This window comes from Stenotrophomonas sp. 63632_Sma (assembly GCF_056482875.1).
The window spans coordinates 674,800-787,080 of sequence record NZ_CM151220.1 but is presented as its reverse complement, the minus strand read 5'-3'; the positions used below and the strand labels follow the sequence as shown (position 1 = coordinate 787,080).

The window sequence follows — 112,281 nt, the reverse complement described above, 5'->3', positions numbered from 1 at the left end:
GTAGGCCGGCCAGCCCGTCACGGACAGTGAAACAGTCCTCACTTCAAACCTCATGACCGGCGGCCCGGCAAGATAGATATCGTAAGCCGTGCGAGGCCCACGAGGCGAGAGGAAGCGGTCGTCCCTTTCCCGCCAGTGGCATGATGTTCATCACAGTTTGATATTCAGGGGCGGGACGCGACACAGACGGCGTCATTGACCACCCCGACTATAATCAAACACCCGTGATGACCGGTTCAGACTCCATGCCCGACCCCGCTGCCCTGCTTGCCCTGGATGCCCGCCGCTCGGTGCCCTCGCGGCAACTGGGCGAGCCCGGACCGGATCCAGCCACCCTGCAGCGCATGCTGGCCTCGGCCGTGCGCGTGCCCGACCACGGCAAGCGCGTACCGTTCCGCTTCCTGAAGATCGCCGGCGATGCACGTCACACTCTGGGCGACTTCCTGGCCGAGCGCAGCCGCCAGCGCGACCCGCATGCGGGCGAGGCAGTAATCGAGAAGGACCGCCAGCGTTTCAGCCATGCGCCGCTGGTGATCGTGGTGGTGGCCAGCCCGCGGCCAGACCCGAAGGTGCCCGAGCAGGAACAGCTGATGACCGCCGGCTGCGTCTGCTTCGCCCTGCTGCAGGCCGCGCAGGCGCTGGGCTTCGGCGCGCAGTGGCTGACTGCATGGATGGCCTTCGACCCGGTCGTGCAGGCACATCTGGGCCTGGCCGAAGGCGAAGGCATCGCCGGCTTCATCCACATTGGCACGCCCAAGGCCGATGTACCCGAACGCGAGCGCCCCGATCCGGCGGCCCTGCTGCGCGACTGGACGCCACCGGCATGACCCTGCCGGCTCCGCCGCCGTCGCTGTACCTGGTTGATGCCAGCATCTACGTGTTCCGCGCCTGGCATTCGCTGCCAGACCAGTTCCAGGACGCGCAGGGCTGGCCGACCAACGCCGTGCACGGCTTCGCCCGCTTCCTGCTGGACCTGCTGGAGCGCGAGCGCCCCCAGCACATCGCCATCGCCTTCGACGAAGCGCTCGACAGCGGCTTCCGCCATCGCCTGTACCCTGCCTACAAGGCCAATCGGGACCCGGCGCCGGAAGCGCTCAAGCGCCAGTTCGTACACTGCAAGGCGCTGTGCGCGGCGTTGGGCCTTGCGGTGCTTGCCCACCACGAATACGAAGCCGATGACCTGATCGGCAGCGCCCTGCACGTGCACCGTGGCAGCCACCGCGGGGTGATCATCTCCGCCGACAAGGACCTGTCGCAGCTGCTGCTGGATCACGACGAGCAGTGGGACTACGCACGCAACCAGCGTTGGGACGTAGCCGGAGTGAAGGCGCGGCACGGCGTGCACGCGCACCAGATCGCCGATTACCTGGCACTGTGCGGCGATGCGGTGGACAACATTCCCGGTGTCAGTGGTGTCGGCAGCAAGTCCGCCGCCGTGCTGCTGGCCCACTTCGGCAGCATGGATGCGCTGTACGAACGCCTGGACGAAGTGCCGTTCCTGCGCCTGCGCGGCGCGGCACAGATGGCGGTGCGCCTGCGCGAACAGCGCGAGCACGCCCAGCTCTGGCGCCAGCTGACCACCATCGCGCTGGACGCGCCGCTGGAAGGCAGCCAACCCGGTCTGCTGCGCCAGGCGGCCGACCCGGAGCTGCTCGGCGGCCTGTGCCAGACCCTGCGCTTCGGCCCGATGACCCGCCGCCGGCTGTTCGATGCCGCCGGTGTGGCCGACCCCGTTCCCACTCCATCCTTTTCCAATTCCAGCGAGCCCGCATGAGCCAGCGCAACACCGAAGCCCCGCGTGTCGTCTATGAAGGCAAGTACCAGCGCATGCTGGTGCGCGGCACCTGGGAATACAGCGAACGTACCCACGCCGGTGGCCTGGCCGCGATCATTATTGCCGTCACCCCGGAGGACAAGGTGCTGTTCGTCGAGCAGTTCCGCGTGCCGCTGCAGGCACCCACCATCGAGATGCCGGCCGGCCTGGTCGGCGACATCCACGCCGGCGAATCGATTGAAGTCTCGGCCGTGCGCGAACTGGAAGAAGAAACCGGCTGGACCGCCGATCACGCCGAAGTGCTGATGATCGGCCCGACGTCGTCCGGCGCCAGCAGCGAGAAGATCGCCTTCGTACGCGCTACCGGCCTGCGCCGGATCGGCGAAGGTGGCGGCGATGACAGCGAGGACATCACCGTGCACGAGATTCCACGCAGTGAGGCCGCGGCCTGGCTGGTGCAGAAGATGGGCGAAGGCTACGAGCTGGATGCCAAGCTGTGGGCCGGCCTGTGGATGATCGAGCACCACCTGGACGGGCGCCCGCGTGGCTGACGCCGATCTGCATGCGCTGCCGGCGCTGCTCGGCGCCGACGACCCGGCGATCTACACCCTTCACCGGCCGCAGGGCGCTTCGCCGTACCTGCTGCTGGCCGACCACGCCGGCCAGCAGGTGCCGCGCGCTCTCGCCGGCCTGGGCTTGCCACAGGCCGAACTGGACCGCCACATCGGCTGGGACATCGGCATTGCCGGCACCACCCGCGCACTGGCCGAACGGCTGGACGCCTGGGCGATCGAACAGACCTATTCGCGGCTGCTGATAGACTGCAACCGCCCACTGGCCTCGCCGACGCTGATTCCGGAAGTGAGCGACCACACCGTGGTCCCGGGCAATGCCGGGCTGTCGGCGGCACAGCGCCAACAGCGCATCGATGCGATCCACGCGCCCTACCACGCGCGCATCGACGCGGAACTGGATGCACGCCGCGATGCCGGCCGCCCCACCCTGCTGGTGATGATGCACAGCTTCACGCCAGCGATGAACGGCACGCAGCGGCCGTGGCATGCCGGCGTGCTGTACCACCAGGACACGCGCTTTGCGCATGCACTGCTGCAGGCACTGCGCGACGAAGGCGACCTGGTGGTGGGTGACAACGAACCCTATTCAGTCAGCAGCACCAGCGACTACGCGGTGCCGGTGCATGGCGAAGGCCGCGGGCTGGTGCACGTGGAACTGGAGATCCGCCAGGACCTGATCGCCGATGCCGCCGGGCAGCAGGCATGGGCGGAGCGGCTGGCGCGGATCTTCAGCGCGCTGCAGCCGCAGTTGCTGGCCGCCGGGTGATTTACCCAGGCTTGGTAGTGCCGGCCGCTGGCCGGCAACTGCAATGATCCAACGAACCTGAGGTTGCCGGCCAGCGGCTACTACCGCAATACGGGCGCATCCATCCACGGGAACGGCTTGAACCCGTGCACCTGCACGGTCGCACCGATCGCTTCGAAATCATCCTTGATCGCCTGCGCGCGGCGACGATCCAGCGCTTCACCCAGCACCAGCGGCAACGCACGGCAGCGTGCCAGCGCCTCGCCCACCGGCATCTCCAGCAGGCGCGCCACGCGCTGCGCTGCGGCCTTCAGCTGGTCTGCCGGGCACGCCACCAGGCACAGATCGAACGAAGCGAAGATGCCTGCGCCCACCCCTGCCTCGCGCGCCTCCGCTTGTTCCTCAGCACCCGCTTCGCCCAGGGCCTCGTCGATACCCTCGACCTGCTGGAACGCGTCGTACTCGGCGTAGTACGCCAGTGCCTGCGCGTAGTCCTGCAGCGACGACAGCGGGCGTTGCCGCTTCTGCACATCCAGCACGTCGGCAAACGTGGCCGGTTCAAGATACGGGAACAGCCCCATCGCTGCCGAAGCGGCCGATCGCTCGCCGTCGTCATCCAGCGCTTCATCACTGGATGACGGCAACCACAACCGCGCAGCCAGCAGGTCCTCGTTGCTGGCCATCACCCAGCCGAAGGCGTTCCACACCTCATCGTCATCGTTGCAGACAGCGAAGGCATGCAGGGTCTGTTGCAGGTCCAACAGTTCGATCATGCGTCGGTGCTCAGGCAGGCAGTCGCTGCCGAGTCTACCGGCGCCGGGCGCAGGCCCAGCGCGATCACCACGCCGAGCGCGGCGAACAGCGCGGCGCCGTACTGTGCATTGACCATGCCCTGCAACGCATCAGGGCTGGTTGCCGCCTGCGTGCCGCGCGCGGCGTTGGCGACCATCACCAGTACCGCCAATCCCAAGGCGCCGCCGATCTGCTGGGCGGTGGCCGCCATGCCGGACGCGACGCCTTGCTGCGGACCCGGCACGCCCTGCCCGGCCACGATCCACATCGCCGTCCAGCTCATGCCCTGGCCAACGCTGAGCACCACGATGCCCGGCAACAGCGGCCAGTAGCTGCCGCCATGCGGCATCGCCAGCGCCACCGCGGCGATGCCGACGGCACCTGCGGCGAAGCCCCAGGCCAGCACCTGCCGTGGCGAACGGCGCCGCAGCATGCGTTCGGCAATCCGGATGCCGAAGGTGCACACCAATGTCGGCAGCAGGAAGGCCATACCGGCCTGCAGCGGGCTCCAGCCATAGCCATCCTGGAAGTAGAGCGCCAGGAAGTAGTACTGCACGCCATAGCTGCTCATGAAAGCGAAGGTCAGACCCAGCGCGGCGCGGAGGCCGGGCAGGCGCAACAGCGAAAACTGCATCAGCGGGTCACGGCTGCGCTTTTCGATCTGTACGAACACCGTCAACAGTACGGCTGAAAGCAGCAGGCAGATGAGCGTAGCCGGCGCCGTCCAGCCCCACTCCGGCCCTTGCACCAGGGTGGTGACCAACAGGCTGCCGCCGGCGGTGACAGTGAGACAACCGGCCAGATCGAAGGAACGGCCCTGCACGCGTGGACCATCGGACGGCAGCCATGTACCGGCCGCGACCGCGCACGCCGTGGCCAGCGGCACGATCACCGCCAGCACCGCCGGCCAGCCGAACGCCTGGGTCAGCACGCCGCCGAGCAGCGTGCCCAGCGCCAGGCCCACCGCACTGGCCATGCTCCAGATCGCCAGCGCACGATTGCGTACCGGGCCTTCGGCGTACAGCGTGTTGATCAGCGCCAGCGTGGCCGGGAACAGCAGCGCCGCCCCGACGCCTTGTGCGGCGCGCGCGATGATCAACAGCGTGGCGTTCGGCGCCAGCGCGCCGAGCAGCGAGGCCAGCGCGAACAGCAGCATGCCCAGCCGGTAGAAGCGGCGGCGGCCGATCAGGTCGGCGGCACGGCCACCCAGCAACAGGCTGCCGCCGAACGCCACGGTGTAGGCACTGACCACCCATTGCAGCTGCTGCGCGTTGATCTGCAGCGCGCGGCCCATGTCATGCAGGGCAACGAAGATGATGGTGGCATCCAGGGCAATGATCAGCTGGGCGGTGGCCAGCAGGGTCAGCGCCCAGCGCGGATATTTGAGGGGAGGCATCGGCGGTCTGGCGCGGTGGGGGAGCGCAGTCTCATTGATGCGAGCCAATCAATAAACCCCTCCCCGACCATATCTGTCATGATTTTCGGCATGAATGGAGCCTCGATGGACCTCAATGCGGTGCGCATGCTGGTGCAGGTGGCCGAAGCGCGCAGTTTCACCGTGGCCGCCGGCCAGCTGGGCCTGAGCCAGTCCGGCCTGTCGCGCGCGATCGGGCGGCTGGAAGTGTCGCTGGGGGTGAAGCTGCTGCAGCGGAACACCCGCAACGTGGCGCTGACCCCGGATGGCCGCCAGTTCGTGGAACAGGTGGCACCACTGCTGACCGGCCTGGACGATGCCGAACGGCAACTGGCCGACCGCCCGTGCACGCCCTCGGGCACATTGAAGATCAGTGCGCCGTCGATGTTCGGGCGCAAGGTGCTGGTGCCGATGCTGGCGCCGTTGCTGCAGCAGCATCCGCAGCTGCAGGTGGAAGCGGTGCTCAGCGACCGTCTGGTCGATCTGGTCGAGGAAGGCTTCGATGCCGCGCTGCGCACCGGCGTCATCGCCGACCAGCGCATCGTCGCGCGGCCATTGCGACCGCTGCGCTGGGTGACGGTGGCCAGCCCCGCCTATCTGGCCCGTTGCGGCGCACCGGACGATGTGTCCGCGCTGCAGGATCATGCCTGCCTGGCGGTGCGCAACCTGCGCAGTGGCCGGCTGGTGGACTGGCAGTTCCTGCAGGACGGGCAACTGCGCGAGTTCACGCCGCCGACGCGGATTGTGTTCGACAGCGGCGATCCGCTGGTGGAAGCGGCCATCGCCGGTATCGGCATCGTGCAGGTGATGGATTTCGCCGTGGCCGACGCCTTGGCCGATGGCCGCCTGCAGCGCGTGCTGCAGCCGTTCGAAGGCCGCAGCCGCGCACTGTCACTGATCTATCCGCCCTCGCGGCAATGCTCGCCAAAGCTGCAGGTACTGGCCGACGCGTTGCTGGCCGGGCAGTGGTAGCGCCGGCCGCTGGCCGGCGTCTCCAGCAATCCAACCGTCTCAGGTTTGCCAGCGGCCGGCACTACCAGGCTGCGGTAGATCCACGCCATGCGTGGATGAGGGCCGGTAGCGCCGGGCATGGCCCGGCGTTACCGATCAGGCGAAGCTATCGGTGGCGCGCACCAGCGCGTCCACGTTTTCGGCTTCGAACGCCGAGTGCCCCGAAGCCGGCGTAATTTCCAGCTTCGCCTTCGGCCACACCTTGGTCAGGTCCCAGGCGTTGGCCAGCGGGCAGACCACGTCGTAGCGGCCGTGCACGATCACGCCGGGAATGTCAGCGATGCGGTGCGCGTCGCGCAGCAGCTGGTCTTCCACCTCGAAGAAGCCGCCGTTGACGAAGTAATGGTTCTCGATGCGGGCAAAGGCCAGCGCGAAGTGCGGGTCTTCGTGGCTGTTGATGAAGTCGTCGTCGACGTGCAGGAAGCTGGTCGCGCCTTCCCACACCGCCCAGGCTTTGGCCGCTTCCAGGCGGGTGGTTTCGTCTTCGCTGGTCAGGCGGCGGTGGAAGGCCGAGATCAGGTCATGACGCTCCACCGACGGAATCGGCTTGAGGTAGTGCTCCCACGCATCCGGGAACAAGCGGTTGGCGCCTTCCTGGTAGAACCATTCCAGTTCCCAGCGACGCAGCATGAAGATGCCGCGCAGGACCAGTTCGGTCACGCGCTGCGGGTGGGTTTCGGCATAGGCCAGTGCCAGGGTCGAACCCCAGCTGCCGCCGAACACCTGCCAGCGATCAACCTTGAGGTGCTCGCGCAGCTTCTCGATATCGGCGACGAGGTCCCAGGTGGTGTTGTCCACCAGGTCCGCGTGCGGGGTGGAACGGCCGGCACCGCGCTGGTCGAACAGGATGATGCGGTACTTGGACGGGTCGTGGAACTGGCGCATCTTGTCGCTGCAGCCGCCGCCCGGGCCACCGTGCAGCATCACCACCGGCTTGCCGTCCGGGTTGCCGCACTGTTCGAAGTACAGCGTGTGGCGGTCGTCGACCTTCAGGGTGCCGACGTCGTAGGGGGTGATGGCGGGGTACAGCGTACGCATGCTTGCAGCTCCAGGGTGATGCCCTGCCGGGGCAGGAGAACCTCCATTCTAGGCCGGACGCCGGCCCAGGGTGATGCGGTCGCGCTGCTCCAGGTCCTGCACGGTCTGTACTTCCGCAAAACCCGCCGCGTCGAACAGTGCGCGGATCGCCGCGCCCTGGTCCCAACCGTGCTCGATCAGCAGCCAACCGCCGGGCAGCAGATGGGCCTGGCCACCGTCGACGATGCGGCGGATGTCATCCAGCCCGTCCACGCCGGAGGCCAGCGCGGTGGCCGGTTCAAAACGCAGGTCGCCCTGTGCCAGGTGCGGATCATCGCTGGCGATGTATGGCGGGTTGCTGGCAATCAGGTCGAAGCGTGCACCCTGCAGTGGCGCATACCAGTCGTGCCCGCCCTCGGCGAAGCGGACGTTGCGCAGTTCATGGCGCGCAGCATTGCGCGCGGCCACGGCCAGCGCGCCCGGGCTGGCATCGGTAGCCAGCACCTGCGCTTGGGGCCGTTCGGTGGCCAGTGCAAGTGCAATCGCACCGCTGCCGGTGCCCAGGTCAGCCAGCTGCAGCGATTGGTCTGGCGGCAGCCGCTCCAGCGCCAGCTCGACCAGCAGCTCGGTTTCCGGACGCGGGATCAGCGTGGCCGGGTCGACCTCCAGGTCCAGCGTCCAGAAACCGCGGCGGCCGGTCAGGTAGGCCACCGGCTCACCGGCCACGCGGCGGGCCAGCAACGCTTCGAAGGCGGCCAGGTCGGCGGCGGCCAGCGGATCGGTGGCATGCGCGAACAGCCAGCTGCGCGGGCGCTCCAGCACATGCAGCAGCAGCAGTTCGGCCTCGTGGCGGGCCTCGACGCCGCCGAGGCGGGCACTGGCCTCGGCCACGATCTGGCGCAGGGAGGGTTCGGTTTGGGAAAACATGCCGCAATTGTAGAGCGGAGCCCATGCTCGGCTGCTTCTGCCGCAGTCGAGCTACACATCCACAGGTCCGCAGTCGAGCATGGCTCGACCCTACAAAAGGCTGCAATCCGTTCAGGTTCTGCCCGAGGGGATAAGGAGGGACTATTGGCCCTATTCAGCCGTTCCGGAAGATTTTCCTTGTCACACAGGCAGTTGCAGGATGAAAGCGTCCGGGTTCAGTGCCTGCTCAGTGCATTTTGATAGACTACATCTATCAAATAGATGCAATCAATGGATTGTTCTTATCGATAGCGAGTCGGTACTCTAGGTCCTGTCGATTCACCCACTCCCCTTCACCCAGAGGAAAAACGATGTCCCTGATCAACACCCAGATCCAGCCGTTCGAAGCCAATGCTTACCTGAATGGCGAGTTCATCAAGGTTTCCGACAGCACCCTGAAGGGCCAGTGGTCGGTCCTGATCTTCATGCCGGCCGCCTTCACCTTCAACTGCCCGACCGAGATCGAAGACGCCGCTGACCATTACGCCGAGTTCAAGAAGGCCGGCGCCGAGGTCTACATCGTCACCACCGATACCCACTTCTCGCACAAGGTGTGGCACGAAACCTCGCCGGCCGTCGGCAAGGCCCAGTTCCCGCTGGTTGGCGACCCGACCCACCAGCTGACCAACGCCTTCGGCGTGCACATTCCGGAAGAAGGCCTGGCCCTGCGCGGCACCTTCATCATCAACCCGGAAGGCGTGATCAAGACCCTGGAGATCCACTCCAACGAGATCGCCCGTGACGTCTCCGAAACCCTGCGCAAGCTGAAGGCTGCCCAGTTCACCGCCGCCAACCCGAACCAGGTGTGCCCGGCCAAGTGGAAGGAAGGCGAGAAGACCCTGACCCCGTCGCTGGACCTGGTCGGCAAGATCTAAAGCGGTACCGGCCTGCCGTGGCCCCACGCCACGGCGCGCCTTTCATCCCCGTGCCGGTCCCCCCACCGGCGTGGGGGTGAACCCAAGACAGCCAACGCTCGCCCGCCTTGGCCAGCCAGCCCCTTCCACGGTCGCTGTCTTGGGTTCACCCCTACCCCCTGCTGGTCCGCTACCTTCTACAGCGGTGCCACGCCCCCTGTTTGCCTGAAGCCAGGAGATGACCCGATGTTGGACGCCAACCTGCAGTCGCAGCTGAAGACCTATCTGGAGCGCGTGACCCGCCCGATCCAGATCACCGCGCACGCCGACGACGGCGCCAAGTCGCAGGAAATGCTGGAACTGCTGCAGACCCTGGACAGCCTGTCGGACAAGATCTCGCTGCAGGTGCTGCGCGATGGCCAGGGCCGCGTGCCGTCCTTCGACCTGGGCACCCCGGGCCAGGATATCCACCTGACCTTCGCCGGCCTGCCGATGGGCCACGAGTTCACCTCGCTGGTGCTGGCGCTGCTGCAGGTCGGCGGCCACCCGTCCAAGGCCACCGCCGAGCTGATCGAGCAGGTGCAGAACCTGGAAGGTGAATACAAGTTCGAAACCTACTTCTCGCTGTCCTGCCAGAACTGCCCGGACGTGGTGCAGGCACTGAACCTGGCCGCGGTACTCAACCCGCGCATCCAGCACGTGGCCATCGACGGTGCCCTGTTCCAGGACGAAGTCGAGCAGCGCGAGATCATGTCGGTGCCGACCGTGTACCTCAACGGTGAAGTCTTCGACCAGGGTCGCATGACCCTCGAGCAGATCGTCGCCAAGCTGGACACCAACGCCAGCAAGCGCGATGCCGAGAAGATCGCCACCAAGGATGCCTTCGACGTGCTGGTGGTGGGCGGTGGCCCGGCTGGCGCGGCAGCGGCGATCTATGCCGCACGCAAGGGCATCCGCACCGGTATCGCCGCCGAGCGTTTCGGTGGCCAGGTGCTGGACACCATGGCGATCGAGAACTTCATTTCGGTGAAGGAGACCGAAGGCCCGAAGCTGGCCACGGCGCTGGAACAGCACGTGCGCGAGTACGAGGTGGACATCATGAACCTGCAGCGCGCCAGCGCGCTGGTGCCGGCTGGCGAAGACGGCCTGGTGCAGGTGCAGCTGGAGAACGGCGCGGTGCTGAAGTCGCGTTCGGTGATCCTGTCCACCGGCGCGCGCTGGCGGCAGATGAACGTGCCGGGCGAAGACCAGTACCGCAACAAGGGCGTGGCCTATTGCCCGCACTGCGATGGCCCGCTGTTCAAGGGCAAGCGCGTGGCGGTGATCGGCGGCGGCAACTCCGGCGTGGAGGCGGCCATCGATCTGGCTGGCATCGTGTCGCATGTAACCCTGCTGGAGTTCGATTCCAGCCTGCGCGCCGACGAAGTGCTGCAGAAGAAACTGCGCAGCCTGGCCAATGTCACCGTGCTGACCAGCGCACAGACCACCGAAGTGCTGGGTGACGGCAGCCGTGTCACCGGCCTGGTCTACAAGGACCGCGTCGGCGGCGACGCCCACCGCGTCGAGCTGGAAGGCATCTTCGTGCAGATCGGCCTGCTGCCCAACACCGAGTGGCTGAAGGACACCGTGGCGCTGTCGCCGCGTGGCGAGGTCGTCATCGATGACCGCGGCCAGACCAACCTGCCGGGCGTGTTCGCTGCTGGCGATTGCACGACGGTACCCTACAAGCAGATCATCATTGCCATGGGCGCCGGTTCGACCGCCGCACTGAGCGCGTTCGACCACCTGATCCGCTCGTCGGTGAGCAGCAGCAGCGGTGCCGTTGCTGAAGCTGCCTGATCCATCGTTCCCAGATCACCGGGAACATTGTCTGCCTGTCGGGTAACCATGCCGTCAGCCGGTCCGTTACCCCTGGGGTGTAAGGATGAACCTACGTGATCTGAAGTACCTGGTAGCCCTGGCCGACCACAAGCATTTCGGCCGGGCTGCCGCCTCCTGCTTCGTCAGCCAGCCGACGCTGTCCACGCAGATCCGCAAGCTGGAAGAAGAGCTGGGCCTGCCGCTGGTGGAACGTGCACCGCGCAAGGTGATGCTGACCCCGGCCGGCCAGGAAGCAGCAGCACGGGCACGGGTGATCGTGTCCGAAGTGGAACAGCTGAAGGAAGCGGCACGTCGCAGTCGCGATCCGGAAGCCGGTACGGTGCGCCTGGGGATCTTCCCGACCCTGGGCCCGTACCTGCTGCCGCATGTGATTCCGCGCATCCGCGATCGCTTCCCGGAGCTGGAACTGCTGCTGGTCGAGGAAAAGAGCGATGTGCTGCTGGACCGCCTGCGCGAAGGCAAGCTCGACGCTGCACTGCTGGCCCTGCCGGTGATCGACGACCAACTGCATGCCGAGTTTCTGTTCGAGGAACCCTTCCTGCTGGCCGTATCCGGGCGCCACCCGCTGGCCCGTCGCGAACACCTGGACGTGCAGGAGCTGGCCACGCAGAAGCTGCTGCTGCTGGAAGATGGCCATTGCCTGCGCGACCAGGCACTGGAAGTCTGCCGCCTGTTCGGTGCCAACGAGAAGTCCGAGTTCCGCGCCACCAGCCTGGAAACCCTGCGGCAGATGGTCGCCGCCGACGTCGGCATCACCCTGCTGCCAAGCCTGTCGGTGCAGCCGCCGGTGCCGCGCTCGAACAACATCCGCCTGCTCGACTTCACCGGCGAAGGACGCCCCAGCCGCCGCATCGCGATGATCTGGCGCCGCAGCTCGGCCATGAACGACTTCCTGATGGAGCTGGCCGATCAGTTCAAGCGCCTGCCGCAGGCGCTGTTCACCCTGGAAGCGGTCAACGCCGCCGGCGACACGACCGCCCTGCCCGGCCCCGCGCTGAACGGCTGAACCCCCGCAGCACCGGCCTGGAATCGGCAGGAGTCGATTCCGGTCGCATTTGTCCCCACAATACAGACAGGCGGCGCCAGCAGGTGCCGCCTTTTGCATGGCTTTCAACCAAGGAGCTTCACCATGAGTACCGCCAGCGGCCTGCCGCCGTCGATCACCGTTTCCACCTTCGACATGGACCGCCTGGACGCCATGCTCGAATCCCCTGCGCTGAGCCAGACGCCTGCCGCGCTCGCGCTTGCTGAAGAACTCAACCGTGCCACCGTGCTGGCACCGGACCAGATTCCCGAAGGCATCGTCATGATGCATTCGCGCGTGGAGTGCGAAGATGAAGTGTCGGGCGAGAAGCACGTCCTGACCCTGGTCTTCCCCCGCGAAGCCAACGTCGATGAAGGCAAGGTTTCCGTGCTGGCCCCGGTCGGCAGTGCCCTGCTCGGCCTTTCGATCGGCCAGAGCATCGACTGGAACGCGCCCGGCGGCCGCAAGCTGCGCCTGCGCGTGACCGCGGTCCACAACGACCGCCCCTGATTACCGCTGCGCACCGCGCGCGATTCGATCCCCCTGCACCAGGAGCCGTAATGAGTACCCCGTCCAAACTGTCCCAGCTGCGCGAACTGTCCGTGGTCGTTGCCGATACCGGTGACTACGAGGCGATCAAGCGCCTGCAGCCGGTGGACTGCACCACCAACCCGACCCTGGTGAAGAAGGCGCTGGACCTGCCGGTCTACGCCGAGCTGATCGAACGCGAACTGGCCTGGGGCCGCCAGCAGAGTGGCGACCGCGAAGCCGTGGTGCACGCCGTGGCCGACCGCCTGACCATCGGCGTCGGCGCGCTGCTGAGCACGCTGGTGCCGGGCCGCGTGTCCACCGAAGTGGATGCCGACCAGGCCCACGACACCGCTGCCACCGTAGCCAAGGCCCGCCAGTTCATCCAGATGTACGCCGATGCCGGCGTGCCGCGCGAGAAGATCCTGATCAAGATCGCCGCGACCTGGGAAGGCGTGGAAGCCGCGCGCATCCTGCAGGCCGAGGGCATCGACTGCAACCTGACCCTGATCTTCAACCCGACCCAGGCGCTGGCCTGCAGCGAAGCCGGCGCGTTCCTGATCTCGCCGTTCGTCGGCCGCATCCTGGACTGGTACGTGGCCAACGGCCAGACCCCGGCCAACATCGATGAAGACCCGGGCGTGAAGTTCGTGCGCGGCGTGTATGCCGAATTCAAGCGCCGCGGTTCGCCGACGGTGGTGATGGGCGCCTCGTTCCGTTCGACCGCGCAGATCGAAGCGCTGGCCGGTTGCGACCGCCTGACGATTTCGCCGGACCTGCTGGAGAAGTTGGACGCCGACCACGGCGAGCTGCCGCGCAAGCTGGTGGCCGGTGCGGCGGATGGCGTGCCCGTGACCCCGATCGACGCGGCGAAGTTCGCGGCGGATCTGGCGGCCGATCCGATGGCGACCGAGAAGCTGGCGACCGGTATCGATGCGTTTGCCAAGGATCTGGAAGCACTGCGCGAGCGCATTCGTTCGGAACTGTGATTCCGGCCAACGGCTGAGCCCCTCGTGGCGGGGGCTTGGTCGCGTTGAAGCAAGAGCGAAAGCCGCGCTGGGTCGGGCGGGTTGGGTTCGCGGGAGACGCCGTGAATCCGTCCCTGGAGGCTTGGCCGCGGCATCCATGCCGCGGACACTCCCGCGAACCCAACCCGCCCGCCCTCTGACAGTTTCCGGTGGCCGCCCGCCACGGATGAAAGAAAGAAGAGCAAAGCGGGTCGCGCGCTTCGCTTGCTCGCAGTCGAGCAAGCTCGACTCTACGGAGCAATGCAGGATCAAACAAAAAGGACGCGGCGAAGGCCGCGTCCTTTTTGTTTTCCAACAGTTTGTTTTCCAACAGTTCGTCAGTAACCCAATGCTCTTTCCCACCGTCACCGGGAAACTTTCGAAGGTGGGACGGGGGCGGCTGGCAGGACCGTTGGCGCCATGGATGGGTTTACGGCGTGTCCTGCCAGCCGCCCCCGTCCCGCCAAACCATCAGCAACCCAGAGCCGCTTTGGCTTTGGCTTTGGCTTTGGCAGTTGCTTTCAGCTTCTGCCCGCCGCAGGCGGACCACCGCGCGTCAGCGCGGCGCCTCCACATCCAATCCGATCGGGCAGCTCACCCCGGTGCCGCCGATGCCGCAGTAACCGTTCGGGTTCTTCGCCAGGTACTGCTGGTGATAGTCCTCGGCGTAGTAGTACGCCGGTGCCGGGTACACGATCTCGGTGGTGATCGGGCCGTAGCCGGCCGCATCCAGCTGCGCCTGGTAGGCCTCGCGGCTGGCCAGCGCGGCGGCGTACTGCGCCTCGTCGGTGGCGTGGATCACCGAACGGTACTGGGTGCCGGTGTCGTTGCCCTGGCGCATGCCCTGGGTCGGGTCGTGGCTTTCCCAGAACAGCTGCAGAAGCCGCTCCAGGCTCACCACCGCCGGGTCGAACACCACCTGCACCACTTCGGTGTGGCCGGTCAGGCCCGAGCACACCTCTTCATAGGTCGGGTTCGGGGTGATGCCGCCGGCATAGCCCACCGATGTGCTGTACACGCCCGGTTCGGTCCAGAACTTGCGCTCGGCGCCCCAGAAGCAGCCCAGCGCGAAGCGGATCTGCTGCAGGCCGGCGAAACGGTCCTTCAGCGGATGGCTGTTCACGAAGTGCTGGTTGCTGTGCAGCGGCAGCGGTTGGTCACGCCCCGGCAGTGCTTCTTCCGGGCGCGGCAGGCGCTGCTTGAAGGCGCCGATTCCGAGGATGCCCTGGCCAATTCCCAACATGATGCGCTCCTACGCCGGAAGGCCGGCTATGTCGTCTGCATCGGAAATGGGGGCGTCCGGCGCGTGGCCCAAGTCCAGCGCCGCCACGATGTCCTCGGCCTGCGGCCGTGCCGCATCAGGGATGCCCACCCGCAGCACGCCGAACAGTGGCAGCTCGCCCATGCCACCCAGCAACGACTCGCCGAACACGAAGGCCGGGATGCCGGCATCCTCCAGCGCGTGCTTGACCAGGTGGGCGTCGAACAGGTTGTCGGCCTTGTACACGATGTGCATGCGGCAGCTCCGTGGGACAGGATTCCAGCATACGCCCGGGGGCTGAATGGTGGTGGTGACGGCGCATGACCGTTCTGCCGGCCAGCGGCCGGCACTACCCAATTGCACGGCGATCCACATTCCGTAGAGTAGGCGGCCGGCGCTACCGGAAGAGGGGTTGGTAGTGCCGGCCGCTGGCCGGCATCCCCACGCCCCACCGGGCAGCCCTGCCCGGTACGCGCTAGACTGTTGGTCTTTCTGCCTTTCTTTTCGCCGACTCATGTCCGAGCACACCCCCGCCAGCCCCGAGACCCCCGCCGACAGCCACGAAAAGCGCGATTTCATCCGCCAGATCGTGCGCGAGGACCTGGCCAGCGGAAAGCACCAGGCGATCAAGACCCGTTTCCCGCCGGAACCGAACGGCTACCTGCACATCGGCCATGCCAAGTCGATCTGCCTGAACTTCGGCATCGCCGGCGAGTTCAGCGGCGTCTGCAACCTGCGCTTCGATGACACCAACCCGGCCAAGGAAGACCCGGAATACGTGGCCGCGATCCAGGACGACGTGCGCTGGCTGGGCTTCAGCTGGAACGAACTGCGCCACGCCTCGGACTATTTCCAGACCTACTACCTGGCCGCCGAGAAGCTGATCGAACAGGGCAAGGCCTATGTCTGCGACCTGTCGGCCGAGGAAGTGCGCGCCTACCGCGGCACCCTGACCGAGCCGGGCCGCCCGTCGCCGTGGCGCGACCGCAGCGTCGAGGAAAACCTCGACCTGTTCCGCCGCATGCGCGCCGGTGAATTCCCGGATGGCGCGCGCACCCTGCGCGCGAAGATCGACATGGCCAGCGGCAACATCAACCTGCGCGATCCGGCGCTGTACCGCATCAAGCATGTCGAGCACCAGAACACCGGCAACGCGTGGCCGATCTACCCGATGTACGACTTCGCGCACGCGCTGGGCGACTCGATCGAGGGCATCACCCACTCGCTGTGCACGCTGGAATTCGAAGACCACCGCCCGCTGTACGACTGGTGCGTGGACAACGTCGATTTCGCCCATGACGACACGCTGACCCAGCCGCTGGTCGACGCCGGCCTGCCGCGCGAAGCCGCCAAGCCGCGCCAGATCGAGTTCTCGCGACTGAACATCAATTACACGGTGATGAGCAAGCGCAAGCTGATGGCGCTGGTTACCGAGCAGCTGGTGGACGGCTGGGAAGACCCGCGCATGCCGACCCTGCAGGGCCTGCGTCGCCGTGGCTACACCCCGGCCGCGATGCGCCTGTTCGCCGAGCGCGTGGGCATCAGCAAGCAGAATTCGCTGATCGACTTCAGCGTGCTGGAAGGCGCGCTGCGCGAAGACCTGGACAGCGCCGCGCCGCGCCGCATGGCCGTGGTCGACCCGGTCAAGCTGGTGCTGACCAACCTGCCGGAAGGCCACGAAGAACAGCTGACCTTCAGCAACCACCCGAAGGACGAGAGCTTCGGCAGCCGCGAAGTGCCGTTCGCACGCGAAGTGTGGATCGACCGCGAGGACTTCGCCGAAGTGCCGCCGAAGGGCTGGAAGCGCTTGGTCCCGGGTGGCGAAGTGCGCCTGCGCGGTGCCGGCATCATCCGCTGCGATGAAGTGATCAAGGATGCCGACGGCACCATCACCGAGCTGCGTGGCTGGCTGGATCCGGAATCGCGTCCGGGCATGGAAGGCGCCAACCGCAAGGTCAAGGGCACCATCCACTGGGTCAGCGCCGTACATGGCGTGCCGGCCGAGATCCGCCTGTACGACCGCCTGTTCTCGGTGCCGAACCCCGACGACGAATCGGAAGGCAAGACCTATCGTGATTACCTCAATCCGGAATCGCGCCGCACCGTCACCGGCTATGTCGAGCCGGCCGCGGCCAGCGCTGCCCCGGAGCAGTCGTTCCAGTTCGAACGCATCGGCTACTTCGTGGCCGACCGCCGCGACCACACCGAAGCCAAGCCGGTGTTCAACCGCAGCGTGACCCTGCGCGACACCTGGTCGGCCTGAGGACCTGCGCGGGCGCCAGCACGGTGCCCGCATGACCCCGACGATGATCACCGCCCTCTCCGTCCTGTTCTGGTTCATCTCGCAGCATCCGCTGCTGACGTTCTTTTCGGCGATGGTGCTGGCCGGGCTGGTCTCGTGGTGGCGGCGTTTTCCGGGCTACGCCATCGTGGTGTTCCCGCTGGCGATGCTCAACATCTTCCTCGGCCACTTCCTCAACGCCGCCTTCCTCAACGTGGTGGGCGAGCCTGGTGAAGCGGTGATCGTGAAGTCCGAGCGCACCAGTTCGACGATGAACGAGCAGTACATCTGGCGCTACGAAGGGGTGCTGCGCACCGCCGAGGGCCGCGACGTGGAGGTGGTGTTCCACACCAACACCGCCTCGCTGTGGCCGCTGGAGAACGCGATCCGCATCCCGGCGCGCGACCAGCCGTTCGTGGTCAAGTACACGTCGGGTTTCCCGCGCAACTTCGTCATCCTCACCAATGAATCGCCGCACGGCATCGCCCAGGCCCGGGCCAGCGCGCGCGAGCGGGTGGAAGTGGCGGCGCGCAAGCTGCACTTCAGCCCGGGCAATGCCGATTTCCGCGCGGACTATCGCCGCGAGCTGGAAACCTGGCTGCGCGACCACGGCAACGATCCGCAGCAGCAGCCCGACGCGCAGCGATATCGCGCCGAACTCGACGCGCTGTGAGGTTGGGGTTGCTTCTTACATTACGAGAATCCGATTGACAGGTCGGCTGAGAGGAATCACGCATGAAGGTTGATCGCGATTTCATGATTTTCTGCGCCGCGTTCTCAGGGATCGCTGAACGAAAGAAGTGTGTCGGCATACAAGGAAGCGAGTCGGAGCCCTTCATGCAGAAGGTATACGACGAGTATCTCTCGACTTCACATCCAAAACCCGACATCAAGTGGATCGACTCTGTCCCTGGCGCAATCCAAGCGTGGATGATCGAAACGATCGACAGGTACTTTCTCTCGATGGACAAAGCACCTCGTTGGGTGCGTGAACCCAGCTGGCGCTTCATTGATGACAACCCCATGGTCTTTGTCAGCCAGATAGATCTTGAAGACAACGCGACAATGAGGAACAACGCTTCGGCAGGTGAGGTTCTTTATCTGTTCAGCGGCAGACAAGCGTGCGACGGGGGCTGGGAGCTGAAGGTGAAGCTTGTCAAGCAAGACAAAGCGACTCCCGGAACAAGCTACCTTGGTTAGTTCGGGCTGGACCGGCACTTCATGCATTTTTGAGACACCAGGCCATGCCCATTGACGGCATTCCTCTTACCAACCTGCCTTTATGACCGACAGTGCTTCTCCACTCCTCCCGCTGCTGCAGCAGGTCCTGCAGGACGCCGGCATCGCCAGCCGCGCCGACGGTGGCGCGCTGCTGCTGGACAGCGGCCTGCACCTGACCCCGCATGCGATGGCCGCGCACGCGCGCGACAACGGCGGCTGGCAGACATCTACCGTCATCGAGAGCCAGCATCCGCTGCTGTTCGCCGATGGCCTGTTCGAGTACCAGCACGCCAACGGTGCCGATGAGCAGGCATCGCTGCTGTCCGGCTTCCAGACCTGGGTGCGGGTGGACCTGGCGACGCTGCAGACCGCGATCGGCGCCGAAGACGCGCAGGGCCTGCCGATGATGGGCCTGACCTATCCGGCCGGTGACGATGGCGAGGAACACGAGCGCACCGTGGTACTGGGGCCGCTGGCGCACTACCGCGCACAGGAGGTGGATGCCTCCACCTGCAGCGAGGACGACCACGGTTCCTGCCCCTGCTGCCTGTTCACCCGCAGCATGGAGGCCTTCGATGAGCTGCTGAAAGCCCGCCAGTTCCTCGCCATCCGCCTGTTCGCCTCGCGCGATGCCGACGGCCTGTGCGAAGCCGACTGCCGGGTCAACGGCCACGACTTCGCCGCCGCCCTGCCCCTGCTGCGCGCCTACGCGGCCAGCTGGCCGCAGGCCGGGCTGGAGTTCCGCAAGCAGTACGTAGTGATCCGCACCGGCTCGCCGGGCTGACCCACCGCCACACCCGATACAGGCCGGTGCGGCTACACTGCGCGCCGGTTTCCCAAGCAACCGCACCTTCTTCCATCCCATTACGAGGCACCCCCGCGATGCTGTACGCGCAAGTCCACCTGACCCTTCCCGCCTGGATCCACGACCAGATCGACCTGGATCGTCGATATCCGGGCGATGAGGCCAAGGTCGCGCTGGCGATCGAGCTGTCGCGGCTGAACGTCGAGCACGCCAGTGGCGGCCCGTTCGGTGCGGTGGTGTTCGGCCCGGATGACAAGGTCATCGCCGCCGGCGTGAACCGGGTGATGCCGCACGCGACCTCGCTGGCGCACGCCGAGAACATGGCCTACATGCTGGCCCAGCAGCGCCTGCAGACCCCGCGCCTGAACGCAGTGCTGGCGCCGGTCACCCTGGCCACCAGTTCGCAGCCGTGCTGCCAGTGCTACGGCGCCACCGTGTGGGCCGGCATCGACCGCCTGCTGATCGGTGCCAACTCGGCCGACGTCGAAGAGCTGACCCCGTTCGACGAAGGCCCGCTGCCGGCCGACTGGGTGGGTGAACTCAACAAGCGCGGCATCGAAGTGGTGCAGGGCCTGAACCGCGACGCCGCACGCAGCGTGCTGCGTGCCTATGGGGAAAGCGATGGCGCCCGTTACTGAGGCCGGCATCGGCCTGCTGTGCCTGTGCCGGCAGGGCTTCGAGCCCGAGCTGGCCGGCGAACTGCAGTTCCGCGCCGGTGAAGCCGGTTTCGCCGGCTACGCGCGCACCCAGCGCAATGATGGCTACGTGCTGTTCATGTGCGACGAAGCTGCGGCACTGGCGCCGCGCCTGCGCTGGCGCGAACTGATCTTCGCACGGCAGAAGCTGGTGGTGCTGGCCGAGCTGCCGCAGCTGGACCCGGCCGACCGCATCACCCCGATGCTGGAGGTGCTGGCCGATGCGCCGCGCTTCGGCGACCTGTGGGTGGAACATCCCGATTCGGACGCCGGCAAGCCGCTGTCCGGGCTGGCCCGTGCCTTCGGCAATGCGCTGCGCCCGGCGCTGCGCAAGGCCGGCAAGCTCACCGACAAGCCGAACGACCGTCTGCCGCGCCTGCACGTGGTGTTCGTCGACGGCACCCACGCCTTCGTCTGCGTGGCCGACCCGGCCGACAGCGCGCCGTGGGCACTGGGCATCCCGCGATTGAAGCTGCTGCCCGAAGCGCCGTCGCGTTCGGCGCTGAAGCTGGACGAAGCACTGCTGACCCTGTTGACCCCGGAAGAGCGCGAGGCGCTGGCCAGGCCCGGCATGCGCGCGGCCGACCTGGGTGCCGCACCGGGCGGCTGGACCTGGGTGCTGACGCGCCAGCACATGCACGTGCTGAGCATCGACAACGGCCCGCTGCGCCAGCACGTGCTGGACACCGGCCTGGTCGAGCACCTGCGTGCCGATGGCTTCCACTGGCACCCGGAACAGCCGCTGGACTGGATGGTCTGCGACATGGTCGAGCAGCCGCGGCGCGTGGCCGAACGCATGGCCACCTGGTTCCGCGAAGGCTGGTGCAGGCACGCGATCTTCAATCTGAAGCTGCCGATGAAGAAGCGCTGGGACGAAACCCGCTTGTGCCTGGACCTGTTCCAGGACCAGGCCGGCAAGCCGCTGGTGGTACGTGCCAAGCAGCTGTATCACGACCGTGAAGAGATCACGGTGCTGGCCTCGCCGCTGCGCTGAGGCCATCGCGCCCGCCGGGCATGGCCCGGCGCTACCGAGGAAGGGAACCATGCGATACCACCCGCTCGCCATGCTGATCACCGTGCTGGCAGCCACACCGGCCATTGCCCAGCAGCTGCCGCACACCCCTGCACAGAGCCAGCCACTGGGCCCGACCGGCGGCGCGATCCGCCAGCAACCGCTGGATGCCGGCCGGGTCAGCGGCAGCGTCGAGATTGCACGGCCAGCCGGCGAGGCACAGGTGACCGTGCGTTCGCTGGAACCGAGCAGCGTGGTCGGCCAGTACCGCATCCACTTCGCCGCGCTGGATGTGAACGGTGATGGCTTCATCAGCCGCGAGGAAGCGCAGGCCAATCCGGCGCTGGCCGATGAGTTCAATGCGTTGGACGTGAAGCGTCGCGGCAAGCTGGATCGTGCCGACCTGGCTGGTTGGCTGGTCGATTGAAAAAGGGGACGGAGGGGATTAAGTCGTATGTGCACATACGACTTAATCCCCTCCGTCCCCTTTTTGCATCAGACCCCGGCGGCGCGCTTCCAGAACGCCTGCACCAGCGGCGGCCACTTGCCGACACAGCCCAGCGCGCGGCCGCGGGCCAGGGTCAGGTGCATTTCGTCGTTGGAGAACAGGCGGTTGATCGCATCGAAACTGTAGGCGGCGATGTGGTTGTCGCTGCGCCGTTCGCGTGCCCAGCGCTGCAGGCGCTGCGGCGACAGCCGCGGCTGGCCGCGGCGTTCGGCCGACGGCGCCAGCCACTGCTGCAGGGCGGCGACATCGCGCAGGCCCAGGTTCACGCCTTGCCCGGCCAGCGGATGCACCACATGCGCAGCATCACCCAGCGCCAGCACGCGGCCAGCCACGTAGTGACGGGCCAGCTGGCGACGCAGCGGGAAGGCCGCACGCGGTGACGCCAATCGCAGTTCGCCCAGGCGCGCAGCGAAGGCACGGGTCAGTTCGCGGTTGAAGGCGTCCTCGTCCAGGGCCAGCACGCGAGCCGCTTCATCCTCGGGCAGGGTCCAGACGATCGAACTGCGACGCTCGGCCACCGGCAGCAGCGCCAGCGGCCCGGTCGGCAGGAAGCGCTGCCATGCGGTGGCCTGGTTGGGAAGATCGCTGTCCACATAGGCCACCACGCCACGCTGGTGGTAGTCATGCTTTTCAACCTCGATCCCGGCCAGCTGGCGCAAGGTCGACTCGGCACCATCGGCCGCCACCGCCAGCGCCGCTTCCAGGCGACGACCGTCGTCCAGGCGCAGGCGCACGCCGTCATCATCCTGTTCCAGCGCCTCCACCCGTGCCGGGCAGTGCAGCTGCACGCCCGCCGCCGGGAGCGCCGCCCACAGGCGATCCTGCAGCAGGCCGTTCTCGACGATGTAGCCCAGCTCACGACGGCCGAAGCGATCGGCGTCGAACAACAGATCCTCGCCACCGGCCGCATCCCACACCTGCATGCGCCGGTAAGGCCAGGCGCGGGCCTGCGCGATCGCCGGCCACACACCCAGGCGGTTCAACAGCTGCACGTTGTCGGCGGCGAAGGCGAACACCCGCAGGTCCGGCTGTGCGGCCTGCCACGGTGCCGGTTCGCGGCCTTCCACCAGCGCAACCGACAGGCCGGCATCGGCCAGCGCCAGCGCACACGCGGCACCGACCACGCCACCACCAACGATGGCCACATCAAGACGCGTGCGCCGGCTCATGCGGCTTCTCCGCGGCACAGGCGCGGCACGTCACCACGGAAGCCCATCGCACCACCGACCAGCATCGACTGCACCGACGCGCGCTGTGCGGCCACCAGGCCGAGGCTGCGCAGCGGCCGCATCAGCGGTGCCGGGTTGCTGGTCAATCGTGCCAGCCCACCGGAGAACGCCACCGTCTGCCGGCGATCTTCCTCGCGGCGCGCGACGTAGGCCTTCAGCAATGCATCACTGCCGGCATCCTCATGCGCATCCTCCAGCAGTTCGGCCAGGGTCAGCGCATCGCGAAGGCCCAGGTTGAAGCCCTGTGCGCCCAGCGGATGGATGGTCTGCGCGGCATTGCCGAGCAGCACCGTGCGCTCACCGGCCAGCGCGCGCGCCAGCACCTGGATGAGCGGGTAGGCACTGCGCGGGCCGGATTCAAGCAGGCGGCCGGCACGCCAGCCGATCGCGTTCTGCAGGCGTTGCAGCCAGGCCGCATCGTCCAACGCCATCACCGCATCGACCTGGTCGCGCGCTACGCCGTGCACGGTTCCGAAGTGACGATCGCCACGCGGCAGCAGGGCGGTTGGGCCGGTATCGGTGAAGCGTTCCCAGGCGGTGCCATCCGGCGCGCGCTGGCTGCGCACGCGGGCCACGAACAGGGTCTGCTGGAAATCATGGCGGTCGACTTCGATGCCCAGCGCGCCACGCACGCCGCTGGTGGTGCCATCGGCCCCCACCACCAACCGTGCCAGCAGCACGCGTTCGCCAGCCTCGTCAGCCACCCGTACCTGGCGGTAACCATCGACCACCTCACCCAGCCCCAGGAACCGCATCGGCCGGTAACGGCGCAGGCGCGGCAGTTCCTGCAGGCGCGCTTCCAGCGCCTGGCCGAAATCGCGCGCGACCACCACCTGGCCGAACCACGGCCGGTCGTAATCGGCCGCTTCGAGCTGCACACGGCCGAAATCGCCGGCACGACTGACATGGATGCGCCGGATCGGGCCCGGTGCCATCGCCAGCTTCTGCATCACCCCCAGCGCGGTCAGCGCATTGACGGTGGCAGCGGCGAAACTGAGATTGCGCTGGTCGAACACCGCAGGCAGCTCGCCGGCCGGGCTGGCCTCAAGCAGGCCCACGTCGCGGCCCAGGCGGTCCAGGGCAATGGCCAGGCTGGCACCCACCAGGCCACCACCGACAATCAGCACGTCATGTCGTTCACTCATGTGTTCATGATACGCGCTCGCCCCGACTGTACGCCGAACGGGCGGCACCTGCGCCAACCTGCGCGGCGGGCTAGAATGAAACCTGAATCCGCTCCGGGCCCCCACCATGTCCGATACCGCCAACCGCGCCTTCGTCCTGTCCGTACTCGTACTGCTGCTGGCGGCGACCCGGGTCAATCACTTCGCGGCCATTCCGGATGCCTCCTGGGCCGTGTTCTTCATCGGTGGCTTCTACCTGGCGCGCTGGACGCGCTGGGCGTTCCCGCTGCTGATGGTGTTCGCGGTGCTGGTGGACTGGATCGTGATCCGCAGCAGCGGTCTGGATTTCTGGCAGCACTACTGCGTGTCGCCGGGCTACTGGCTGCTGCTGCCGGCCTACTTCTCTTTGTGGGCCGGCGGCATGCTGCTGGGCCGCAACTACCAGAGCGCGCGCTGGCCGGTACTGGCCAAGGGCGCACTGCTGCTGGTCGCTTCGGTGGCGGTCTGCCACCTGCTGGCACAGGGCGGTTTCTACTGGAGCAGCCGCAACGTGGCCGAGCCGACCCTGGCCGGCTGGGCACAGAACTACGCGCAGTGGTTCGGGCCCTACCTGCGCACCACGGCGATCTATGTGGCGCTGGCCGCCGCCCTGCAGCTGGCCGTGGAGCAGGTGCTGAAGCTCCAGCAGGCCCGCCGCGACATCCGCCACTGAGCCGCGCCATGGGTCATCGCCTCTCGCGCATCTACACCCGCACCGGCGACGACGGCAGTACCGGCCTTGGCGACGGCCAGCGCGTAGCCAAGGATGACGCCCGCGTGGCGTCCTACGGCACCGTCGACGAGGCCAATGCCGCGCTCGGCCTGCTGCTGGCCGCGCCCCTGCCCGAGGATGTGCGCGCGCTGGTGGTGCATCTGCAGCACCAGTTGTTCGACCTGGGCGCCGAGCTGTGCATTCCCGGCCATGCCGCGATCCACGCCGCCGACGTCTCGGCCCTGGAACAGCAGCTGGACCATTACAACGCCGACCTGCCGATGCTGAAGGAATTCATCCTGCCGGCCGGCGGCGAAGCCGCCGCGCGCTGCCATCTGGCCCGCACCATCGTCCGCCGCGCCGAGCGCGAGACGGTCACCCTGGCCCGCCACGAGGCCGTGCGCAGCGAGGCGCTGCAGTATCTCAACCGGCTGTCGGACCTGCTGTTCGTGCTGGCCCGGGTGCTGGCCCGTGCCGATGGCCACGGCGAAGCGCTGTGGCAACCACAGCAGCGCCAGCGCTGAGTCGGCACGATGCTGGTCTATACCCACCCGTCCTGCCTGCTGCATGACCCCGGCCCCGGCCACCCGGAGTGCCCGCAGCGCCTGCAGTACGTACTCGACGCACTGCACGCCGCCTTCCCTGATCAGCTGGACTGGCGCGAGGCGCCGCCGGCCAAGTTCGGCGAACTGACCCGGGTCCACGACAGCGCCCTGCTCGACTTCGTGCTGCAGCCGAAGACCGCGCCGCTGCGCCAGCTGGACATGGACACCTGGACCTCGCCCGGCTCGGCCAGCGCCGCCGTGCACGCCGCCGGTGCCGGCGTGGCCGCGGTCGATGCGGTGATGCTGGGCGAGGACCCGCTGGCCTTCTGCGCGGTACGCCCGCCGGGCCACCACGCCACCAGCAGCACGGCGATGGGCTTCTGCCTGCTGAACAACATCGCCATCGCTGCCGCCTATGCCCGTGACCGCCATGGCCTGGAGCGGATCGCGGTGGTCGATTTCGACGTCCACCACGGCAATGGCACCCAGGACATCTTCCAGCACGATGCCCGGGTCTCCTACTACAGCACCCACCAGGCCGGGCTGTTCCCCAATTCCGGCCTGCGCCGCGACCGCGGTGCCGGCAACCTGATGAACATCCTGTTGCCACCGGGCAGCGGCGGCTTCCGCTTCCGCAACGTCTGGGCCGACGAGATGCTGCCAGCCATCGACGACTTCCGTCCGCAGCTGCTGCTGATCTCCGCCGGCTTCGACGCCCACCTGCGCGACCCGCAGGCCGATCTGATGCTGGAGACCGACGATTTCGCCTGGATCACCCGTGAACTGCATGCGCTGGCACGCCGTCACGCCGCCGGCCGGGTGGTCTCGATGCTGGAGGGCGGCTACGACCTGCAGGCCCTGGCCGAGTGCAGCGTGGCCCATGTCCAGGCCCTGATCACCCCCTCTGCGGGTGCCTCCGCCGGATGAACCCGAACCGGCAGGCTCCGGCGCCCTTCATTGCCCCTATGCAAGGGATGGGGCAAGCTACCGTCCGTTTTCGCCCGAATCCGAACCGCGTGCGCCGAGCCCTCCGCCTGCTTCCCCTGCCTCTGAGCATCGCCATCAGCCTGCCGGCGATGGCCGATGATAAGCCGCTCAACTGGGGCCTGTGCCCGGCCACCGACGTCATTCCCGCGTTCACCGACGCCCCCACCCCGGTCCCGGCCCAGGACAAGGCTGCTGCCGCAGCCGCCCGCGAGAACCAGCCGACCGACATCGAAGGCGACCAGCTGCTGGGCACCACCACGGTGCCGCAGTACGAGGGCAACGTGGCGCTGCGCCGGGGTGACCAGTTCGTCGGTACCGACAAGCTCAGCTTCGACACCGAGACCGGCAACTACATCGCCGACGGCAATGTCCGTTACCAGGACGGGTCGATCCGGATGGTCGCCAAGCGCGCCGAAGGCAACCAGGAAAGCGACACCCACAAGATCTCCGACATCAAGTACCAGCTGGTGTCGCGCCGGGGCAACGGTGATGCCGAGTCGGTCGACCTGCAGGGCGCGGTCGGCCAGATGCACCGCTCCACCTACACCACCTGCGACCCGTCGCAGCCGGTATGGAAGCTGTCGGCGCCGCAGATCGAAGTGGACAACGACGAAGGCTTCGGCACGGCCCGCAACGCCGTGCTTCGCATCGGCAAGGTGCCGGTGCTGTGGGCGCCCTACTTCAAGTTCCCGATCGATGACCGTCGCAAGACCGGCCTGCTGTTCCCGCAGCTGGGCATGTCCGGCCGCAACGGTGTCGACTACGCGCAGCCGATCTACTTCAATCTGGCGCCGAACTACGACGACACCCTGACCCCGCGCTACATGAGCCGGCGCGGCCTGCTGCTCGACAATGAGTTCCGCTACCTCTACAACGGCGGCCGTGGCGAGGTGCTGACCAGCTACATGCCCAACGACAAGCTGCGCGACCGCGACCGCGGCCGGGTGATGTTCGACGGCTACCACAACGTGAACAGCCACTGGCAGGCCCGCGCCAACCTGGCCTGGGTGAGCGACGAACGCTATGTCGAGGACTTCGCCAACCGCCTGGTGGGGGTGACCGCCTCCAACCTGCAGAGCACCATCGGCCTGTACGGCACCGGCCAGAACTGGACGGCCGGCATCATGGCCGACCGCTGGCAGCTGACCGACTACACCCTCGACGAGCGCGCCCTGCCCTACAACCGCGAGCCACGCCTGTTCTTCAACTGGAACAAGCCGGTGCTGCCGTGGCTGGAAACCGGCATCTACACCGAAGCGGTGCGCTTCACCCACGACGACGTCAACTTCAAGTACGACGCCAGTGCCGGCACCGACCTGCAGTACACCCGCAACGGGCAGGTGCAGCGCATGTTCGGTGGCTCGCGCCTGGACGTGAAGCCCTACGTGTCGTTCCCGATCAGTGGCGCAGCCTGGTACGTAACCCCGACCCTGGCCTACCGCTACACCGCCTATGACCTGGATCGCGGCCTGGCCGGCAGTGTCCGCCGTACCGTGCTCACCTCCCAGGGCATCGATCCGAACACCGCCACGCCCGAGCAGCTGCGCGGCAATACCTCGCCCAGCCGCAGCCTGCCGATCGGCAGCCTCGATGCCGGCCTGTTCTTCGACCGCGAGACCACCATCCGCGGCAAGTCGTTCCTGCACACCCTGGAGCCGCGCCTGTTCTACCTGCGCACGCCCTACCGCAACCAGGACGAGCTGCCGATCTTCGACACCCGTGACTTCACCTTCAGCTGGGGCCAGCTGTTCCGCGACTCGCGCTATACCGGCGCCGACCGCCAGAACGATGCCAACCAGCTGACCCTGGCACTGGGCACCCGCTTCATCGACCAGACCACCGGCAAGGAACGCTTCTCGGCCGCGATCGGCCAGATCCAGTACTTCGACGAATCGCGGGTGAGCACCACGCCGGGCGGCGCGCCGGTGGAGAAGGGCAAGTCGGCGTGGATCGCCGACGGCAACTACATGATCAACGACCGCTGGACCCTGGGCGCCACCTACCAGTGGGACCCGAAGTACAAGCGCGAGGATCTGGCCAGCGTCCGCGCCCGTTATCTGATGCCCAACGATGGCGTGATCAACCTCAGCTACCGCTACCGCATCAATGCCGGCGCCCCGGCAACCGCCAACAAGCATGACCGGACCCTGCTGGAGCAGGCCGACCTGTCGTTCCTGTACCCGCTGAATGCGCGCTGGAGCCTGGTGGGCCGGTATTACTACTCACTGCAGGACAAGGAACCGCTGGAGATCATCGCCGGCGTGCAGTGGGACAGCTGCTGCCTGGCCGTGCGTGCAGTGGCCCGCCGCTACGTGCGCAACCGCGAAGGCGACATGAACAATTCCATCCAGCTGGAGTTCGTCCTCAAGGGCCTCAGCTCCATCGGCCAGGACACGGACCGTACGCTGCGCCGTGCTATCCTCGGCTACAACCGCGACGACCTCTATCTCGTGCCGCCCAGCAACACCGGGGCGACCCGGGATGACTACGATCCGAATCAGATCCCATGACCAAGCGCTTCCCCGTTCTTCTCGCCTCCCTGCTGGCGGTGTCCAGCGTGTCCGCCCCCCTGCAGGTGCTCGCGCAGGAGGCGCAGCCGTTGGACCGCATCGCCGCCGTCGTCGACGAGGACGTGATCCTGCAGAGCGAGCTCCAGCGTGCGATCGCCAACATCAAGGCGCAGTACGCCGGCCGTGAAAACCAGCTGCCGCCGGAAGACGTACTCAGCCGCCAGGTGCTCGAGCGCCTGGTGCTGGTCAAGCTGCAGGTGGCCCGCGCCCAGGGCAGCGGCATCCGCGTCAGCGACCAGGAGCTGAACCAGGCGATGAATGCCATCGCCCAGCAGAACGGCTCGAACCTGGATGCACTGCGCCAGCGCCTAGCCCACGACGGCATCGACTTCAACGATTTCCGCGCTTCGGTGCGCGATGAAATCACCGTGCAGCGCCTGCGCCAGAGCTTCGCGCAGAGCCGCATCAGCGTCAGCGAGGGCGAAGTCGACGCCGCCCTGAAGCAGCAGGCCACGGTTGGCAACCAGTACCACCTGGCGCACATCCTGATCGCCCTGCCCGACGGCTCCAACGCCGACCAGATCGCCACCGGCCAGAAGAAGGCCGAAGGCGTGAAGGCCCTGCTGGACAAGGGTGAGCTGGACTTCAACGCCGCCGCCGTGCGTTATTCGGACAGCCCCAACGCGCTGGAAGGCGGCGACCTGGGCTGGCGCAGCCTGGACGAAATCCCGCAGGCCTTCGCGCAGATGATGGAAAAGATGAAGCCCGGCGAAGTGGTCGGCCCGATCCGCGGCCCCAGCGGCTTCCAGCTGCTGAAGCTGGTGGAAGTGCGTGATGCCAGCGCCGCCAGCGGTGGCGAGCACACGGTCACCGAGTACCACGGCCGCCACATCCTGGTGCGCGTGGACGATCACCAGACCGACGCTGCCGCCAAGGCCAAGATCGATACCCTGCGTGCCCGCATCGCCGGTGGCGCGGACTTCGAGACCGTGGCCAAGGAGTCCTCCGAGGACAACAACAGCAAGGGCCAGGGCGGCGATCTGGGCTGGTTCCCGGCCGACGCGTTCGGTCCGGCGTTCGGCCAGCAGGTGTCCGGCATCCAGGACGGTGGCGTCAGCCAGCCGTTCCGCACCGATGCCGGCTGGCACATCGTGCAGCGCGTGGGCACCCGCCAGACCGACGTGACCACTGACAACCAGCGTGCCCAGGTCCGCGAGACCATCGGCCGCCGCAAGCTGGAAGACGAGTACAACCGCTTCCTGCAGGAACTGCGTGGCGAAGCCTACGTCAGCTTCCGCAGCGGCGACCGCGCGGAAAACACCGCCACGCCGCCGCAGTCCTGACCGATGCGCCCCGAGCTCGCTCTGGTACCGGGCGAGCCCGCCGGGATCGGCCCGGAGCTGTGTGTCCGCCTGGTCCAGCAGCCGCGTGAAGATTGCCGGCTGCTGGCCTTCGCCGACCCGGATACCCTGCGCGCGGCCGCGGCCGCGCTGAACCTGCCCCTGCAGCTGTTGCCCGAGGACGCCGAAGCACGCGTCCCCGGCGATCTGCGTCTGCGTGTGGTGGCCAATACCGTGCCCAGCCACTTCGGCCAGGCCAATCCGGCCAACGCCGGCGCCGTCATCGGCGCCCTGCTCGGTGCCGGCCAGGCGTGCCTGTCCGGCGAACTGCACGGCGTAGTCACCGGCCCGGTGCACAAGGCGGTCATCAACGAAGGCGGTATCGACTACAGCGGCACCACCGAACTGCTGGCCGACCAGGCCGGGGTGAAGGTGGTGATGATGCTGGCCAACCACATCGTGCGCGTGGCCCTGGCCACCACCCACCTGCCACTGCGCGAGGTGGCCGACGCGATCACCGCGCCCGGCCTGGAACACACCCTGCGCACCCTGCACGCTGCGCTGCGCCGCGAATTCGGCCTGCCCGCGCCACGCATCGCCGTGCTCGGCCTGAACCCGCATGCCGGTGAAGACGGTCATCTGGGCCGCGAGGAACTGGACCTGGTCATCCCGCTGCTGCAGCGCCTGCGCGCGGAGGGCATGGACCTGATCGGGCCGCTGCCGGCCGATACCGCCTTCCTGCCGGCCAAGCTGGCAGGCTTCGACACCGTGCTGGCGATGTACCACGACCAGGGCCTGCCGGTGCTGAAGTATTCGGGCTTCGAGCAGGCGGTGAACCTGACCCTGGGCCTGCCCTACCCGCGCGTGGCGGTGGACCATGGCACCGCGCTGGACCTTGCCGGCCGCGGCATTGCCGATCCTTCCAGCCTGCAGGCGGCAACGACGTTGTGTGCGCAGCTTGCGCGGCAACGTACACTGAGCGCATGAATTCCCCGCATTCCCCCTCCGGCCCGGTGTTCACCGCCCCGGCCAAGAAGCAGCTTGGACAGCATTTCCTGGCCGACCGCCACTACATCGACAAGATCGTGATGGCGGTCAACCCGAAAGACGGTGACCGCCTGGTCGAGATCGGCCCCGGCCAGGGCGCGATCACCCTGCCGCTGCTGCGCGTGCATCCTAAACTGACGGTGATCGAGTTCGACCGCGACCTGATCGCGCCGCTGACCGCCGCCGCCGAGCCGCTGGGCGAGCTGACCATCGTCCACCGCGACGTGCTGCGCGTGGACTTCACCGAGCTGGCTGCCGGCCAGTCGATCCGCCTGGTCGGCAACCTGCCCTACAACATCTCCTCGCCGATCCTGTTCCATGCACTGGAACATGCGGCGGTGATCCGCGACATGCACTTCATGCTGCAGAAGGAAGTGGTCGACCGCATGGCCGCCGGCCCCGGCAGCAAGGTGTACGGCAGGCTCAGCGTGATGCTGCAGGCCTACTGCCAGGTGACCTCGCTGTTCGTGGTGCCGCCGGGCGCGTTCCGGCCGCCGCCGAAGGTCGATTCGGCCGTGGTGCGGCTGGTGCCGCGTGACCCGGCCACGATCAACATCCACGACCACAAGCGTTTCGCCGAGGTGGTCAAGGCCGCCTTCGGGCAGCGCCGCAAGACCCTGCGCAACGCCCTGAACAACGTGGTGTCCGCCGAACAGTTCGTTGCCGCCGGCGTGCGTCCCGATGCCCGCGCCGAACAGCTGGACGTGGCCGAATTCATCGCTTTGGCCAATGCCTCCTGATTACACTGCCGGTATGGAAGACGCTGACGTTTATGCCATCTCCGTCGAAGTCGCACCGCGCTTCCTCGACGATCAATCCGCGCCGGAAGACGGGCGCTATGCGTTCGCCTACACGATCCGCATCCACAACCAGGGGCGTGTTGCCGCGCGCCTGGTCGCACGCCACTGGCGTATCACCGATGCCAACGGCCGCGTCGAGCACGTCGATGGTGACGGGGTGATCGGCGAGCAGCCGCGCCTGCGTCCCGGTGAAGACTTCCATTACACGTCCGGTGTCATGCTGGGGACCGATCACGGGACCATGCAGGGCCACTACGACATGGTCGCCGACGACGGCACCGAATTTGCCGCGCCGGTCGCACCTTTCGTGCTGGCCATCCCGCGTACCCTGCACTGACACGGAGGCCGAACGATGAGTGTGTGGGCGATCGGCGACCTGCAGGGCTGCTATGACGTCACCCAGCGACTGCTGGAGAAGATCCGTTTCGACCCGGCGCAGGACACCCTGTGGTTCTGCGGCGACCTGGTCAACCGCGGTGGCCAGTCACTGGAAACGCTGCGGCTGGTGCATTCGCTGCGCGAGCACAGCGTAGTGGTGCTGGGCAACCATGACCTTTCGCTGTTGGCCGTCGGTGCGCGCACCGAAGAGGAACAGCGCAAGGTCAACCCGGACCTGCTGCGCATCGTGCAGGCCGAGGACCGCGACGAACTGCTGGACTGGCTGCGCCTGCAGAAGCTGGTGCACGTGGACCGCGAGCTGGGCTGGATGATGGTGCACGCCGGCCTGGCGCCGAAGTGGACCACGCAGATGGCCGAGAAGCATGCAGCCGAAGTCGAGGTGCAGCTGCACGGCGCCGGCTACCGCAAGCTGTTCCGCAACATGTACGGCGACAAGCCGAGCTGGGCACCGAACCTGTCCGGCTACGACCGCTCGCGCGCGATCATCAACGTGCTCACCCGCATGCGCTACTGCACCCCGCGCGGGCGTATCGGCATCGAGGACAAGGGCACGCCGGGCACGCAGGAACAGGGGCTGTATCCCTGGTTCGAAGTGCCGGGCCGGGTCGAGCGTGACCTCAAGGTCGTCTGCGGCCACTGGTCGGCGCTGGGCCTGACCATCACCCAGGGCGTGCACGCCATCGACACCGGCGCGGTCTGGGGCGGCAAGCTGACCGCGATCCAGCTCGATACCGATGAACTGCGCGTGGTGCAGGTGCCAGGCCGCGATGTACCGGCACCCGTGCCCAACGCCCGCCCGCCAGCGCGCCCGGCGCACGAGCGCCCGGCCGCACCGGCGCAGGGCAAGGAACAGGGCGGCGGCAATGCTCCGGCCGCCAACCCGGGCAACCGCGGCCCGCGCCGTCGTCGTCGCCGTGGTGGCGGTGGCGGTGGTGGCTCCGGCGGTCCCAACAACAACAGCACCCCGCCGCAGGCATGACGCGGCACGGCTGGGCACCATGGACGGTGCTGCTGCTGACGCTGGCCCTGGCCAGCGGCTGCCAGCCCGGCTCGCCGACTGCTCCCACGGCTGCGGACAGCGCTGAACGCACACCGACGCCACCACAGGCGCCTTCGCCGCCACTGGTGGCTGCGGCGCGCGCGCAGATCGGCGTCACCACCCGCTACGACCCTGCCTATCAAGTGCTGGCCTATCCCGGCGGCGACGTGCCACTGGATCGCGGCGTGTGCACCGATGTGGTGGTGCGCGCCCTGCGCAGCCAGGGCCTGGACCTGCAGGCACGCGTGCATGAAGACATGCGCGGCAACTTCAGTGCCTATCCGGCGATCTGGGGCCTGTCACGGCCGGACCGCAACATCGATCATCGTCGCGTACCGAACCTGATGCGCTGGTTCGAGCGGCAGCGCTGGCAGCAGCCGATCAGCACCGCCGCCGCCGACTACGCAGCCGGCGACATCGTCGCCTGGAAGCTCAACGGCAACGGCCTGCTGCATGTGGGTATCGTCTCCGACCGGCGCTTGGCCAATGGCACGCCGCTGGTGCTGCACAACATCGCGCGCGGCACGCGGGAAGAGAACCTGTTGTTCCAGCACACGATCATCGGGCATTACCGGATGCCGTAGGCAATCCTGTAGAGCCGAGCCATGCTCGGCTACGGGATGTGTCCGGCAACAGCAGCCGAGCATGGCTCGGCTCTACAGATGGGCGGCGGTCAACGGCGCACGTAGTGCACGAAGCGGAACGCGTAGGCGTGGCGTTCGTCGGCCGGGTGCGGCTCGCTGCTCACTTCCCGCCAGTCCTGCGCATCCACTTCGGGGAAATGCGTGTCGGCGGGCACTTCAGCATTCACCCAGGTCAGGTACAGGTCACTGGCCTGGTCGAGCAGCTGGCGGAAGATCTCGCCGCCGCCGATGATGCACAGCTCGCTCGCGCCCTCGCCTTCGGCAATCAACTTCGCTTCGTCCAGCGACGCCACCGCACGCATGCCCTCGAATGGCACCTGGCCGCTGCGGGTCAGCACCAGGTTGGTCCGCCCCGGCAGCACGCGGCCGATCGACTCGGCGGTCTTGCGCCCCATCAGGATCGGCTTGCCCAGGGTGAGCGCCTTGAAATGCTTGAAATCATCCGGCAGGTGCCAGGGCATGGCATTGCCCTGGCCGATGCCACGGTTGCGGTCCAGCGCCACGATCATCGACAGCTTCATTGCTACCACCTCCTCAGCTGGCGTCGATCTGCAGGCGTTCGCAGGCAGCGTTTGCGGCACTGGCGGCCTGCAACGCCGCAGCCAGCGCAGGGCTGGACGTGGTCTGCTCATCCAGGCCAGCGAGGATCTTCTGCTTCTGCGCCTCTTCGATCTCCTTCAGGCCCGGTCCCGACAGGATCTCTGCCGACAGCGCAGCGATATCGTCGCTGGCGCCGCGCGCCAGGAACGCTTTCAGCTGGTCGTTGGAATAGACGGTGGCCAGACCCTGTTCAAGCTCACGCTGATACGCCGGGTTCTCGACGCCCGCCTTCAGGTGCTCGGTCATCGCCGTGTACATGCCGGTTACCGCCTCACGCATCTGCGCCCGGCAGCCTTCCGGAACATCCTGGGGCAGCATCGTGCTGCCGTTGAATGCTCCGGCGAACGCCTGCACTTCCTCGCGCATGTGCTTGTGCACGATCTGCTCATTGACCTGCCTGGCCAGCGACAGTGTATCCGCCGCTGCGGCCTGGGCCATGCCCAGAGGCAGCGCAGCGCACAGCGCCAACAGACACCGGGACAGCATGCGCGCGCTCATACCGCCACCGGCGCCTTGATCGCCGGATGCGGATCGTAGCCGTCGATGCGGATGTCGTCGAACTGGAAGCCGAACAGGTCGGTCACCTCCGGGTTCAACCACAGCGTCGGCAGCGCGCGCGGTTCACGCGACAGCTGCTCGCGGGCCTGCTCGAAGTGGTTCGAATACAGGTGCGCATCGCCCAACGTGTGCACGAAGTCACCCACGCCCAGGCCGGTGGCCTGCGCCACCATGTGAGTCAGCAGCGCGTAGCTGGCAATGTTGAACGGCACGCCGAGGAAGATGTCGCCGCTGCGCTGGTACAGCTGGCAGCTGAGCTTGCCGTCCACCACGTAGAACTGGAACAGGTTGTGGCACGGCATCAGCGCCATCTGCGAGAGCTCGCCCACGTTCCAGGCACTGACCACCAGCCGGCGCGAGTCGGGGTTGCGCTTGATCTCGTCCACCAGCCACTGCATCTGGTCGATCTCGCGACCGTCGGCGGTAGCCCAGCTGCGCCACTGCTTGCCGTAGACCGGGCCGAGGTCGCCGTTCTCGTCGGCCCACTCGTCCCAGATCCGCACCTGGTTGTCCTTCAGGTAGCCGATATTGGTGTCGCCCTTCAGGAACCACAGCAGCTCGTGGATGATCGAGCGCAGGTGCAGCTTCTTGGTGGTGACCAGCGGGAAGCCTTCGGCCAGGTTGAAACGCATCTGCCAGCCAAACACGCTGCGGGTGCCGGTGCCGGTGCGATCACTTTTCTCGGCGCCGTGTTCGAGCACGTGCGAGAGCAGGTCCAGGTAAGCCTTCATGCCTTGCCCTCGGCAGCTACCAGCGGCTGCGGCTGCAGTACCGGCGCGCGGCGCGACATCACCAGCAGCACCAGGCCGAAGGCGATCAGCGGCAGGCTGAGGATCTGGCCCTTGGTCAGCCAGCCGAAGGCGATGTAGACGCCGTTGTCGGGCATGCGCACGAACTCGAGGCCGAAACGGAAGATGCCGTACATCAGTGCGAACAGGCCCGATACCACATAGCGATGACGCGGCTTGGCCGAGACCCACCACAGCACGGTGAACATCACCAGGCCTTCCAGTGCCGCCTCATACAGCTGCGAAGGGTGGCGCGCGTACTGGTTCAGCGCACCGGTTGCAAATTGCGCCTGCAGGGTCGCGTGGTCGAGCTGGTTCAGCGGAGCCGGCAGGCCGGACGGGAACACCACGCCCCAGGTACCGTCGGTGTACTTGCCCCACAACTCGGCACCGATGAAATTGCCAACCCGACCCAAAGCCAGGCCGATCGGCACCAGTGGGGCGATGAAATCAACAGTGTCGAACAGGTGCAGACGGTTGCGGCGCGACCACCACCAGCACGCAACCACGACGCCCAGCAGGCCGCCATGGAAGCTCATGCCGCCATCCCACACCTTGAACAGCAGCAGCGGGTTGTGCAGGAAATCGCCCAGCGCGTAGAACAGCATGAAGCCGATGCGCCCGCCCAGCACCACGCCGAGCATGGCGTAGAACAGCAGGTCCGAGAAGCCGTTGGCATCGACCCCCGGCAGGCGCCCGTCGGCGATGCGCTTGCGGCCCAGCAGCCAGGCCGCAGTGAAGCCGAGCAGGTACATGATGCCGTACCAGTGCACCTTGATCGGCCCCAGCGAGAGGGCGATGGGGTCGATGTCGTGGAAATAGATCATGGAAGGTGCCTTGCGGTTGAACGCCTATTCTCGGGCCAGTGCCGCCCCGGCTCAACCAAGGAGCTGGGGCGTGTTGGGCAGGCCGTCATCGTTCGACCGCGTCGAGGCCGGAAAGTGCCCTTCGATCAGGCTGGAGACCTCGTCGATGGCATCCTGCAGCGCTTCCACCGGATGGGAACCACGCAGCCCCTCGCGCAGGTGGGTGCAGACCCGCTGCCACTGTGCCGGGCTGACCCGGCCCTGCAGGCCACGGTCGGCGACGATCTCGATGGCGTGGTCAGCCAGCAGGAGGTAGATCAGCACGCCGTTGTTGTGGGTGGTATCCCAGGTGCGCAGGCGCGCAAAGGCGTGCTCGGCGGCCTGGCGCGGGGTCACCCTGTGCCACAGCGCACCCAGCGGCAGGTCCGCTTCCACTGCGAACATCACCTGCCCGCCATGGCGCTGCTCACCGGCCGCGATGGCCTCGGTGATCGCCTGCAGTGTGGCCGGCGGGAACGCGCGCCGCACCGAGGGCGAAAACACGTGCCGACATAGACGTTGGATCATCACCAGCCCCCCGAAGCACCGCCACCACCGGAGCGGCCACCACCGCCACCCCAGCCGCCGCCACCACCAAATCCACCGCCCCCGCCGAAGCCGCCTCCGCCACCCCAGCTGCCACCGCCCCAGCCGCCGCCGCCGGCAAAGCGGCCCGGATGACCGGAGAGCATGGCCACGATCAGCCCTACGACGCCTGCCAGGCCACTGGCCAGCAGCGTGGACGTGAACAGGAACGCCGCCAGCGCTGCACCGGCACCACCCAGCAGGCCACGCAGCGGTCGCGGCACGCGCGAGAACACGCCGCGCAGGATGCTGCCGGCGAACACACCGATGAACAACGCCAGGAACCAGGTATCGCCGCCACCACCAGGTTCCCGACCGCGATGGCCGCTGACCGGTGCCGGCAGCGTTTCGCCGTCGATCAGCTTGACCAGCACCGCCGTGGCGTCGGTGATGCCACCGGCGTAGTCGCCGCTGCGGAAGCGCGGCACCAGGTATTCCTGGATGACCCGGTTGGCGATGGCATCGGGAATGGCGCCTTCCAGACCGTAGCCCGGCTCGATGCGCACGCGCCGGTCGTCCTTGGCCACCACCAGCAGCACCCCGTCATCCACGCCCTTGCGGCCGATCTGCCACTGGTCGAAGACCCGCGTGGTGTACTGCGCGATGTCTTCCGGCTGGGTGGTCGGCACCACCAGCACCTGCAGCTGGCTGCCCTTGCGCTGCTGCAGTTCGATCGCCTGCTGCACCAGCGCCTCCTTCTGCGCGGCATCCAGCGTGCCGGTGGTATCGACCACCGGCGAATCCAGCGCAGGAACCGGCGCCAGCTGCTGCGCATGCGAGGCCAGCGGCAGCCACAGCAGCAGGGCCAGCAGCGCAGAGGCCAGGCGCATCGATCAGGTCCCCGGCTGCGGTGCCGGCTGCTGCTGCGGCGCGTTGCCGAAATCGACCGCCGGCGCGTTGGAGATCTGCGCTTCGTTGTCCACGGTGAAGTTCGGCTTGGTCTTGTAGCCGAAGATCTTGGCGGTGATCACCTGCGGGAACGAGCGGATGTAGGTGTTGTAGTCCTGCACCTGCTGGATGTAACGGCCACGGGCGACGGTGACCCGGTTCTCGGTACCTTCCAGCTGCGCCTGCAGGTCGCGGAAGTTCTGGTTCGACTTCAGTTCCGGATAGTTCTCGGTGACCACCAGCAGCCGCGACAGCGCGCTGCCAAGTTCGCCCTGTGCCTGCTGGAACTGCTTGAGCGAGGCTTCGTCGTCGGCATTGACGTTGATCTGGCCGACACGCGAACGGGCGTTGGTCACTTCAGTCAGCACGCGCTCTTCCTGGCTGGCGAAGCCCTTCACGGTCTGCACCAGGTTGGGCACCAGGTCGGCGCGGCGCTTGTACTGGTTGATGACCTCCGACCAGCTGGCCTTGACCGCTTCATCCTTCTGCTGGATGGCGTTGTAGCCGCAGCCGGAGAGCAGGGAGGCCAACAGCATCAGGGGCAGGACACGGGTGAACAGGCGCATGGCGGAGGTTCCGGGTGGGCTTGGCGCCGAGCATGCCATGGTTCGGGTGAAAGACCGGCCATCGGGCGCCGCCCCCTCCGCGGTGGTTGTTTGCTGGTTCTCTGGGGGTGGCCGGGAGGGTGGGTTGGCTGGGGGGCGCTGCAAGTACGTCCATGTAAGCTCGATCGCCGCATCCATGCGGCTCACGCCCCCAGCCAACCCACCCTCCCGGCCACGGACAATTTCCTGCGCACCGCGGGAAGATCACAAAGAAAAAAACAAAAGCAAAAGCCGGTTCTTCAGGCATTCGTGTCGACCAAGGTCGACACCTACCAAAGCAGAACGACGTTCCGACAGACCGCGGGAATCTGTCGAAGGCGGGGTGGGTCCGATTGCAGGGGTGTCCGCGGCATGGATGCCGCGGCCAAGCCTCCATGGACGGATTCACGGCGTCCCCCGCAACCGGACCCACCCCGCCAACCCACGGAATGCAGGCTGTTGCTGTTGCTGTTGCTTCGGCGGGTGCAGGGCGCAGCCCTGCCGGAAACCCTCCCCTCTCAGCAAGCCTCAGCCACCGCAGTGCGCGGACGCCCCAGCCATGCCAGCAGCAACCCCGAGGCCGCCAGCAGGCCACCGGCCACCGGAATCGCGGCATAGCCCAGGCCCGAACTGATCACCGCACCGCCCAGCGCCGCACCCACGGCATTGCCCAGGTTGAACGCACCGACGTTGATCGACGACGCCAGTCCCGGCGCCTCGCTGGCCGCCTGCATCACCCGGATCTGCAACGGCGGCACGATGGCGAAAGTCGCCGCGCCGAACAGCAGCACACCCAGCGCCGCCGTGGCGTGATTCATGAAGGCCAGCGGCAGCACGAACATCAACACGGCCAGGACCGCCAGCAGGATGCGGGTGGCACCATCCAGCGACCAGTCGGCCATGCGCCCACCGATGCCATTGCCGAAGGTGAAGCCGATACCGATCAGCGCCAGCGACATCGCGATGAAGGCGTTGGAGGCACCGGTCAGTTCGGTCAGCACCGGTGCCACGTAGGTATAGAGGGTGAACATCGCGCCGGCGCCAAGCACGGTGGTAGCCATCGCCAGCAGCACCTGCGGCTGCAGGATCGCTCTCAGTTCGCGGCGCACGTCCGGGCGCGGCCCCGGCGCGGATGCCGGCAGCGCGAGGCCGAGCGCGGTGATCGCGACCAGGCCCAGCACCGCAGTACCGGCGAAGGACAGACGCCAGCCCAGCTGCTGGCCCACCCAGGTGGCCAGCGGCACACCGCCGATGTTGGCGATGGTCAGGCCCATGAACATGGTGGCCACGGCGGCAGCCTGCTTGTCCTTCGGCACCAGGCTGGCGGCAACCACCGCACCGATGCCGAAGAAGGCACCGTGATTGAGGCTGGTGACCAGACGCGACAGCAACAGCAGGCCGTAGTTCGGGGCCAGTGCCGAGAGCAGGTTGCCGACCACGAAGATCGACATCAGCAGCATCAGCGCGGTGCGCTTGCCAAACCGTCCCATCAGCAGGGTCATCACCGGCGCGCCCAGCATCACGCCCACGGCATAGGCGGTGATCAGCATGCCGGCGGTGGGAATGTTCACGCCGACGCCGTCGGCAATGACGGGCAGCAGGCCCATCGGCGCGAATTCAGTGGTGCCGATGGCGAAGGCGCCGACGGCAAGGGCCAACAAGGCGGCTCTGGAGTTCATGGGGTCATCCTGCGTGGGGCAGGTCCTGGAAAAGAGCGCGTAGCCTGCGCGCTTTGCTGCCGCGGATTAAGCCTCGCCCCGGGAAAACACTGTTGACCTCAATTCACAGCTGGCGGGAACCTCCCCGCCGGGCATGGCCCGGCGAGCCCAATGGGTCCCATAACGCAGAACCCCCGGCGCTGGCCGGGGGTTCTGGGAGACACATTTGCCTGTGATCTGATTACCAGTCGCCAGCACCCGGCACGTGGTGATCGCGTGCACGGCGGCGCATCAGCAGGTTCAGCCATTCCACCAGCACCGAGAAGCCCATGGCGGCATAGATGTAGGGCTTGGGCACGTGCACGTCCAGGCCATCCAGGATCAGCACCGCACCGATCAGCAGGATGAAAGCCAGTGCCAGCATCTTCACGGTCGGGTTTGCGTCGATGAAGCGGCCCAGCGGGTTGGCGGCCAGCAGCATCACCAGCACCGACAGCAGGATGGCGGCGACCATCACCGGGATGTGATCGGCGATGCCGACGGCGGTGATCACCGAGTCCAGCGAGAACACGATGTCGATGATGGCGATCTGCAGGATGACCATGCCGAATACACCCGAGGCCTTGCTGGTGGCTGGGTTCTCGTCTTCGCCACCGGTGATCAGTTCCTTGATCTCCATGTAGCCCTTGATGATCAGGAACAGGCCACCGACGATCAGCACCAGGTCGCGGATGGAGATGCCCATACCAGCCACGGTGAACAGGTTGGCGGACATGTGCGCCAGATAGGCCAGCGACACCAGCAGGGCGATGCGGGTGATGCAGGCCACGGCGATGCCGAGCTTGCGCGCGAACGGGCGACGCTCTTCCGGCAGCTTGCTGACCGCGATGGAAATGAACACCAGGTTGTCGATGCCGAGCACGATTTCCAGTGCGCTCAGGGTGAACAGGGTCACCCAGGCATTGGGGTCGGCGAGGAACTCAAAGGACATGGAAACTCTTCAGGGCAGTGGGGGAATGGGGATCAGCCGTAATTGCCGGCCATTGCATGCGGGACCACGACCAGCGCCCAGCACAGAAGCACGTTCATCATCAGCACGAACACTGCCGCCGAACCCATGTCCTTGGCGCGGCCGGCCAGCTCGTGGATCTCGCTGCCGTAACGTTCGATCACCGCCTCGATGGCCGAGTTGGCCAGTTCCATCGCCAGCACCAACAGCATCGATCCGATCAGCAGCGCACGCTCGACCGGGGTCTGGCCCAGCCAGACCGCGACCGGGGTCAGCAGGATCAGCAGGTAGACCTCCAGCCGGAACGAGGACTCATGCAGCCAGGCGGCGCGCAGGCCCTGCCAGGACCAGCGGGCGGCCTGGAAGATGCGGCGCGGGCCGCGGGGCAGATGGCCGAACTGATCAGCCACGGGTGGAACATCCAGCAAGAGGGGCGCGGCGCAGCGACCGCTCAGACGCACGGCAGGGAATCATGGGTGCACAGGGATAGGCAGATGGCCGCCATTTTGCCACAAGGCCGCCAGCCGCATCCCGGCACCGGCCCGGTGAATGGACTGCCAGGGGCAAGCCCCGGCCCGCCCCAGCTTCTATGATGGCTTTCCCCTTCCCTGCTGGAGCGCCTGATGTCCCGTCGCCGTACCTGCCTGCTGATGCTGGGCCTGCTGACCGCCGCCCCCCTGGCCCAGGCGCTGAGCCCGGCCAAGCCGCCGCGCGTGCCCGAGCAGGTCTCCAACGTGGCCTGGGCCGGCGACATGGCCCACTTTGCCAGCGCCGACCAGGCCAGCCCGCCGCCACGGGGCGGCATCGAGTTCATCGGCAGCTCCTCGATCCGCATGTGGGAAGGCCTGGCAGCCGACTTCCCCGGCCAGCCGGTGTTCAACCGTGGTTTCGGCGGTTCGGAAGTGCGCGACAGCACCTGGTATGCCGACCGCATCGTGGTGCCGTATGCACCGTGCAAGGTGTTCTTCTACGCCGGTGACAACGACCTCAACAGCGGCCGCAGCGCCGTGCAGGTGCGCGACGATGTGGTTGCCTTCGTGCAGCGCGTGCATCGCGACCTGCCGAAGACGAAGGTGGAGTACCTGTCGATCAAGCCAAGCCCGTCGCGCGCGCACCTGCTGCCGGCGATCAACGAGGCCAACACGCTGATCAAGGCAGCTCTGGCCAGGCTGCCCAACACCGGTTTCACCGACGTCTACACGCCGATGCTCGGCACCGACGGCCAGCCGGATGCGTCGCTGTTCCGCGAGGACATGCTGCACATGACCCCGGCCGGCTATGCGATCTGGACCAAGGCGCTGGCGCCGAAGGTGAAGTGCGATTGAGCAACCCCATCCACGCATGGCGTGGATCTACTGCGGATCGCGGGAAACTGTCGAAGGCGGGGCGGTGTGGGTTTGCAGGACCGTTGGCGCCATGGATGGCGCCATCGAGCCCCCATGGACGGGTTTACGGCGTGTCCTGCAAACCCACATCGCCCCGCCATTTCACGGAATGCCCGCTTTTGATTTTGATGTCGCCTCGGCGGGTGCCGGGCGCAGCCCGGCAAAAGCCCTCTACCGGAAGATCACCGTGGCCTCGGTGCCCTGACCCGGCTCGCTGGCCAGGCTGACCTTCCAGCCAAAGCGATCGCACAGCCGGCGCACGATCGACAGGCCCAGGCCGGTGCCCTGCGGGCGGCTCGGCTCGGCGCGGTAGAACGGCTCGAAGGCCCGCGACAGTGCGTCGGTCGACATGCCGATACCGGTATCGCGCACCACCACCCGATCGTTGTGCACATGCACGTCGATGCGCCCTTCGTCGGTATAGCTGCACGCGTTGCGCACCAGGTTGCTGACCACCACCTGCAGCACCCGCGGCGGCGCATGCAGCTGCACCGGGCCATCGCTGTGCAGGTGCACCGACACCGGGCGCGTACCCAGCAGTTCGTTGGCGTTGTCCACTTCGTAGCGGACGATGTCATTGACGTCGAACAACTCGACCTGGGGCTCGACGTCGGCCTCGCGGGCAAGGATCAGGAAGGCATCGATCACCGCCTCCATGTCACGGCCGGCACGCTGGATGCGCTGCAGGCTGCGGCGCAGGCGCGGCTCCAGGCTGTCATCGCCCAGCGCCATGTCGCTGGCCACGCGGATGACGGTCAGCGGTGTGCGCAGTTCATGGCTGGCATCGCGGGTGAAATTGCGCTCGCGCGCCACGTGCGCGCTGACCCGGTTGGCCAGCGAATGCAGTGCGGCCGCCAGCTGCCGGGTCTCGCCCTGCATGTCCGCCGGCAGCTTGTTCGGCTCCAGGTCGGCCGCCTCCGGGTGGCCCGGGTCCCAGCGCGAGACGCGCCGCGCCAGCCAGTTCACCGGCGATACCAGGCGCTTGGACGCACGATAGGTGACCCAACTGGCGCCATACACCGCCAGCAGGGTCAGCAGCACCGGCACGATGCCGAACCAGAACGCCAGCATCTCCGCACGCGAACGCAGGAATACCAGGTAGAGGCGGCCGGCCGGGCGCACATCGACCAGCACCAGCTGGTCGTCCTTGGGCAGTTCGTGGAAGCCGGGCTCCAGGTTGCGCAGATTGGCCGGCAACGACAGGGCCGACTGCCCGCTTTCCAGCAGGTAGCCACGGATGTTCTGGGTGTTGGGTGGCGGCTGCACCGGCGAGGCCTCGTGCAGCGTCCAGAAGTACGCCGCCTCCTCGCGCAGGGCGGCGCCGACCAGGCTGTGCTTGATCACCAGCGAAACCAGCCACGCACCGAGCAGGATGCCCAGGCTGGCCAGCACTGCCTGCAGGATGAAAGCGATACGGATCTTGCGCGGCAGGCCGTGCGGCATTGCGGGGTCCCGGTCAGAGCGCTGCGATTATAGGCAGCGCACCGCGCCGTTGGGATGCACGGGCGATGACCGGCGGCACTGCCGGACGGTCATCCCCTGCCCTTGTGCCTGGCCGCAGCCCGGCCCGGCCTGCGGCTGCACCGGCGCGGGCCTGCTCAGGCCATCGGCTGGGCGATGTCGGCAATGCGGTAGCCGGCACTCTGCACGGTATGCAGCAGCGGACGGTCGAACGGCTTGTCGATGATCTTGCGCAGGTTGTACAGGTGGCTGCGCAGGGTGTCCGAATCCGGCAGGCCGTTGCCCCAGATCTCGCGTTCGATCTCCTGGCGGGTGACCACGCGCGGCGATTCGCGCATCAGGATGGTCAGCAGGCGCAGGCCGATCGGCGACAGCTGCAGCTCGGTACCGGCACGGGTGGCACGCATGCTGACCGGATCGAGCACCAGGTCGGCGACCTTCAGCACTTCCGAACCGACCTGGCGACGCTCGCGGCGGATCAGCGCGCGCAGGCGGGCTTCCAGCTCCTGGATCGCGAACGGCTTGGTCAGGTAGTCATCGGCGCCGAAACCGAGGCCGGTGAGCTTGTCGTCCAGCGTGTCGCGTGCCGTGAGCATCAGCACCGGGGTGGACTTGCGCGCATCGTTGCGCAGGCGACGGCACACTTCGATGCCATCCAGGCGCGGCAACATCAAGTCGAGCACCACGACGTCATAGCTGTTTTCCGCCGCAAGGCGGTAGCCATCCAGGCCGTCCTGTGCATAGTCGACTTCGAAGCCGCGACCTTCCAGGTATTCCCCGATCATCTCGGAGATGTTGCGGTTGTCTTCGACCACCAGCACCAAGCCGGAGGTCTCCTTCGTCTGACGCATGTGATTCCCTCTAACTTCAGCTTTGTGAAACATGCCGGATCGACGGTGGACGCGATGTGAAGTTCCGTCAAGAGGTAAACAAACGGTTCAGAGCAGCGGTCTGAGCAGCGGCCAGACGTTGTCCAGCACCTTCGGCTGCGCCTGTGCGGTCGGGTGCAGCCCGTCGGCCTGCATCATGCCCGGCTGCAGGGCCACGCCCTCCAGCAGGAAGGGCAGCAGCGGCACCTTGTACTGCGTGGCCAGCGCCTTGTAGGCCGCCGCCAGGCGCTGGCGATAGGCTGGCCCGTAGTTGGGCGGCACGTCGATGCCCAGCAGCAGCACCTTGGCACCGGCCTTCTGGCTGGCCTGCACCATCTTTTCCAGGTTGCCCTGCACCTGCGCCGGGGTCAGCCCGCGCAGTGCATCGTTGCCGCCGAGGGCAATCACCACCACGGTCGGGTTTTCCTTCGCCAGCAGGCCCGGCAGGCGGGTCAGCGCGCCGGCGGTGGTTTCCCCGCTCATGCTGGCGTTGACGATGCGCGCCGGTGTTTTCGACTGCTGCCTGACCCGCTGCTGCAGCAGGCTCACCCAGCCGGCGTCGGCAGGGATATTGTGGGCAGCACTGAGGCTGTCGCCGAGCACCAGCACGGTGCCAGCCGGACCTTTGGCACACGCCAGCCCAGGCAGCAGCAGGAACCCTAGCAGCAGCACCATCATCACGCCGGCTCGCCGGCTCCATCCCGTCTTGCGCATTGGAGTCTCCTCATCGACAGCCTGTCCCCCCGCAGCGCGTCCGTTGCCATCGCCGTCGACCAGGTCGGCAAATCCGTGCAGGGCCCGGAGGGTGAAGTCCACATACTGGACAACATCACCCTGACCGTCCATGAAGGGACCAGCGCGGCCATCGTCGGTGCCTCCGGTTCCGGCAAGACCACCCTGCTCGGCCTGCTGGCCGGGCTGGACCTGCCCAGCCGCGGCCGCATCGCGCTGGCCGGCCAGGACCTGGCGGCGCTGGACGAGGAGACCCGCGCCCAGCTGCGCGCGCGTGAGGTCGGCTTCGTGTTCCAGAGCTTCCATCTGCTGCCGGCACTGACCGCCGCCGAGAATGTCGCGCTGCCGCTGGAACTGGCCGGGCGCGAAGACCGGGCGCGGGTCGAAGAAGTACTGGCCCAGGTCGGCCTGGCCCATCGCGCCCGCCACTATCCGCGCCAGTTGTCGGGCGGCGAGCAGCAGCGCGTGGCACTGGCACGTGCCTTCGTCACCCGCCCGCGCATCCTGTTCGCCGACGAACCGACCGGCTCGCTGGACCACGCCACCGGCCAGCACATCAGCGACCTGCTGTTCGAACTCAACGCCGGCAGCGGCACCACCCTGGTGCTGGTCACTCACGACCTGCGCCTGGCCCAGCGTTGCCAGTACATCCACCGCATCGACGACGGCCGCCTGCTGCCGGTCGAGCGTGGGGCGCAGGCATGAACCTGCTGCGGCACGCGTGGCGCGCGCTGCGCCGCGAGGCGCTGGCCGGCGACCTGCTGACCGTGTTCGCCGCGCTGGTGCTGGGCGTGGCGGTGATGACCGCAGTCGGCACGCTGGTGAACCGGGTCAACCTGGCACTGACCGGCAGCGCAGCGGAAATGCTAGGCGGCGACCTCGGCATCGCCGGGCGCGATGACCCGCCGCAGGCGTTCGCCGACGAGGCGCAGCGGCGCGGACTGGCCTACACCCGTATCGCCAGCTTCGGCAGCGTGCTGTTCAACGGTGATGCCAGCCAGATGGCCAGCATCAAGGCGGTGCAGGCGGGCTATCCGCTGCGTGGCACGCTGCGGGTGCGGGCCACGCCCGGGGGCGCCCTGATCGACAACGCCGGCATGCCGGCCAAGGGCCAGGCCTATGCCGACCCACGCCTTCTCCAGGGGCTGGGACTGAAGGCCGGTGACGACCTTGAATTCGGCGCTGGCACGCTGCGCATCGCCGGCATCATCGAGGCCGAGCCGGATACCGGCGGCGACCTGCTTACGCTTTCCCCCACCCTGCTGGTCAACCGCGCCGATGTGGAAGGCACCGGCCTGCTCGGTCCGGGCAGCCGCATCAACTACCGGCTGATGTTCGCCGGAGCAGCAGAGCCGATCGCGGCACTTCGGCAATGGCTGCTGCCGCAGGTGAAGGGCCTGCGCCTGCTGAGTGTGGACGACACCCAGCGTGGCGTGCGCCAGGCCTTCGACCTGGCCGGGCGCTTCCTCGGCCTCAGCGCGCTGCTGGCGGTATTGCTGGCCGGTGTTGCCACGGCGCTGGCGGCGAACCGCTTCGCCCTGCGCCGCATCGACCAGGTGGCGATCCTGCGCTGCCTGGGCGCGCGCCAGCGCGACATCCTGTCCGGTCTGGCACTGCAGCTGCTGATGCTGGCGGTGCCGGCCTGCGCACTCGGCATCGGCCTGGGCATGGCGGCGCAGGAGGGCCTGGTGCAGGTGCTGGGCAGTCTGGTGCCGCAGCGCCTGCCGCTGCCCGAGGCAATGCCTGCGCTGACCGGTGCCGGCATCGGGCTGTTGCTGCTGTTCGGCTTCGGCCTGCCACCGCTGCTGCGCCTGCGCGGGGTACCGCCGATGCGGGTGCTCAACCGTTCCTTCGCCGCCCTGCCGCCGGCCTCGCTGCTGGCCTACGTGGCTGCCCTGGCGGCCAGCCTGCTGCTGGCGGTGCAGGTCACCGGTGATCTCAAGCTGGCGCTGTGGGTGCTGGGCGGGTTGGCCGCGCTGGCGGTGGCGGCCGGCGTGGTCGGCTTCGTGCTGCTGCAGCTGCTGCGCGGCCTGCAGCACCGCCTGCATGGCCACTGGCGGCTGGGTCTGGCCGCGCTGACCCGGCGCCGGATGCTGGCGGTGATGCAGCTGGTGGGGCTGTCGCTGTCGCTGTGCGCGCTGTTGCTGCTGGCGGTGACCGGTCCCGGCCTGCTGCAGCAGTGGCGCGAGCGACTGCCCGCGGATACGCCGAACTACTTCCTGATCAACATCCAGCCCGAACAGCGCGACAGCGTACTGGCCGCACTGCGTGGACTGGGCGCCAACGACGCCAGCATCGAACCGATGGCCACTGGCCGCCTGATCGCGATCAACGGCAAGCCGCCGCTGCGCGTGGACCGCTCGCCGGAGCAGAACGGGCAGCCGGCACAGGGCGAAGGCCAGCGCGATGACGACGACGAGAACCGGCCGTTGAACTTCAGCTGGCGCAGCAGCTTCCCGCCGGCCAACACACTGGTCAACGGCACCTTCTGGAAGGCAGACAGCACCGCCGCCGAAGCCTCGGTGGAAATCGGCTGGGCCAAGCGCTACGGCGTGCATCCCGGCGACCGCATCACCATTGCGGTGGGCGAGCAGGAACGCGAGTTCACTGTCACCAGCGTGCGCAAGGCCGACTGGAACACTTTCCGTCCGAACTTCTTCGTGCTGCTGAACCCGAATGCGGTGGGCGATACGCCACACAACCTGCTGTCGGCATTCCATCTACCGGCCGGCAAGGCCGCCGGACTGGGCGAGCTGGTACGCGCGCAGCCGAACCTGTCGCTGCTGGACGTGGACGCGGTGATCTCGCAGGTGCGCGATGTGATGGAACGGGTGGCGCAGGCGGTGCAGCTGGTGATGGTGTTCAGCCTGCTGGCCGGCATGCTGGTGCTGCTGGCCGCGCTGCAGGCCACGGCGGGCGAACGGCGCTACGACAGCGCGGTGCTGCGCACGCTGGGCGCGACCCGGCGCCAGCTGCGTGGCGCGGTACTGGTGGAATTCGGTGCGCTGGGCACACTGGCGGCGTTGCTGGCGGTGGGCGCGGCCGCTGCGATCGGCGTGGCGGTTTCGCAGAAGGTGTTCGAGCTGCCGTTGCTGCCGCCGTGGCCGGGCCTGCTGATCGGCGGCCTGGTCGGCATCGGCTTGAGCCTGCTGGCAGGCTGGTGGGGTACGCGGGCGATCCTGCATACGCCACCAGCACTGGCCCTGCGCGAAGCCTGACGCGATCGTGACACGCTCGGGTGGGGCGCTATGCTGCGCGCCCCACCCGATCAGATCGTCCGGAAGCGCGGAAGGTTGCTCCCGCGCTCCCGAGGTTCAAGGAATGAAGATGAAATACAGCCTCTGCCTGCGCATCCTTCTGGCCAGTTCCCCGCTGCTCACCGCGGTGCTGCCCGCAGGCGCCCGCGCGGCGGAGGGCTATGTTCCTGACGCGGTGCAGGCCTTCGTGCTGGAAACGGTGCTGGCCGATGAAGCGCAAGCCTTCCTCGAGGGCCACCCGACCTATCTGGTTCCGGCCAGCGTGTCACGCACGCGCAGCGATGCCGACGTGGTGGCCGACCTGCGTGCTGAGTTCGACCGGTTCTACCGGGGCCAACCGAAGCCGAGAAAGGAAGTGGCGCACATGGCGATCCTCGTCGCACAGACCGCGCTGCTGCTGCCGGACCGTAGCGCCTGCAGCACGGATCGAGTGCGTTGCCACCAAGCTGTCATGGGCGTCCGCACCCGCGATGACGAGGCCAGCCTGCAGGCTACCCTGCGTGCCTTCCAGGACGCCGGGCTGGACCTGACCACTTTGAGTGGGCCGGCGTCCTGAGTGCATCGCATCCACGCATGGCGTGGATGCAGCGTGCGATCACCGATGGAGAGCGTGCCGAGCAAGCTCGGCACCTACCAGAAGCAGCGGTCGGTAGATCCACGCCATGCGTGGATGCTGCCGTGGAGTCGAGCATGGCTCGACTTACTGGGCCTTTTCCACGTACTTGGCGAACACGTCGTCGATCTGCTTGTCCTTCACCTTCTTGCCGGCCTGGATCTCTTCGGCCTGGGTGAACATCGGGATGATCATCGCCATGCCGTCGATCTTGGTCTTCAGGTGCACGCCCGGCGCCTGGCCGAGGAAGCCGTCCCAGCGCTGGCGCACCTTGGCCCAGTAACCGGCAGTGGCCTTCCAGTAGTTGCGCGCCGGGGTGAAGTCGACCTCGGTGGTCTTCACGTAGTCGTTGAAGCCGAACTCGCGGGCGATCTCCACCTGGCTGCCATCGGCGTTGCGCTGCACCTTGGTGTTGAACTGCTCGTGGGTCCAGCCGTTCGGGGTCAGCGTGTGGCGGTTGATCACAGCCAGCGCGTTGTAGTCACTGCGCTTGGTGTACTCACGGCGCGGCAGCGGACGCCAGCTCAGGTCGCTGCTCCAGCTCGGCACGTTGTTGGTGTAGGTCCACGTGCCGGTGCCGCAGTAGCGCGGCGCGTCACTCACTTCGTAGACGCACTGGGTCCAGGCCCCCTGGTTCACCGCCGCCGGAATGCTGCGCACCTGCCAGGTCTGGTCGGCACTGAATTCGAAGCGGTTCGGCGCTTCGTAGACCCAGTCCTGGCGCCAGTGCTTGGTGACGTGGCCGCTCTTCTCGTCCAGCAGCAGGTGCTGCAGCACGATGCGCTTCGGCGTGTCTTCGACCACGATGACCACTTCGTTGCCGCCACTGCGCATCGCCGGTGCGCGCTCGTAACCCGGCTTCAGCAGCACGGTCTCGTCGAAGGCGAAGTCCACGGTGTACTCACCCTGCATGGCAAGGATGCTGTCGTGGTCACGGGCGATATCGGAGGGCTGCGCGCTGGCCACGCCGCTGGCGGCGAGCACAAGCAGGGCGCTGGCTGTCTGGAGCTTCATCGGGGTCTTCCTTCGGGGTTGCAGATGCGTTGAGAGGCCGTCCGTGGCCGACAGGCGTTCCATCAGGAGTGGGTCACAGGCGGATCAGCGGCAGGTCGCCGGGAATCCGCGGCGCCGGACGCCGCGCGGCATCGGCACAGCAGCAATCGTCGATTGCCAGCTCGCCTTCGGCACCTTCCAGCCGTGCAATGCGACGCGCGGTGGCAGCGCCCAGCGAGGACAGGGTCGACAGGCTGGCGGCCAGGGTGCGGCCATCGTCTGCGGCATGCAGGCGCAGCGCGCACAGGCGCCAGCGCTGCCCCCCCAGATGGCCGGCCAGGCGCCGCCACAGGCGTTCACCGACGCTGGCATCGCTGTCGTGTTCCGGGCCCGGCGGCAGCGCGGCGACCAGCCGGTCCCAGGCCAGGAAGTCACTGTCTGGCAGCAGGTACAGGCGCCACACGCAGCGGCCGCGGCCATCGAGGAAGCACAGGCTTTCGCGCAGGCCCTCGCTGTCCACGCCCTGGCAGGCATGTACACGCACCGCCTGGCGCCAGCCACCCAGCTCATTACCATCGGCGTGGTACAGGCACAGCACGGTGCCGAGCGTGGCCAGCTGTGCCGGGGTCGGCCAGGCCGTGCTGTTCGGCACGGCGATGGAGTCATTCCTGCGGGCGGACAGTGCTCGGCTCATGAGGTCACCAGGAAACGGCAAGGCTGGCGGAGAAGGTGCGGCCCGGGCTGCTGAAGCGATCGCTCAATGCGCGATTGGTGATCAGGCTCGGGGTGATGGACGACCATTCGATGTAGCGCTTGTCGGCCAGGTTGAACACGCCGACATTGAAGGTGGCACCCGGTGCGAAGTTCCAGTGCGCCATCAGGTCCAGCACGCCGTAGCCAGCCGGCTGGTAGACGAACGGCGCCGGTGCATTCGGGTTGGTCTGCGCGGCCGGCGGCGGCAGATGCTTCTTGCGCTGCACGAAGGTGCCGGCCAGCTCGACACCCCAGGTGTCGGTGTCGTACATCAGGCCCAGCGTGCCACGCAGCGGATCGACCGAGGCCAGCGGTTCGTCGTCGGTCTTGTTGTCGCCACGCGACCACGCCAGTGCGCTGCGCAGCGCCCAGCCCTTCAGCGCCGGGCTGAGTTCACCGAATTCGATGCCGGCCTTCATTTCCACACCATAGATGCGCGCGTCGGCGATGTTCTGCGACTGGAACACCATCAGGCCCTGTCCGTTGCGGCCTGTGTTGACGTTGGACTGGATGAAGTCCTTGTAGTCGTTGTAGTAGCCACTGACGCTGACGTACGCCGCCGGCGCGATGAAGCGCAGGCCAAGCTCGTAGCCGTCGCTGGTTTCCGGCTTCAGGTCCGGGTTGGCGATGGCGGTGTAGCCGAAGGCCACGTTGGTCAGGCCGATGTTGACGTCGTTGTACGGCGGCGAACGGAAGCCACGCGCATAGCCGGCGAACAGCGACCACTGGTCGGTGAAGCGCCAGACCATGCCCAGCTTCGGCGACACGCTGGTCTTCTTCAGCTGCGCCACGGCCGTGGTCGGGTTGTCTTCGGCGAAGATGCTGTCCACTTCCGGCTTCAGCTCGTAACGGTCGACGCGCACGCCCGGCACCAGCGACAGCCTGCCGTCGGCCAGGCGCATTTCATCCTGTGCATACAGGCCCAGCTCGGTGGTCTTGCTGATCGGGAAGTCACGCACCGGGAAGGTGTCCGGCAGCACCGTGTTGCTGACCACGCCAGCCTTGCTGACCTGATAGCCGTCGCGCTTCTGGCGGATCTCGGTACGGGTGCCTTCGAAACCGTAGGTCAATGCGTGCTCGACGCTGCCGGTGGTGAACGCCTTGTTGAACTGCGCCTGCAGGCCATAGGCATGCTGGTCGAAGGAGAACACGCGGTGGCGGCGGGTGCCGTCGGTGCGGGTCTCGTCGGTCTGCTGCCGGGTTTCGCTGTTCTGCGCGTACACCTGCCAATGCAGGCTGTCGGCGAACGGCTGGTCCAGCGCATCCATTTCGTGGGCAAAGGACACGCGGGTACGCTTCTGCGTGTCGTGGGACTTCATGCCAGTAGCCGCAGCCATCGCGCCGGGGCGCGGTGCAACGCTGGCAATCGCCGACAACACATTGGTATCGGTGGTGTCTTCGTTGCCTTCCACGGTCAAGCGGAAGCGCTGGTCTTCGCTCGGTGCATAGACCAGCTTGCTGAGCAGGCTGCGGCCGTCGCGGTCCTGCGGATTGGACGCGGTACGGGTGTCGTTGTCGCTGCGCACCGTGCCCTTGTTGTCCGTTTCCTGGCCCTGGTGGTGGTTGACGTTGACCAGGCCGCTCCAGTGGTCGCCACCAAAGGCGGCGGTGGCACCGCCGAGCAGGCCCTTCCACTCACCGTCGTAGCCGAACTTCAGTCCGAAGTAGCTGTTCTTGCCGTCCTTGAGGTAGTCGGCCGGGTCCTTGGTGACGAACGCCACCACGCCGCCCAGCGCATCGGAGCCGTACAGCGAGCTGGCCGGGCCGCGCACGATCTCCACGCGCTTGAGCGTATCGAGGTCGGTGAAGTTGCGGTTGGAACTGGCGAACGAACCGATGTCGAACCGGGTCGGCATGACGATGCCGTCGGTCTGGATGCGCACGCGGTTGCCGTCCAGGCCACGGATGCGGAAACCATCCAGGCCGAAGCGGGTCGCGCTGCGGGTGACCGACAGGCCCGGCTCGTAGCGCACCAGATCCTTGATGTCCTGCACCAGGTGCCGGTCCATCTGCTCACGGTCGATGACGTCCACGGTGGCCGCCACGTCACTCACGGCCCGCTCGGTGCGGGTCGCGGTGACCTGCACCCGGTCAAATTCGCGCGCGTCGGGCGCAGCGGCGGCAGCAGCGTGGGCGGACAGCGGCAACGCCATCCAGACAGCAAGACACAGGGCGGTATGGCGGGTCATCGGGTTCATTCGGTCAGGCAGGGGAACCCCCGGTTACCGGCACACCCGGAAGGTGCACGCGGTAGACCGAGGGGGAGAGAGCGGGAGCGGACGGGTCGCCCACCCTGTCGGCGCTGCCGGCAGGAGGGAGGGAGGCGGGCGACCAGGCCGCGATTACTTGGTCAGGATCAGCTTGTCGTTGCTGGTGTGCCGCAGGCGATAGAAGCGGTCGCCGTGCTGGATCAGAATTTCACGACGGCCCTTGAGCAGGGCTTCACTGTCGATGACCTCTTCCGGCGGAACGACGCGGACCGGTCGATCGCGGAGGGTCAGCGTTTCGGGGCGCAGCAGTACAGGTTGAGCATTCATGAGCATCTGGACTCGTGCGAGGGACGAGTTAAATGATAATGATTCTCAGTTGACAATCAACAACCATTCTCAATTTCATTGATGAGATTAATGATCGAATTCTGAAATTCTATAGATTTCATCTATTGAAAGATGGGGGCACACGGCTTCTGTAGAGTCGAGCCACGCTCGACTGCTCTCGCGCCGTCGCCTGGAAATGCCCGCGCTACGTGCGGAGTCGAGCATGGCTCGACTCTACAAAGGCCCGACCAACCTGGAGTCGAGCGTGGCTCGACTCTCCAAAGGGTTGTCAGGCGAAGACGGCTTCGACCTGGGCCCAGCCGGCCGCGTCGACCTGCTCCAGCACGTCCAGTGCCTGCAGGTTCTGCAGCAGCTGGCTGACCCGGCTGGCGCCGAGGATCACGCTGGAAACGTTCGGGTTGCGCAGGCACCAGGCAATCGCCAGCGTCGCCGGGGCATGGCCGAGCGCGCGTGCCACCTCGCTGAAGCGCCGCACCTGGCCCAGGCGGGCCCCGGCGTCGGCCCCCAGCACCAGGTCCTGCAACCACTCCATGCCTTCCCGCCCCAGCCGCGCATCGGCCGGGATGCCCTGGTCGTACTTGCCAGTGAGCAGGCCCGAGGCGAGCGGCGAGAAGATGGTGGTGCCCAGGCCGGCACCCGCATACAGCGGCGCGTACTCGACCTCGACCCGCTCGCGGTGCAACAGGTTGTACTGCGGCTGCTCCATCGACGGGCCCTGCAGGTTGCGCGCCTCGGCGATGTCCAGCGCCTGCTGGATCTGCGCCGCCGACCACTCCGAAGTGCCCCAGTAGAGGATCTTGCCCTGCCGTACCAGGGTATCCATGGCGTGCACGGTCTCGGCGATCGGCGCGTCCGGATCCGGGCGGTGGCAGTAATAAAGGTCCAGGTAGTCCACCCGCAGGCGCTTGAGCGCGGCATGGCAGGCGTCGGTCACGTGCTTGCGCGACAAGCCGCGCTGGGTCGGCCGCGGGTCCTTGGCACTGCCGAAGAACACCTTGCTGGACACGCAGAAACCGTCGCGCGGCAGTCGCAGGTCGGTGATCACGTCGCCCATGACCTGTTCGGCACGGCCGTTGGCATAACCCTCGGCGTTGTCGAAGAAGTTGACGCCATGATCCCAGGCGGCGGCCACCAGGTTGCGGGCCTCATCGCGCGGGACCTGGTCGCCGAAGGTCACCCAGGCGCCGAAGGACAAGGCGGAAATCGGCAGGCCGGTGGAGCCCAGGCGACGGTATTGCATGCGAATCTCCTGCTGCGGGCCCGCATCCGGGCCGGGATCGAACCCCATTCTACCCGCCGCCGCCAGCCGCAAGCCCTTGCCGTTGCTGGCCTGATCGGTACCGTTGGCCGCGCACACGCTGCTTTTTCTTGCCCCGGCCCCTGCCCTGCACTAGGCTTCCCGTTTTTCGCGACGCCCCAGGGGAGTCACTCACATGGTCGAAGGTTTGGGCAGGATCGGCTTCGGCCTGTTCGGGTTGGCGGTGCTGATCGGCATCACCTGGTTGTTTTCCAATAACAAGCGCGCGGTTGACTGGAAGCTGGTTGCCACCGGTATCACCCTGCAGATCGCCTTTGCGGCGCTGGTGATCCTGGTGCCGGGCGGGCGCGACGTGTTCGACGCGCTGGGCAAGGGCTTCGTCAAGATCCTCAGCTACGTCAACGAGGGCTCGGGCTTCATCTTCGGCTCGTTGATGGACACCAAGAACTACGGCTTCATCTTCGCCTTCCAGGTGTTGCCGACCATCATCTTCTTCTCTGCGTTGATGGGGGTGATGTACCACCTCAACGTCATGCAGGGCATCGTGCGCGTGATGGCCTGGTCGATCACCAAGGTGATGCGCGTGTCCGGTGCTGAAACCACCAGCGTCTGCGCCAGCGTCTTCATCGGCCAGACCGAGGCGCCGCTGACCGTGCGCCCGTACATCGCCAGGATGACCCAGTCCGAGCTGCTGACCATGATGATCGGCGGCATGGCCCACATCGCCGGCGGCGTGCTGGCGGCCTACGTGGGCATGCTCGGCGGTGGCGACCCGGCGCAGCAGGCCTTCTACGCCAAGCACCTGCTGGCGGCCAGCATCATGGCCGCGCCGGCCACGCTGGTCGTGGCCAAGCTGCTGATTCCGGAGACCGGCACCCCGCTGACCCGCGGCACGGTAAAGATGGAAGTCGAGAAGACCTCCAGCAACATCATCGACGCGGCCGCAGCCGGCGCCGGTGACGGCCTGAAGCTGGCGCTGAACATCGGTGCGATGCTGCTGGCCTTTATCGCCCTGATCGCGCTGCTGAACGCCCCGCTGACCTGGATCGGCGATGTGACCGGCCTGGCCGCCGCCATCGGCAAGCCGACCAACCTGTCGACCATCTTCGGTTACGTGCTGGCCCCGATCGCCTGGGTGATCGGCACCCCGTGGGCCGATGCCACCACCGTCGGTTCGCTGATCGGCCAGAAGGTCGTGATCAACGAGTTCGTGGCCTACACCGAGCTGTCGCAGATCGTGAACGGCCAGATCGCCGGCGTGAGCCTGTCCGAGGAAGGTCGTCTGATCGCCACCTACGCGCTGTGCGGCTTCGCCAACTTCAGCTCGATCGCGATCCAGATCGGCGGCATTGGCGGCCTGGCCCCGGAACGTCGCCACGACCTGGCCAAGTTCGGCCTGCGCGCGGTGTTGGGCGGTACCATTGCCACCTTCATGACGGCGACCATCGCCGGCGTGCTGACGCACTTCAGTTGAACCCTTGGTTGAGAAAAGATTCCCTATGAGCAGCAGTGTCGTTGTCGTCGGTTCCTTCAATGTCGATCACGTGTGGCGGTGCGAGTCGCTGCCGGCACCGGGTGCGACCATTGCCGGCCGTTACAGCACCGGCCCCGGTGGCAAGGGCTTCAACCAGGCCGTGGCGGCCTGCCGCGCCGGTGCCGACACGCACTTCGTATGCGCGCTGGGCGACGACGCCGGTGGTGCCACCGCCCGTGAGCTGGCCGCGCAGGATGGATTCGCGCTGATCGCCGAGGCCAGCAGCGAGCCGACCGGCACCGCCGGCATCTACGTCGATGCCCGTGGCCGCAACACCATCGTGATCGGACCGGGTGCCAACGCCGCGCTGAGCACCGACTTCCTGCAACAGCAGCAGGCCCTGCTGACCGGCGCCAAGGTGGTGCTGGTGCAGCTGGAATCGCCGGTGCAGACCATCGAAGCGGCACTGGCCACGGCCCGCGAGGCCGGCGTCACCACCGTGCTCAACACCGCACCGGCCGACGCCCCTTCGACCATCGGCCTGCTCAAGCTGGCCGATGTGATCACCCCGAACGAGACCGAGTTCGCCGCCCTGCTCGGCCGCCATGTCGGTGAGCGCGTGGATGCCAACGACGTCGCCGCGCTGGATGGTGCCAGCCTGCATGCGCTGTGCCGCAAGCTGGTCGGCAACGGTACCGTGGTGGTGACCCTGGGTTCGGTGGGTGTGTTCGTGTCGCATGCCGACGAGAACCTGCGCGGCGATACCCAGCCGTACTACCGCGTGGGTGCCGAACAGGTGCAGGCGATCGACACCACCGGTGCCGGTGACGCCTTCAACGGTGCGCTGGCCGCGTCGCTGGCGCAGGTGGCCGACGCCCCGTTCGCCCGCCACGTGCGCTTCGCCAACCAGTTCGCCGGTCGTTCGACCGAGAAGGAAGGCGCTGCTGCGGCAATGCCGCGCTTCACCCCGGCCGACGTGGAAGTGAAGTAGATCCACGCCATGCGTGGATGGGAGGGCCCGGGTGCGCTGGCATCCGGGCCTTTCTTTTGCCCATTGTCCAGCTCTGCGACCGCCTGCCGCATTGCCCTCACCCCGCCCCTCGCCGAACATCCGCGCAGCTTCTCTGCACGGGCAGGACATGAACGGATTCCCCTGGTTGCTGGTTGCCGCCGCCGGCAGTGCCATCGCAGCCTTGCTGCATATCGGCTGCATTGCCTTTGGGGCCCCCTGGTACCGGTGGTTCGGCGCTGGCCAGCGCATGGTCCGGCTGGCACAGGCGGGGCATTGGTGGCCACCACTGATGACCGCCGGCATTACTGCCGTGCTGGTGGCCTGGACGCTGTACGCGCTGGCAGCCGCAGGCTGGCATTCGCCGCTGCCGGCCAGCCGTCCGGTGCTGTCGGGCATCGCCCTGCTGTTGCTGGTGCGCGCGGCGATGGGCTTCGGGCTGGCGCTGCTCCGGCCCGGCTACAACGGCCGGTACTTCTGGGTAGTCAGTTCACTGGCCTGCCTCAGCCTGGGGCTGGCCTTCGCGTTGGGTACCCGCCAGGCCTGGCAGAGCCTGGGCTAGCCGCCCACCATCGCCCGCCCTTGGGGGCGGCGGAAGCAACCGTCAAGCATCTGTTGATGCCGGTACGGCATGAGCTGGGTGCGGATCGGCCTGAACCGGAACGCCCCCGACACGGCCGTACCGCCGCCCGCGCCCTACAATGGGCGCATGCAGATCGGCCCGTACACCATTGCCCCCAACGTCGTGCTGGCGCCCATGGCCGGCGTTACCGACAAGCCTTTCCGCCTGCTGTGCAAACGGCTGGGCGCGGGACTGGCCGCCTCGGAAATGACCATCAGCGACCCGCGCTTCTGGACCACGCGCAAGTCGATCCATCGCATGGACCATGACGGCGAGCCGGCACCGATCAGCGTGCAGATCGCCGGCACAGAGCCGCAGCAGTTGGCCGAGGCCGCGCGCTACAACGTGGACCACGGCGCGCAGATCATCGACATCAACATGGGCTGCCCGGCCAAGAAGGTGTGCAACGCCTGGGCCGGTTCGGCACTGATGCGCGACGAACAGCTGGTGGCGCGCATCCTCGAAGCGGTGGTCAACGCGGTGGACGTGCCGGTTACCCTGAAGATCCGTACCGGTTGGGACTGCGACCACCGCAACGGCCCTCTGATCGCCCGCATCGCCGAGGCCAGCGGCATCGCCGCACTGGCTGTGCACGGCCGCACCCGCGACCAGCACTACACCGGCCAGGCCGAGTACGCCACGATCGGCGAGATCAAGGCCGCACTGCGCATTCCGGTGATCGCCAACGGTGACATCGATTCGCCGCAGAAGGCGGCGTTCGTCCTGAAGGAGACCGGCGTGGACGCAGTGATGATCGGCCGCTCGGCACAGGGCCGGCCATGGATCTTCCGCGAGGTGGCGCACTACCTGGCCACCGGAGAGGAACTGCCGCCGCCATCGGTGGCGGAAGTGCGCGACATCCTGCTCGGCCACCTGCATGCACTGCATGCGTTTTATGGCGAGCCGCAGGGCGTGCGCATCGCGCGCAAGCACCTGGGCTGGTACGCCAAGGATCGACCGGAGAATGCCGCCTTCCGCGCAGTGGTCAACCGCGCCGAAGACCCGCAGAGCCAGATCGCGCTGACCACCGAGTACTTCGACCGCCTGATCGCCGGGGAACCGGCGTTGTCATCTGCTGCCTGAGCGTATTGCCACGCCGTCGAGTCGAGCTTGCTCGACTGATTTCCCGGAGCCGTCGAGCAAGCTCGACGCTACAAGAGCCCGCCCCCATGACCCCGCCGATCTCCTCCCCGACCTACCTGCACGGATTCTCCGGCACCGAGCAGCAGCGCCTGATGACCCAGGCACGGCTGCTGGAATCGAGCATCTTCGGCCAGATCGACTACAGCGGCGCGCGTCGCCTGCTGGAAGTCGGCAGCGGCGTCGGCGCGCAGACCGAAATCCTGCTGCGCCGCTTCCCCGATCTGCACGTGACCGGCGTGGACCTGAGCGAAACACAGCTGGCCACCGCGCGCGAGAACCTGGCGCGCACACCGTGGTGCAGCGACCGCTACACCCTGCAGCAGGCCGACGCCGGCGAGCTGCCGTTCGAAGCACGCAGCTTCGACGCGGCGTTCCTGTGCTGGGTGCTGGAGCACGTGCCGTCACCAGCACGCGTATTGAGCGAAGTGCGCCGCGTGCTGGCCCCGGGTTCGCCGGTCTACATCACCGAAGTGATGAATGCCTCGTTCCTGCTCGACCCGTATTCGCCGCATATCTGGCGCTACTGGATGGCGTTCAACGATTTCCAGTACGACCACGGGGGCGACCCGTTCGTCGGCGCCAAGCTGGGCAACCTGCTGCTGGCTGGCGGCTTCCGCGATGTGCACACCGAGATCAAGACCATCCATCTGGACAACCGCGAACCGGCACGCCGCAAGACGATGATCGCGTTCTGGGAACAGCTGCTGCTGTCGGCTGCCGACCAGCTGCTGCAGGCCGGATCGGTGGACGAAGAAACCGTGGAAGGCATGCGTCGCGAGTTCCGTCTGGTGCAGAACGACCCGAATGCGGTGTTCTTCTATTCGTTCGTGCAGGGCCGCGCCACGGTGTATTGATTCGGTGGAGCCACGTCATGCGTGGCTGCCTTCGCCGATGCCCCCGCCATCCACGCATGGCGTGGATCTACGGATGCGACACTGCACCGCCGATGGAGGCAGTAGAGCCACGCCATGCGTGACTGCCTTCGCCGATGCCCGCGTCATCCACGCATGGCGTGGATCTACGGATGCGACACTGCACTGCCGATGGAGGCAGTAGAGCCACGCCATGCGTGGCTGCCTTCCGATGCCCGCACCATCCACGCATGGCGTGGATCTACGGATGCGACACTGCACTGCCGATTGAGGCAGTAGAGCCACGCCATGCGTGGCTGTCTTCGCCAATGTCCGCGCCATCCACTCATGGCGTGGATCTACGGATCAATGCACGGCGCTGTGGTCGGCCGCACCCGGCTGTGCTGCCGGCTCCTGCCAGATCCGCTGCCACATCGCGGCCAACCGGCGTCCGACGTCGGCGCGTGCAGCCGGGCTGCTGTAATCCACCCGCACCTGCTCGGGCGTGATCGCCCGCCACTGCCCATCAGCCTGCTCGGCCACCGTGAAGTTGAAGGTGTAGTCCGGTTCCAGCCCCATACGCAGGTCGCTCAGCACCAGCCGGCCGTCCACCACCTGCGCACGCATGAAGCCACGATTGAACCACGTCAGCTGCTGCACCGCCGGGATGGCCTGCGCTTCGCGCAAGGCCTGCACATTGGATGCGTGGCCTTCGAACTGCATCGGCCCGTGGTCGGCCACCAGCGAGCGGTCGCCCACCACGTAGCCGTTCGGCGTCATTGCCACCACGCGCCACAGCAGGGTGTTGAATGGCATCGGCACCGAGAAGCGCGGCGCATCGCCCAGGCCCATCGCCACCAGGCTCTGCTGGGCAGCACGGTCGACCTGCGCCTTGGCGATCAGGCCCCAACCCAGGTACGCACTGCTGACCAGCAACGCCACACCCAGCACCTTGCCAGCCCAGGGGCGGGCGCGACCAAACCAGGCCAGCACGCAGCCCAGCAGCAGCCATACCGTGTAGCCGAGATCGATGATGAAGACACTGGAACCCATGGTCGGGTGTGGGCGCAGCGGCCACCACAGCTGGGTGCCGTAGACGGTGAACGCATCCAGCATGGGATGGGTGACCAGCGCCAGCTGGATCGCCCAGAACCAGCGCACAGGTGACTGGGCGACGCGGCCATTGCCGAAGCGCTTGAACAACCACCAGATCAGTGCCGCCACCCAAGGCAGCACCAGCAGCGAGTGGCTGAAGCTGCGGTGCTCGATCATGTTCGCCACCGGGTCGGCGGCAGTGAAGCCGAGCCACAGGGCGTCGAGGTCCGGCAGGGTGCCGAGCGCGGCACCGGCCAGCAGGGCCGCACGGCGATGTCCGGGCGGGGCGATGGCAGCAGCGACGGCGCCACCGAGCACGATCTGGGTCAGGGAATCCATGGGCCGATGCTAGCGGCTTGCGGGCGTGCCGTCTTGATGGCACAGCCGCTCGCGCTCTTTTGTAGCGTCGAGCCATGCTCGACTGCTGTATGCGGGGCAGTCTGAGAAGAGCAGTCGAGCATGGCTCGACTCTACAAGAGTGGGTCAAGCCGCTTGCTTGATGCGCGCGCCAGGAAGTTCGACCAGGGTCTGGCCATTGTGGTCGAGCAGGCGCAGCGCGCCATCATGGTCTTCGGCCAGCGCGGTCAGGCTCTCCACCCAGTCGCCGTCGTTGGCATAGACCAGGCCATCGCGCTCGAACAGCGCGGCGCGGTGGATGTGGCCACAGACGATGCCATCCAGTCCGCGCCGCCGCACGTCGTCCAGCCCGGCCTGCACGAAGCGCTCGATGTAGCGTTCGGCCGCACCGCTGCGCTTCTTCAGGAACTCCGACAGCGACCAGTAGCGCATCCCCAGCAGCCGCCGCACAGCATTCAACGCCTGGTTGCCGGTCAGGATGCGGTAGTACAGCCAGTCACCGAACTTTTCCTGCAGGCCACCGAAGTGGGTCACGCCGTCGTACTCGTCCCCATGCGCAACGAGCAGGCGACGGCCATCGGCGGTCACATGGATGGCGCGACGGCGCACCTGCATCGCTGGGAGCATCAGCCCGCACACGTGCCGCAGTGACGCGTCATGGTTGCCGGGGATGTAGACGATCTCGGTCCCGGCACGGCGCAGCGCGTGCAGTGCCTGGATGACTTCGCTGTGCGACTGGCGCCAGTTGGCGCGGCGATGCGCCATCCACCACAGGTCGATGATGTCGCCCACCAGGTACAACCGTTCGCAGCGCAGCTGCGAGAGGAACCGCGCCAGCTCGGTGGCATGGCAATGACGTGACCCCAGGTGCACGTCGGAGACGAACACTGCGCGCCGGTGCGGCGACAGGTTCGCCAGCGCGCTCATGCCGGCGTCCCCGCGTCGCGCAGGTAGCGTTTGCGCTTGTTCGGCCTGATCGCGCACAGGTCTACTTCAATCAGGCCGTCGATCGAATCACTGAAGTCCGGGTCGACACCGAAGGCAAGGAAACGGGCGCCACCGGGTTCGCACAGATCGGTGTACTGGCGATACAGCGTCGGCACGCCGGTGCCGAGTGCGGCCAGGTTGGCCTTGAGCACATCGAACGCGGCACCTGCATCCAGCTCGCCGAAACTTGGCGGCGCGGCGAAGTACTGGAACGGGCGGTTCGATTCGGCCAGGCCGGCGGTACCGCTGTAGTAGCGCTGGTAGTACGCCACCAGCTGCTCGCGTGCATCGCGTGGCAGCGCTGCGCTGATCGACACGGCGCCGAACAGGTAGCGGATGCCAGGCCGGCACTGCAGGTAGGCGCCGATGCCCTGCCACAGGTAGTCCAGGCTGCGGCTGCCCCAGTAATCAGGCACCACGAAGCTGCGGCCCAGTTCCAGGCCTTCGGCGATGTGGGTGATGGCGTCGTCGGAATAGCGGAACAGCGACGCGCTGTAGAGCCCGGACAGGCCGTGCCGGGCCAGCGCGTGGGCACCACGCATGATCCGGTAGGCGCCGGCGATGCGCTGCGCGGCCGCGTCCCAGATCACGATGTGTTCGTACCGCGGATCGTAATCATCCAGATCGCGGCTGCGCCCGGTGCCCTCGCCTACCTGGCGGAAGGTCAGCTCGCGCAGACGCCCCAGCTCCAGCAGCAGCGGCGAATCGGCGGTACAGGTCGCCAGCAGGATCTGCTTGCCGTCGGCGGTCTGGCCCAGCTGGGTCGCCGCGGCGATGCCTGCGGCCACCTGTGAAGGCGGCACCGGGGACGCCAGCGGCTCGGGGCCTGCTACAGCAGCTGCATCGCCCGCCGCCCCATTACGGCCCAGCGCATACAGCGCGCGGCGCACCGCCAGCAGCTGTGCGCCCGGGTCGCCGCCCTTGCCCAGCTGCATCGGCTCACCGATGCTCAGCCGCAGCGGACGGCCACGACGGGTGAACATCTCGCGCGCCAGCAGCGCGGTGCCCGCCGGCTTGAACAGGGTCGAGGCGCCGTAGAACAGCGCCGAGTTGCGCGCCTCCACCCGCACCGGCAGCACCGGCGCGCCAGCGGCACGGGCAAAGCGGACGAAACCGCGCTGCCACCGGCCATCACGGATGCCGCGCAGCGACAGCCGCGAGACCTCGCCGGCCGGGAACACAATCACGCACTGCTCGGCGGCCAGCGCCTCTTCGACGGCATGCAGGCTGCCACGCTGGGCCTTGCCACCGAGGATGCGTACCGGCAGCAGCAGGTCCTGCAGTGGCGCGATTGCCCCCAACAGGTCGTTGGCCACGATCCGCACGTCACGGCGGATGCGGCCGACCGCGTCCAGCAGGGCGAGGGCATCCAGTGCCCCGGAGGGATGGTTGGCGACGATCAGCAGGCGGCCGGTGGCCGGGATCCTGGCCAGCGCGGCCGGGTCCACCTGGTACTGGCCGTCGATGAACTCCAGGCCGGCGGCGACGAAGCCGAAGCCACGCAGGCCTGAGCTGCGCTGCAGGAAGGCTTCGATCTGGTCCAACCGCGACCAGCGACCGACGCTGCGCAGCAGTGGCCGCGCCAGTTGGCCCCGGCGGCCATGGAACCAATCGGGGAAGCGTTGCTGGAGACGCTGTTCAAGTTCCTGCATGGCGGATCCACTCATGCCCGGCGGCCGGATTGGCCGACAGCCTGCGCCCGGCAGGCGGCAGCCAGATGGCGTTTTTTGGGCAGAACGATGACGGCCGCACAGCCGCTGCCGGGCGTTGTGGCCCGCGCAGTCGGGGCCGGTAGCCGCGCGCTGCGTTGTCACGCTGGTGGAACACTGGACCTCGAGGCTGGGCCCCAATCCCGGCCGGACGGCCCCTGCCGGGCCTACGCGGGCTTAACCACCGGCAACCGGTACAGGTTCACAATGCACAGGCGGCGCACCCCGTGTATCATTCGCGCCCATCTTTCCATCCGAATCAAGGGATATTACGCCTGATGTCCAGCTATCTCTTCACCTCCGAGTCGGTCTCCGAAGGCCATCCGGACAAGGTTGCCGACCAGATCTCCGATGCGGTGCTGGACGCGATCCTGACCCAGGACCAGCGCGCCCGCGTGGCCTGCGAGACCATGGTCAAGACCGGTGTTGCCATTGTGGCCGGTGAAATCACCACCAGCGCCTGGATCGACCTGGAAGCGCTGACCCGCAAGGTCATCACGGACATCGGCTACGACAGCTCCGACGTCGGCTTCGACGGCGCCACCTGCGGCGTGCTGAACCTGATCGGCAAGCAGTCGCCGCACATCGCCCAGGGCGTGGATCGCAAGAAGCCGGAAGAAATGGGCGCTGGCGACCAGGGCCTGATGTTCGGCTATGCCACCAACGAGACCGACAGCTACATGCCGGCCGCGATCCACCTGTCGCACCGCCTGGTCGAGCAGCAGGCCAAGATCCGCAAGAAGAAGAACTCGCCGCTGTCGTGGCTGCGCCCGGACGCCAAGAGCCAGGTCACCCTGCGCTATGAAAACGGCGTGGTCTCGGCCATCGACGCCGTTGTCCTGTCGACCCAGCATGCCCCGGGCATCAAGCAGAAGGACCTCATCGAGGCCGTCCGCGAAGAGATCATCAAGCCGGTGCTGCCGGCCAAGTGGCTGCACAAGGGCACCAAGTTCCACATCAACCCGACCGGCAAGTTCGAGATCGGCGGCCCGGTGGGCGACTGCGGCCTGACCGGCCGCAAGATCATCGTCGACACCTACGGCGGCTGGGCCCGTCACGGTGGTGGCGCCTTCTCCGGCAAGGACCCGTCCAAGGTCGATCGTTCGGCTGCCTACGCGGCCCGCTACGTCGCCAAGAACGTGGTTGCCGCCGGCCTGGCCGACCGTTGCGAAGTGCAGGTCTCCTACGCCATCGGCGTGGCTGAGCCGACCTCGATCTCGGTCACCACCTTCGGCACCGGCAAGATCAGCGACGACAAGATCGAGAAGCTGATCCGAAAGCACTTCGACCTGCGCCCGTACGGCATCATCAAGATGCTGGACCTGGTGCACCCGATGTACCAGCAGACCGCGGCTTACGGCCACTTCGGCCGCAAGCCGAAGGAGTTCAGCTACCTCAACGGCGAAGGCGAGACCGTCAACGCCACGGCCTTCTCCTGGGAGAAGACCGACCGCGCCGCCGCCCTGCGCGCCGATGCGAAGCTGAAGTAAGAAACACGAAGGGCCGCGCAAGCGGCCCTTCTGCTTCTGGTAGAGCCGGCCGCTGGCCGGCTTTTTCATGGCCTCCGGGAACAATCGCGTGGTTGCCGGCCAGCGGCCGGCACTACCGGTTGCCGATACAATCGCCCCATGTCGACCGAACTGAAAACCCACCAGCTGTCCATGACCGTGCTGATGTCGCCGGAGATGGCCAATTTCTCCGGCAAGGTCCACGGCGGCGCCATCCTGCGCCTGCTCGACCAGGTCGCCTACGCCTGCGCCAGCCGTTACGCCGGCAGCTACGTGGTCACCCTGTCGGTGGACCAGGTGATGTTCCGCCAGCCCATCGCGGTGGGCGAGCTGGTCACCTTCCTGGCCTCGGTGAATTACACCGGCACCTCGTCGATGGAGATCGGCATCAAGGTGGTGGCCGAGGACATCCTCAAGCGCAGCGTGCGCCATGCCAACAGCTGCTTCTTCACCATGGTGGCCGTGGATGAGGAAGGCCGGCCAACGCCGGTGCCGTCATTGCAGCCGGTCACGTCGGACGAGAAGCGCCGCCAGGCGGCCGCATTGATCCGCCGCCAGCTGCGCCAGGAAATGGAGCAGCGCCATCTGGAACTGCTGGCGTCGAACCCGCCGTCGCCGGAAGAGTGAGGTAGTGCCGGCCGCTGGCCGGCAACCTCGCGCGTGTTGCCAGACATCATGAGGTTGCCGGCCAGCGGCCGGCACTACCTTTTCGAATTCGCCGGGCCATGCCCGGCGGATGCGGATCAACCGGTGTTCTGCACACCCTGCGAAACACCGTTCACGCAGGCCACCAGTGCGCGCAGCAGGTCGTCATCCTCGCGCCCGCTGGCTCGCCAGCGCTGCAGCAGATCCACCTGCAGCACGCTGATCGGATCGACGTAGGGATTGCGCAGGCGGATCGAAAGCGACAGCCGCGCATCGTGGTCGAGCAGCGTCCGCTGGTCCATCAGCGCCAGCAGCCAGTGCCGGGTGAGTTCAAGCTCCTTCTCGACCTGGGGGAAGAAGCGCCCGTGCAGATCACCTGACAGCTTCGAGAACTGCTCGGCAATGGTGATATCGCCCTTGGACAGCACCATCGCGATGTCGTCCAGGAAGGTACGGAAGAACGGCCAGTCACGCGCCATCTCGCGCAGCGTCTGTTCGTGGCCAGCATCCACCGCCGCCTGCAGGCCGCTGCCCACCCCGTACCAGCCGGGAATGACTGCACGCGCCTGGCTCCAGGCGAATACCCACGGAATCGCGCGCAGGTTGCCCAACGCCGCGTCCTGGCCGAGCCGGCGCGACGGACGCGAACCCAGCGTCATCCGCTCGATCACGTCGATCGGCGTGGCCGTGCGGAAGTAGTCCATGAAGCCAGACTGGCCGACGAAGGCGCGGTACACCTCGCTGCTGGAGCCAGCGACCACATCCATCACCGGTCGCCACTCATCCTCGCGGGGTTCGGCAGCCCGCGGGCGGAGGCTGGCGCGCAGTACCGCGCCGGTGGCCTGTTCCAGCGAGCGCAGCGCCAGCGCACGGATGCCGTATTTGCGATGGATCACTTCGCCCTGCTCGGTCACCCGCAGGCGGCCATCGATGCTGCCGCGCGGCGACGCATCGACCGCGTGCGTGGTCTTGCCACCGCCACGGCTGATCGAACCGCCACGGCCATGGAAGAAGGTCAGGCGGATGCCGGCCTCGGCCGCCACCTCCAGCAGTTCCACCTGCGCACGCTGCAGGCCCCAGCGCGAAGCAGCGATGCCACCGTCCTTGCTGCTGTCCGAATAGCCCAGCATCACCATCTGCACGTCATCGCGTGCACGCAGGTGCGCGCGGTACACCGGGTCGGCCAGCAGGTCGCGCAGGGTCGCGGTACCACGCTTGAGATCGTCCACCGTCTCGAACAATGGCGCAATATCCAGCGGCACCGAACCGCCCTCTTCCACCAGGCCGCCACGGCGTGCCAGTGCCAGCACCGCCAGTACATCGCTGCGGTCATGCGCCATCGAAATGATGTAGCTGCCCAGTGCATCGCTGCCATGCCGCGCACGCGCATCGGCCAGCGCGGCGAACACCGCATCCAGCCGCTGGTTGCCCTCGTCGTCGCCGTTGGGCAATGCCGTTTCACCGCTGGCATGCGGGCTCAGCAGCCGCGCACGGCCCACCGCATCCAGCGCCTGCCAGGCCTCTTCGCCGACCAGCACCGTCGCCAGCGCGCGCGCGTGCACGCTCGATTCCTGGCGCACGTCCAACCGCGCAAGATGGAAGCCGAACGTTTTCACCCGCCACAGCAGGCGCTGCACCGCGAAACCGCCAGCATGTTCGCCACGATTGGCGCGCAGGCTGTCGAGGATCAGCTGCAGGTCGTCGATCAGTTCGTCCGGACCAGCGTAAGCGCCTGCGCCATCATCCAGCGTGGCCTGCAGGCGCGCGCGCATGCGGTCGTTGAGCAACCGGTACGGCATGTCGGCATGGCGCGGGCGCGACTGCACCTGCGGCAGCAACTGCTGGTAATGCGCTACGCGCGCCTGCAGCGCATTGCTCACGCCCACCCGCTCGGTGGACTGGCTGAGCAGGCTGGCCAGCTGCAACAGTTCCTTCTGGTAACGGCCCAGTACCGCCTGCCGCTGCGCATCCAGCGTATTGCGGATGGTATGGGCATCCACGTTCGGGTTGCCGTCCATGTCGCCGCCCACCCAGGTGCCGAAACGCAGCAGGCGCGGCAGCGGCAGTTCTTCGCCATAGGTATCGCGCAACGCCTGCTGCAGCGATTCGTACAGCACCGGAATCACCCGGTACAGCACCTGCACCAGATAGAAGCCGACGTGCTCGCGTTCGTCATCGACGGTGGGCCGCACCGGCGAGGAATCGGTGGTCTGCCACGAAGCGGTCAATGCCATGCGGAAGCGCGCGGCATCGGCGGCGGCTTCACCCGGTGTGCGCTGGCCATCGAGATTGTCGACCAGGCTGGCCACCATCAGCTGCTCCTTCTCCAGCAGCGCGCGGCGCACTGCTTCGGTCGGGTGTGCGGTGAACACCGGTTCAATGTCGATGCGTGGCAGCCACTGCGCCAGCTCGTCCAGGCCCACGCCCTGCGCCTTCAGGTGCTGCAGTGCATCCTGCAGGCCATCGGGCTGCGCCCCTGCGGTACCGGCGCGCTGGTAGTCACGGCGGCGGCGGATGCGATGCACGCGCTCGGCGATGTTGACCACCTGGAAGTAGGTGCTGAAGGCCCGCACCATGGTCTCGGCCTGTTGCGGCGTGCGCCCGGCCAGGCCATCGGCCAGCTCCGACAACGGCGCCTGGTTCTCGCGGCGGGCGATGGCGCGGGTGCGCACGTCCTCGACATCGTCAAGGAACGCGGCGGAGACCTGTTCAACCAGCAGGTCGCCAACCAGCGCGCCGAGCCGGCGCACGTCATCGCGAAGCGGAAGATCGGGGGAAGCAAACTCGATGCTGCTGCGGTACTCGTTCATCGGCGACGCACAGGCCTCGGTCAACGGATCCAGACCCCAAGCCTAAACCAGAACGGGCATCGTACTGCGATGCAAAAATGGTTTCATCTGGTAGTGCCGGCCGCTGGCCGGCAACCTCATGGACTCACGCGACCTGAGGTTGCCGGCCAGCGGCCGGCACTACCGGGTCACGTCAGCGCTTCTTCTTCGCCTTGCCCTGCTCGGCCGGGCCGATGGTCTGTTCCAGCCAGCGCTCGCTTTCGGCCAGCATGGTCATGATCGACTCGCGTGCACGGTAGGCATGCGATTCGTTCGGCAGCATCACCAGACGCGCGGTACCACCCAGGCCCTTCACTGCGGCGAACATGCGCTCGCTCTGCATCGGGAACGTGCCGGAGTTGTTGTCGTCCACGCCGTGGATGAAGAGGATCGGATCCTTGATCCTGTCGGCGTAGTTGAACGGCGCCATCTTCTGGTAGACGTCCTGCGCCTGCCAGTAGTTGCGCTCCTCGGCCTGGAAGCCGAACGGCGTGAGCGTGCGGTTGTAGGCGCCGCTGCGCGCGATGCCCGCCTTGAACAGGCGCGTGTGCGCCAGCAGGTTGGCGGTCATGAACGCACCGTAGGAATGGCCACCAATGGCGATGTGATCGCGATCGGTCACGCCACGGCGCACCACTTCATCCACGGCTGCCTGCGCGTTGGCCACCAGCTGTTCGATGTAGGTGTCGTTCGGCTCCTTGTCGCCTTCGCCGATGATCGGCATCGACGGGCTGGCCAGCACCACATAGCCCTTGGCCAGGAACGCCTGCGGGCCCCAGTAGCTGACCGCATTGAAGCGGTACGGCGAATCGGTCACCTGGCTGGCCGCAGCCGCACTCTTGAACTCGCCCGGGTAGGCCCACATCAGCAGCGGCCGCGGGCCGTCGCGCTTCGGGTCGTAGCCCGGCGGCAGCAGCAGGGTCGCGGTCAGGTCGACGCCATCCTTGCGCTTGTAGCGGATCTGCTCCTTCTGCACGCCCTTCAACTGCGGCAGCGGATGCGCGAAGTGGGTCAGCGCACGCGGCGCAGCACCGGCATCGGCCAGCGACTGCACGTAGAAGTTGGCCGGCTCATCCGGGCTCTCGCGGCTCAGCAGCAGCGAGCTGGCCTGGTCGTCCAGCAACGCCACCGGCAGCGCATAGCTCGGCGCCTGCGAGTGGAACAGGCGGGTGGCCTTGCCCGTGGCAACGTCGAAGCGGTCCACGAACGGACGATCGCCTTCCGGCGATGCACCGGCACCGGCCAGATACAGGCTGCTGCCATCGGCGCTGGTCTGCAGCAGCGAGCGGCCGCGGTCGTCGCTGGACAACAGCGGCCGGCCCGGATCGGAATAGCGGTCCTGCCCGTCGCGATCCCACATCAGGCGCGGCTCGGCGCCGGCATTGTCCGGGGCGATCAGCCAGGTCCTGGTCTTGCGCGTCTTCCACCACGACTCGGTCAGCAGGGCCAGGTCGCCACGGCCCCAGTTGATGCCCACCAGACGGCTGCCGAGCTGGGCCAACGTGACCGGCGGCTTGTCGAACGGCGCAGCCTGCATCAGCACCGCATCGCGCACCTTGGCGTCCCTGTTCGGGTCGCCGCCGTCCTGCGCCTCGGCCCAGACCAGCGTGGCATCGGCATCACCACGCCAGCTGATATCGCGCACGCCGGTCACTTCAGCGTCGTTGCCGGTCGGCAGACCTTCCACCAGCGGACGCACGGCCACGGTGTGCACCAGCTTGCCGCTGGCCCGGTCGATCACTTCGATACGGCGCGGGAAACTGCTCACCGGCACCACGTAGGAATACGGCCGCTGCACCGGCTGGCGCAGCACGAAGCGGCCATCCGGCGACACCGAGAAACCCATGAAGATGCCGGCCGCGCCGATCGCGCGGGTGTTGCCATCCAGGCTGACTTCCATCGGCTGGGTGGTGGCGTAGTAATCGAACTGGCGCGCGTCGGCCTCGTTCTTCAGCAGGTCCTGGTAGGTACGGATCGACACCACGCCGCCGCCCTGGCTGGTCTGCTGCACGGCCGGGCCGGTCGGAATGCCGTCGGCGGCCGGGGCCGCACCAAGGTTGGCCGGACGGGTGAACACCACCAGGCCGCGGCTGTCCGGCAGCCACTGGTAGCCACTGCCGATCACCGTGTTCAGGCCGGCGACCAGACGACGGGCGCTGCCGCCGGCCACATCCACCAGCCACAGTTCATTGGCGCCGCTGGCGGCGTCGACCTGGTTGAAGGCCAGCCACTTCTGGTCCGGCGACCACATCACGCTGGCGATCGACAGCTTGGCCGGCAGGCCGCTGATCTGCCGTTCCTTGCCGTCGGCCACGTTCATCAGCCACAGCTTCTCGCCGAAGCTGAAGCGGCTGTCGGAGAAGGTGCGCGGGTTGATGCGCAGGCCGGCCAGCTTCAGTTCCGGCTGCGCTACCACCTGGATCGACGGCAGCGACGGCATCTGCATCATCGCGGCGACATCGCGGCGTGGCGACAGGTACAGCGAGGGCGCGCGCGGCGCGTCCACCACCGCCTGCAGCGCCGCCGAAGGCAGTTCGTAGCCGTTGACGCCCTGGGCCTGTACCTGGGCGGGCTGCGGGGACGCAGCCCAGGCCAGCGGGGCCACCGCCAGCAGTCCCATCGACAGGACCAGGCCGGTCCAGCGCCGTGTGCGGCGCGCGTGCATGCTCATCGTTCCACCTGTGTGATGCGTGAAAACACCGACCTTAACAGGCCGTGCACGCGATCCCACCTGCCGATGGTTGGGTCATCCGGATGTCATGCCGGGGCCGCGATATAATGGGGGTTCTCCCCTGCCGAGGGGCGCTGCGACCGGATCCCATGAGGCCCGGCCAGGCTCGGTAAGGTGGCTTTGTAACAACGGCGCCCGGCTAGATGCGAGCACCCGCTCGCCCACAACCGGAGCACACGAATGAACGCTGTTGCCAAGACCTTCTCCACCGAAGGTGATTACAAGATCCGCGACATCACGCTGGCCGACTGGGGCCGCAAGGAACTGGACATCGCCGAGCACGAAATGCCGGGCCTGATGTCGATCCGCCGCAAGTACCAGGCCGAGCTGCCGCTGAAGGGCGTGCGCGTGACCGGCTCGCTGCACATGACCATCCAGACCGCCGTGCTGATCGAGACCCTGAAGGACATCGGCGCCGACGTGCGCTGGGCCTCGTGCAACATCTTCTCGACCCAGGACCACGCCGCTGCCGCCATCGCCGCCACCGGCACCCCGGTGTTCGCCTGGAAGGGCGAAACCCTGGAAGAGTACTGGGACTGCACCCTGGACGCGCTGACCTTCACCCTGGCCGACGGCACCCTGACCGGCCCGGAACTGGTGGTCGACGACGGCGGTGACGTGACCCTGCTGATCCACAAGGGCTACGAGCTGGAAAACGGCAGCGACTGGGTCAACACCGCCTCTGCCTCGCACGAAGAACAGGTCATCAAGAACCTGCTCAAGCGCGTCGCCAAGGAGCGCCCGGGTTACTGGGGCCGCGTGGTCAAGGACTGGAAGGGCGTCTCCGAAGAGACCACCACCGGCGTGCACCGCCTGTACCAGCTGGCCCAGGCCGGCACCCTGCTGATCCCGGCGATCAACGTCAACGACTCGGTCACCAAGAGCAAGTTCGACAACCTGTACGGCTGCCGCGAGTCGCTGGCCGATGGCCTGAAGCGCGCGATGGACGTGATGCTGGCCGGCAAGGTGGCCGTGGTCTGCGGCTACGGCGACGTCGGCAAGGGCTGCGCGGCCTCGCTGCGTGCCTACGGCGCGCGCGTGATCGTCACCGAGATCGACCCGATCTGCGCCCTGCAGGCGGCGATGGAAGGCTATGAAGTCAACACCATCGAATCGACCCTGGGCCGTGCCGACCTGTACGTCACCACCACCGGCAACAAGGACATCATCCGCATCGAGCACCTGAGCGCGATGAAGGACCAGGCCATCGTCTGCAACATCGGCCACTTCGACAACGAGATCCAGGTCGATGCGCTGGTGTCGTTCGCCGGCATCAAGCACGTCAACATCAAGCCGCAGGTGGACAAGTACATCTTCCCGAACGGCAACGCGATCTTCCTGCTGGCCGAAGGCCGCCTGGTGAACCTGGGCTGCGCCACCGGCCACCCGAGCTTCGTCATGTCCAACAGCTTCGCCAACCAGACCCTGGCACAGATCGACCTGTGGGCGAACAAGGACAGCTACGAGAAGAAGGTCTACCTGCTGCCGAAGAAGCTGGACGAAGAAGTGGCCCGCCTGCACCTGGAAAAGATCGGCGTGAAGCTGACCACCCTGAGCCAGGAACAGGCCGACTACATCGGCGTGCCGGTGGAAGGCCCGTTCAAGCCGGACCACTACCGCTACTGATGCCTGCGCGGTGCCGGCCAGCGGCCGGCACTACCGGTGCATGCAACACACGGAACGGGCGCCTTCGGGCGCCCGTTCTGCATTCGCGTGTGGCCGTACACCACGTATCCACGCATGGCGTGGATCTACTGATCGTCCGGCCCCAGTAGATCCGCGCCATGCGTGGATATCCCCCAGCCAACCCACAGTAGATCCACGCCATGCGTGGATATCCCCCAGCCAACCCACAGTAGATCCACGCCATGCGTGGATGTTCCCCACCGGAGCGGGAACAATAGCCTCGGTCAAGGCAACACCCCTGCCCCGCGCTAGGATGCCCCCATGACTCCGGCCATCAACCTGCTCAAGCGCGAGAAGATCGCCCACACCGTGCGCAGCTACGTGCACGATGCTCACGCCGAATCCTATGGCGGCGAAGCCGTCGACAAGCTCGGCCTCGACCCGGCCCAGGTGTTCAAGACCCTGCTGGCCAGCACCGAGACCCATGAACTGCTGGTAGCGATCGTGCCGGTGGCCGGCCAGCTGGACCTGAAGGCGCTGGCCGAAGCGGCCGGCTGCAAGAAGTGCGAAATGGCCGCGGCCGATGCCGCACAGCGCGCGACCGGTTACCTGGTCGGTGGCATCAGCCCACTCGGGCAGAAGAAGCGCCTGCGCACCTTCCTGGACGCCAGCGCGCAGGCATTGCCCGCGCTGCATGTCAGCGCCGGTCGCCGCGGCCTGGAAGTGGAACTGGCACCAGCCGACCTGCTGCGGCTGACTGCCGGCCACTACGCTGCCATCGGCAAGTCACGCTGATGCGCTGGCCGTGGTCTGCAGCACCGATACCCCGGCTCGACGATGCACAGGCCGATGTGCTGCTGCAGGACCTGTTGTCGCGCGATGCAACGCGCATCAACGATGCCACGCGTACGGTCGCTCGGCTGTTCAGCGCCTCATCGTTGGACGCGCTGGTCGCGCATGTGGATACGATCGAACGCAGCTGCCAAGGCATCGCCCTTGGCGGCATGCTGATCAGCAACCAGGTGCACCTGAAGGCGGCCCTGCAACGGCTGCGCTACTGGCAGGCACGCGAAGGCTGCCTGTGCGCGCTCTACCCATCCTATGTGTTCTTCAGCCCCGAGCCGCTGCTGGAACAAGGTCACGTGCAGCTGCGTGCACGGGGCGAAGCGGAGGACGGCTGGGGCGAATGCTACCGGCTGACGTGCACCTGCTGCGCGCAGCAATGGAGCGCGACCGAGCGCGAGTACCACTATCGCTGGTGGGAGTGGAAGCCCGAGCCCGCCCTGCAGACGCCTTAGTTGAGCTTGAACGTGACCGTGCCGCGTATCAGGCTCATGCTTGGTGCCTTGCCTGCCGCTTCACGCTCGTAACGCCAATCACGCGCGTGCTTGAGCGCCGCCGCATCGAGCAGCGGGTAGCCGCTGGATGGGGACAGGATGATCGCCTGGGTCTTGCCCTGCGCATCCAGCAGCAGCATCAGCTCGACACCTCCCTGCTGGGCCTCGCGCATGGCGGCCGCAGGATACGTCGGGACCGACGAAAGTCGCCGCTGGTGCCAGCCTCCTTCCCGGGCAATCAAGGGCGTGCTGGAAGAGAGTGGGCAACGTGCAGGCATCTGCAGGTCGAAGCCTGCAGCCCCTTGCGAAGGCCGGGTGGTGGCTGGCGCACTACAGGCGATCGCCGACACGCTCTGCAGCAACGACTGCTGACGCGAAAGCGCTGCAGCGTCATCCGCTTCCACATGGAACGTGCAGCGCCCCGACGTTGCCTGCGCCTGCAGTGAACCCACGCCGGCATCGCGGATCGGCGTCACGTCGGACAAAGCACCACAGGCAGCGCCTGCATCGTATTTTGCTGCAGAGCCCTCACACGCGGCCAGCAGGCCTGCGGCGACCCATGCGAACGGCATCCAACTGCGAACATCCATCCCTGTGCTCCCTGCGTTGATCCACCGCCATGGTAGCGTCCCGCTGCAATCTTCCCTGTTCACATGCCGACTGTCCGGCCGCAGCGTGGGCTCACGGCCGCCAGTTGGCGTTGTTCTCCCAGAACGCGACGGAGCGCTGGTAAGCCTCGCGATCCAGCGGCACACCGGAACCGCCCTCCTCCACGCCCAGTGCATTGCGCATCATGGTGATCGGCGCCATCGGTACCTCTTCGGGTTCGGCGGTGTAGATACAGCCGACGATGCCCCAGTCGGCCTCGATCGGTGAACCCTCCTTCGCCAGCTGCCCGGCGCTGTACAGGATCACCACCAGATAGTTCGCGCGCGGCGACTCCACCCCCTCGAACCAGCGCACCAGTACCGGCAGTTCCTCGCGGTTGCGCGCTTCGTAGCCGCTGCGCAGCTGGTGGCGGTTGGCGTCGGTGACCGGCACCGTCAGGCAACGCGTGCTGGTCCAGTTCTCGTAGACGAACAGCTTGCAGAACGGGGCGTAGCCATCGAGCACCTTCAGCGGCGCGTGCGCATTGAGGTGTGCCTCGAACTGCTCGGCAGTGCAATCCTGGATGGTGTTGCCGCGCGGCACGCGCGGGAACAGGCGGGGACGGGCGAAGTCGGTGAGGACGATGGACATGGCATGCACGAACGGGAACTGGCCCTCAGGGTAACCGTCGATGCGCTTGAAGTCTGCTTCACATTTGCCGGCCACAGTGCGCGCACATCTCCCGGAGAGTCCTGCATGAACCGCTCCCGCTCCCCCCTGCTGTCCGGCCTGCTGGCCGTCCTTCTCCTCCCTGCCATGGCCCCATCTTCCGCGTCTGCCGCACCATCGCGCGTGCTGCTCGTCGTCAGCAGCGAAGGCCGGGACCAAGGGAAGACCCGTCCGGGCTTCGAGATGGACGAATTCGCCCAGGCCTGGCTCATCCTCAAGCAGAACGGCTTCGACATCGACGTGGCAAGTCCGCGTGGCGGCGCCGTCGAGGCTGACAAGTACAACCCCTCCGAGGCCTTCAACGCAGCTGTCCTTGCCGATTCCCAGGCCATGGGCAAGCTTGCCGCGACCGTGCCCACTGCACAACTGCGTGCCAGCGACTACCAGGGCGTCCTGGTGATCGGCGGCAAGGGTGCCATGTTCGACCTTCCGGCCGACAAGGCCCTGCATGCCACGATTGCCGGAATCTGGCAGCAGGGAGGACTGGTCGCGGCGGTATGCCATGGTCCGGCCGCACTGGCGGGTGTTCGCCTTCCCGATGGCCGGGCCATGGTGGAAGGCCGCGCCATGACCGGATTCACGGAAGAGGAAGAAGCACTGTTCGGCAAACGTTGGGCGAAGGAATTCGCGTTCCAGCTTGAACCGCGCATGCGCGAGCTGGGCGCACGCTGGCAGGAGGCACCGCTGATGATGCCCAAGGTCGTAGTCGATGGACGCCTGCTGACCGGTCAGAACCCGTTCTCGACCGCCGCACTGGCTGACGCCTTCGTGCGCGCCAGCGGGCGTGTGCCACTGGCACGCCAGGCATGGCGCGATGAGCGCAGCATGGCGCTGGTGGAGCAGCACCTGCAGCAGCGTGATGGTCAGGCGGCGCAGATACTGGCGCAGCGCCCGTCCGACCATCACGTCGAGCTGATCGGCATGCTGGGTTTCTACCAGCTGAAAGCAGCAAAGGACGCCACTGCAACCGCCGACGCGCTGTCCATCATGCAGCTGGCCAGCCCGCATATGGACGAGCCGAGGCTGCAGGTCGCGATGGCAGAAGCGCACTGGCGCCTGGGCCGGACCGATCTGGCCCGTTCGCAGGTACTGGCTGTGCTGGAAAAGCAGCCCGGTCTGGACGAAGCTAACGCTCTCCTGGCCCGCATGCAGCCCTGACCATGGACGCCGAGCGCCTGCGCCTGCTGTTGATTGAAGACAACCTGCCGCTGGCCTCGGCCATCATCGACATGCTGCAGGCGCATGGCCATCTGGTCGATTTCGCCGCTGGCGGACACGTCGGGCTGCAGTTGGCGCTGGCGTCACCGCCGGATGTGCTGCTGCTCGATATCGGGTTGCCGGGCACCGATGGTACGACGGTCTGCCGTCGGTTGCGCGAGTGCAGTGATCGGCACGTCCCCATCCTGATGCTGACCGCACGCGATGCGATCGACGACAAGCTGCAGGGCTTCGCTGCGGGCGCGGATGACTATCTGGTCAAGCCCTTCGACGATGCCGAGCTGCTCGCCCGCTGTCTCGCCCTCGCCCGCCGCCATCGCGTGGGTCAACCGAACCTCCTGCAGATTGGACCGCTGAGCATCGACCGCCGCAGCGGCCAGGCCTGGCGCGCGGGATTGCTGCTGGAGCTGGCACAGGTTCCGCAGCGCATCCTGCTCGTACTGGCCGAGGCCTGGCCGCGAACCGTCACCCGCAGCGAGCTCGTTCAACGCCTGTGGGGGGATGAAGCACCTCCTTCCGATCCGCTGCGCTCGCATCTGTACCTGTTGCGGCAGGTACTGGACAGGCCGTTCGAAGGCGAGATGCTGCGCACCGTCCACGGTGTCGGCTTCCGTCTGGAAGCTTCGCCATGAAACCGCGGCCCACCCAGCACCTGCGCCGTCGACTGCTGATCACATTCACAGCCTTCGCGCTGTTCACCGCCATGGTGTTCGGCACCTACTCGCTGGTGTTCATGTATGTGGTGGAAGACAGCATCTTCAACGCCCAACTGGACCGTGAAGCACGGGCTCAGCTCGCCCGGCACGCGCTCGAAGGGGACTGGCGTACACCTGCCGATGCCGCAATCCAGCTGCATCGTTCACCCTCTACCTTCCCCGACGATCTGCGCAGCGAGTTCGCAAAGGAACCGTGGCGCTCGGAGTTCGCGGGTGTCGATGGTCGGCACTACCATCTCAAGCGGATCGATCCCCCGGCCGGCGCCCGCCCTGCTTGGCTTGTGTCGGAGGTCAGTGCGCAACTGGTGGTCCGGCCGATCCGCGATCGGGTCGTAATGCTGCTTGCCGGCACAGCACTGCTGGTCCTGATCGCGGCGATCTTCCTCGGCATCTGGCTCGCCCATCGCAGCACACGCTCGCTCTATGCGCTGGTCGAGGAGGTTGAAGCGCTGCAGCCGGAACCAGGCCCCGGCGTGCGCCTGGCAGCACGTTTCGACGATGACGAGATTGGCGTGCTCGCGCGCGCCCTGGATGGATTGTCCGCACGCGTCGCTGCCTTCGTTGCCCGCGAACACGCGTTCACGCGCGATGCCAGCCACGAACTGCGCACACCCTTGAGCGTCATCTCCAGTGCGGCAGGCCAGTTGGCCAGCGAGTCGGGCCTGTCCGAGCGTGGCCGCCAGCATGTGCAGCATATCCGTCTTTCGGCACTGCAGCTGCAGCAGGCCATTGCGGCGCTGCTGGCGCTGGCTCGCGAGGAAACCGCCAGCCACGGCGCTCCGCCGGTCAAACTTGTGCCGCTGCTGGAACGGGTGATCATCGAGCAGTCTCCGTTGCTGGCTGCACGGCCGGTCGAGGTACAGCTGACCGTGCCCGACGGGGCCACGCTGCGCGCGCCCGAGGCGGCCCTGCGCGTAGTCCTGGCCAATCTGGTCGGCAATGCGTTCGCGCATACCGCGCAGGGCCAGGTCCTGATTGCATGGCAGGACGCTCAGCTGCTGGTGCACAACACGGCAGGTGCTTCACCCTTCCTTGGCAACTGGCCCGAGCCGCGGCCATTCGACAAGCGTGATGGCAGCGAGGGCAACGGCCTGGGCCTGGATATCATGCGGCGACTGTGCAGCCACTACGGGCTCGAACTGGTCATCCAGCACGGCGGTGGCGGGGTGATGGCCCGCTTGAGGGGGCAGCCAGCCGAGGCATGAAGCGCCTCCGGCGGTCCAGCCCGGTCAGTGCCGAGCTGTAGCGGCAACTACAACGCCATCCGCTCGCGCAGTTCACGCGCCTGCCGCCGCGACACTTCCACCTCGCTGCCATCATCCAGCGCCAGGTCATAGCCGTCGCCGATGCTGGGCGACACCCCACGGATACGGCGCAGGTTGACCAGTGTGTTGCGGTTGGCGCGGAAGAAAAGATCCTGCGGCAGGCGTGCTTCCAGCGCGCTCAGGCTGCGGGTCAACAGGGCGTTCTGGTCGCGGAACCACAGCCGCGTGTAGTTGCCATCCACCACCAGCCTGCGGATCTCGGAGACCGCCACGAACCAGCAGCGCTCACCCTCGCGCACGAACACCTGGTCCTGCGCACCCAGTGTGCTGCGCGGCTCCGGCGTTTCGCCCGCCACCACCTCGCGCTGGCGCGCCCGCTGCAACGCTTCCAGCAAACGCGGTGCCTCGACCGGCTTCACCAGATAGTCCAGCGCGTTGGCCTGGAACGCGCGCACCGCGTAGGTGTCATAGGCGGTAACGAACACCACCGCCGGCACCGCCTCCAGCCCGTCCAGCACATCGAAGCCACTGCCGGACGGCATCTGCACATCCAGCAGCACCAGGTCCGGCGCCAGTGTGGCGATCGCCTCGCGCGCGGCGGGCACATCGTCGGCCTCGCCCACGCACTGCACCCAGGGCAGCGCTGACAACAGCGTGCGCAGCTCCTGCCGCGCCAGCCGCGCATCATCAACGATCAACACGCGCAGCACGCCATTCATTGCGGAATCTCCAGCAGGGCCTGCATGCGGTCGCCGACCGGCTGCAGGATGAAACGACCTTGCGTACCGAGCTGCGCACGCAGGTAGGCCAGGCCGACGCCATGCCCAGGGGTGGGCTCGTTGGCGCTGCCCAGCGGATTATCCACCTGCAGGCGCAGCACGTCATTGTCCAGCGTGGCACGGATCTGCACCTCGCCGCCGCCGGGGCGGCTGGCGATGCCGTGTTTGATCGCGTTTTCCACCAGCAGCTGTAGTGCCATCGCCGGCAACTGCGCCTGCATGGCATCGGCATCGATCTGCTGCCGCACCTGCAGGCGCTGTTCGAAGTGGATCGCCTCGATGGCCAGGTAGTCGTCCACCACCGCCAGTTCCTCGGCCAGCGTGACCTGCTCGCTGCGGTTGTGCGCCAGCGCCTGGCGCAGCGTGCGCGACAGGCGGGTGACCATGTCGCGCGCACGCTCAGGATCTTCCAGGATCAGCGCGCGCAGGTTGTTCAGCGCATTGAACATGAAGTGCGGGTTGAGCCGTGCACGCAGCGCATCGCGTTCCAGCGCACTGCGCTCGGCTTCGGCGCGCAGGCGGGCCAGTTCCGCCCCGCGTATCCGGCGCAGGCTGTGCAGGCTTGCCCAAAGCGCTGCCCACAGGGCCAGCATCACCGCAGTGGTGTACCAGTAGAGCAGCAGCGCCTTGGGGCTGAAGTCGGCCGTCTGCCGCCCCAGGCTCACCCAGTTCCAGGCCAGCGCCGAGTGCAGCGCGATGTTCACCAGCAGCTGCGCCACTGCCGCGCCCAATGCCACCGACAGCGCCAGCCGCAGCAACAGCCCGGCCGTTCCGCGCGCCCACCAGTCTGCACGCAGCGCCAGCGCGCGGATGGCACCGCTGCATCCGAACAGGGCCAACGCCAGGCCCAGCGTGATCAACACGCCTGCGCTTCCGGCATCGCTGAAATAGGCTTGGCGCAGGCCGATTCCGGCAACGCCATAGAGCGCCCATACCAGCGCATTGAGCAGCCAGAAGCGTACCGTCGAGGAGGAATCCGGCATGTCCATTCCGAGGCGTGTTGAAACTCAGTGGTGGCGGTCGAGGAAGGCCTGCACCTGTTCCTGCAACCAGCGCGGATCATCCCACATCAGGAAGTGGAAACCCTGCGCGCTCATCGCGATCTGTACGCCCTGCAGTTTCGCGTACTGCGACTGGAACACCGCCCGGGTGCCGTCCTCGGTGCCACCCATCGGCTGGTAGCCGGCCCAGCTGCCCAGCACCAGCGTCGGTGCGGTGATCGAGGCAATGCTGTCACGCAGGTCAGTGGTCATCACCGCATGCATGGCATCGGCCGTGGTCTGGCGATCGCTGTCTTCGCCCCAGCGGCCCAGTTCGGCCTGGCGCTGAGTATCGCGGGTCATCCCCGGCAGGCCCGCCTTCAACTGCGCCTGCCATTGCGCGGCGTCGGCGGCCAGCATGCCCTTGCGCAGCTGGTCGGCCACCGGCCGCACGCTGTCAGCGGTGGCCTTCGGGTCACGCGCGGCCGGCAGGAATGGCAGGGCGTCAACCACCACCAGCGCGCTGACTGCCTTCGGCTCGGCCTGCGCCATCTGCAGGCCCAGCAGGCCACCGAGGCTGTGGCCAACCACCACCACCGGCCCCAGATGCTGGTCATGCAGGTAGGCCAGCAGCTGCCCGCGCATCGCCGGCAGGAACTCGACCGGGCGCGGATCGGCCGCGAGCGCACCGGCAAAGCCGGGCAGCTGCACCAGATGGCACTGCACATCCTTCAGGGCCAGGCAGGTCTCGCGCCACACCTCGGCGCTGCTGTTGAGGCCGGGAATCATCAGCAGCGGGCGGCCCTTGCCGACCACCTCGACCTGCACCTTGCCCGCCGCCGGGGCGCTGGCGGCGTGCGCCGAGCCGGAGCCGAGCACGGCCATCGCCATGCCGATCATCGCCAGCCGGGCCAGGGCCTTCATTGCATACCAGAGTGCCAGGAAGATCTTCATCGTCTGCTCCTTCGTCAGGTGGGTGGTGCCGGAATGGGCTCAGCGTGCCGCCGGCCACGGCACCCGGGGGGCGATTTCGGAGCAGCGGCCGATCGCCGGGGCGAACGGTCGCAGGCGGCTGACGATGTTCGCCCGCAGAAATTGACAACATCCATCTTGATGAAGCGATATACTGATCCGCACCCGCCGCTGCCGCCCGTGCCATGACCGCCATCAGCTTCGAGTTCTATCCGCCCAAGACCGACGAACAGCGCAGCCAGCTGGACCGTGCCGCGGCCAGGCTGAAGGACTACGGTCCCGAGTACGTGTCGTGTACCTTCGGCGCCGGTGGCTCGACCCTGAGCTATACCTCCGAGACCGTGCGCCACCTCAACCAGCACCATGGCTTCGATGCCGCACCGCATCTGTCCTGCGTCGGCGGCACCCGTCAGGAAATCCGCGAGTTGCTCAAGCTGTACCGCGCCATCGGCTGCCGCCGCCTGGTCGCGCTGCGCGGCGATCTGCCGTCGGGCATGGGTTTCCCCGGTGACATGCGCTATGCCGCCGAACTGATCGACTTCATCCGCGCCGAGCACGGTGATGCGTTCCATATCGAAGTGGGCGCGTACCCCGAAACGCACCCGCAGGCTTCCGACGCACTGGCCGACCTGAAGCATTTCAAGGCCAAGATCGACGCCGGTGCCGATGCGGCGATCACCCAGTACTTCTTCAACCCCGATGCCTACTTCCATTTCGTCGACGAAGTGCGGCGGCTGGGCGTGCAGGTACCGATCACGCCCGGCATCATGCCGATCGCCAACTTCAGCCAGCTGCGCCGCTTCTCCGAACAGTGCGGTGCGGAGATCCCGCGCTGGATCAGCCGCAAGATGCAGGCCTATGGCGATGATGCAGAGTCGGTGCGTGCATTCGGCACTGAAGTGGTGGCCAAGCTGTGCCAGCGCCTGATCGAAGGCGGCGCACCCGGCCTGCACTTCTACACCTTGAACCTGGCCAAGCCGACCACTTCGGTGCTGAAGCTGCTGCAGGGCTGAAAGCACGGCGCGCAAGCGTGATCGGCGCTACCCTGCGAGGATGATCCGGCTTTCCTTCCTGCTGTTGCTGCTGCCGCTGTGCGTGCTGTCGAGCGTCGCCCACGCACAGTCCACACGCCTGAACCGCTGCACCGATGCCCAGGGCCAAAGCGTCTACACCGACCGGCCCTGCGACAGCCTGGGCGCGCGGTCGCGGTTGCCACCGCCTGCGCCCGCCGGCAATACCCTGCAGCGCGACACCCTGGGGGCACGCTGCCCGCGGCGGCTGAGTGAACTGGTGGACGCGCTGCGCGTCGGCATCGTCAGCAACGATGTGAATCGGCTGTCCTCACTGTATCTGTGGGGCGCGGTTTCCGATGCGGGCGCGCAGCGCATCCTCGGCCAGCTGGAATCGTTGGCGCGGCGGCCCCTGGTGGACGTGGTGCCGGTGTATCCGTCACAGGCGCTGCCGCAATCGCAGGATGAGGATCAGAGCCCTGCCGCGTTGGGATCCGACCCTGTGGCCTCTGTGGCGCGGCATCCCATCGGCCTGCGCCTGGAGCAGACCCTGCCCGGCAGCGCGTCGCGCGCTTCGACGGTGCTGGGGTTGCGACGGCAATACGGGTGTTTCTGGATCACGCTGTGATCGCGAGCATCCATCCACGCATGGCGTGGATCTACTGCCTCCATCCCACACGGTAGCGCCGGGCCATGCCCGGCGAGCGAAGCAGCTTTACTCCGGCCACAGCGTGCGGATGGCGGCGATGCCCTGCCCACCATGGCGACGCGCTTCGGCGATGTGACCGCGGCCCATGCCGCCCAGGGCGTAGATTGGCAGTGACACCTGCGCGCGCAGCTCGGCGAACGCGTTCCAGCCCAGCGGCACGGCATCGGGATGGCTGGCCGTGGCCTGCACCGGGCCCAGCACGGCGAAGTCGCAGCCCAACCGCTGTGCGGCCTGCAGCTGCTGCAGGTCATGGCAGGACGCGGCCACCAGCTGGCCTTCGGGCAGCGGACGCTGCGACAGCTCCAGCAGCTGCTCGCTGCCCAGGTGCACCCCAACGCCCAGTACGCGCGCGCGTTCGATATCGCGGTTGAGCAGCCACTGCACCCCGCTGCGACGATGCGCGCGCACGGCCTGTTCGACCATCGCCTGGCGCTGCGGATGCGCCGTCGGCAACCGCAGCTGGATGCGCTGCTGGCCCGCGTCCACCGCGCGCTGCAGCTGTTCATGCCAATGCTGCATGCCGCCCTCATCATCGGCCGGCGCCGGGGTGATCAGGTAGCTGTCGGGTTGGCGCAGCGCGGCCACCACCGGCAGATCGGCCGGTGGCATCGAATAGCGACCAAGTTTATCCGGCGCCACCCAGGTAATGGCCTGGCCCTCGCGGCCACGTGGCGTCCCCTTCCAGCTGCGCACGTGGCGCACTTCCAGGGTCAGGTGCTTGTCCGGGTAGCGCTGCGGCACATCCATCAGCCATTCGCCGACATCGGCTTCGATGCCCAGTTCCTCGCGCAGCTCGCGAACCAACGCCTGCTCGGAGGTCTCGCCGGATTCGCGCTTGCCGCCGGGGAACTCCCACAGGCCGGCCATGTCGCGGTTCTCGGTACGACGGTTGAGCAGCACGCGGCCACGGGCGTCGGTGATGACGGCGGCCACGACGTGGATCGATCGGGTGGGGGGAGCCATGGGGGAAGCATGCCCAGAACAGGGCGGCCCGCGCAATCTCGGATCGGGCCGGATCAGCCCCGCGAAACAGCCGCCATGAAAAAAGAGCCCCGCTTTCGCGGGGCTCTTCGGCGTCAGCTCAGCTGGCCGTGGCAGTGCTTGTACTTCTTGCCACTGCCGCACGGGCATGGATCGTTGCGGCCGATCTTCGGCTCATCGCGCTGCGCCTGTGCAATGCCCTGCTGGGCAGCCTGCACCTGCGCGGCTTCCTCGTCGGCGCTGTAGCCGCCCACGTCCTGGTGCTGGAACTGCGACTGGCTCAGGCGTGCTTCGGCCTGCTGGCGCTCGGCGGCTTCCAGCGCCTGCACTTCCTCGTCACTGCGGATGCGCACGCGCGACAGCAGGGTCACCACTTCGCGCTTGACGTTCTCCAGCATGTCCGAGAACAGCTCGAAGGCTTCCTTCTTGTATTCCTGCTTCGGCTGCTTCTGCGCGTAACCACGCAGGTAGATGCCCTGGCGCAGGTAGTCCATGCGCGCCAGGTGCTCCTTCCAGCTCTGGTCCAGCACGGTCAGCATCACGTGCTTCTCCAGCGCGCGCATGGTTTCCTCACCGACACCGGCTTCCTTCTCGGCAAAGTGCTGGTTGACGCGCTCCTGCACCTTGGCAGCGATGGCTTCGGCGTCCAGCTCTTCGTGCGACTTGACCAGGTCGGTCAGCGACATCTGCAGGCCGAAGTCCGACTCCAGGGTCGCTTCCAGGCCACGCAGGTCCCACTGCTCGTCGATCGAGTTCGGCGGCACGAAGCGGGCCACCACGTCGAAGATCACGTCGTCGCGGATGCCGTCGACGTTGTCCTTCACCGACTCGGCGTCCAGCAGTTCATCGCGCTGTGCGTAGATCACCTTGCGCTGGTCGTTGTTGACGTCGTCGAAGTCCAGCAGGTTCTTGCGGATGTCGAAGTTGTGGGCCTCGACCTTGCGCTGCGCCTTCTCGATCTGGCGGCTGACCAGGCGGTCCTCGATGACGTCGTCTTCCTTCATGCCCATCATGCGCATGGCCTTCTGCACCCAGTCGGAGGCGAAGATGCGCATCAGGTTGTCTTCCAGCGACAGGTAGAAGCGGGACGAACCCGGGTCACCCTGGCGGCCCGAACGGCCACGCAGCTGGTTGTCGATACGGCGCGATTCGTGGCGCTCGGTGCCGACGATGTGCAGGCCGCCGGCAGCCTTGACGGCCTCGTGGCGCTTCTGCCAATCGGCCTTGACCGCGGCCTTCTGTTCGTCGGTCGCGCCTTCGCCCAGCTCGTGGATTTCCGCTTCCAGCGAACCGCCCAGCACGATGTCGGTACCACGACCGGCCATGTTGGTGGCGATGGTGACCGCGGCCGGACGACCGGCATTGGCGACGATGGTCGCTTCGCGGTCATGCTGCTTGGCGTTGAGCACTTCGTGCTTCACGCCGGCCTTGCGCAGGTGCTCGGACAGCATTTCCGAGGTTTCGATCGAGGTGGTACCCACCAGCACCGGCTGGCCACGCTTGGCGCACTCTTCGATGTCGGCCAGCACCGCATTGAACTTGCCCTTGCGGTTCAGGAACACCTGGTCCGGGCTGTCCTTGCGGATGGTCGGGCGGTTGGTCGGGATCACCACCACTTCCAGGCCGTAGATGCTCTGGAACTCGAAGGCTTCGGTATCGGCCGTACCGGTCATGCCGGACAGCTTCTTGTACATGCGGAACAGGTTCTGGAAGGTGATGCTCGCCAGCGTCTGGTTCTCGCGCTGGACCGGCACGCCTTCCTTCGCTTCCACCGCCTGGTGCAGGCCATCGGACCAGCGGCGACCGGACAGGGTGCGGCCGGTGAACTCATCGACGATGACCACTTCGCCATCGCGCACGATGTAGTCCACGTCACGCTGGTAGATCGCGTGCGCGCGCAGCGCGGCGTTCAGGTGGTGGACCACGGTCAGGTTCTGCGGCGCGTACAGGCCTTCGGTCTCGCCGTCGAGGATGCCGGCCTCGACCAGCAGCTGCTCGGCGTGCTCCATGCCCGCTTCGGACAGGTGCACCTGCTTGCCCTTCTCATCGACCCAGAAGTCGCCTTCGCCGTCTTCCGCTTCCTGCTTGACCAGGTTCGGTACGACGCGGTTGACGCGGATGTACAGCTCCGGGGAATCGTCGGCCGGGCCGGAGATGATCAGCGGGGTACGCGCTTCGTCAATCAGGATGGAGTCGACTTCGTCGACGATGGCGTAGTGCAGGCCGCGCTGGTAGCGGTCGGCCTTGGACAGCGCCATGTTGTCGCGCAGGTAGTCGAAGCCGAATTCGTTGTTGGTGCCGTAGGTGATGTCCGAGGCGTAGGCTTCGCGCTTGTCGCTGTGCGGCATGCCCGGGTACACCACGCCCACGCTCAGGCCCAGCCAGTTGTACAGCTTGCCCATCTGCGCGGCGTCGCGGCGGGCCAGGTAGTCGTTCACGGTGACCACGTGCACGCCCTTGCCTTCCAGCGCGTTGAGGTACACCGGCAGGGTCGCCACCAGGGTCTTGCCTTCACCGGTGCGCATTTCTGCGATCTTGCCCAGGTGAAGCACCATGCCGCCGATCAGCTGCACGTCGTAGTGGCGCATGCCCAGCACGCGGCGACCGGCTTCGCGGCAGACCGCGAACGCTTCCGGCAGCACCTTGTCCAGGGCTTCACCGTCGGCGATGCGCTGCTTGAACTCCGGCGTCTTGGCCTGAAGCTGCTCGTCGGAAAGCTTCTCGATCTCCGGCTCCAGCGCATTGATCTTGGCGACGATGCGGTTGAGCTGGCGCAGCTGTCGTTCGTTACGACTGCCAAATACGCGGGTAAGCAGGCTGTTGATCATTGAAGGAACCGGGTTGGATGGACACGACGCCCGGCCTCCCCCTTGGGATCCGTCCGCCGCAAACGAAACAGGGCGCCTGGCGCCCTGTCGATGGCAACACCCATTGTAGCTTGGGACGGCCGCAAGGGGTTTCAACCCTTTGGCGGCAATGGCATCCGAACATTCCCGGTAGTGCCGGCCGCTGGCCGGGTACGCGATGCTGCCGAAGATCATGAGGTTGCCGCCCAGCGGCCGGCACTACCAGATCAACGGAATCGGGCCAGGGCCCTTCCGCGGCGCGGAAGGAGTCCGACCCGGGCATCAGCCGCGGCTGACGCGGCCGACCGGCGTGTTGCCGCCGTCGCCGAGGAACTTGCGCGGGTTGACCACGTTGCCGTTCTCCCACACCTCGAAGTGCACGTGGGCGCCGGTCGAACGACCGGTGGAACCGGCCTTGGCTACTTCCTGCCCGGCACGGACCAGGTCGCCGACCTTCACCACCAGGCGCGAATTGTGCGCGTAACGGGTGACGTAGCCGTTACCGTGGTCGACGTCGACCACGTTGCCGTAGCCGCCCTTCACGCCGGAGAAGCTGACCACGCCTTCGGCCACGGCCATCACCGGGTCACCGACCCTGGCGTGGAAGTCCATGCCCTTGTGGGTGGCGGCACCGCGGCCGAACGGGTCGGCACGGGTGCCGAAACCGGAGGTCACGTAGCTGTTGCGGATCGGCATGCGCGACGGCACGGCGTTCTGCTGCAGCTGGTGGTCGAACATCAGCGATTCCATCACCGACAACTGGCGACCTGAAGCAGCGAAGCGCTGCTCCAGCACCTGTAAGTCGGCGTTGACGTCCTTGACCGGGATGTCGCTGGTCGGGCCGCCGGCGTCGCCGTCACCGAGACCGGGGGTCTCGTTGAAGTCGAACTCGCCGTCTTCCAGCTTGCCCATCTGGGTCAGCCGTTCGCCGAGGGCGTTGAGGCGGGTGGCCTGGGCCTGCAGCTCGCCGAGGCGGGCCGCCAGCGCGTTGACCTGGGTCTGCGCATCGCGCTTGACCTTGGCCAGCTCTGCATCCTGGCGCTCGACCTTGGCCTGCAGGCGGGAATCATTCAGCGCGCTGGCGCCAATGCCGCCGGCAAGGCCGATAATGCAGCCTACCCCGAGCACGCTGCCCAGCAGGGCGCGGGGGCGGTCCTCGAAATAGAACCGCAAACGCGCGATCGGCGACGCTTTGGCCTGTCCTTCACGCGTTTTGATTACGATCTTTTTGAATGCCATCAGTGAGTTTTCATGTCTGAGCCGAAATCCAGCGTTCGCCCCGCGTCAGTGCCGAAGCCGGCGCTGGATGCGGTGATGGCGGACAAAAGCGGGAACCCGCTGCGGCGTGCCTTGTGGCTCGACGCGCTGGACCGTCAGTTGCGCCCCCAGTTGCCGCCACCTCTGCGCAGCCGTTGCCGGCTGGCCAATGTGGACGGGGAACACCTCGTTTTTCTCGTCGAGTCCCCGGTCTGGCATGCCAAGTTGCGGCTTGCCGAAGCCCAGTTGCTCGACGCGGCCCGTTCCATCGGGCTGAAGGCCACCAGGGTGACCATCAAGACTGCGTCTCCCACTCCCACGCGCTCCCCAGCGCTCGACAACCGGAATGGACCCCACGCAGTTTCAGCCGCCACGCACAAAGGGCTACGCGACGCCTTGGCTTGCCTGCAGGACGTTCCTTCGAAGCCGAAGAAGCGGTCCTGACGACAACGGAGCATCCGGCTCCGCTCCCCGTCGCGCGTGTCACCACGGCGTGAAACAATTCGGGGGCCGGGTCGCATCCTAGCTGCCATCCGGGGGCCTGTCGTTAGATTGTTGTTAAAACCGCGTTAAATTCAGGCTTCCGATCCAACAGGTTCACAAAACCGTGACCTCGAACCGGCCTTGACTCGCGTCAAGCATGCTGAATGCGCCGGACACGCCTGAAACGACAACGCCGCCCTGGAAGGCGGCGTTTTTGTCTTTCAATTCAACGATCTACAGGAATCAAGCGTAGGCCGGGGTAGCGTATTCCACCGGGTCCGGGGTGGCCGGCGAGTCGAAGCTGACCCATTCCCAGGCGGTGGCGTCGGCCATCAGCGCCCGCACCAGCTTGTTGTTGAGGGCGTGACCGGACTTGAAGCCTTCGTAGGCACCCAGCACCTGGCCACCGGCCAGATAGAGGTCGCCGATCGCGTCGAGGATCTTGTGGCGCACGAACTCGTCGGCGTAGCGCAGGCCGTCTTCGTTGAGCACGCGGAACTCGTCCAGCACGATGGCGTTGTCCATCGAACCGCCCAGGCCCAGGTTGCGCTCGCGCATGTATTCCAGGTCGCGCATGAAACCGAAGGTGCGCGCGCGGGAGATTTCCTTGGTATAAGCCAGCGTCGAGAACTCGATTTCCTGGCGCGACTGCTTGGCCGGGATCATCGGGTGATCGAACTGGATGGTGAAGCCCAGCTTGTAGCCCTCGTACGGGCTGAAGCGGGCCACCTTGTCGCCCTCGGTCACTTCCACGGTCTTCAGCACGCGGATGAAGCGCTTGGGCGCGTCCTGTTCCACGATGCCCGCCGACTGCAGCAGGAACACGAACGGGCCGGCCGAACCGTCCATGATCGGCAGCTCGGCCGAGGACAGTTCGACGATGATGTTGTCCACACCCAGGCCGGCCAGCGCCGACATCAGGTGTTCGACGGTCTGGATCTTGGCGTCGTTGCAGGTCAGGCCGGTGCACAGGGTCACTTCGGTGACCAGTTCGGCCTTGGCCGGCACTTCCACCACCGGGTCCAGATCCACGCGACGGAACACGATCCCATGGTTGACCGGTGCCGGGCGCAGGGTCATGTAGACCTTGTCACCGCTGTGCAGGCCAACGCCGGTGGCGCGGATCGTGTTCTTGAGGGTGCGTTGCTGGATCATGGGGGATGGGCCGGAAGTGACACATTAGATTAACACGCGCCCTCCCCTACCCTGGCTGAAACGCCAGTGAAGGCTGCCGGCAGGACGCACCGGCACGCCGCGGGGACGCGCGTGAAGCAGGGCAGCCGGACCCATCCTGGCCCGGCGCCCGCGTTTTCAGGACATGGTGGCGCAACCCGGGGAGGACAAGCCCCGGGCGCCCCGCTTAGTCCGCCTGGCGGCGCAGGAACGCCGGGATGTCCAGGTAATCGTTCGGCAGTTCCGCCGCCGCCGGGGCCGAAGCGGCCGGGGCCGAGGGAGCGGAGGCTGCCGCGGTATCGCTGCTGGCGCGACGCAGGCCCAGACCCATGCCGCCCACGGCCTTGGACACGGCGTCGCCGCCGTTGTCGAAGTCACCGAATTCCGGCTGGCCGGTGGTGGCGTTGCGGACCAGCTTGATCGGCGCACGCTCGCCCGGACGCTGGGACTTGCTGGCCGAGACGCGGTTCAGGCCGGTGGCGACCACGGTCACGCGCACTTCGTCCTGCATGTCCGGGTCGAGCACGGTACCGACCACCACGGTGGCGTCTTCGGAAGCGAAGCCGTCGATGGTGCGGCCGATCTCGTCGAACTCGGCCATGGTGAAGTCGGCGCCGGCGGTGATGTTGACCAGGATGCCGTTGGCACCGGCCAGGTTCACATCGTCCAGCAGCGGGTTCTGGATCGCGGCTTCGGCCGCGGCCTGGGCGCGGTCATCACCACGGGCGGTGCCGGTACCCATCATCGCCAGGCCCATTTCGGACATGACGGTGCGCACGTCGGCGAAGTCGACGTTGATCAGGCCCGGACGCACGATCAGGTCGGCGATGCCCTGCACGGCGCCCTGCAGCACGTCGTTGGCGGCACGGAAGGCTTGGATCATGGTCGCGTTGCGACCCAGCACGGAGATCAGCTTCTCGTTCGGGATGGTGATCAGCGAGTCGCAGTGCTGGCTCAGTTCCTCGATGCCCTTCAGCGCCACCTGCATGCGGCGACGGCCTTCGAACGGGAACGGCTTGGTGACCACGGCCACGGTCAGGATGCCCATTTCCTTGGCCAGCTGTGCCACCACCGGCGCAGCGCCGGTGCCGGTACCACCGCCCATGCCGGCGGTGATGAACACCATGTCCGCACCCTGCAGGGCGTCCATGATGCGCTCACGGTCTTCCAGCGCGGCCTGACGGCCGACTTCCGGGTTCGCGCCTGCGCCCAGGCCCTTGGTCACGTTGGTACCCAGCTGCAGCTGCAGCTTGGCACCGCAATTCTTGATGGCCTGCGAGTCGGTGTTGGCGGTGATGAATTCCACGCCGTCCACCGCCGAGTTGACCATGTGCGCCACGGCATTGCCGCCGCCGCCGCCCACGCCAACCACCTTGATCACCGCATTGGGTGCCATCTTTTCGATCAGTTCAAAATGCGCCATGTCCGTGTCCTCGTTGTATCCGCTTTGGCTGGCATGGGCATTCGGGCGTCCTGCCGTCCTGCTGCATGCCGACGTTGCGGCTGTGTGGGTTGTGTGTTGCCGGTGTTGCGTTGTGCTACGGGTACTGCGGGTGCTGCGCCCGGGCGATGCCCGGTGTTACGGGTTCCGCGTCAGAACTCGCCGCGGAACCAGGTCTTGAGTTTCTTGAACATGCTTCCAGCGCGCCCGGTCGGCAGCGACGGCCGCCGCGGGTGCTCGATCTGGCTGCCCATCAGCAGCAGGCCCACGCCGGTGGCATGCACCGGGTTGCCCACCACTTCGCCCAGGCCGGTGACGTGCTGCGGGATGCCCACGCGAACCGGCATCTGCAGCATTTCCTCGGCCAGTTCGACCACGCCTTCCATCTTCGAAGCGCCACCGGTCAGCACCATGCCGGCGCGTACCAGTTCCTCGAAGCCGGAGCGGCGCAGTTCGGCCTGCACCATCTCGAAGATTTCCTCGTAGCGGCCCTGCACGGCCTGCGCCAGCGAATGGCGCGGCATGCGGCGCGGCGGGCGGTCGCCCACCGACGGCACCTGGATGCTTTCCTCGGCGGTGGCCAGCTGGGCCAGGGCGCAGGCATAGCGCACCTTGATCTGCTCGGCTTCCGGGGTCGGCGTGCGCAGCATGTGCGCGATGTCATTGGTGACGTGGTCGCCGGCGATCGGCAGCGAAGCCGTGTGGCAGATCGCGCCCTGCACGAACACCGCGATATCGGTGGTGCCGGCGCCCATGTCGACCAGCACCACGCCCAGCTCGCGCTCGTCAGCGGTCAGCACCGCCACGCTGGAGGCCAGCGAGGACAGCACCAGGTCGTCCACCTGCAGGCCGCAGCGCTGGACGCACTTGCTGATGTTGGCCGCAGCCGACTGCGCGCACACCACCAGGTGGGCATGCACTTCCAGGCGCACGCCGGTCATGCCGACCGGGTTGCGGATGCCTTCCTGCGAATCGTCCAGGACGTACTCGCGCGGGATCGCGTGCAGGATCTTCTGGTCGGCCGGAATCGCCACGGCCTTGGCCGCATCGAGCACGCGATCCAGGTCGCCCCAGGTCACTTCGCCGTCGCGGATCGGCACGATGCCGGGCGAATTCTTGCACTGCACGTGGTTGCCGGAGATCGAGGCATACACCGAGCGGATCTCGCAGCCGGCCATCAGCTCGGCTTCTTCCACCGCGCGCTGGATCGACTGCACGGTCGATTCGATGTCCACCACCACGCCACGCTTGAGCCCGCGCGACTCGTGCGAGCCGATGCCGATCACTTCGATCGGGTTGCCCGGCGAGTACTCGCCCACCAGCGCCACCACCTTGGAGGTGCCGATGTCCAGGCCAACGATCAGCGATTTGTCACCCTTGCGATTCATGTCCTTTCCTGCGTTCTGCTGGCTGGGGTCGCCGGCGTTTTCGCCGGCGTGGCCGGGGTACCCCAGCTCAGCGTGAAACCATTGGTGTAACGGAGGTCGGCGCGCTCGATCGGCGCGTCCTGACGGTTGAGCTGCGGCAGCACCTTGACGAAGCGCTGCATGCGCGAGCGCGCGTCGTCGCGGCCGACCACCACTTCGGTACCGTTGCTCAGCACCAGCGACCAGCTGCCGCGCGCATCCATCGTCACCCGGCGCACGTCGACGCCGGCCGGTGCGAACAATGCACGCGAGTCGCTGTACAGCTTCATCACTTCTTCGGTCTGGCTGTCGGGGCCGTCCAGTTCGGGCAGCGCCAGATCGGCCAGCTTCTTCGGCGTGGGGAACAACTTGCCCTGCTCGGAAACCAGGCGGTCGTTGCCCCAGCGCGCGAACGGCTTGTGCTCGACCAGGGTCACTTCCAGCACGTCCGGCCACTGCTTGCGCACCTGCGCGCTTTCCACCCACGGCAGCTGCTCCAGGGCGTCCTGCGCGTCCTGCAGCTTGACCGCGAAGAAGCCCGCATGCGCGTACGGCAGCAGCACCTGCTGCAACTGCTCGGCCGGCACCCGCTTGAACTCACCATGCACGCGCAGCTTCGCCAGCGGCCAGCGCTCGGCGCCGACCCAGCCATTGACCACGGCCACCACCGGCAGTGCAACCACCGACAGCGCCAACAGCCAGACGAAGATGCGCAGCACCGCGTTCATGCGTGCGAGGCCTCCAGGGTCTGTTCCAGCACGCGCCACACCAGCTCTTCGAAGCTGATGCCGGCCTGGCCTGCGGCCTTGGGCACCAGCGAATGGCTGGTCATGCCCGGCGCGGTATTCACTTCCAGCAGGAAGAAGCGGCCGCTGCTGCGATCGCGCATCACGTCCACGCGGCCCCAGCCACGGCAGCCAGCAGCGCGGAACGCGGCCAGCGCGATGCGGCGGATCGCTTCTTCGTCGTCACCGTCCAGGCCTGGGCACAGGTACTGGGTGTCCTCGGCGATGTACTTGGCGTTGTAGTCGTACCACTGGCCCTTGGGCACGATGCGGATCGACGGCAGTGCGACATCGCCGAGGATGGCCACGGTCAGTTCGTCGCCCACCACCATCTGTTCCATCAGCAGCTGGCCGTCGTAGCGCGCGGCCAGCGCCACGGCTTCATCGAGGCCGGCGTCATCGGTGACCCGGCTGATACCCACGCTGGAGCCTTCATTGGCCGGCTTCACCACTACCGGCAGGCCCAGTTCGGCTGCCAGTGCATGCACCGTGGTCGCGTCCACCTTCCGGTACTGCGGGGTGGGCAGGCCCAGCGACAGCCACACCTGCTTGGTGCGGATCTTGTCCATGCTCAGCGCCGAGCCCAGCACGTTCGAGCCGGTGTACGGCACGCCGAAGGCGTCCATCAGGCCCTGCACGATGCCGTCCTCACCGCCACCGTTGTGGCCATGCAGGATGTTGAACACGCGATCGATGCCACCGGCGGCGAGCGCCTTGGCCAGCGCCGGAATGCCATCCACCGCGAACGCATCGACGCCGCGCGACTGCAGCGCTTCCAGTACGTTGCGGCCGGAGTCCAGCGACACCTCGCGTTCGCTGGAGCTGCCGCCGAGCAGCACGGCGACGCGGCCGAACACGGCCGGGTCGGTCACGCGCAGCGGCGGGAAGGTCAGCGCGCTCACGCCTCGCCCTCCCCCTTGAAGCCTTCCACCGCGATATGGGTGGCCACGGCACCGATGTCGCCGGCACCCATCATCAGCAGCAGGTCACCGTCCTGCAGCACGTCCGGCAGCACGCTGGCCAGCTCGGCGGCCTTGCCCACCACCACCGGCTCGCTGCGGCCACGCGCTCGGATGGCGCGGGCCAACGCATGCGAATCGGCACCGGCAATCGGTTCCTCGCCGGCCGGGTAGACCTCGCTCAGCACCAGTGCATCGACGCTGGACAGCACCGCGGCGAACTTGTCGAACTGGTCGCGGGTACGGCTGTAGCGGTGCGGCTGGAAGGCCACCACCAGGCGCTTGTCGGCCCAGCCACCACGGGCCGCGGCGAACACCGCTTCCAGCTCGCTCGGGTGATGACCGTAGTCGTCGATGATGCGGACCTTGGCGCCGCTGGCGGTGGTCACTTCGCCCAGATCGTTGAAGCGACGGCCGACACCGGCGAAGCCTTCCAGTGCACGCGCGATCGCGTCCGGTGCCACGCCCAGCTGCCAGCCCACCGCAGCGGCGGCCAGCGCGTTGAGTACGTTGTGCTTGCCCGGCAGCGCCAGCACCACTTCCTGGCTGGTGCCCTGCGGCAGGCGCAGGGTGAAGCGCATGCGCGAGCCTTCCTGCACCACGTTCTCGGCGCGCACGTCGGCCTGCGGGCTCATGCCGTAGCTCATCACGTGGCGCGGGGTCTTGGCAGCCAGAGCCGCGACTTCTGGATCGTCGATGCACAGCACCGCCAGGCCGTAGAACGGCAGGCGCTGCAGGAACTCGGCGAACGCCGCCTGCACGCGGGCAAAGTCGTTGCCGTAGTTCTCCAGGTGATCGGCGTCAATGTTGGTGATGATCGACATCAGCGGGTTCAGGCGCAGGAAGCTGCCATCGCTTTCGTCGGCCTCGGCCACCAGCCACTGTCCACCGCCCAGCTTGGCGTTGGCGCCGGCAGCCAGCAGCTGGCCACCGATCACGAACGTCGGGTCGAGCCCGCCTTCGCTCAGCACCGCAGCGGTGAGGCTGGTGGTGGTGGTCTTGCCATGGGTACCGGCCACAGCGATGCCGCGGCGGAAGCGCATCAGCTCGGCCAGCATCGCCGCACGCGGCATGATCGGAATACGCTGGCTGCGCGCTTCCATCAGTTCCGGGTTGTCTTCGCGGATGGCACTGGAGACCACCACACAGTCGGTACCCAGCACGTTGGCAGCGGAGTGGCCGCGCATGATGCGCGCACCCAGGCTGGCCAGGCGGCGGGTCGCCACGTTGTCGGCGTTGTCCGAGCCGGACACTTCATAGCCCAGCGTCAGCATCACTTCGGCGATACCGCTCATGCCGGTGCCGCCGATGCCGACGAAATGCACGCGCGGGAACGCGCGCACCAGGTCGTTGGTGTCGTGCAGGCGACGGATCATGCGCGGCCTCGCGCAGGGCAGGCGCGGTGGCATGCCTTCTTCATACGGCTTCCTCAAGAATGATATCGGCGATGCGCTCGGCGGCATCGACCTTGGCCAGGGCACGCGCGGCTTGCGCCATCTGCATGCGGCGGGCGGGATTTTCGGACAGATCGCGCAGCAGTGCGGCAATGCCGTCAGCCAGCGTTCCGTCCTGCTTCAGCAAAACCGCCGCGCCGCGCTCGACCAGGTACTCCGCGTTGCGGGTCTGGTGATCGTCGACGGCGGCGGGGAATGGCACCAGCACGCTGCCGACACCCACCGCGCACAGCTCGGCCAGAGTGGAAGCGCCGGCACGGCACACCACCAGATCGGCCCAGGCGAAGGCCTCGGCCATGTCGGCGATGAACGGCGTGATTTCAGCCTGCACACCGGCCTTGGCATATGCCTCGACCGCTTCGGCATGCATTTTTTCGCCACTCTGGTGGCGTACCTGCACCGGCACCGTGGCACCCAGCGCAGCGATGGCCTGCGGCACGCCGGTGTTGAGCGCACGCGCGCCCTGGCTGCCACCGACCACCAGCACGCGCAGCGGACCCTGGCGGTCGGCGAAGCGCTGTTCCGGCGGTGCGATGGCGGCGATTTCGGCACGCACCGGGTTGCCGATGAACTCCTCGCGCTCGGCGAAGGTGCCCGGGAAACCGGTCAACAGGCGGCGCGCATAACGCGACAGGATGCGGTTGGTCAGGCCCGGCGCACGGTTCTGCTCATGCACGATCAACGGCAGCCCATGCAGGCGCGTGGCCATGCCGCCCGGACCGGAGGCAAAGCCACCGAAGGCGACCACCGCACGCGGCTGGCGCTTGCGGATGATCATGCCGGCCGCGCGCAGCGCGCGCATCAGCCGCCACGGCGCGCCCAGCAGGGCCAGCTTGCCTTTGCCGCGCAGGCCGGTGATGGCCAGCGTGTCGATCGGAATGTCGTGCTGCGGCACCAGGCGGGTTTCCATCGCACCATCGGCGCCCATCCAGGTGACCGGTACGCCGCGGGCGCGCAGCACGCGGGCCACGGCCAGACCGGGGAAGATGTGACCGCCGGTGCCACCGGCCAGGATCATCACCGGGCGCACGTTATCGGTGGCTGCGCTCATGACAGCCTCCCAAAGGTCGGTTCGATGCGCGACTGCAGGCGGCTGGTACCGCGTGCGGCGTTCGCTGCAGCGGCAGCCGTCGGCTCGGCGCTCATCGGCACGCTGACCGCAGCCGGTGCGGCCGGCGCGTCCACGGGTGCATCGGCCACGGCCTCGTCGCCACCGCCGATGCGCACGGCCTGGCGACGCTCGGCGCGCTTGAGTTCATAGGAGACGCGCAACAGCAGGCCCATCGCCACGCAGGTCATCAGCACCGACGAACCGCCGGAGGAGATCAGCGGCAGGGTCAGGCCCTTGGTCGGCAGGATGCCCAGATTCACGCCGATCGAAACGAAGGTCTGCATGCTGATCCACAGGCCGATGCCGAAAGCGATGTAGCCGGAGAAGTGGCGCTTCATTTCCACGCAGCGCATGCCCAGCCAGAACGTGCGGCCGACCAGCAGCGCGTACAGGGCCACGATCACGCAGGTGCCGAGGAAGCCGAACTCCTCCGCGGTGACCGAGAAGATGAAGTCGGTATGTGCTTCCGGCAGGTAGTACAGCTTCTGCACCGAGTTGCCCAGGCCAACGCCGGTCCACTCGCCGCGGCCCACGGCCATCAGCGCGTTGGACAGCTGGTAGCCGTCGCCCTGCTGGTCGGCCCACGGGTCGAGGAAGGAGGTGATGCGGCGCATGCGGTACGGTTCGATGATCGCCAGCGCGCTCATGCCGACCAGGCCGATGATCACCGGCATCGACATGCGCGGCATGTTCACACCGCCCAGCACCAGCATGCCGGCGGTGATCGCCAGCAGCAGGGTCGAGGAACCGAAGTCCGGCTGCAGCAGCAGCAACAGCACCAGCGCACCGGCCACGCCCAGAGGCTTGAGCATCGCCGGCCAGGTCGCGTTGACCTCGTCGCGGAAGCGCACCAGGTAGCTGGACAGCCAGACGATATAGAGCACCTTCACCGCTTCCACCGTCTGGAACTTGGAGATGCCCAGATTGATCCAGCGGCGTGCGCCGTTGACCGTGCTGCCCAGGCCCGGTGCGAACACCGCCAGCAGCAGCACGAAGCAGCCCAGCAGCAGCATCTGGTTGTACTGCTCGATGGACTTCAGTTCAGTGCGGGCGGCAACGACCGCCAGCACGATACCCACCGCCAGGAAGATCAGGTGGCGGTTGAGGTAGTAGAACGGGCTGCTCATCAGAGCGATCGAGCTGGACGCCACCATCACCACGCCGATGCCCGTGAGCGCGATGATCGCGCCCAGCAGCCACTTGTCGTAGCTGCCTTCGATGGCCTCAAGGCGTGTTGCCTGGCGGGACAGGTCGTTCATCTCAGCGCACCTTCAACGTGGCCAGGCCGATCAGCACGAGCACGACCGAGATGATCCAGAAGCGCACGATCACGCGCGGCTCCGGCCAGCCCTTCAGTTCGAAGTGGTGGTGGATCGGCGCCATGCGGAACACGCGCTTGCCGGTCAGCTTGAACGAGGCGACCTGGATCATCACCGACAGCGTTTCGATGACGAACACGCCGCCCATGATCACCAGCACCAGCTCCTGACGGGTGATCACTGCGATCGTACCCAGCACCGCACCCAGCGCCAGCGCGCCGATGTCGCCCATGAACACCATGGCCGGATAGGTGTTGAACCACAGGAACCCCAGGCCCGCACCGGCGATGGCCGCGCAGATGATGACCAGCTCGCCGGCGCCCGGGATCTGCGGGATCTGCAGGTAGTTGGCGAACACCACGTTGCCCGAGGCGTAGGCGAACACGCCCAGTGCGCAGGCCACCAGCACGGTCGGCATGATCGCCAGGCCGTCCAGGCCGTCGGTCAGGTTCACCGCGTTGGAGAAGCCGACGATCCAGAAGTAGGCGATGGCCACGAATCCGATGCCGGCCAGCGGCAGCGCGATCGACTTGAACATCGGGATGTAGAAGGTCAGCGCTGCCGGCACGTCGGCCGTGTAGAACAGGAACAGGCCCGCGGCCAGGCCGAAGATCGACTGCAGCAGGTACTTCCAGCGCGACTTCAGGCCGTTCGGGTCGCGGCGGACGATCTTGATCCAGTCGTCATACCAGCCGATGGCGCCGAAGCACAGCATCACCGCCAGCACCAGCCACACGTAGCGGTTGCGCAGGTCGGCCCACATCAGCACCGACAGGGTGATGGTGAGCAGGATCAGCGAACCGCCCATGGTCGGCGTACCGGCCTTGGAGAAATGGGTCTGCGGACCGTCCTTGCGGATCGGCTGGCCGCCCTTGAACTGGGCAAGCTTGCGGATCATCGCCGGGCCGAGCCACAGCGACAGGAACAGGGCCGTCAACGCGGCAAGGATGGCGCGGAACGTCTGGTAGTTGAACAGCCCGAACAGGCTCTCCAACTGCTGCAACCATCGAGCCAGTTCATACAACATGCGGGGATTCCTCTCCTTGCGCCAGCAGCGCTTTGACAATCGTGTCCATGGCGCTGCCACGGGAACCCTTGACCAGGCAGCGCACGCCGGCGTGCAGCTCGTCCTTCAGCGCCTGCGACAGCGCGTCATGGGTGGCGAAATGACGGCCGCCTTCACCGAAGGCGGTGGCGGCAGCGGCGCTGAGCGGGCCCAGCGCGTACAGGCGCTTGAGGCCAGCAGCGCGCGCGCGGAGCCCTGCCTGCGCGTGCAGCGCTTCGGCGTCCGGACCCAGCTCACGCATGTCGCCCAGCACCAGCCAACCCTCTTCCGGCGCGGCGGCAAGGGCGTCGATGGCCGCGGCCAGCGAACCGGGGTTGGCGTTGTAGCTGTCGTCCACCAGCACCGCGCCGTTGCGCAGCTGATGGGCGATCTGGCGGCCCGGCACCGGCTGCGCATCGGCCAGGCCGGCTGCGACCAGCGCCAGCTCGATACCGGCGGCCAGCGCCAGGCTGGCAGCGGCCAGCGCATTGCTGACGTTGTGGCGACCCGGCAGGCCCAGCACCACGCGGGCTTCGCCGCCCGGTGCGACCAGGGTGAACTGGCTGCCCTGCGCGCCGGCGCGGATGTCGCGCGCGGTGATGTCCGCGGTGTGCTCCAGGCCATAGCGCAACACACGGCTGCGCGGCGGGGTGCCGACGAAGTGCTGTTCGAACCAGCGGCCGTAGGCATCGTCGACGTTGATCACGGCCACGCCATCGGCCGGCAGCGCGGCATAGATCGCGCCCTTGGTCACTGCCACGCCGAGCAGGCTGCCCATCCGTTCCAGGTGCGCCGGGGCGATGTTGTTGACCAGCGCATAGCGCGGGCGGGCGATGTCGGTCAGGTAGGCGATGTCACCCGGCTTGCCCGCGCCCATCTCGTAGACAGCGTAGTCGGCATCTTCCGGGGCATCGATCACTGCCAGCGGCAGGCCGATCTCGTTGTTGCGGTTGCCCGGGTTGGCGTAGACCACCTTGTGCGCATGACGGGCCACCTGCTGCAGGATTGCCAGCAGCAGGCTCTTCACGCTGGTCTTGCCGTTGCTGCCGGTGATCGCGAACACCTCGGTATCGCGGTCGCGCTGCATGCCGGTGGCGATCTTCGCCAGCGCCAGCTCGCAGTCGGCCACCAGCACCTGCGGCAGTTCGATCGGCAGCAGGCGCTCGACCAGCAGCGCGCTGGCACCGCGCGCCTGCGCGTCGGCGGCAAAGTCATGGCCATCGAAACGCTCACCGCGCAGCGCCACATACAGGCTGCCCGGGCCGAGGCTGCGGGTGTCATTGCTGACCGCATCGATGGCCACGTCGTCGCCGTGGATCTCGCCGCCGGCCCAGTGTGCGATCAGCGAAAGCAGAGTGCGCTTCATGCGATGCCCTCCCCGGCCTGCGCGCTGAGCACACCGGCCTTGGCGGCCAACGCAGCGGCGGCCACTTCGGTGTCGTCGAAGTCATGGCGCACGCCATTCACTTCCTGGTACGGCTCGTGGCCCTTGCCAGCGATCAGGATGATGTCGCCGGCACCGGCACGCTTCACCGCCAGGCCGATCGCACGCGCGCGGCTGCGCTGCACGGTCACGGCATCGGCGTTCTGGAAGCCGGCCAGGATGTCGGCCACGATCACGTCGCCATCCTCGCCACGCGGATTGTCGTCGGTGACGATGACCTGGTTGGCCAAGCGCTCGGCGATCGCGGCCATCTGCGGGCGCTTGCCGGTATCACGCTCGCCACCGCAGCCGAACACGCAGAACAGCGTGCCCTGCAGGTGGCCGTGCAGGCTGTCCAGCGCCTGTTCCAGTGCGTCCGGGGTATGTGCGTAATCGACCACCACGGTCGGCAGGCCGTCTTCGCCGCCCAGGCGGTTCATGCGGCCACGGATCGGCTGCAGCGCCGACAACACCTCGGCAATGCGCGGCAGCGGCTGACCCTGCGCGTGCAGGGTGCCGGCCACGGCCAGCAGGTTGTCCACGTTGAAGCGGCCCAGCAGCGGCGACTGCACCGCCGCGCGCTGGCCGTCGATGACCAGTTCGAAGGCAATGCCACGGCCATCCAGCTGCAGCGCCTCGGCGCGCACGCTGGCATCGGTGGCACCGCGCGAGCTCAGGCCGATCGGCTGCACACCGGCCGGCAGGCCGGCGAACAGCTGGCGACCGAACGCGTCGTCAAGATTGATCACCGCGGCCTTCAGGCCCGGACGATGGAACAGCCGCGCCTTGGCCGCGCCGTAGCTGGCCATGTCGCCGTGGTAGTCCAGATGATCGCGGGTGAGGTTGGTGAATACCGCCACGTCGTAGTGCACCGCATCCACGCGGCCCTGGTCCAGCGCATGCGAGCTGACTTCCATCGCCACCGCGCGCGCACCGGCATCACGCAGCTGCGCCAGCAACGCATGCATCTGCAGCACCAGCGGCGTAGTGAAGCCGGTCGGCTCAACTGCACCGTAAAGTCCGGCGCCCAACGTGCCGATACTGCCACTGGGCGTTCCGAGCAGGTGCCAGGCCTGGGCCAGCAGCTGCACGGTGGAGGTCTTGCCGTTGGTGCCGGTCACGCCCACCATCGCCATCGCCCGCGACGGTGCGCCATGGAACTGGTCGGCCATCGCACCCATGCGCGCGCGCAGGCCCGGCACAGCGATCGCATCGCCCGGTGCCGGCAGCTCGGCAGGTGCCGGCGGTTCGAACAGGATGACACCGGCGCCCGCCGCACGGGCCTGCTCGACAAAGCCCAGGCCATGCGCGCCGAAACCGGCGATGGCGACGAAGGCATTGCCGGGGCGCACGGCGCGGCTGTCCAGCACCAGGCCGGTCAGAACGGGATCGTGGCCCGCCAGGGCCACATCCGGAAGCAACTGCGAAAGCAACATCGAAGGACTCATTGCGTGCCTCCCGTAGCGGGCGGCGTCTGGGCTTGCGCGCTGGGCAGCGCAGCATCGAATTCAGCGGCGGCATCCACCGGCAGCGCGGCCTCGGCCGGCGGCGCGGGCAGGATCGAGGCCGAATGGCCGACCTTGCCGGACTGCTGTGCGGCCAGCCACGACTGCAGGTCGTCCAGCGGCACGTCCATCAGGCGCAGGGTGCCTTCCATCACGTTGTGGTAGACCGGCGCCGACACCAGGCCGCCATAGAACTTGCCGGCCTGCGGATCGTTGATGACGATGACAGTGGCGAAGCGCGGATTGGTGGCCGGCACCACGCCGGCGAACAGCGCGTTGTAATGGCCGCGCTCGTAACCACCCGGGCCGGTCTTGCGCGCGGTACCGGTCTTGCCGGCCACGCGGTAACCCAGCACCGCCGCCTGCTTGGCGCCGCCCTGGGTAACAACCGTTTCCATCATCGCCACCACCTGCCTGGCGACGCTCTCATCGATGATCTGATGCGCTTCGTTGCGCTGGCCTTTGACAAAGGTCGGCGCGATCAATTTGCCGCCATTGGCCAGCGCCGAATAGGCGGTGGCGATCTGCAGCGGGGTCACATTCAGGCCGTAGCCGTAGGACATGGTGGTCTTGGTGGCACCGTCCCAGTTGGCCGGGCGCCGCACCACACCACCGGATTCACCCGGGAAGCCGCTGTGCGGCACCGAGCCATAGCCGAAGCGGCGCACGCCGTCATAGAACACCTGGTCCGGCATCTTCGCCGCGACCTTGGCCGCGCCGATGTTGGAACTGCGGGTGATCACACCGGTCACGTTCAATACGCCGTTGTTGCGCGGCACGTCGCGGATGGTGAAGCGCGCCACCTGCATGTAGCCCGGATTGGTGTCGATGACGGTGTCCTTGGTCACCGCACCTGCCTGCAATGCGGTGGCGATGGTCAGCGGCTTCATCGTCGAACCCGGCTCGACCAGGTCGGTCACCGCACGGTTACGGCGGGTATCAGGAGCCGCACCACCCACCGAATTCGGGTTGTAGGTCGGCAGGTTGACCATGGCCAGGATCTCGCCGGTGGTCACGTCCATGATCACCATCGAACCGCCGGCCGCCTTGTTGGCCACCAGCGCATTGCGCAGTTCCTTGAACGCCAGGTACTGGATGCGGCGGTCGATGCTGAGGGTCAGGTCCTTGCCCGGTTCGGCGGCGCGCAGCAGATCGCTCTCGACGGTCTCGCCCTTGCGGTTGCGGATCACCCGCTTGGCACCGGCCTTGCCGCGCAGCCATTCGTCGAACGCCAGCTCCAGGCCTTCCTGGCCGCGGTCGTCGATGTTGGTGAAGCCCAGCACGTGCGCCATCGCCTCACCCTGCGGGTAGAAGCGGCGGAACTCGCGCTGCGCGGCCACGCCTGGAATCTTCAGCGCGACCACCTTCTCTGCCTCGTCCGGATTGATCCGGCGGCGCAGGTACATGAATTCCTTGTCCGACTTCTGCGACAGGCGGCTGCTCAGTTCATCCACCGACATGCCGACCGCCTGGGCCAGCTCGGGAATCCGCTCAGGCGAACGCAGCAGGTCCTGCGGGTTGACCCAGATCGAAGCGACCGGGGTCGACACCGCCAGCGGCTCGCCGTTGCGGTCGGTGATCATGCCGCGCGAGGTCTTGATCGGCAGCTCGCGCAGGTAGCGGGCCTCGCCCTGGCGCTGGTAGAAGTCGCTGTTGATGATCTGCACGTAGGCCGCGCGGCCGACCAGCGACACCGAGCACAGGCCGAGCGCCAGGGCAACCCAACGCAGGCGCTGGCGCAGGTTGAAGGCGTTGCGGGGGCGGTTGCGGCCGGTCTTGCTCATGGGCGCACCACCACGATGTCGGCGGCCTCGGGGAACTTCATGCCGAGCTTCTCGCGGGCGATGCGATCCACACGGTTGGCTTCGGCCAGGGTGGCCTGTTCCAGCTGCAGGCGGCCGAATTCCAGATTGATGTCATCGCGCTTGCGCTCAGCGCGCGACAGCTCGATGAACGTCTGCCGGTGACGGTGACGCACGAACACGACGCCGATCGCCGAGGCCACGGTCGAGGCCAACAGGATGATCAGCAGCAGCCGGCTCATGCATCAGCCTCCCGCTTCTGGGCCACGCGCAGCACGGCGCTGCGGGCACGCGGGTTGGCCGCCAGTTCTTCGTCGGTGGCCTTGATGGCGCCACCGATCAGATCCAGGGTCGGCACGAACACCTCCGCCTCGGGCAGGCGGCGGTTGGCCGGCGGCGCCTTGGCCAGGCGGTTCATGTACTGCTTGACGATGCGGTCTTCCAGCGAGTGGAAGCTGATGATCGCCAGACGACCGCCGGGCTTGAGCCGCTCCACCGCCGCATCGAGGCCGGCTTCCAGATCGGCCAGTTCGCGGTTGATGTGGATGCGGATCGCCTGGAAGCTGCGCGTGGCCGGATGGATCTTGTCCTTGCCACGTGGCATCACCGAGGCGATCAACTCGGCCAGCTCGGCGGTACGGGAGAACGGCTGCTTCTCGCGGCGGGCCACGATGGCGCGCGCGATACGGCGGCTCTGGCGCTCTTCGCCGTAGGTCCACAGCACGTCGGCAATCTCGCGTTCTTCAACGCGGTTGATCCACTGCGCTGCACTTTCACCGCTGTCCGGGTCCATGCGCATGTCCAGCGGGCCGTCCTTGCCGAAGCTGAAGCCACGTTCGGCCACGTCCAGCTGCGGCGACGACACGCCCAGGTCGAACAGCACGCCGTCCAGGCCTTCAGCCGTCGCATCCCACTGCAGCAGCTGGGCGAAGCTGCCACGGAAGATGGACACGCGCGGGTCCGGCGCGAAATCGCGCTCGGCTACGGCGATGGCTTCCGGATCCTTGTCCATGACCAGCAGGCGCCCCTCGGGACCGAGCTGGGTGAGCACGCCACGTGCATGACCGCCACGACCGAACGTGCCATCCAGATAACGTCCGTTTTCGATCACCCTCAGGCCTTCAAGGACCTGGGTGTACAGGACCGGCAGGTGCACCGCCGGCGACTGCGACACCGGAAGGTGACCGGCCTGCGCTTCTGGGCGCATCCGGGCACCCCGGCTCACAACTTCAGGTCGAGCAACCCATCACCCAGATCCTCGTCAGACAATGTCTGCTGGATCAGGGCCCGATGCGCCTGCTCGCTCCACAATTCGAACTTGTCGCCCATACCGAGCAATACCGCCTTCTTCTCAATGCCCACCGCACCGCGGTGGCTGGCGGGGATGCTGATGCGACCGTTGCCGTCCAGCTCAAGATGGGCGGCCGAGCCGACCAGCTTCTGCTGCAACAGGCGCACGACGCGCTGGGTGTTGGGCTTGGACATCACGTCGTCGCGGACCCGCTCCCATTCCGACTCTGCATACAGCCACAGGCAGCCGGCTTCGAACGGGTTGTAGGTCAGCACGAGACGGTTGTTGCTGGCGCGCGCGACGAGGTCGCGGTAAGCGGTGGGAACCGCCATGCGCCCTTTATCGTCAACTGTGATGGCCGTCTCGCCCTGGAACACGACGCGTGCACCTATCCTTCGCCCGGTGAAACATTGAACCACGAAAACCCACAAAACACCCGGATTTCCCTCTGATGCCCACCTTAGCAGCGGCCGAAGGGTTGTCAACAACTTTTCAGCGGGGAAATCGCCAGCCACATCAATGGCTTGCAACAACCTTTAGAGAATTGTTCAAGGCTTATCCACAAGTTGCTGATCCGTCTCAATTTTTGAGATTGAACGGAAGTTCAGGGCTGTGGACAGCGCGTGAAACATCGGCCGCGCATTCATCCAAAACGGGCTGGAAGCGGCGCCAGACTGCGCAAACCGTGCACAATGAGGCCATGTGCCTGCTCGCTCTTGGCTGGATGCACCACCCGCGCTGGCGGCTGGTGATGACCGGCAACCGTGATGAGTTCCACGCCCGCCCGACGGCGGCGCTGGCCCCCTGGCAAGATGAGACCTCCGTCATCGGGGGGCGCGACCTGCGCTCCGGCGGCGGCTGGGCGGGCGTCGGTGCCGCAGGCCGGATGGCGGTGGTCACCAATGTGCGTGATCCGCTGGCCTCCCAGACCGGTCCTTCACGGGGCGCGCTGGTGGCCGACTTCCTGCGCGGCCGCGACCCGGCCGCCGTGCATATCGACCGACTGGCAACGGTGGCCGGCGCCTACGCGCCGTTCAACCTGTTGCTGGCCGACGGCCACAGCCTGGAGTTCCTGGGCAACCACCCCGCCGAGCGGCAGAGCCTGGGCCCGGGCGTGCATGGCATGTCCAACGGTGCGCTGGACGCGCCCTGGCCGAAGACCCGGCGGCTGATGGCGGCTCTTGAAGCCTGGCTGCAGGAAGACCGGGTCAGATCCCTTTCGCAAAGCGAAAAGGATCTGACCCCGGACCTGACCCCGCTCTGGGCCGCCCTGGCCGACGAACATCGCCCCGCCGACAGCGACCTGCCCGACACCGGCATCGGCCTGGAACGCGAGCGCTGGCTGAGCCCCGCCTTCATCCGCGGCGACGACTACGGCACCCGCGCCAGCACCGTGCTGCTGATCGACGCCGATGGCCACGGCCAGATCCACGAGCGCCGCTTTGGCCCACAGGGCGCAGCCAACGGACAGAGTCACGTCATTTTCTGACCGGGTCGTGCCGGCCGCTGGCGGGAATTCCTTTCCAGCAGGGTAGTGCCGGCCGCTGGCCGGCAACCTCTGGATCTTTGGATGCGCCATGAAGCTGCCGCCGGCGGCCGGCACTACCGGGCATCGCGTTGTCGCGATCCACGCGACGGCAGTCGTCATCGCAACGGGCTCGAAACGTCATTCAGCTTCCAACCGCGACCGCGATCCGCCCACGCCACAGGGGCTCCGGCGTCGCAGTCCGCCCACTGTGCCCTTTTCGCAATCGGCACTGTGTCTATAAATGTCGCCCCTGACCTCCCAGGGTGGTGGCGCCCGGCACCCCGCCGCGCGATCGACCGCAACCCCCATGGAGGCCCCATGCGCCGCATCCTCATCCTGATCGTCACCCACCTGCTCACCCTCGGCCTTGGCTTCGGCCTGGGCGTGTACTTCCTGCCGATCCTGATTGCCCCCGATGACCCGCCGGTCGCACAGGTGCAGGCCGCCATGACTGATGCCCCCTACCGCACCACCTTTCGCCGCGACCTCAAGGGCAGCGATGCAGTGCATTGGGCGGAAGGCAAAGTCAGCGTCAGCCCGCGCCAGGTCGCCTTCGACGGCAAGATGGGGCCGGGCCCGGATTACAAGGTGTACCTGGTCCGCGACTTCGTCGACAACAAGGCCGACTTCCTGAAGATCAAGGCACAGGCGAAACGCATCGGTGAAGTGAAGACCTTCAACCGCTTCCTGGTCGATGTACCCGATGACGTCAACGTGGACGACTACACCACGGTCGTGGTGTGGTGCGAGCGCTTCTCGCAGTTCATCTCCGCCGGGCAGTACCGCACGCCGGGTTGAGGAACACGCGGCGTCGAGGTAGTGCCGGCCGCTGGCCGGCACTCTGTCCGCCCTGCAGGCATCGTGACGCTGCCGACCAGCGGCCGGCACTACCGATGCGCGGTTCACGCATATGGAAGAAGGAGGCGGAGCCGGCCGATAAGCCGGGTTCTGTCGTGGACAGTCATTCCTCTAGGCGTTACGTCACCGCAACGCTCAAGCAACCTACCCGGATCCAACGCGGGCCGCGCCAAAGGATCCCTATTTGGTCTTGCTCCAGGTGGGGTTTGCCGTGCCGGTCTGTTGCCAGACTCGCGGTGCGCTCTTACCGCACCATTTCACCCTTACCGGCCTTCCGAAGAAGACGTAGGCGGTATCTTTCTGTTGCACTTTCCGTCGGCTTGCGCCGCCCAGGCGTTACCTGGCACCTTGCCCTATGGAGCCCGGACTTTCCTCGGCACCCCCGAAGGGATGACGCGACTGTCTGGCCGGCTCCGCCAGTGCACATTCTAGCCTACGCACGCCCTTCCTGCCGTGCTGATCGCGGCGTCAGGTTCAGCCATCCACGCATGGCGTGGATCTACCGATTCACTGGACAGGGCCGGCGAAACCCGCGCGGCTCTGGTGGGTGCGGATTCCGCTCTGGTGGGTGCGGACCTTGGTCCGCACCATTCACTCGTCACTCGCCGCAGCCAACGATGTTCCTTTTTGTCAGTCGATATTCAAAACACCCGACATTATGGAACAATGCCGTCATGGGAAACGCCGAGGCCAAGGCACGAAAGCTATTGCGACGCGCAGGCACCCTGCGCGCCCGCGAACTGGTGACTGCCGGGATCGCCCGCGCCCAACTGACCCGCCTGGTCGAGGCAGGCGCACTGATCCGGTTGTCCCGTGGCGTCTACGCGTTGGCGGAAAGAAAGAGCGACGACACCGATGATGGACTGCGGATCATTGCAGAACGCCTGCCACACCCCCGTCTATGCCTGCTGAGTGCCCTGCGCCTGCATGGCCTGACCACCCAAGCACCATTCGAACGCTGGGTCTCCATCGGCAACAGCGACCGCGTTCCGCGGATCGACTGGCCGCCCCTCCGTGTGGTCCGCATGTCGGCAACGACCCTCAATGCGGGGCTGGAAGAACGTCGCGTAGGCGGACGTCTCATATACGTCAGCAACGCTGCCAAAACCGTCGTCGATTGCTTCAAGTTCCGCAATCTCGTAGGGCTTGATGTCGCACTTGAAGCCCTGCGTGACGCGCTTCACAGCCGTGCAACCACGCCGGATGCGTTGATGGAGTATGCGCGGATCTGCCGCGTTGCCAGACTGATGAGACCGTACCTCGATGCCCTGGCTTGATCCCCTCTCTAACACCTCCCCACCGCGTTGCTTCCATCCGGCAACGGCTGCTCGATCTCGCACGCAAGCGGGGTGAGGACTTTCAGTTCGTGCTGGACAGGTTCGCCGTTGAGCGCCTGCTCTACCGGCTCTCCGCTTCTCGATACCGCGACCAGTTCCTGCTGAAGGGTGCCATGCTGTTCGCAGTGTGGTTCGACGCGCCGCACCGCCCTACACGGGATGCCGATTTCCTGGGATCCGGCAGCGCTGAGCCCGATCGCCTGCTACATATCGCACTTTCGCTCTGTGGAATGCCCGGGGACGACGGCCTGCGCTTCGATCCAGGCAGCATCGTCATCGAGGCCATACGTGAAGAAGCCACGTACGAGGGGCTGCGCATGCGCCTGATCGCACATCTGGGCCGCGCACGCTGCCATGTGCAGTGGGACGTCGGGTTTGGCGACGCGGTGATCACCCCGCCGCCGGAAATCACCTATCCGGTGATTCTGGAGGGATTCCCTCCAGCCTGCCTGCGCGTCTATCCACGCGAAACCGTGTTTGCCGAAAAGCTCGAGGCTATAGCGGCACTGGGCATCGCTAACAGCAGGATGAAGGACTTCTTCGACTTGCTGGCACTGATCCGCGAAGACGCCATGGATCGCCCGCACCTTGTTGCGGCCATTGGCGCGACGTTTGATCGACGAAGGACCCCGGCGCCAACGCCCCTGCCCTACGGACTGACTCAGTCATTCGCCGCAGATACCCAGAAGCAGACCCAGTGGCGCGCCTTCCTGCGCAGGAATCGCCTGATCGCGCCGGACCTCTCTTCGGTGATTGCCGAGATTGCCAACTATCTGGACACCCTCGACACACCCGTACAGTCCTGACGTCGCAAGGCCTGGCGCTATCGGTCCGCCCGGGTGGGTGCAGACCCCGGCGCGGCCCGTTCATCCACGCATGGCGTGGATCTACCGATTCCGCTGCTCTGGTGGGTGCGGACCTTGGTCCGCACGATCCATCAACTGCCGTACAACGCCTTGCGCGGTGCGCCGGTCAGCTCGGCAGCCAGCTTGGCCGCGGTCGACGGCGGCAGATGCTCGCTCAGCTTGGCGTAGACGCGACGGCCATGCGCCAGTTGCGCTTCTTCGTCATCACCCGCGCCCTGCACCATCACCACGAACTCGCCCTTGCGCTGGTTCTCGTCGGCTTCCACCTTCGCCAGCAGGCCGGCCAGGTCACCATCGAGCACGGTCTCGAACAGCTTGGTCAGCTCGCGGGCAAGCACCGCCGGGCGCTCACCGCCGAAGATCGCCGCCATGTCGGCCAGCGATTCGGCGATGCGGTGCGAGGATTCGTAGAACACCATGGTGCGTACTTCACCGGCCAGCGCCTGCAGGCGGTCGCGGCGGCCACTGGCCTTGGCCGGCAGGAAACCCTCAAAACTGAAACGGTCGCTGGGCAGGCCGGCCACGCTCAGCGCAGCGATGGCGGCACAGGCACCGGGAATCGGGCTGACCTTGATGCCGGCCGCGCGCGCAGCACGCACCAGGCGGAAACCGGGGTCACTGACCAGCGGGGTGCCGGCATCACTGACCAGCGCCAGCGATTCACCGGCCTGCAGGCGCGATACCAGGCGCTGGGCCAGGGCCTCTTCATTGTGTTCGTGCAGGGCCACCAACGGCTGCTGGATGCCGAAATGGGACAGCAGCTGGCCACTGCGGCGGGTGTCTTCAGCACAGATGGCCGCCACCGACCGCAGCACCTCCTGCGCGCGCGGGCTCAGATCGGCCAGGTTGCCGATCGGGGTGGCGACGACGTACAGGGTTGGCACACTCATTTCAGCGGTACTCACGGGGCAAGGGTAGAATCGTAGCGTGTACCCGGCCAAGGCCGCTGCCCTCATCGCATGGACCCGATCATGAACAAGCCCGCCGCACGGATCTCCGCCCTGTCGCTGTCGCTGATGCTGCTGGCCGGTTGCGCCACCACCAGCCTGACCAGCACGCCCGATTCGCCGGCCCAGAGCCAGGCGCTGGCGCTGATCGAACAGGGCAAGCCGCGCGACGCCGCGCTGCAGCTGGAAGCCCTGGCCGCCACCCTGCGCGGCGGTGCCCGCAGCAACGCACTGGCCGACGCGGCCTGGGCCTGGCACCTGGCCGGTGACAGTGCGCGCGCGCGCAGCCTGCTGGGCCAGCTCACCGCGCGCCAGCTGTCCGGCGCCAGCCTGCAGCGCTACCAGCTGACCGGCGCCGAGCTGGCACTGGCCGACAAGCAGCCGGCGCAGGCCCTG

General features: G+C 67.1%; 106 protein-coding genes, 1 other RNA gene, 1 pseudogene and 1 riboswitch (1 of these 109 only partly in view). Of the genes and pseudogenes, 52 read left to right on the top strand and 56 right to left on the bottom strand.

Annotation, left to right across the window (positions count from 1 at the left end; all coding sequences use genetic code 11):
• Positions 1–245: 245 nt before the first annotated feature.
• Genes ACZK45_RS03545 through ACZK45_RS03530 form a run of 4 tightly spaced genes read left to right on the top strand, consistent with a single transcriptional unit; the run spans position 246 to position 3,115 of the window.
• Positions 246–827 carry a nitroreductase family protein gene (locus ACZK45_RS03545; RefSeq protein ID WP_478445460.1) on the top strand — a complete coding sequence of 194 codons (582 nt, stop codon included), beginning with the start codon at positions 246–248 and terminating at the stop codon, positions 825–827.
• Positions 824–1,774: a 5'-3' exonuclease gene (locus tag ACZK45_RS03540; protein WP_478445459.1), complete on the top strand. Its 951-nt coding sequence runs from the start codon at positions 824–826 to the stop codon at positions 1,772–1,774. Before ACZK45_RS03545 ends, ACZK45_RS03540 begins: the two co-directional genes overlap by 4 nt.
• The gene (locus tag ACZK45_RS03535; protein WP_010481791.1) at positions 1,771–2,325 is read left to right on the top strand and encodes an NUDIX hydrolase; all 555 of its coding nucleotides are present in this window, start codon (positions 1,771–1,773) and stop codon (positions 2,323–2,325) included. Before ACZK45_RS03540 ends, ACZK45_RS03535 begins: the two co-directional genes overlap by 4 nt.
• Positions 2,318–3,115, top strand: coding sequence for an N-formylglutamate amidohydrolase (locus ACZK45_RS03530; protein ID WP_478445458.1), 798 nt, complete (start codon positions 2,318–2,320; stop codon positions 3,113–3,115). The genes ACZK45_RS03535 and ACZK45_RS03530 overlap by 8 nt, the downstream gene beginning before the upstream one ends.
• Before the next feature lie 80 nt (positions 3,116–3,195).
• Here the strand turns inward: ACZK45_RS03530 and ACZK45_RS03525 are convergent, their stop codons facing one another.
• Together ACZK45_RS03525 and ACZK45_RS03520 are read right to left on the bottom strand one after the other, a co-directional pair.
• Positions 3,196–3,867, bottom strand: a complete 672-nt coding sequence (locus ACZK45_RS03525; protein WP_478445457.1) for a DUF7716 domain-containing protein — start codon at positions 3,865–3,867, stop codon at positions 3,196–3,198.
• Complete coding sequence (locus ACZK45_RS03520) at positions 3,864–5,282, bottom strand: MFS transporter (RefSeq protein WP_478445456.1); 1,419 nt, start codon at positions 5,280–5,282, stop codon at positions 3,864–3,866. The genes ACZK45_RS03525 and ACZK45_RS03520 overlap by 4 nt, the downstream gene beginning before the upstream one ends.
• Before the next feature lie 105 nt (positions 5,283–5,387).
• On the opposite strand from ACZK45_RS03520, the gene ACZK45_RS03515 reads away from it, so the two are divergent.
• Entirely contained in the window at positions 5,388–6,272 is an 885-nt protein-coding gene (locus ACZK45_RS03515; RefSeq protein ID WP_346487224.1) for a LysR family transcriptional regulator, read from the top strand.
• A gap of 135 nt (positions 6,273–6,407) precedes the next feature.
• On the opposite strand, the gene pip is transcribed toward ACZK45_RS03515, so the two are convergent.
• Together pip and prmC are read right to left on the bottom strand one after the other, a co-directional pair.
• Positions 6,408–7,349 carry a prolyl aminopeptidase gene (gene pip, locus ACZK45_RS03510; RefSeq protein ID WP_032130095.1) on the bottom strand — a complete coding sequence of 314 codons (942 nt, stop codon included), beginning with the start codon at positions 7,347–7,349 and terminating at the stop codon, positions 6,408–6,410.
• A gap of 48 nt (positions 7,350–7,397) precedes the next feature.
• Positions 7,398–8,255 (bottom strand): peptide chain release factor N(5)-glutamine methyltransferase, encoded by an 858-nt coding sequence (gene prmC / locus ACZK45_RS03505; RefSeq protein WP_125895502.1) that lies wholly within the window; start codon positions 8,253–8,255, stop codon positions 7,398–7,400.
• Positions 8,256–8,605: 350 nt separating this feature from the next.
• Between prmC and ahpC the strand changes: the two genes are divergently transcribed.
• The 5 genes from ahpC to ACZK45_RS03480 all read left to right on the top strand — a co-directional run bounded on the left by ahpC (position 8,606) and on the right by ACZK45_RS03480 (position 13,570).
• Positions 8,606–9,169 carry an alkyl hydroperoxide reductase subunit C gene (gene ahpC / locus ACZK45_RS03500; RefSeq protein WP_004144811.1) on the top strand — a complete coding sequence of 188 codons (564 nt, stop codon included), beginning with the start codon at positions 8,606–8,608 and terminating at the stop codon, positions 9,167–9,169.
• 225 nt (positions 9,170–9,394) lie between these two features.
• Positions 9,395–10,987: an alkyl hydroperoxide reductase subunit F gene (gene ahpF, locus ACZK45_RS03495; RefSeq protein WP_478445455.1), complete on the top strand. Its 1,593-nt coding sequence runs from the start codon at positions 9,395–9,397 to the stop codon at positions 10,985–10,987.
• Positions 10,988–11,072: 85 nt separating this feature from the next.
• Positions 11,073–12,035 carry a LysR substrate-binding domain-containing protein gene (locus ACZK45_RS03490; protein ID WP_032129919.1) on the top strand — a complete coding sequence of 321 codons (963 nt, stop codon included), beginning with the start codon at positions 11,073–11,075 and terminating at the stop codon, positions 12,033–12,035.
• Positions 12,036–12,158: 123 nt separating this feature from the next.
• Positions 12,159–12,563 carry a nucleoside diphosphate kinase regulator gene (gene rnk, locus ACZK45_RS03485; protein WP_005408156.1) on the top strand — a complete coding sequence of 135 codons (405 nt, stop codon included), beginning with the start codon at positions 12,159–12,161 and terminating at the stop codon, positions 12,561–12,563.
• A gap of 50 nt (positions 12,564–12,613) precedes the next feature.
• Positions 12,614–13,570, top strand: a complete 957-nt coding sequence (locus ACZK45_RS03480; protein WP_478445454.1) for a transaldolase — start codon at positions 12,614–12,616, stop codon at positions 13,568–13,570.
• Between the two features lie 574 nt (positions 13,571–14,144).
• Here ACZK45_RS03480 and msrA read toward each other — a convergent pair.
• Both msrA and ACZK45_RS03470 read right to left on the bottom strand, forming a co-directional pair.
• Entirely contained in the window at positions 14,145–14,810 is a 666-nt protein-coding gene (msrA, locus tag ACZK45_RS03475) for a peptide-methionine (S)-S-oxide reductase MsrA (protein WP_346486856.1), read from the bottom strand.
• 30 nt (positions 14,811–14,840) lie between these two features.
• Positions 14,841–15,104 carry a putative signal transducing protein gene (locus ACZK45_RS03470; RefSeq protein WP_010481810.1) on the bottom strand — a complete coding sequence of 88 codons (264 nt, stop codon included), beginning with the start codon at positions 15,102–15,104 and terminating at the stop codon, positions 14,841–14,843.
• Positions 15,105–15,363: 259 nt separating this feature from the next.
• Here ACZK45_RS03470 and ACZK45_RS03465 point away from each other — a divergent pair, with 259 nt between their 5' ends.
• The 7 genes from ACZK45_RS03465 to ACZK45_RS03435 all read left to right on the top strand — a co-directional run bounded on the left by ACZK45_RS03465 (position 15,364) and on the right by ACZK45_RS03435 (position 21,290).
• Positions 15,364–17,112, top strand: a complete 1,749-nt coding sequence (locus tag ACZK45_RS03465) for a glutamine--tRNA ligase/YqeY domain fusion protein (RefSeq protein ID WP_478445453.1) — start codon at positions 15,364–15,366, stop codon at positions 17,110–17,112.
• A 43-nt stretch (positions 17,113–17,155) separates the two neighbouring features.
• The gene (locus ACZK45_RS03460; RefSeq protein WP_478445867.1) at positions 17,156–17,803 is read left to right on the top strand and encodes a hypothetical protein; all 648 of its coding nucleotides are present in this window, start codon (positions 17,156–17,158) and stop codon (positions 17,801–17,803) included.
• Positions 17,804–17,865: 62 nt separating this feature from the next.
• The gene (locus tag ACZK45_RS03455) at positions 17,866–18,330 is read left to right on the top strand and encodes a hypothetical protein (RefSeq protein ID WP_478445452.1); all 465 of its coding nucleotides are present in this window, start codon (positions 17,866–17,868) and stop codon (positions 18,328–18,330) included.
• 82 nt (positions 18,331–18,412) lie between these two features.
• Positions 18,413–19,135 (top strand): DUF6348 family protein, encoded by a 723-nt coding sequence (locus tag ACZK45_RS03450; RefSeq protein WP_478445451.1) that lies wholly within the window; start codon positions 18,413–18,415, stop codon positions 19,133–19,135.
• 98 nt (positions 19,136–19,233) lie between these two features.
• Entirely contained in the window at positions 19,234–19,794 is a 561-nt protein-coding gene (locus tag ACZK45_RS03445; RefSeq protein ID WP_049398147.1) for a nucleoside deaminase, read from the top strand.
• Positions 19,778–20,845, top strand: coding sequence for a 23S rRNA (cytidine(2498)-2'-O)-methyltransferase RlmM (gene rlmM / locus ACZK45_RS03440; RefSeq protein WP_253145635.1), 1,068 nt, complete (start codon positions 19,778–19,780; stop codon positions 20,843–20,845). Before ACZK45_RS03445 ends, rlmM begins: the two co-directional genes overlap by 17 nt.
• 49 nt (positions 20,846–20,894) lie before the next feature.
• Complete coding sequence (locus ACZK45_RS03435; protein WP_478445450.1) at positions 20,895–21,290, top strand: EF-hand domain-containing protein; 396 nt, start codon at positions 20,895–20,897, stop codon at positions 21,288–21,290.
• A gap of 68 nt (positions 21,291–21,358) precedes the next feature.
• On the opposite strand, the gene ACZK45_RS03430 is transcribed toward ACZK45_RS03435, so the two are convergent.
• Positions 21,359–22,540, bottom strand: a complete 1,182-nt coding sequence (locus ACZK45_RS03430) for a UbiH/UbiF family hydroxylase (RefSeq protein WP_121504906.1) — start codon at positions 22,538–22,540, stop codon at positions 21,359–21,361.
• On the bottom strand, positions 22,537–23,745 hold the full coding sequence (ubiH, locus tag ACZK45_RS03425; RefSeq protein ID WP_125895687.1) for a 2-octaprenyl-6-methoxyphenyl hydroxylase: 1,209 nt from the start codon (positions 23,743–23,745) through the stop codon (positions 22,537–22,539). Before ubiH ends, ACZK45_RS03430 begins: the two co-directional genes overlap by 4 nt.
• Before the next feature lie 106 nt (positions 23,746–23,851).
• Between ubiH and ACZK45_RS03420 the strand changes: the two genes are divergently transcribed.
• The 10 genes from ACZK45_RS03420 to ACZK45_RS03375 all read left to right on the top strand — a co-directional run bounded on the left by ACZK45_RS03420 (position 23,852) and on the right by ACZK45_RS03375 (position 33,726).
• On the top strand, positions 23,852–24,436 hold the full coding sequence (locus tag ACZK45_RS03420; protein WP_019338105.1) for a hypothetical protein: 585 nt from the start codon (positions 23,852–23,854) through the stop codon (positions 24,434–24,436).
• An 8-nt stretch (positions 24,437–24,444) separates the two neighbouring features.
• Positions 24,445–24,999, top strand: coding sequence for a cob(I)yrinic acid a,c-diamide adenosyltransferase (locus tag ACZK45_RS03415; RefSeq protein WP_049460916.1), 555 nt, complete (start codon positions 24,445–24,447; stop codon positions 24,997–24,999).
• Positions 25,000–25,008: 9 nt separating this feature from the next.
• Entirely contained in the window at positions 25,009–25,947 is a 939-nt protein-coding gene (locus ACZK45_RS03410) for a histone deacetylase family protein (protein WP_478445449.1), read from the top strand.
• 89 nt (positions 25,948–26,036) lie between these two features.
• On the top strand, positions 26,037–28,517 hold the full coding sequence (gene lptD / locus ACZK45_RS03405; protein WP_478445448.1) for an LPS-assembly protein LptD: 2,481 nt from the start codon (positions 26,037–26,039) through the stop codon (positions 28,515–28,517).
• The gene (locus tag ACZK45_RS03400) at positions 28,514–29,860 is read left to right on the top strand and encodes a peptidylprolyl isomerase (protein ID WP_032129906.1); all 1,347 of its coding nucleotides are present in this window, start codon (positions 28,514–28,516) and stop codon (positions 29,858–29,860) included. Before lptD ends, ACZK45_RS03400 begins: the two co-directional genes overlap by 4 nt.
• Before the next feature lie 3 nt (positions 29,861–29,863).
• Positions 29,864–30,844, top strand: a complete 981-nt coding sequence (pdxA, locus tag ACZK45_RS03395) for a 4-hydroxythreonine-4-phosphate dehydrogenase PdxA (RefSeq protein ID WP_125895689.1) — start codon at positions 29,864–29,866, stop codon at positions 30,842–30,844.
• Positions 30,841–31,644, top strand: coding sequence for a 16S rRNA (adenine(1518)-N(6)/adenine(1519)-N(6))-dimethyltransferase RsmA (gene rsmA, locus ACZK45_RS03390; protein WP_049460910.1), 804 nt, complete (start codon positions 30,841–30,843; stop codon positions 31,642–31,644). Before pdxA ends, rsmA begins: the two co-directional genes overlap by 4 nt.
• A 13-nt stretch (positions 31,645–31,657) precedes the next feature.
• A complete protein-coding gene (gene apaG / locus ACZK45_RS03385) occupies positions 31,658–32,041 on the top strand; it encodes a Co2+/Mg2+ efflux protein ApaG (RefSeq protein ID WP_005412297.1) in 384 nt (127 codons plus the stop codon).
• 15 nt (positions 32,042–32,056) lie between these two features.
• Positions 32,057–33,082 (top strand): symmetrical bis(5'-nucleosyl)-tetraphosphatase, encoded by a 1,026-nt coding sequence (locus tag ACZK45_RS03380; RefSeq protein ID WP_121504905.1) that lies wholly within the window; start codon positions 32,057–32,059, stop codon positions 33,080–33,082.
• On the top strand, positions 33,079–33,726 hold the full coding sequence (locus tag ACZK45_RS03375) for a DUF1287 domain-containing protein (RefSeq protein WP_180838333.1): 648 nt from the start codon (positions 33,079–33,081) through the stop codon (positions 33,724–33,726). The genes ACZK45_RS03380 and ACZK45_RS03375 overlap by 4 nt, the downstream gene beginning before the upstream one ends.
• A gap of 89 nt (positions 33,727–33,815) precedes the next feature.
• Here the strand turns inward: ACZK45_RS03375 and ACZK45_RS03370 are convergent, their stop codons facing one another.
• The 10 genes from ACZK45_RS03370 to ACZK45_RS03325 all read right to left on the bottom strand — a co-directional run bounded on the left by ACZK45_RS03370 (position 33,816) and on the right by ACZK45_RS03325 (position 41,711).
• Positions 33,816–34,307: a dihydrofolate reductase gene (locus ACZK45_RS03370; protein ID WP_125895693.1), complete on the bottom strand. Its 492-nt coding sequence runs from the start codon at positions 34,305–34,307 to the stop codon at positions 33,816–33,818.
• 13 nt (positions 34,308–34,320) lie between these two features.
• Complete coding sequence (locus ACZK45_RS03365) at positions 34,321–34,872, bottom strand: hypothetical protein (protein WP_032129921.1); 552 nt, start codon at positions 34,870–34,872, stop codon at positions 34,321–34,323.
• A gap of 8 nt (positions 34,873–34,880) precedes the next feature.
• Positions 34,881–35,675, bottom strand: coding sequence for a thymidylate synthase (locus ACZK45_RS03360; protein ID WP_121504902.1), 795 nt, complete (start codon positions 35,673–35,675; stop codon positions 34,881–34,883).
• Positions 35,672–36,559: a prolipoprotein diacylglyceryl transferase gene (lgt, locus tag ACZK45_RS03355; protein ID WP_125895694.1), complete on the bottom strand. Its 888-nt coding sequence runs from the start codon at positions 36,557–36,559 to the stop codon at positions 35,672–35,674. The genes ACZK45_RS03360 and lgt overlap by 4 nt, the downstream gene beginning before the upstream one ends.
• A 51-nt stretch (positions 36,560–36,610) precedes the next feature.
• Complete coding sequence (locus ACZK45_RS03350; RefSeq protein WP_125895695.1) at positions 36,611–37,105, bottom strand: TPM domain-containing protein; 495 nt, start codon at positions 37,103–37,105, stop codon at positions 36,611–36,613.
• Positions 37,105–37,992 (bottom strand): TPM domain-containing protein, encoded by an 888-nt coding sequence (locus ACZK45_RS03345; protein WP_180838332.1) that lies wholly within the window; start codon positions 37,990–37,992, stop codon positions 37,105–37,107. The genes ACZK45_RS03350 and ACZK45_RS03345 overlap by 1 nt, the downstream gene beginning before the upstream one ends.
• Before the next feature lie 3 nt (positions 37,993–37,995).
• Entirely contained in the window at positions 37,996–38,616 is a 621-nt protein-coding gene (locus ACZK45_RS03340; protein ID WP_032130538.1) for a LemA family protein, read from the bottom strand.
• Between the two features lie 536 nt (positions 38,617–39,152).
• A complete protein-coding gene (locus ACZK45_RS03335) occupies positions 39,153–40,313 on the bottom strand; it encodes an MFS transporter (protein ID WP_032129923.1) in 1,161 nt (386 codons plus the stop codon).
• A gap of 220 nt (positions 40,314–40,533) precedes the next feature.
• A complete protein-coding gene (locus ACZK45_RS03330; RefSeq protein WP_004144462.1) occupies positions 40,534–41,283 on the bottom strand; it encodes a TerC family protein in 750 nt (249 codons plus the stop codon).
• A gap of 32 nt (positions 41,284–41,315) precedes the next feature.
• Positions 41,316–41,711, bottom strand: a complete 396-nt coding sequence (locus tag ACZK45_RS03325; RefSeq protein WP_032129924.1) for a diacylglycerol kinase — start codon at positions 41,709–41,711, stop codon at positions 41,316–41,318.
• A gap of 213 nt (positions 41,712–41,924) precedes the next feature.
• Between ACZK45_RS03325 and ACZK45_RS03320 the strand changes: the two genes are divergently transcribed.
• The gene (locus tag ACZK45_RS03320; protein ID WP_423164315.1) at positions 41,925–42,626 is read left to right on the top strand and encodes an SGNH/GDSL hydrolase family protein; all 702 of its coding nucleotides are present in this window, start codon (positions 41,925–41,927) and stop codon (positions 42,624–42,626) included.
• Positions 42,627–42,857: 231 nt separating this feature from the next.
• Here the strand turns inward: ACZK45_RS03320 and ACZK45_RS03315 are convergent, their stop codons facing one another.
• From ACZK45_RS03315 to ACZK45_RS03305, 3 genes are all read right to left on the bottom strand, one after another.
• Positions 42,858–44,129: a sensor histidine kinase gene (locus ACZK45_RS03315; protein ID WP_125895539.1), complete on the bottom strand. Its 1,272-nt coding sequence runs from the start codon at positions 44,127–44,129 to the stop codon at positions 42,858–42,860.
• Positions 44,130–44,284: 155 nt separating this feature from the next.
• On the bottom strand, positions 44,285–44,998 hold the full coding sequence (locus ACZK45_RS03310; protein WP_002811889.1) for a response regulator transcription factor: 714 nt from the start codon (positions 44,996–44,998) through the stop codon (positions 44,285–44,287).
• 87 nt (positions 44,999–45,085) lie between these two features.
• Positions 45,086–45,730 (bottom strand): arylesterase, encoded by a 645-nt coding sequence (locus ACZK45_RS03305; RefSeq protein ID WP_004144386.1) that lies wholly within the window; start codon positions 45,728–45,730, stop codon positions 45,086–45,088.
• Between the two features lie 75 nt (positions 45,731–45,805).
• On the opposite strand from ACZK45_RS03305, the gene ACZK45_RS03300 reads away from it, so the two are divergent.
• The 3 genes from ACZK45_RS03300 to ACZK45_RS03290 all read left to right on the top strand — a co-directional run bounded on the left by ACZK45_RS03300 (position 45,806) and on the right by ACZK45_RS03290 (position 49,561).
• Positions 45,806–46,453, top strand: coding sequence for an ABC transporter ATP-binding protein (locus ACZK45_RS03300; RefSeq protein WP_100437902.1), 648 nt, complete (start codon positions 45,806–45,808; stop codon positions 46,451–46,453).
• A complete protein-coding gene (locus ACZK45_RS03295; RefSeq protein ID WP_180838330.1) occupies positions 46,450–48,966 on the top strand; it encodes an ABC transporter permease in 2,517 nt (838 codons plus the stop codon). Before ACZK45_RS03300 ends, ACZK45_RS03295 begins: the two co-directional genes overlap by 4 nt.
• 109 nt (positions 48,967–49,075) lie before the next feature.
• On the top strand, positions 49,076–49,561 hold the full coding sequence (locus ACZK45_RS03290) for a hypothetical protein (protein ID WP_478057641.1): 486 nt from the start codon (positions 49,076–49,078) through the stop codon (positions 49,559–49,561).
• 144 nt (positions 49,562–49,705) lie between these two features.
• Here ACZK45_RS03290 and ACZK45_RS03285 read toward each other — a convergent pair whose 3' ends face one another.
• The 5 genes from ACZK45_RS03285 to ACZK45_RS03265 form a co-directional block, all read right to left on the bottom strand.
• Positions 49,706–50,632 (bottom strand): DUF6607 family protein, encoded by a 927-nt coding sequence (locus ACZK45_RS03285; RefSeq protein WP_478445447.1) that lies wholly within the window; start codon positions 50,630–50,632, stop codon positions 49,706–49,708.
• A 73-nt stretch (positions 50,633–50,705) separates the two neighbouring features.
• A complete protein-coding gene (locus ACZK45_RS03280; RefSeq protein WP_100434059.1) occupies positions 50,706–51,305 on the bottom strand; it encodes a ChuX/HutX family heme-like substrate-binding protein in 600 nt (199 codons plus the stop codon).
• Positions 51,306–51,309: 4 nt separating this feature from the next.
• Positions 51,310–53,553: a TonB-dependent hemoglobin/transferrin/lactoferrin family receptor gene (locus tag ACZK45_RS03275; protein WP_478445446.1), complete on the bottom strand. Its 2,244-nt coding sequence runs from the start codon at positions 53,551–53,553 to the stop codon at positions 51,310–51,312.
• 153 nt (positions 53,554–53,706) lie between these two features.
• Positions 53,707–53,901, bottom strand: coding sequence for a hemin uptake protein HemP (gene hemP / locus ACZK45_RS03270; RefSeq protein WP_005412278.1), 195 nt, complete (start codon positions 53,899–53,901; stop codon positions 53,707–53,709).
• A gap of 289 nt (positions 53,902–54,190) precedes the next feature.
• A complete protein-coding gene (locus tag ACZK45_RS03265; RefSeq protein WP_032129941.1) occupies positions 54,191–55,162 on the bottom strand; it encodes an aldo/keto reductase in 972 nt (323 codons plus the stop codon).
• A 193-nt stretch (positions 55,163–55,355) separates the two neighbouring features.
• Between ACZK45_RS03265 and ACZK45_RS03260 the strand changes: the two genes are divergently transcribed.
• The 5 genes from ACZK45_RS03260 to ACZK45_RS03240 all read left to right on the top strand — a co-directional run bounded on the left by ACZK45_RS03260 (position 55,356) and on the right by ACZK45_RS03240 (position 60,282).
• On the top strand, positions 55,356–56,654 hold the full coding sequence (locus ACZK45_RS03260) for a NupC/NupG family nucleoside CNT transporter (protein WP_049399786.1): 1,299 nt from the start codon (positions 55,356–55,358) through the stop codon (positions 56,652–56,654).
• 25 nt (positions 56,655–56,679) lie between these two features.
• Positions 56,680–57,645 carry a ribokinase gene (locus ACZK45_RS03255; protein ID WP_032129936.1) on the top strand — a complete coding sequence of 322 codons (966 nt, stop codon included), beginning with the start codon at positions 56,680–56,682 and terminating at the stop codon, positions 57,643–57,645.
• A 148-nt stretch (positions 57,646–57,793) separates the two neighbouring features.
• Positions 57,794–58,225: a hypothetical protein gene (locus ACZK45_RS03250; protein WP_125895534.1), complete on the top strand. Its 432-nt coding sequence runs from the start codon at positions 57,794–57,796 to the stop codon at positions 58,223–58,225.
• A 147-nt stretch (positions 58,226–58,372) separates the two neighbouring features.
• On the top strand, positions 58,373–59,368 hold the full coding sequence (dusB, locus tag ACZK45_RS03245) for a tRNA dihydrouridine synthase DusB (RefSeq protein WP_253144702.1): 996 nt from the start codon (positions 58,373–58,375) through the stop codon (positions 59,366–59,368).
• 86 nt (positions 59,369–59,454) lie between these two features.
• Positions 59,455–60,282, top strand: a complete 828-nt coding sequence (locus tag ACZK45_RS03240; protein WP_032129690.1) for a class I SAM-dependent methyltransferase — start codon at positions 59,455–59,457, stop codon at positions 60,280–60,282.
• 363 nt (positions 60,283–60,645) lie between these two features.
• On the opposite strand, the gene ACZK45_RS03235 is transcribed toward ACZK45_RS03240, so the two are convergent.
• The 3 genes from ACZK45_RS03235 to olsF form a co-directional block, all read right to left on the bottom strand.
• Positions 60,646–61,713, bottom strand: coding sequence for a metal-dependent hydrolase (locus tag ACZK45_RS03235; RefSeq protein WP_253144698.1), 1,068 nt, complete (start codon positions 61,711–61,713; stop codon positions 60,646–60,648).
• Positions 61,714–61,857: 144 nt separating this feature from the next.
• Positions 61,858–62,658, bottom strand: coding sequence for a UDP-2,3-diacylglucosamine diphosphatase (locus ACZK45_RS03230; RefSeq protein ID WP_253144696.1), 801 nt, complete (start codon positions 62,656–62,658; stop codon positions 61,858–61,860).
• A complete protein-coding gene (olsF, locus tag ACZK45_RS03225; RefSeq protein WP_164079793.1) occupies positions 62,655–64,370 on the bottom strand; it encodes a bifunctional ornithine lipid synthase OlsF in 1,716 nt (571 codons plus the stop codon). Before olsF ends, ACZK45_RS03230 begins: the two co-directional genes overlap by 4 nt.
• Before the next feature lie 335 nt (positions 64,371–64,705).
• Here olsF and metK point away from each other — a divergent pair, with 335 nt between their 5' ends.
• Complete coding sequence (gene metK, locus ACZK45_RS03220) at positions 64,706–65,917, top strand: methionine adenosyltransferase (protein WP_010481882.1); 1,212 nt, start codon at positions 64,706–64,708, stop codon at positions 65,915–65,917.
• 138 nt (positions 65,918–66,055) lie between these two features.
• The gene (locus tag ACZK45_RS03215; RefSeq protein ID WP_049399791.1) at positions 66,056–66,562 is read left to right on the top strand and encodes an acyl-CoA thioesterase; all 507 of its coding nucleotides are present in this window, start codon (positions 66,056–66,058) and stop codon (positions 66,560–66,562) included.
• 116 nt (positions 66,563–66,678) lie between these two features.
• On the opposite strand, the gene ppc is transcribed toward ACZK45_RS03215, so the two are convergent.
• Both ppc and ACZK45_RS03205 read right to left on the bottom strand, forming a co-directional pair.
• The gene (ppc, locus tag ACZK45_RS03210; RefSeq protein ID WP_478445866.1) at positions 66,679–69,390 is read right to left on the bottom strand and encodes a phosphoenolpyruvate carboxylase; all 2,712 of its coding nucleotides are present in this window, start codon (positions 69,388–69,390) and stop codon (positions 66,679–66,681) included.
• 172 nt (positions 69,391–69,562) lie between these two features.
• Positions 69,563–72,079: a S9 family peptidase gene (locus ACZK45_RS03205; protein ID WP_478445445.1), complete on the bottom strand. Its 2,517-nt coding sequence runs from the start codon at positions 72,077–72,079 to the stop codon at positions 69,563–69,565.
• A 120-nt stretch (positions 72,080–72,199) separates the two neighbouring features.
• Positions 72,200–72,283, top strand: a riboswitch (S-adenosyl-L-homocysteine riboswitch).
• 36 nt (positions 72,284–72,319) lie between these two features.
• On the opposite strand from ACZK45_RS03205, the gene ahcY reads away from it, so the two are divergent.
• From ahcY to ACZK45_RS03190, 3 genes are all read left to right on the top strand, one after another.
• Positions 72,320–73,765 (top strand): adenosylhomocysteinase, encoded by a 1,446-nt coding sequence (gene ahcY, locus ACZK45_RS03200; RefSeq protein ID WP_014036003.1) that lies wholly within the window; start codon positions 72,320–72,322, stop codon positions 73,763–73,765.
• A gap of 321 nt (positions 73,766–74,086) precedes the next feature.
• Complete coding sequence (ybaK, locus tag ACZK45_RS03195; RefSeq protein ID WP_049399794.1) at positions 74,087–74,560, top strand: Cys-tRNA(Pro) deacylase; 474 nt, start codon at positions 74,087–74,089, stop codon at positions 74,558–74,560.
• Entirely contained in the window at positions 74,560–75,063 is a 504-nt protein-coding gene (locus ACZK45_RS03190; protein WP_180838395.1) for a hypothetical protein, read from the top strand. The genes ybaK and ACZK45_RS03190 overlap by 1 nt, the downstream gene beginning before the upstream one ends.
• On the opposite strand, the gene ACZK45_RS03185 is transcribed toward ACZK45_RS03190, so the two are convergent.
• A complete protein-coding gene (locus ACZK45_RS03185) occupies positions 75,060–75,692 on the bottom strand; it encodes an energy transducer TonB (RefSeq protein WP_478445444.1) in 633 nt (210 codons plus the stop codon). The two genes, ACZK45_RS03190 and ACZK45_RS03185, sit on opposite strands and share 4 nt — an antisense overlap.
• Before the next feature lie 91 nt (positions 75,693–75,783).
• A complete protein-coding gene (locus ACZK45_RS03180) occupies positions 75,784–76,341 on the bottom strand; it encodes a DUF3228 family protein (RefSeq protein WP_065722784.1) in 558 nt (185 codons plus the stop codon).
• 105 nt (positions 76,342–76,446) lie between these two features.
• On the opposite strand from ACZK45_RS03180, the gene ACZK45_RS03175 reads away from it, so the two are divergent.
• The 3 genes from ACZK45_RS03175 to ACZK45_RS03165 are packed head-to-tail and all read left to right on the top strand — an operon-like array spanning position 76,447 to position 79,558.
• Entirely contained in the window at positions 76,447–77,577 is a 1,131-nt protein-coding gene (locus tag ACZK45_RS03175; RefSeq protein ID WP_478445443.1) for a type 1 glutamine amidotransferase domain-containing protein, read from the top strand.
• 2 nt (positions 77,578–77,579) lie between these two features.
• Entirely contained in the window at positions 77,580–78,269 is a 690-nt protein-coding gene (locus ACZK45_RS03170) for a response regulator transcription factor (protein ID WP_032129701.1), read from the top strand.
• Entirely contained in the window at positions 78,266–79,558 is a 1,293-nt protein-coding gene (locus ACZK45_RS03165) for a sensor histidine kinase (protein WP_125895350.1), read from the top strand. Before ACZK45_RS03170 ends, ACZK45_RS03165 begins: the two co-directional genes overlap by 4 nt.
• A gap of 47 nt (positions 79,559–79,605) precedes the next feature.
• Here ACZK45_RS03165 and ACZK45_RS03160 read toward each other — a convergent pair whose 3' ends face one another.
• Genes ACZK45_RS03160 through ACZK45_RS03150 form a run of 3 tightly spaced genes read right to left on the bottom strand, consistent with a single transcriptional unit; the run spans position 79,606 to position 82,331 of the window.
• Positions 79,606–80,337, bottom strand: coding sequence for a LytR/AlgR family response regulator transcription factor (locus ACZK45_RS03160; RefSeq protein ID WP_293795237.1), 732 nt, complete (start codon positions 80,335–80,337; stop codon positions 79,606–79,608).
• Complete coding sequence (locus tag ACZK45_RS03155; RefSeq protein WP_293795235.1) at positions 80,334–81,380, bottom strand: sensor histidine kinase; 1,047 nt, start codon at positions 81,378–81,380, stop codon at positions 80,334–80,336. Before ACZK45_RS03155 ends, ACZK45_RS03160 begins: the two co-directional genes overlap by 4 nt.
• A gap of 24 nt (positions 81,381–81,404) precedes the next feature.
• A complete protein-coding gene (locus ACZK45_RS03150; protein WP_478445442.1) occupies positions 81,405–82,331 on the bottom strand; it encodes an alpha/beta fold hydrolase in 927 nt (308 codons plus the stop codon).
• Positions 82,332–82,534: 203 nt separating this feature from the next.
• On the opposite strand from ACZK45_RS03150, the gene metF reads away from it, so the two are divergent.
• Positions 82,535–83,362: a methylenetetrahydrofolate reductase [NAD(P)H] gene (gene metF, locus ACZK45_RS03145; RefSeq protein WP_049399801.1), complete on the top strand. Its 828-nt coding sequence runs from the start codon at positions 82,535–82,537 to the stop codon at positions 83,360–83,362.
• Between the two features lie 40 nt (positions 83,363–83,402).
• Positions 83,403–83,987 (top strand): DUF4124 domain-containing protein, encoded by a 585-nt coding sequence (locus ACZK45_RS03140; protein WP_125895347.1) that lies wholly within the window; start codon positions 83,403–83,405, stop codon positions 83,985–83,987.
• Positions 83,988–84,074: 87 nt separating this feature from the next.
• On the opposite strand, the gene ACZK45_RS03135 is transcribed toward ACZK45_RS03140, so the two are convergent.
• The 3 genes from ACZK45_RS03135 to ACZK45_RS03125 form a co-directional block, all read right to left on the bottom strand.
• Positions 84,075–85,031 (bottom strand): Nudix family hydrolase, encoded by a 957-nt coding sequence (locus ACZK45_RS03135; protein ID WP_125895346.1) that lies wholly within the window; start codon positions 85,029–85,031, stop codon positions 84,075–84,077.
• Positions 85,032–85,144: 113 nt separating this feature from the next.
• Positions 85,145–87,877, bottom strand: a complete 2,733-nt coding sequence (gene secA, locus ACZK45_RS03130; protein WP_032129708.1) for a preprotein translocase subunit SecA — start codon at positions 87,875–87,877, stop codon at positions 85,145–85,147.
• A gap of 300 nt (positions 87,878–88,177) precedes the next feature.
• A complete protein-coding gene (locus tag ACZK45_RS03125) occupies positions 88,178–89,134 on the bottom strand; it encodes a M23 family metallopeptidase (protein ID WP_107432410.1) in 957 nt (318 codons plus the stop codon).
• Between the two features lie 12 nt (positions 89,135–89,146).
• Here ACZK45_RS03125 and ACZK45_RS03120 point away from each other — a divergent pair, with 12 nt between their 5' ends.
• A complete protein-coding gene (locus ACZK45_RS03120; RefSeq protein WP_005408086.1) occupies positions 89,147–89,596 on the top strand; it encodes a DciA family protein in 450 nt (149 codons plus the stop codon).
• Positions 89,597–89,878: 282 nt separating this feature from the next.
• Here the strand turns inward: ACZK45_RS03120 and lpxC are convergent, their stop codons facing one another.
• The 15 genes and pseudogenes from lpxC to ACZK45_RS03045 all read right to left on the bottom strand — a co-directional run bounded on the left by lpxC (position 89,879) and on the right by ACZK45_RS03045 (position 106,681).
• Positions 89,879–90,790 carry a UDP-3-O-acyl-N-acetylglucosamine deacetylase gene (lpxC, locus tag ACZK45_RS03115; protein ID WP_005408085.1) on the bottom strand — a complete coding sequence of 304 codons (912 nt, stop codon included), beginning with the start codon at positions 90,788–90,790 and terminating at the stop codon, positions 89,879–89,881.
• Between the two features lie 205 nt (positions 90,791–90,995).
• Complete coding sequence (ftsZ, locus tag ACZK45_RS03110; RefSeq protein ID WP_478445441.1) at positions 90,996–92,231, bottom strand: cell division protein FtsZ; 1,236 nt, start codon at positions 92,229–92,231, stop codon at positions 90,996–90,998.
• A 170-nt stretch (positions 92,232–92,401) separates the two neighbouring features.
• Positions 92,402–93,637, bottom strand: coding sequence for a cell division protein FtsA (gene ftsA, locus ACZK45_RS03105; protein WP_005408083.1), 1,236 nt, complete (start codon positions 93,635–93,637; stop codon positions 92,402–92,404).
• A 68-nt stretch (positions 93,638–93,705) separates the two neighbouring features.
• Positions 93,706–94,383: pseudogene (locus ACZK45_RS03100) on the bottom strand (cell division protein FtsQ/DivIB); the annotation flags it as partial.
• The gene (locus ACZK45_RS03095; RefSeq protein ID WP_478445440.1) at positions 94,380–95,342 is read right to left on the bottom strand and encodes a D-alanine--D-alanine ligase; all 963 of its coding nucleotides are present in this window, start codon (positions 95,340–95,342) and stop codon (positions 94,380–94,382) included. The gene ACZK45_RS03095 and the pseudogene ACZK45_RS03100, both read right to left, overlap by 4 nt.
• The gene (murC, locus tag ACZK45_RS03090) at positions 95,339–96,775 is read right to left on the bottom strand and encodes a UDP-N-acetylmuramate--L-alanine ligase (protein WP_012510048.1); all 1,437 of its coding nucleotides are present in this window, start codon (positions 96,773–96,775) and stop codon (positions 95,339–95,341) included. The genes ACZK45_RS03095 and murC overlap by 4 nt, the downstream gene beginning before the upstream one ends.
• Positions 96,776–96,815: 40 nt before the next feature.
• Entirely contained in the window at positions 96,816–97,904 is a 1,089-nt protein-coding gene (murG, locus tag ACZK45_RS03085) for an undecaprenyldiphospho-muramoylpentapeptide beta-N-acetylglucosaminyltransferase (protein ID WP_478445439.1), read from the bottom strand.
• Positions 97,901–99,223 (bottom strand): putative lipid II flippase FtsW, encoded by a 1,323-nt coding sequence (gene ftsW / locus ACZK45_RS03080; protein WP_121504877.1) that lies wholly within the window; start codon positions 99,221–99,223, stop codon positions 97,901–97,903. Before ftsW ends, murG begins: the two co-directional genes overlap by 4 nt.
• Position 99,224: 1 nt before the next feature.
• Positions 99,225–100,310, bottom strand: coding sequence for a phospho-N-acetylmuramoyl-pentapeptide-transferase (mraY, locus tag ACZK45_RS03075; RefSeq protein ID WP_010481929.1), 1,086 nt, complete (start codon positions 100,308–100,310; stop codon positions 99,225–99,227).
• The gene (locus tag ACZK45_RS03070; protein ID WP_346486971.1) at positions 100,300–101,694 is read right to left on the bottom strand and encodes a UDP-N-acetylmuramoyl-tripeptide--D-alanyl-D-alanine ligase; all 1,395 of its coding nucleotides are present in this window, start codon (positions 101,692–101,694) and stop codon (positions 100,300–100,302) included. Before ACZK45_RS03070 ends, mraY begins: the two co-directional genes overlap by 11 nt.
• Positions 101,691–103,199, bottom strand: coding sequence for a UDP-N-acetylmuramoyl-L-alanyl-D-glutamate--2,6-diaminopimelate ligase (locus tag ACZK45_RS03065; RefSeq protein WP_293795216.1), 1,509 nt, complete (start codon positions 103,197–103,199; stop codon positions 101,691–101,693). The genes ACZK45_RS03070 and ACZK45_RS03065 overlap by 4 nt, the downstream gene beginning before the upstream one ends.
• Complete coding sequence (locus tag ACZK45_RS03060; RefSeq protein ID WP_099590097.1) at positions 103,196–105,040, bottom strand: peptidoglycan D,D-transpeptidase FtsI family protein; 1,845 nt, start codon at positions 105,038–105,040, stop codon at positions 103,196–103,198. Before ACZK45_RS03060 ends, ACZK45_RS03065 begins: the two co-directional genes overlap by 4 nt.
• On the bottom strand, positions 105,037–105,300 hold the full coding sequence (gene ftsL / locus ACZK45_RS03055; protein WP_005412242.1) for a cell division protein FtsL: 264 nt from the start codon (positions 105,298–105,300) through the stop codon (positions 105,037–105,039). Before ftsL ends, ACZK45_RS03060 begins: the two co-directional genes overlap by 4 nt.
• A complete protein-coding gene (gene rsmH / locus ACZK45_RS03050) occupies positions 105,297–106,265 on the bottom strand; it encodes a 16S rRNA (cytosine(1402)-N(4))-methyltransferase RsmH (protein ID WP_100434042.1) in 969 nt (322 codons plus the stop codon). Before rsmH ends, ftsL begins: the two co-directional genes overlap by 4 nt.
• A gap of 14 nt (positions 106,266–106,279) precedes the next feature.
• Complete coding sequence (locus ACZK45_RS03045; RefSeq protein ID WP_008266948.1) at positions 106,280–106,681, bottom strand: division/cell wall cluster transcriptional repressor MraZ; 402 nt, start codon at positions 106,679–106,681, stop codon at positions 106,280–106,282.
• Positions 106,682–107,049: 368 nt separating this feature from the next.
• Here ACZK45_RS03045 and ACZK45_RS03040 point away from each other — a divergent pair, with 368 nt between their 5' ends.
• Both ACZK45_RS03040 and ACZK45_RS03035 read left to right on the top strand, forming a co-directional pair.
• Positions 107,050–107,838, top strand: a complete 789-nt coding sequence (locus ACZK45_RS03040; RefSeq protein WP_049425018.1) for an NRDE family protein — start codon at positions 107,050–107,052, stop codon at positions 107,836–107,838.
• Between the two features lie 357 nt (positions 107,839–108,195).
• Entirely contained in the window at positions 108,196–108,675 is a 480-nt protein-coding gene (locus tag ACZK45_RS03035; protein ID WP_100467800.1) for a DM13 domain-containing protein, read from the top strand.
• 123 nt (positions 108,676–108,798) lie between these two features.
• Here the strand turns inward: ACZK45_RS03035 and rnpB are convergent.
• Positions 108,799–109,150, bottom strand: an RNA gene (rnpB, locus tag ACZK45_RS03030) — RNase P RNA component class A.
• 202 nt (positions 109,151–109,352) lie between these two features.
• On the opposite strand from rnpB, the gene ACZK45_RS03025 reads away from it, so the two are divergent.
• On the top strand, positions 109,353–110,012 hold the full coding sequence (locus ACZK45_RS03025) for a type IV toxin-antitoxin system AbiEi family antitoxin domain-containing protein (protein WP_180838387.1): 660 nt from the start codon (positions 109,353–109,355) through the stop codon (positions 110,010–110,012).
• A complete protein-coding gene (locus tag ACZK45_RS03020; RefSeq protein ID WP_219631009.1) occupies positions 110,009–110,878 on the top strand; it encodes a nucleotidyl transferase AbiEii/AbiGii toxin family protein in 870 nt (289 codons plus the stop codon). The genes ACZK45_RS03025 and ACZK45_RS03020 overlap by 4 nt, the downstream gene beginning before the upstream one ends.
• A gap of 131 nt (positions 110,879–111,009) precedes the next feature.
• On the opposite strand, the gene rsmI is transcribed toward ACZK45_RS03020, so the two are convergent.
• The gene (gene rsmI, locus ACZK45_RS03015) at positions 111,010–111,828 is read right to left on the bottom strand and encodes a 16S rRNA (cytidine(1402)-2'-O)-methyltransferase (protein ID WP_005412235.1); all 819 of its coding nucleotides are present in this window, start codon (positions 111,826–111,828) and stop codon (positions 111,010–111,012) included.
• An 81-nt stretch (positions 111,829–111,909) separates the two neighbouring features.
• Here rsmI and ACZK45_RS03010 point away from each other — a divergent pair, with 81 nt between their 5' ends.
• Positions 111,910–112,281 carry the 5' end (the start) of a penicillin-binding protein activator gene (locus ACZK45_RS03010; protein WP_125895337.1) on the top strand. 1,350 nt of this gene lie beyond the right edge of the window, so 372 of the gene's 1,722 nt are visible here — the first part of the coding sequence; it begins with the start codon at positions 111,910–111,912; its stop codon lies off the right edge, out of view.

Bases quoted from the DNA above. Each gene is read 5' to 3' on its own strand.
- ACZK45_RS03160 (WP_293795237.1), bottom strand. From the start codon at position 80,337: ATGAATGGCGTGCTGCGCGTGTTGATCGTTGATGATGCGCGGCTGGCG.
- ACZK45_RS03400 (WP_032129906.1), top strand. From the start codon at position 28,514: ATGACCAAGCGCTTCCCCGTTCTTCTCGCCTCCCTGCTGGCGGTGTCC.
- ACZK45_RS03150 (WP_478445442.1), bottom strand. From the start codon at position 82,331: ATGAAGATCTTCCTGGCACTCTGGTATGCAATGAAGGCCCTGGCCCGG.
- ACZK45_RS03525 (WP_478445457.1), bottom strand. From the start codon at position 3,867: ATGATCGAACTGTTGGACCTGCAACAGACCCTGCATGCCTTCGCTGTC.
- ACZK45_RS03295 (WP_180838330.1), top strand. From the start codon at position 46,450: ATGAACCTGCTGCGGCACGCGTGGCGCGCGCTGCGCCGCGAGGCGCTG.
- ACZK45_RS03070 (WP_346486971.1), bottom strand. From the start codon at position 101,694: ATGAAGCGCACTCTGCTTTCGCTGATCGCACACTGGGCCGGCGGCGAG.
- ACZK45_RS03265 (WP_032129941.1), bottom strand. From the start codon at position 55,162: ATGCAATACCGTCGCCTGGGCTCCACCGGCCTGCCGATTTCCGCCTTG.
- ACZK45_RS03180 (WP_065722784.1), bottom strand. From the start codon at position 76,341: ATGTCCATCGTCCTCACCGACTTCGCCCGTCCCCGCCTGTTCCCGCGC.
- ACZK45_RS03025 (WP_180838387.1), top strand. From the start codon at position 109,353: ATGTTCCTTTTTGTCAGTCGATATTCAAAACACCCGACATTATGGAAC.
- ftsW (WP_121504877.1), bottom strand. From the start codon at position 99,223: ATGAACGACCTGTCCCGCCAGGCAACACGCCTTGAGGCCATCGAAGGC.
- ACZK45_RS03360 (WP_121504902.1), bottom strand. From the start codon at position 35,675: ATGAAGGCTTACCTGGACCTGCTCTCGCACGTGCTCGAACACGGCGCC.
- apaG (WP_005412297.1), top strand. From the start codon at position 31,658: ATGGAAGACGCTGACGTTTATGCCATCTCCGTCGAAGTCGCACCGCGC.
- ACZK45_RS03230 (WP_253144696.1), bottom strand. From the start codon at position 62,658: ATGAGCGCGCTGGCGAACCTGTCGCCGCACCGGCGCGCAGTGTTCGTC.
- ACZK45_RS03260 (WP_049399786.1), top strand. From the start codon at position 55,356: ATGGTCGAAGGTTTGGGCAGGATCGGCTTCGGCCTGTTCGGGTTGGCG.
- ACZK45_RS03340 (WP_032130538.1), bottom strand. From the start codon at position 38,616: ATGCGCCTGTTCACCCGTGTCCTGCCCCTGATGCTGTTGGCCTCCCTG.
- ACZK45_RS03545 (WP_478445460.1), top strand. From the start codon at position 246: ATGCCCGACCCCGCTGCCCTGCTTGCCCTGGATGCCCGCCGCTCGGTG.
- ACZK45_RS03370 (WP_125895693.1), bottom strand. From the start codon at position 34,307: ATGAAGCTGTCGATGATCGTGGCGCTGGACCGCAACCGTGGCATCGGC.
- ACZK45_RS03250 (WP_125895534.1), top strand. From the start codon at position 57,794: ATGAACGGATTCCCCTGGTTGCTGGTTGCCGCCGCCGGCAGTGCCATC.
- ACZK45_RS03320 (WP_423164315.1), top strand. From the start codon at position 41,925: ATGTCCCGTCGCCGTACCTGCCTGCTGATGCTGGGCCTGCTGACCGCC.
- ACZK45_RS03330 (WP_004144462.1), bottom strand. From the start codon at position 41,283: ATGTCCTTTGAGTTCCTCGCCGACCCCAATGCCTGGGTGACCCTGTTC.
- ahcY (WP_014036003.1), top strand. From the start codon at position 72,320: ATGAACGCTGTTGCCAAGACCTTCTCCACCGAAGGTGATTACAAGATC.
- ACZK45_RS03345 (WP_180838332.1), bottom strand. From the start codon at position 37,992: ATGCGCCTGGCCTCTGCGCTGCTGGCCCTGCTGCTGTGGCTGCCGCTG.
- ACZK45_RS03540 (WP_478445459.1), top strand. From the start codon at position 824: ATGACCCTGCCGGCTCCGCCGCCGTCGCTGTACCTGGTTGATGCCAGC.
- secA (WP_032129708.1), bottom strand. From the start codon at position 87,877: ATGATCAACAGCCTGCTTACCCGCGTATTTGGCAGTCGTAACGAACGA.
- ACZK45_RS03035 (WP_100467800.1), top strand. From the start codon at position 108,196: ATGCGCCGCATCCTCATCCTGATCGTCACCCACCTGCTCACCCTCGGC.
- ftsZ (WP_478445441.1), bottom strand. From the start codon at position 92,231: ATGGCGCATTTTGAACTGATCGAAAAGATGGCACCCAATGCGGTGATC.
- ACZK45_RS03445 (WP_049398147.1), top strand. From the start codon at position 19,234: ATGCTGTACGCGCAAGTCCACCTGACCCTTCCCGCCTGGATCCACGAC.
- ACZK45_RS03470 (WP_010481810.1), bottom strand. From the start codon at position 15,104: ATGCACATCGTGTACAAGGCCGACAACCTGTTCGACGCCCACCTGGTC.
- murC (WP_012510048.1), bottom strand. From the start codon at position 96,775: ATGATCCGTCGCCTGCACGACACCAACGACCTGGTGCGCGCGTTCCCG.
- lgt (WP_125895694.1), bottom strand. From the start codon at position 36,559: ATGATCTATTTCCACGACATCGACCCCATCGCCCTCTCGCTGGGGCCG.
- ACZK45_RS03215 (WP_049399791.1), top strand. From the start codon at position 66,056: ATGTCGACCGAACTGAAAACCCACCAGCTGTCCATGACCGTGCTGATG.
- ACZK45_RS03205 (WP_478445445.1), bottom strand. From the start codon at position 72,079: ATGAGCATGCACGCGCGCCGCACACGGCGCTGGACCGGCCTGGTCCTG.
- rsmH (WP_100434042.1), bottom strand. From the start codon at position 106,265: ATGCGCCCAGAAGCGCAGGCCGGTCACCTTCCGGTGTCGCAGTCGCCG.
- ACZK45_RS03365 (WP_032129921.1), bottom strand. From the start codon at position 34,872: ATGCTGTCCCGGTGTCTGTTGGCGCTGTGCGCTGCGCTGCCTCTGGGC.
- ACZK45_RS03460 (WP_478445867.1), top strand. From the start codon at position 17,156: ATGATCACCGCCCTCTCCGTCCTGTTCTGGTTCATCTCGCAGCATCCG.
- ACZK45_RS03410 (WP_478445449.1), top strand. From the start codon at position 25,009: ATGCTGGTCTATACCCACCCGTCCTGCCTGCTGCATGACCCCGGCCCC.
- ACZK45_RS03255 (WP_032129936.1), top strand. From the start codon at position 56,680: ATGAGCAGCAGTGTCGTTGTCGTCGGTTCCTTCAATGTCGATCACGTG.
- olsF (WP_164079793.1), bottom strand. From the start codon at position 64,370: ATGCAGGAACTTGAACAGCGTCTCCAGCAACGCTTCCCCGATTGGTTC.
- ACZK45_RS03455 (WP_478445452.1), top strand. From the start codon at position 17,866: ATGAAGGTTGATCGCGATTTCATGATTTTCTGCGCCGCGTTCTCAGGG.
- ACZK45_RS03515 (WP_346487224.1), top strand. From the start codon at position 5,388: ATGGACCTCAATGCGGTGCGCATGCTGGTGCAGGTGGCCGAAGCGCGC.
- ACZK45_RS03190 (WP_180838395.1), top strand. From the start codon at position 74,560: ATGCGCTGGCCGTGGTCTGCAGCACCGATACCCCGGCTCGACGATGCA.
- rlmM (WP_253145635.1), top strand. From the start codon at position 19,778: ATGGCGCCCGTTACTGAGGCCGGCATCGGCCTGCTGTGCCTGTGCCGG.
- ACZK45_RS03490 (WP_032129919.1), top strand. From the start codon at position 11,073: ATGAACCTACGTGATCTGAAGTACCTGGTAGCCCTGGCCGACCACAAG.
- ACZK45_RS03065 (WP_293795216.1), bottom strand. From the start codon at position 103,199: ATGAGTCCTTCGATGTTGCTTTCGCAGTTGCTTCCGGATGTGGCCCTG.
- ftsL (WP_005412242.1), bottom strand. From the start codon at position 105,300: ATGAGCCGGCTGCTGCTGATCATCCTGTTGGCCTCGACCGTGGCCTCG.
- ACZK45_RS03175 (WP_478445443.1), top strand. From the start codon at position 76,447: ATGAACCGCTCCCGCTCCCCCCTGCTGTCCGGCCTGCTGGCCGTCCTT.
- ubiH (WP_125895687.1), bottom strand. From the start codon at position 23,745: ATGAGTGAACGACATGACGTGCTGATTGTCGGTGGTGGCCTGGTGGGT.
- ACZK45_RS03480 (WP_478445454.1), top strand. From the start codon at position 12,614: ATGAGTACCCCGTCCAAACTGTCCCAGCTGCGCGAACTGTCCGTGGTC.
- ACZK45_RS03520 (WP_478445456.1), bottom strand. From the start codon at position 5,282: ATGCCTCCCCTCAAATATCCGCGCTGGGCGCTGACCCTGCTGGCCACC.
- pdxA (WP_125895689.1), top strand. From the start codon at position 29,864: ATGCGCCCCGAGCTCGCTCTGGTACCGGGCGAGCCCGCCGGGATCGGC.
- ACZK45_RS03060 (WP_099590097.1), bottom strand. From the start codon at position 105,040: ATGAGCAAGACCGGCCGCAACCGCCCCCGCAACGCCTTCAACCTGCGC.
- ACZK45_RS03375 (WP_180838333.1), top strand. From the start codon at position 33,079: ATGACGCGGCACGGCTGGGCACCATGGACGGTGCTGCTGCTGACGCTG.
- ACZK45_RS03430 (WP_121504906.1), bottom strand. From the start codon at position 22,540: ATGAGCCGGCGCACGCGTCTTGATGTGGCCATCGTTGGTGGTGGCGTG.
- ftsA (WP_005408083.1), bottom strand. From the start codon at position 93,637: ATGAATCGCAAGGGTGACAAATCGCTGATCGTTGGCCTGGACATCGGC.
- ACZK45_RS03305 (WP_004144386.1), bottom strand. From the start codon at position 45,730: ATGCGCAAGACGGGATGGAGCCGGCGAGCCGGCGTGATGATGGTGCTG.
- ybaK (WP_049399794.1), top strand. From the start codon at position 74,087: ATGACTCCGGCCATCAACCTGCTCAAGCGCGAGAAGATCGCCCACACC.
- ACZK45_RS03290 (WP_478057641.1), top strand. From the start codon at position 49,076: ATGAAATACAGCCTCTGCCTGCGCATCCTTCTGGCCAGTTCCCCGCTG.
- metK (WP_010481882.1), top strand. From the start codon at position 64,706: ATGTCCAGCTATCTCTTCACCTCCGAGTCGGTCTCCGAAGGCCATCCG.
- rsmI (WP_005412235.1), bottom strand. From the start codon at position 111,828: ATGAGTGTGCCAACCCTGTACGTCGTCGCCACCCCGATCGGCAACCTG.
- ACZK45_RS03280 (WP_100434059.1), bottom strand. From the start codon at position 51,305: ATGAGCCGAGCACTGTCCGCCCGCAGGAATGACTCCATCGCCGTGCCG.
- ACZK45_RS03435 (WP_478445450.1), top strand. From the start codon at position 20,895: ATGCGATACCACCCGCTCGCCATGCTGATCACCGTGCTGGCAGCCACA.
- metF (WP_049399801.1), top strand. From the start codon at position 82,535: ATGACCGCCATCAGCTTCGAGTTCTATCCGCCCAAGACCGACGAACAG.
- ACZK45_RS03135 (WP_125895346.1), bottom strand. From the start codon at position 85,031: ATGGCTCCCCCCACCCGATCGATCCACGTCGTGGCCGCCGTCATCACC.
- ACZK45_RS03535 (WP_010481791.1), top strand. From the start codon at position 1,771: ATGAGCCAGCGCAACACCGAAGCCCCGCGTGTCGTCTATGAAGGCAAG.
- ACZK45_RS03045 (WP_008266948.1), bottom strand. From the start codon at position 106,681: ATGGCGGTTCCCACCGCTTACCGCGACCTCGTCGCGCGCGCCAGCAAC.
- ahpF (WP_478445455.1), top strand. From the start codon at position 9,395: ATGTTGGACGCCAACCTGCAGTCGCAGCTGAAGACCTATCTGGAGCGC.
- rsmA (WP_049460910.1), top strand. From the start codon at position 30,841: ATGAATTCCCCGCATTCCCCCTCCGGCCCGGTGTTCACCGCCCCGGCC.
- ACZK45_RS03285 (WP_478445447.1), bottom strand. From the start codon at position 50,632: ATGAAGCTCCAGACAGCCAGCGCCCTGCTTGTGCTCGCCGCCAGCGGC.
- rnk (WP_005408156.1), top strand. From the start codon at position 12,159: ATGAGTACCGCCAGCGGCCTGCCGCCGTCGATCACCGTTTCCACCTTC.
- ACZK45_RS03315 (WP_125895539.1), bottom strand. From the start codon at position 44,129: ATGCCGCACGGCCTGCCGCGCAAGATCCGTATCGCTTTCATCCTGCAG.
- ACZK45_RS03120 (WP_005408086.1), top strand. From the start codon at position 89,147: ATGTCTGAGCCGAAATCCAGCGTTCGCCCCGCGTCAGTGCCGAAGCCG.
- ACZK45_RS03450 (WP_478445451.1), top strand. From the start codon at position 18,413: ATGACCGACAGTGCTTCTCCACTCCTCCCGCTGCTGCAGCAGGTCCTG.
- ACZK45_RS03420 (WP_019338105.1), top strand. From the start codon at position 23,852: ATGTCCGATACCGCCAACCGCGCCTTCGTCCTGTCCGTACTCGTACTG.
- ACZK45_RS03350 (WP_125895695.1), bottom strand. From the start codon at position 37,105: ATGATCCAACGTCTATGTCGGCACGTGTTTTCGCCCTCGGTGCGGCGC.
- lpxC (WP_005408085.1), bottom strand. From the start codon at position 90,790: ATGATCCAGCAACGCACCCTCAAGAACACGATCCGCGCCACCGGCGTT.
- ACZK45_RS03185 (WP_478445444.1), bottom strand. From the start codon at position 75,692: ATGGATGTTCGCAGTTGGATGCCGTTCGCATGGGTCGCCGCAGGCCTG.
- ACZK45_RS03275 (WP_478445446.1), bottom strand. From the start codon at position 53,553: ATGACCCGCCATACCGCCCTGTGTCTTGCTGTCTGGATGGCGTTGCCG.
- ACZK45_RS03170 (WP_032129701.1), top strand. From the start codon at position 77,580: ATGGACGCCGAGCGCCTGCGCCTGCTGTTGATTGAAGACAACCTGCCG.
- ahpC (WP_004144811.1), top strand. From the start codon at position 8,606: ATGTCCCTGATCAACACCCAGATCCAGCCGTTCGAAGCCAATGCTTAC.
- ACZK45_RS03155 (WP_293795235.1), bottom strand. From the start codon at position 81,380: ATGCCGGATTCCTCCTCGACGGTACGCTTCTGGCTGCTCAATGCGCTG.
- ACZK45_RS03140 (WP_125895347.1), top strand. From the start codon at position 83,403: ATGATCCGGCTTTCCTTCCTGCTGTTGCTGCTGCCGCTGTGCGTGCTG.
- ACZK45_RS03125 (WP_107432410.1), bottom strand. From the start codon at position 89,134: ATGGCATTCAAAAAGATCGTAATCAAAACGCGTGAAGGACAGGCCAAA.
- prmC (WP_125895502.1), bottom strand. From the start codon at position 8,255: ATGTTTTCCCAAACCGAACCCTCCCTGCGCCAGATCGTGGCCGAGGCC.
- dusB (WP_253144702.1), top strand. From the start codon at position 58,373: ATGCAGATCGGCCCGTACACCATTGCCCCCAACGTCGTGCTGGCGCCC.
- murG (WP_478445439.1), bottom strand. From the start codon at position 97,904: ATGAGCGCAGCCACCGATAACGTGCGCCCGGTGATGATCCTGGCCGGT.
- mraY (WP_010481929.1), bottom strand. From the start codon at position 100,310: ATGTTGTATGAACTGGCTCGATGGTTGCAGCAGTTGGAGAGCCTGTTC.
- ACZK45_RS03310 (WP_002811889.1), bottom strand. From the start codon at position 44,998: ATGCGTCAGACGAAGGAGACCTCCGGCTTGGTGCTGGTGGTCGAAGAC.
- ACZK45_RS03335 (WP_032129923.1), bottom strand. From the start codon at position 40,313: ATGAACTCCAGAGCCGCCTTGTTGGCCCTTGCCGTCGGCGCCTTCGCC.
- ACZK45_RS03465 (WP_478445453.1), top strand. From the start codon at position 15,364: ATGTCCGAGCACACCCCCGCCAGCCCCGAGACCCCCGCCGACAGCCAC.
- pip (WP_032130095.1), bottom strand. From the start codon at position 7,349: ATGCGTACGCTGTACCCCGCCATCACCCCCTACGACGTCGGCACCCTG.
- hemP (WP_005412278.1), bottom strand. From the start codon at position 53,901: ATGAATGCTCAACCTGTACTGCTGCGCCCCGAAACGCTGACCCTCCGC.
- ACZK45_RS03240 (WP_032129690.1), top strand. From the start codon at position 59,455: ATGACCCCGCCGATCTCCTCCCCGACCTACCTGCACGGATTCTCCGGC.
- ACZK45_RS03165 (WP_125895350.1), top strand. From the start codon at position 78,266: ATGAAACCGCGGCCCACCCAGCACCTGCGCCGTCGACTGCTGATCACA.
- ppc (WP_478445866.1), bottom strand. From the start codon at position 69,390: ATGAACGAGTACCGCAGCAGCATCGAGTTTGCTTCCCCCGATCTTCCG.
- ACZK45_RS03380 (WP_121504905.1), top strand. From the start codon at position 32,057: ATGAGTGTGTGGGCGATCGGCGACCTGCAGGGCTGCTATGACGTCACC.
- ACZK45_RS03040 (WP_049425018.1), top strand. From the start codon at position 107,050: ATGTGCCTGCTCGCTCTTGGCTGGATGCACCACCCGCGCTGGCGGCTG.
- ACZK45_RS03235 (WP_253144698.1), bottom strand. From the start codon at position 61,713: ATGGATTCCCTGACCCAGATCGTGCTCGGTGGCGCCGTCGCTGCTGCC.
- ACZK45_RS03415 (WP_049460916.1), top strand. From the start codon at position 24,445: ATGGGTCATCGCCTCTCGCGCATCTACACCCGCACCGGCGACGACGGC.